The sequence below is a fragment of the Frigoribacterium sp. AP1 genome, from assembly GCF_056680555.1.
Genome location: NZ_CM155288.1, coordinates 902270 through 1014657, shown reverse-complemented (window position 1 = coordinate 1014657; position 112388 = coordinate 902270). Strand labels below are relative to the sequence as shown.

Genomic DNA, 112388 nt, shown 5'->3' with positions numbered 1-112388 from the left:
CGCGGTCACGCTGCACCGCGTGCCCAAGAGCGTGCTCTAGCGCGCGAGACCCCAGGAAGTCACCGAGACCCCCGTGCGCGCACGGGGGTCTCGGCCGTTTCGTGGGGTCTGACCCGTCGTCGGTTCAGTCGTTCAGGTGCGCCAGGGCGTAGTCGGCCTCCTCAGCCGTGAACTGCTCGCCGTACTCGCTCACGAGTTGGTCGCGCAGCACGTCGCCGGTCATGCCGTCCCGCGCGTAGGCCTTGGCCTTGCGGACGGCGTTGGCCTGCCAGTCGGCGTCGACGGTGTCGACGGCGTACTGGGCCGCTTCGGCGGACGCACCGCCGGCGACGAGCTTCGAGAAGGTCTCGGCCTTGCTGCTTCCCAGGCTGATCGCGATGGTCTCGGCGTCGTCGAGGGCGTCGGAGTAGTCGGCGGGCACGTCGGCGGCTGCGGACGTCGGCGTGGCCGACGCAGTGGGGGCGGGTGTCGACGACGTGCGGACGGGGGCGGGCTCGGACGTCGCGGTCACGGCGGGATCGTCCTGCTGCACGCTGTCGATCGCCGCGCCGAGGCCGACGGCGACGACGATCGACACGATGGTGGCGACGGCTCCCAGCCCGAGGCCGATCCACGCCAGGACCTTCGGCTGCCGTCGCACCAGGGCGATGACGCCGAGAACCACGGCGGCGAGGCCGACGATCGTGCCGACCACCGGCACCAGGCCGAGCAGGAAGGCGACGATGCCGACGATCAGGGCCGCCAGGGCGAGGCCGCGGGAGTGACCCGGGCGCGGTGGCGGGGTGGACGTCCCCGTCGCGGGGTAGGACGTGGTCGGCTGGTCGGCGGAGGGGCGTCGCTCGTCGGAGCCGCCCCCCAGCGGGCTCTCGTGGGTCATGCCCCGAGCCTGTCAGACGGGGGACAGGATGGTCCACCCCCGAACGGGGCGTGCGGCCGGGCCGGGGGACGGCACGCGGGTCGTGCGGCACGGGGTGCGAGACTGGTCGGCAACGACACGGCCGTCACCGACGACGGCGCACGGCGGGCCGCGACGACGCCCGCCCCACCAGAGAGGGTGGCCGATGGGCACGCAGCACGATCAGGCGTCCGAGCACGAACACGACGCCGGGGCGACGACCGACGCGGGGGCGACGACCGACGCGGGTGGCGGGGTCGACGTGACCCGCGCCTCCTCGTCCGGGGTCACGGGCGGGCCGGATGGGCCGACCGCCCCGGCCGCCGACTTCGTCGTGCACACGGTGCGGGTGCACCGCAGCGACGAGCCGCTGGCGCGCGAGGACGAGCTCGCCTGGCGCCTCGCCGCGCTCGCCACCGACGACGCACCCGTCGACGACGACGTCACCGAGATGGTGATCAACCGCCTGATCGACAACGCCGCGGTCTCCGCCGCGTCGCTGCTGCGCGCACCGGTCGCCGTCGCGCGCGACCAGGCGCTCGCGCACCCGCCGACCACCGGAGGCGCGGGCTCGCAGGTCACGGGCGTCGCGCCCGAGCACCCCGTCTCGCCCGAATGGGCCGCCTGGTCGAACGGGGTCGCCGTGCGCGAGCTCGACTTCCACGACACGTTCCTCGCGGCGGAGTACTCGCACCCCGGCGACAACATCCCGGCGCTGGTCGCCGTCGCACAGCACCGCGGACTCGACGGTGCAGCCCTGCTCCGCGGGATCGTGACCGGCTACGAGGTGCAGGTCGACCTCGTCCGGGCCATCAGCCTGCACGCCCACAAGATCGACCACGTCGCCCACCTCGGCCCGTCGGTCGCGGCCGGCCTCGGCACGATGCTCGGGCTGTCGACCGAGGTGGTGCACCAGGCGATCGGTCAGGCGCTGCACACGACGACGGCCACACGGCAGTCGCGCAAGGGCGCGATCTCGTCGTGGAAGGCCTACGCCCCGGCGTACGCGGGCAAGGCCGCGGTCGAGGCCGTCGACCGCGCGATGCGCGGCCAGGGCAGCCCCGCCCCGATCTACGAGGGCGAGGACGGCGTGATCGCCTGGCTGCTCGACGGGCCCGGGGCGTCGTACGACGTGCCCCTGCCGGCGCCGGGGGCGTCGAAGCGGGGCATCCTCGACACCTACACGAAGGAGCACTCGGCCGAGTACCAGGCCCAGGCCTGGATCGACCTCGCCCGACGGCTCGGCCGCTCGCACCCCGCCCTGCGGGACCCGGCGCAGGTGCGCCGCATCGTGCTGCACACCAGCCACCACACGCACGTCGTCATCGGCTCGGGGGCGGGCGACCCTCAGAAGTACGACCCCACGGCCAGCCGCGAGACGCTCGACCACTCCATCCCCTACATCGTGGCCGTCGCCCTCCAGGACGGCGAGTGGCACCACGAGCGCAGCTACGCCCCGGCGCGGGCGCAGCGTCCCGACACGGTCGAGCTGTGGCAGCGCATCACCACGGCCGAGGACCCCGCCTGGACGGCCCGCTACCACTCGACCGACCCCGCCGAGAAGGCGTTCGGCGGCCGCATCGAGGTCGAGTTCGTCGACGGCACGACCCTCGTCGACGAGATCGCCGTCGCCGACGCCCACCCGCTGGGGGCGCGGCCCTTCGGACGCGAGGACTACGTGCGGAAGTTCCGCACGCTGGCCGAGGGAGTGCTGCCCGACGCCGAGGTCGAGCGGTTCGTCGACCTGGCCACGCGCCTCCCCTCGTTGACGGCGGCCGAGGTGCGGCAGCTGGGCATCGTCGCCCCCGAGGCGCTCGCGGGTGCCGCCGCCCAGCCGGGCGGGCTGTTCTGATGCTGTACTCGACGGTGTCGCCGGCCGACAAGCGTGCGGCGTTCCGGGCGGGCCTGGCCGACGAGCGCACCCTGACGTTCCCGGGGGCGTTCACGCCGCTGACCGCCCGCCTGATCGAGCAGAAGGGCTTCGACGGCGTCTACGTGTCGGGCGCCGTGATGGCCAACGAACTCGGGCTGCCCGACATCGGCCTCACCACGCTCACCGAGGTCACCACGCGGGCGGGGCAGATCGCGTCGATGACCGACCTGCCCGTGCTCGTCGACGCCGACACGGGGTTCGGCGAGCCGATGAACGTCGCCCGCACCGTCCAGGCGCTCGAGGCCGCCGGCGTGGCCGGGCTGCACATCGAGGACCAGGTCAACCCCAAGCGCTGCGGCCACCTCGACGGCAAGCAGGTCGTCGACTCGGCGACGGCGACCGGTCGCATCCGGGCCGCGGTCGACGCGCGACGCGACCCCGCGCTCGTGATCATGGCCCGCACCGACGTCCGGGCCCTCGACGGCCTCGAGGCGACGATCGACCGGGCCCGTGCGCTCGTGGACGCCGGTGCCGACGCGATCTTCGCCGAGGCGATGGCCGACCTCGGCGAGTTCGAGGCGATCTGCTCGGCGCTCGACGTGCCGGTGCTCGCCAACATGACCGAGTTCGGCAAGAGCGCCCTGTTCACCCGACAGCAGCTGCACGACGTGGGCGTGAGCATGGTGATCCACCCGGTGTCGTTGATGCGCGCCGCGATGGGCGCGGCGTCCCGGGCGCTCGACGCGCTCGCGGCCGACGGGTCGCTCGAGTCGCAGGTGCCGTCGATGCAGACCCGTGCCGAGCTCTACGAGCTGATCGACTACCCCGGCTACGCCCGCTTCGACGCCGGCGTCTACGACTTCACGCTCGAGGCCTGAGGCCGCGAGACCCCAGGAAGTCGCCGAGCCCCCCGGGCGCGCACCGGGGTCTCGGCGACTTCGTGGGGTCCGGGCGGAGGCGCGGCGTCGGTCGCCGGGGAGGGCGGCGGTCAGGCGAGGTCGGCGAGCAGGGCGGCGACGAACTCGGTGCGCTCGACCATGCCGTGCACGCTGATCCACTCGTGGCGGGCATGGGCTCCGCCGCCGACGCCGCCGACCCCGTCGAGCACGGCCAGGCCGAGTGCAGCGGCGAAGTTGCCGTCGCTGGCGCCGCCGACCGACACCTCGCGCAACTCGAAGCCGAGCGAGGCGGCGACCCGGGCGGCGCGTTCGTACAGGGCGCCGGTCGCGGCCGAGCGTTCCATCGGCGGACGGTTCCAGCCACCGGTGACCTTCAGCGTCGCGGCCGGATCGTGCGCCGCGAGCCCCGCGAAGACCCGCTCGATGCGCGCGGCCTCGCTCGACGAGGTGACGCGGACGTCGACCATCGCCCGGGCGTAGCCGGCCTTGACGTTGGTGCGGGTGCCGCCCTGCAGCACTCCCACGTTGAGCGAGGTGCCCGCCTCGACGTCGGCGGCCGCGTGGAGCGTCAGGACGACGCGGGCGATCTCGTCGACGGCGCTCGCACCCGAGCGCGGGTGCAGGCCGGCGTGCACCTCGACCCCGAAGGCCTCGACCTCGAAGATGCCGACGCCCTTGCGGGCAGTCTTGACGGCGCCGTCGGCGGCGGACTCGAAGACGAACACCGCGCCTCCTCGTCCGACCTCGCGCTCGATCGCCTCGCGCGAGGCGATGCTGCCGACCTCCTCGTCGCCGTTGAGCAGCAGGCGCACGTTCGGGCGGGGCAGCCCCAGGCGGTCTCCGATCGCGAGGGCGTTGCCGAGCTGGATCAGCCCGGACTTCATGTCGAAGACCCCGGGGCCGGTCATGTGGTCGCCCTCGACCGTCACGGGCCACCCGGCCAGCGTGCCCTCGGACCACACCGTGTCGTAGTGGCACAGGGCCGAGACCCACTCGGTCGACCCCGACGGCGACGGGTAGTCGAGCGTCACCGTGTCGCCGTAGCCCTCCACGACGTGCACGCGGCGGTCGGCCGGCGGTCCGACGGTCTCGCCGAGCCAGGCCTCGATCCAGCGGAGCCCCGCCTCGAGCAGGTCGACGTCGTCGGACGGCGTCTCGAGGCTCGCGTAGGTCGTCAGGTCGGCCACCATCGCGTCGAGGCGTGCCTCGACCTCACGGCGCAGGGCGGTGACCTGGTCGGGCTGCAGGGGGTCGTGGCTCACGGTCTCGCTCTCGTCGGGCCCGCCGTGGTGTGCGGGCATCTGACCATCTCACTCCCGTGGGCCGGGCGGCGACCGGCCGGAGGCGCGGTGCTGGTCCCGAGGAGGCGCGGTGTCGGACCCGGGGAGGCGCGCCCGGCTCTGTCGGAGGCCCCCGATACAGTCGGGGGCACCGACTCCGGCACCCGTTGCCGCACCGACCGCGACATCCACGAGAGGGGCTCCGTGCGCATCCTGCACACCAGCGACTGGCACCTGGGGCGCACGCTGCACGGGGTCGACCTGCACGAGCACCAGCAGGCGTTCGTCGACCACCTGGTGGGACTCGTGGCCGACCGGTCGATCGACGTCGTCGTGGTCGCCGGTGACGTGTACGACCGGGCCGTCCCCGCGGTGCCCAGCGTGCGCCTCCTCGGCCGGGCCCTCGTGGGGCTGACCGAGCACGCCACCGTGATCGTCACGCCGGGCAACCACGACTCGGCGGTGCGACTGGGGTTCGCGGCCGAGCTGATGCGACCCGGGCTGCACCTGCGTGCGTCGGTCGACCTGCTCGACGAGCCCGTGGTCGTCGACGACCCGGACGGGCCGGTCGCCTTCTACGGGCTGCCCTACCTCGATCCCGACAGCGTCCGGCGGTCGCTGGCGCCCGGCGGCGCCGACGAGCCGCTGGCGCGGTCGCACGCGGCCGTCGTGGGTGCCGCGATGCAGCGGGTTCGCGACGACCTCGCCGGGCGGCCCGGCACCCGGTCCGTCGTGGTGGCGCACGCGTTCGTCGTGGCCGGGCCCGCAGCCGACCGCGAGCCCGACGCCGACGCCGAAGCCACCTTCGAGGCCGACGCCGCCGTCGGTGCCGACGACGCGACCGCACCCGAGCGCAGCGAGAGCGAGCGCGACATCCGGGTGGGCGGGGTCGACTCGGTCCCGTCGACCGTGTTCGACGGCGTCGACTACGTCGCCCTCGGTCACCTGCACGGTGCCCAACGCGTCGGCCCGTCCGGTCGCCTGCGCTACTCGGGCTCGCCGTTGGCGTTCTCGTTCGGCGAGCGGAACCAGGTCAAGTCGTCCACGATCGTCGAGTTGGCCGCCGACGGCTCGGTCTCGGTCGACCTCGTCCCGGCCCCCGTGCCGCGTCGACTCGCCGAGGTGACCGACACCCTCGACGCCCTGCTCGACGGGCGGCACGACGACCTGCGCGACGCCTGGCTACGGGTCTTCGTCACCGATCCCGTGCACCCAGAACGGCTCTACACGCGCGTGGCCGAGCACTTCCCGCACGCCCTCGCGATCCACCACACGCCCGTCGGAGCGGTCGACGCCCCGGCGCTCGCCGCCGTCACGGCCGAGTCCGACCCGATCGAGGTCGCGGCCGAATTCGTCGCCTTCGCCTCCGGCGGGGCCGCGAGCGAGACCGAGCTGGCCGTGGTGCGCGGCGCCTACGAGGCCGCGCGGGCGAGCGAGGCCGGCGAATGAACCTCCACCGGTTGACGCTCCGGGCCATCGGCCCCTACGCGGGTGAGCACAGCGTCGACTTCGCCGCGCTCGGCGCCTCGGGCACCTTCCTGCTCGAGGGCCCCACCGGTTCGGGCAAGTCGACCATCATCGACGCGATCGTCTTCGCCCTCTACGGCGGGCTCGCCGGTTCGGCGTCGACGCCCGACCGCCTGCGCAGCCACCACGCCGCACCCGACGTCGAGCCCTTCGTCGAGCTCGTCTTCGAGAACGGCGCGGGCGTCCACCGCATCCGCCGGACGCCCGCGTACCGCCGTCCGAAGGCGCGGGGCACGGGCACGACGCCGGCGAACGCGACCGCGAAGCTGTGGCGCCTCTCGTCGCCCGACGCCGTCGACGGCGAGATCGTCTCGATCAGCGCCCAAGAGGCCGGCGCCGAGGTCACGCGCATCCTCGGGCTCACGCGCCAGCAGTTCGTGCAGACCGTCGTCCTGCCGCAGGGCGAGTTCGCCGCCTTCCTCCGCTCGACCGGCGAGAAACGCAAAGAGGTCCTGCAGTCGCTGTTCGGCACCGAGATCTACGAGCGGACCACGGCCGAACTCGTCGAACGGCGCAAGGTCGCCAACGCCGCCGTTGCCGCCGCCGACCGAGACATCGAGCTGGCCCGCGCGAGACTGCTCGAGGCGAGCGGATTCGACGCCGACGTCCTCGACGAGGCTCTGGCCGCCGACGGTGCGGCGGCCGTGCTCGGGGCTCTCGAGACCGAGGCCTCCGACACGGCGGCCCGGCGGTCACGAGTCGTCGAGGCCCGAGACACGGCGCGACGGTCGCTCGATCGCGCGCGATCACTGAAGGCGGCACTCGACCGACGGGCCGACCTGATCGTCCGGCAGACGCGTCTCGACGAGGGCGACGCCGAGATCGCCACGGTCCGGCTGCGCGTCGCCGCGGCGACCCGAGCCGCGACCGTGACCGACGCCCTCGCCGCGGTCACGCGGGCGGCCGAGACCGAGCGCGACACGGCGTCCCGCCTGACCGAGGCCACCCGGGGCGTCACGGACGGCGAGAGCGCCGGGTCCGCCGCCGTCGACGGGGCCCCGGTCCGAGCCGACGTCGCTGCGCGTCGCGACGCGCGGCTCGCCGAACTCGCGCTCCTGGCCGAGGCGGCCCGCACCGAGAGCGCCCTGCCCGGGCGTCGTGCAGCCCTCGAGGCGGCCGAGCAGTCCCTCGTCGACGCCGACGAGCGGCGCCGAGAGCTGGACGACCGCCTCGTCGCGGCCCCCGCCGTCCGGTCCTCGCTGGTCGGCGAGCGGGAGGTCCTGGCCGACACGTCGACCGACCTCGACGCCGCCGAGCAGGCGACGGCCGAGGCTCGGGTCCGTCTGCGCGCCCTCGACGACCTCGACGCCCTCGGTCGGGCCGTCGACGCGGCGTCCGCACGACTGGCCGACGACTCCGCGGCGGCCCTAAGGGCCCTCGACGACGAGGCCGGCCTGCGCCGTCGACAGATCGAGGGCATGGCGGGCCACCTGGCCGCGGGCCTGGTCGTCGGCGACCCGTGCCCCGTCTGCGGATCACGAGAGCATCCGGCCCCCGCGTCTCCCGGCGCCGAGCACCCCACCGACGACCAGGTCGAAGCCGCGTCGCTGACGGCACGTGCGGCCGAGGCGCGTCAGCGCGAGTCCGCCGCTCGGCACGCGACCGCCGAGGGGCGGGTCGCCGAGGCCCGCCGTGCCCTGGGCGACCTGACCCGCGACGACGTCGAGTGCGAGTTGGCCCGGCTGGGTCTGCGCATGTCCGAGGCCACGCGGGCCCGCACCGCCCTCGCGGCGGCCGACGCGGCCCTCGTGGCACACGACCGCGACGTCGACCGGCTGCGGGCCGAGCTCGACGACCTCCGCGAGCGGGCCGCCACCGGCCGCGAGCGTGTCGCCGCCGACCGGCGCGCCCTGCTCGTCGACGAGGCCGAGATCGCGCGACTGCTCGACGGTCGGGCCCCGACGATCGCCGAGCTCACCGCATCGGTCGGTGACGGCGTCGAACGCGACACGCGCCTCCTGACCCTCCTCGACGCCGCCGACGTGGCCGCCGACGCGGCGGCCGTCCGTCGCGCCGAGCTCGCGGCCGCCCTCGAGCGCAGCGGGTTCGACGACGTCGACCAGGTCGCCGACGCCGCCCTCGAGGCAGGCGACCTGGCCGCCTTCGAGGCGCGGGTGTCGGCTCACGATCGCGAACGGGCGATCGTCGCGGCCGGGCTGGCCGAGCCCGAGGTCGCCGTGTTGACCGGCGACGAGACGGCGGACGTCGAGTCGGCCGTCGAGGCCCTCGGCCTGGTCGAGACCGAGCTCGACGAGGTCACCGACCGGGCGACGCGGGCCGGCGACCGGGCCGAGCGGACGAGGCAGGCCCTGGCCGCCCTCGAGGCCGTGACGGCAGCGGCCGACGACGCCGTCGAGCACGCCCGGGCGGTGGTGCGCATGGCGAACCTCGCCAGCGCCTCGACCGGCGAGAACGTGAAGGGCGTGACGCTCGGCACCTTCGTGCTGCTGCGCCGGTTCGACGAGGTCGTGGCGGCGGCGAACGTGCGCTTGTCGGTCATGTCGAGCGGGCGGTACGAGCTCGCGTCGTCCGACGAACGCGAGGTCGGATCGCGCTCGCGCAAGACCGGGCTCTCGCTCGTCATCCGCGACGCGACCACCGACACCACCCGCGACCCCGGCAGCTTCTCGGGCGGCGAGACCTTCTACGCCTCGCTCAGCCTCGCCCTCGGCCTCGCCGACGTCGTGCAGGCCGAGGCCGGCGGGCTCGAGCTCGGCACCCTGTTCGTCGACGAGGGGTTCGGTTCGCTCGACCCCGACACCCTCGACGCCGTCATGAGCGAGCTCGGGCGCCTGAGCGCCTCGGGGCGGGTGATCGGCATCGTCAGCCACGTCGACGAGCTCAAGCAGCGCATCGCCGACCGGGTCGAGGTGCGCCGCCGGCCCGACGGATCGTCGGTGCTCCGCTCGACGGTCGGCTGAGGTCGGCGGCGGTCCGCGCGTCGCTGCGGTCCATGCGGCGTGGGGGTCCGCGTGGCGCAGCTGGCCCCGTCGGGTCGCCCGCCCTCGCCGGCCGGCGGTGGCCCTCATCCGAGGGTGTTCACCTGCGCGCACGGCCTCGTTCACGTGGCGGCCACCCGGCAGGAGTCTGCTGATCCCCGCCCCGCGACGACTCCGTCGCGTGGCGACCGGATCACGATCACGATCACAGGAGCAGAACCGTGTCGAAGAACACCCCGAACCGCCGGCGTGCGGCCCTGACGACGGGGGTCGTCGCGACGGCCGCCGTCGCCGCCCTCGCCCTCAGCCCCGTCGCCGCCTTCGCGGCCACCCCCGCGAACGTCGCCCAGAACGGTGGCGCCGCGCGCAGCATCGACGACAGCACGCAGCTGCTGCTCGACTCGGTGGAGGCCGGGCCCGCCGAGAACGTCATCCTGCTGATCGGTGACGGCATGGGTGACAGCGAGATCACCTCGGCGCGCAACTACGCCTACGGCGCCGGCGGAACGCTGCCCGGAATCGACGCCCTGCCCCTGACCGGCCAGTACACGACGTACTCGGTCTACAAGGACGGCGCGAACAAGGGCAAGCCCGACTACGTGCCCGACTCCGCCGCGACCGGCTCCGCCTGGGCCACCGGCACCAAGACCTACGACAACGCCATCTCGGTCGACGTCGACGGCGTCCCGCAGGACACCCTGCTCGAGATCGCCAAGGCCAACGGCAAGAAGACCGGCAACGTCTCGACCGCCGAACTGCAGGACGCCACCCCGGCCGTCCAGGCCGCGCACGTCGCCGCGCGCAGCTGCTACGGCCCCGACAGCGTCACCCAGTGCGGTGCCGACGCCCTCGACCAGGGCGGCCTCGGTTCGATCAGCGAGCAGATCATCGGCACGCGTGCCGACCTCACCCTCGGAGGAGGCGCGACCTCGTTCGGTCAGTCGGCCCGCGCCGGTCAGTGGCAGGGCGACACCCTGTTCGCCCAGGCGCAGGACCGCGGCTACCAGGTCGTGCGTGACGCCGCCGGCCTCGACGCGCTGACGACCGCCGACCAGGCTCAGCCCGTGCTCGGCACCTTCACCGACGGCAACTTCCCGACCCGGTACGCCGCCACCACGGCGACCGTCGGCGGAGCCGACCTGGCCCCGCAGACCTGCCAGCCGAACCCGGCCCGCCTGGGCACCGACCTCTCGTTGCAGTCGCTGACCGAGAAGTCGATCGACCTGCTCGACACGGGTGACCAGGGCTTCTTCCTGCAGGTCGAGGGTGCCTCGATCGACAAGCGCGACCACAGCGCCGACGCCTGCGGTCAGATCGGTGAGGTGCTCGACCTCGACGAGGCCGTCCAGTCCGCCCTCGCCTTCGCGAAGGCCGACGGGAACACGATGGTCATCGTCACGGCGGACCACGCCCACACCAGCCAGATCGTCGACTCGACGCCGCCCGCCACGCTCAGCACCGCGCTGACGACGGTCGACGGGACCACGATGAAGATCGCCTACGGCACGGCCGCGGCCGGTGGATCGCAACAGCACACCGGCTCGCAGCTGCGCGTCGCGGGCTACGGCCCGGGCGCCGCGAACGTCGTCGGCCTGATCGACCAGACCGACAACTTCTTCACCATCGTGAACGCGTTGCAGCTCGACCGCGACCTCGACGGCCTGAGCGCCGCCGCGACGATCTCGGCTCCGACCGAGGTCGCCCCCGGTGCCGACTTCCCGGTCAGCACCGCCGGTCTCGCGGGTGACCGCCAGGTCACGGGCACGCTCGACGTCGACGGCACGGTGACCGACCTCGGCATCGCCGACGTGATCGACGGCGTCGCGACCTACACGGTCACGGCACCCACCGAGCCCGGCAGCTACACGATCACGCTGACCGGCACGCAGAGTGGCACGACGCTGGCGGCGACGATCGCGGTCGTCGAAGGGGTCGTCACCCCGGCGCCGACGACCCCGCCCGCGGCGGTGCCCGGTGACGGCACGAGCGCAGGAGGCGCGGGTACGGCCGGCAACGGAAGCGGCCCCCTGGCGTTCACCGGCTCCGACGCGCTGCCCGCCCTGCTGCTCGCGCTGATGCTCGCCGGCACCGGTGCCGCCCTCGTGCTGCGTCGTCGCCACCGTGCGGCGTCCGTCCAGGACGGCGTGCAGCTCTAGCCGCCCCGGCCCCGACACACGGGAGGCGCGGTGCCAGCCGGCACCGCGCCTCCTGCGTTCTCGGGTCGCGTGGGACCCTCGGGTCAGACCAGCGGGTCGCTGTCCGTCGAGCGACGCTCGACGCGCTCGCCCGTGGCCGGGTCGACCGCGCTGCGGGTCGTGGAGACCGTCGAGCGTCGGCGCGACGCGAAGGCGATGCCGATGATGGTCACGACCACGCCGGCCGCGATGAGGATGTAGCCGATCAGCTTGATGTCGATGCCCGCGACCTGGAAGTCGAGAGCGAACGCGAGGACCGCGCCGATCACGATCAAGGCGATTCCGCCGCCGATGCTCATGAGGTCTCCTTCGTCTGGCGCCGCCCCGGGTGGGCGACGGCGCCGACGCGAGGGTCGGCGGGCCCCACAGTACCGACGGGCCGCGTCGAGCGGCCACGACGCGGCGACGGCGCTGAGAGGATGGGGCAGCCCGTCACCCGACACCGCAGGAGATCCCATGACCGGAGCCGCCGGCCCCGTGCCCCTCGACCAGCCGTACCACCGCGCCACCCCGAAGGTCGCGGTCGTCCGGTTCTGGCGGAAGTATGCCACCTTCCACGGGCGGGCGAGCCGCAGCGAGTACTGGTGGTGGTTCGTCATCGCGCTCGTGTTCCAGGGAGCACTGCAGGCCTGGGCTACGGGCAGCGGCGGGACGTCGACCTGGGCCGGGGGCGACAGCGGCGACTGGACCTACATCGACCCCCAGGGCGTCGTCGTCGTGCTGTGGTCGGTCGTGAGCTTCCTGCCGACCCTCGCGCTCCAGTCGCGGCGCCTGCACGACGGGGGCTTCACCGCCTGGTACGTGCTCTTCTACCTGCTGCCGGTGTTCGGCTGGCTGACCCTGATCGTCATGTCGCTGCTGCCGTCGCGCGCCTCGGGCGAGCGGTTCGACACGGGCGGTGAGCGGCAGTACCCGGGGCCGGCCTGACCGACCGCCGGGGCCGCCTCCGCATCACTCGTCGAGGGACAGGACGAGCCGCTCGCCCGACTCGGACTCGGCGTAGCCCAGACGGCCGGGCAGGCACGAGATGACGGCGCCGTAGCCCTGCCCGACCACGGCGGCGACCGCGTCGTCGAGGGTGCCGGCCCACTCCCTGCCCTCCTCGAACACGACGCAGCGCTCGCCGGCTCCGAGGTCGCGCAGTCGGGTCAGCACGGCAGCCGGTGACGAGTCGGCGTGGCTGAGCCGGGTGGTGCGGTCCGATCGGAACGGCATCAGGCCGAGCCCGGCCCGGAACTTCGCCCGCTTCTCGTCGGTCGAGCGCAGGCTGTTCAGGCGGCCGACCTTGCTGGGCAAGGCGAAAGCCGTCACGAGTCGGCGGGCGTGGTCGTCGATCTCTGCTTCGTCCATGCCTGAGGGTACGGCCGCTGCCTGTTCGTGAGGGGGTTCCGGGGTCGGGTCACCGACCGCTAACCTGTTCGCACTCCGGTGGGCCCGACCGCCGTGGTGGTCCCGTTGAGCGACGCCCGTCGCTCGTTTCCCGGTGGTGGACCCTGCGTGCGTCGGGCCTCCGGAGCCCTGACGATCGAGGCCCCGTCCGATGCCGGTCCGACTCCGGGCCGACGCCCTCAGCTCTGTTGCGCCTCGTGCACCAGGTCGAGCGCCGCCCGCAGCCCGGCCGCCGGCAGCTGGCCCGGTGCGCTGGACGCCCCCGCCGACCCGAACGTGACGCACGAGCCGAACGTCTCGCCCGCAAGCCGGGAGACGACGCCGAGCGGCCCCATCGCCATGGTGATCGCGGGCACGATGCCGGCCCCCGCCCGGAACTCGGTCGTGGCCCGCATCAGCGTCAGCACGTCGTCCGTGCTGGACGGCATGGCGGCGAACTTCGCCACGTCGGCGCCGTTCTCCTGTTGTTCGAGCAGGCGCGACACGATCTCGCCCTGCGTGGGCGTGCCGCTGAAGTCGTGCGACGACATCACGACGACGAGACCGGCGTCGTGCGCGGTGTCGACGAGCCCGCCGAGCAGGTCGGGGTCGGTGTACATCTCGACGTCGACGGCGTCCAGCAGTCCGGTGCCCATCGCCGAGCGCAGCACGGCGTCGTAGGTCGCCGGAGCGACGTCACGCTCGCCCCCCTCGGGTTCGGTGCGCAGGGTGAAGAGCAACGGCAGGGCCGCGTCGAGAGCGCCGCGGACCCGTCGGACGACGTCGGCCACCAGGTCGAGGTCGGCGGGGCCCGTCGCCGGGGCGCCGGCGCGCACGGGCCCGTCGGGGTCCGGTGCCGCGGCGAAGGCGGCGTCGACGAAGTCGATGCGCAGTTCGACCAGTTCGGCCGTCCGGGTGTCGAGTGCCGAGGCGGCGTCGACCAGTGCGTCGGCGGTGCGGGCCACGAGCGGGACGCAGACCGCGGGCCGCCCGGTGCCGAGCGCGACCCGGCCGATCGAGACCGGCAGAGGAGTCGCCATCGTCAGCCCGCCACGCTGTCGGTCGTCGACCGGCCGCGGATCGGCAAGCCCACGGAGGCGCGCATCGCCTCGCGCAGGACGCCCTCGTCGGTCACCGGCTCGTCCTGTGCCCGCCCGGAGAAGAGCCGCACCTGGCCGAGCGCCTGCTCGACGAGCATGTCGAGACCGTTGAAGACGATGCCGCCGTCAGCCGACCAGCGAGACGCCAGGCGGGTCGGCCAGGGCTCGTACGCGACGTCGAAGAGGACCGACGAGCCGCTGGTCGGACGCAGGTGCAGGTCGTCCGCGGCCCCGCCGGGCAGCGTGCTGATGACGAAGTCCAACGGGCCGAGCGAGGGCAGCTCGGTGAGCGGGGCGACCATCACGTCGGCACCCAGCTCGGCGGCCAGGGAGGTCAGCTCGCCGGCCCGCATGGGGTTGCGCAGGTGGATCGAGAACGACCGGGCGCCGAGCTCCCAGGCGGCGGCCATGGCGGACAGGGCGGTCGCGCCCCCGCCGAGGATGGTGGCCGCGGCGGGTCGTGCGTCGTGGAAGCCCTCGACGCTGCGGACGATGCCGTCGACGTCGGTGTTGTGCCCGTGGCGTCGGCCGTCGTCGTCGAGGACCACGGTGTTCGCGACGCCCAGGCGCCGGGCGAGGGGCGAGACCGTGTCGAGCAGGGGCAGCACCTCGCGCTTGAGCGGCATCGTCAGGCTCAGTCCGCGCCAGCTCGCGTCGAGGCCCCCGACGAAGTCGGCGAGACCACCCGAAGCCACCTCGACGCGGTCGTAGTCGTAGAGCAACCCGAGGTGCTCGTACGCCGTGCGGTGCAGCACCGGTGACAGCGAATGCTCGATCGGCGACCCCAGGACGGCGAGACGTCGGCGAGCATCGGTCACGGGTGGGCCCCTCCCTGCGCCCGCGGCTCGGACGACGACCCACCCTAACGCGACGGCCCTGAGGGGGTGCGGGGCCGTGGTGACCGGCACCGCGCCTCCTCGGTCCGTCGGGTCTGGCAGGGTCGGAGCATGAAGATCCGACCCTTCGACGAGGCCGACACCGAGACCGTCGTGGCGCTCTGGGAGCGCTGCGGGCTGACCCGCCCGTGGAACGACCCGCGACGCGACATCGAACGCAAGCTGACGGTGCAGCGCGAGCTGTTCCTGGTCGGCGTCGACCCCGAGGAGGCGCTGGTCGCGACCGCCATGGCCGGTTACGACGGCCATCGTGGCTGGGTCTACTACGTCGCGGTCGAGCCCGAACGCCAGGGCGAGGGATTCGGCCGACAGCTCATGGCCGAGGTGGAGCGGCTGCTCGAGGCGATGGGGTGCCCGAAGGCGAACGTCCAGGTGCGCACCGGCAACGAGCTGGTGCGGGCGTTCTACGAGCACCTGGGGTACTCGGTCGACGACGCGTTCGGCATGGGGAAGCGACTGATCGCCGACTGAGGCGGGGCGGTCGGTCCTTCTCGGCGGGCGCTCACCGGCCGCCTCGTCGGTCGACCGCCACGCGCCGGATGAACAACATGTGACGATCGTCGGCGGACTCTTGTCGAGTCCCCAGCGAGAACTTATGGTCGTGTGCTGTGCCCCCTGTCGGGGGGTGCCGTCCCACCCGAACCGTCTTCTCCAGGAGCACCGACGCCCATGCGCATCAGCCCCCCGTCATCCGAGTCCGTCCCGACGGGAGGCCGGCGGCGCGTCCGCGGTGCCGCCCTCGCGTCCGTCGCCGCCGGAACCATGCTGCTCGGCCTCGTCGCCGCGGCACCCGCCCAGGCCGTGCCGGTCACGATCGACCTCGTCGGCATCAACGACTTCCACGGCCGGCTCGAGGCCGACGCCCCGGGTGCTCGCGCGTCCATCGCCGGCGCGGCGGTCCTCGCGGGTGCGGTCGAGTCGGTCGAGCAGCAGAACCCGAACACGCTCTTCGTCTCGGCGGGTGACAACATCGGCGCCTCGACGTTCACCTCGTTCATCCAGGACGACGAGCCGACCCTCGACGCCCTGAACGCCATGGGCCTCGACGTCAGCACGCCGGGCAACCACGAGTTCGACAAGGGCCAGGCAGACTTCACCGGTCGCGTCCAGACGAACAGCGACTTCCCCTACGTCAACGCGAACATCCTGAAGAGCGACGGGACGCCCGCCTACGACCCCTACGTCGTCGAGGAGATCGGGGGCGTCCGCGTCGCCTTCATCGGCGCCCTGACCGAGACCATGCCGACCCTCGTCAGCCCGGCCGGCATCGAGGGGCTCACCTTCGCCCCCGTCGTCGACTCGGTCAACGCGGTCGCGGACGACATCGTCGAGACCGACGCCGCCGACGCGATCGTCCTGCTGCTGCACGAAGGCGCCGAGACCGGGAGCCTGGACTCCGTCACCGGTGACAACGCGTTCGGCGAGATCGCCCGCGGCGTCTCGGGCGACGTGTCCGCGATCTTCTCCGGGCACACGCACCAGGGCTACGACTACCTCGTCACGCCGTCCGACGGCGGGCCGCAGCGCGCCGTCGTCCAGACGGGCAGCTACGGGACGAACCTCGCCCGGGTGACCATGACGGTCGACCCCGCCGCCACCGCGTTCCGCGACCGGGTGACGATCGCGTCGCACCGCCTGGTGCCGCTCTACGGCGCCTTCACGCCCGACCCCGCCGTGGCAGGCATCGTCGCGGCTGCCGTGGCCGTGGCCGCCGACCGCGGGGCCGAGGTGATCGGTTCGATCAGCGACTCGTTCAACCGTGCCTACAACGCGACCCCCGACGCCAACGGGCTGCCCGTGTCGAACCGTGCGGGCGAGTCGACGCTCGGCAACTTCGTCGCCGACATCCAGCTGGCGTCGACCACGGCGAGCGGTGCCCAGCTCGCCTTCATGAACCCCGGCGGCCTGCGGGACGACCTGCCCTTCGTCGCACCGGACGGTGACGTGACCTACAAGGCCGCCGCGGCCGTGCAGCCCTTCGCCAACACGCTGGTCGTGGTCGACATGACCGGTGCCGAGATCCGCCAGGTGCTCGAGCAGCAGTGGCCGACGGCCGCTCGCACCAGCACCCTGAAGCTCGGTACGTCCGAAGGTCTGACCTACACCTACGACCCCGCCGCGACGGCGGGCTCCCGCATCGCCGCCGTCTCGCTCGACGGCGTGGCGATGGACGACGCGACGATCTACAAGGTGACCGTCAACTCGTTCCTCGCCTCGGGTGGCGACGGGTTCGCCGCCTTCGCGAACGGTCGCGCCCACGCCGACAGCGGCAAGGTCGACCTGCAGAGCCAGCTCGAGTACTTCGACGCCCAGGCCGGCGACCCCTCCGACCCCGACTTCGCGTCGCGTTCGGTCGGCGTCTCGGGCGTCACGGCCGCACCGGCCGGTGGCTTCGCCGCGGGCGACACGGTGTCGATGAGTCTCTCGTCGCTGGTTCTGCAGCAGGTCGCGAGCGATGACTCCGCGGTCGTGCTGGCCGCGGCGCAGCCCGGCGTCGTGACCGCGACCCTCGACGGTGTCGAGCTCGGGTCCGCGCCGATCGACGCCACCGTGCTCGACAACTCGGACGAGCAGGGTCGTGCCCTGCTCGACTTCGTCGTCCCCGAGGGCATCACGGCCCCCACCGCCGGGCCGGTCACCCGACAGGTCGTCCTGAGCGTCCCGGGTACGGGCACGACGGCGACCGTCCCGGTCGTGTTCGCCGCGGCCGCCGAGCCGGTCGTCGTCGACCCGACCGACCCCGGCACCACGCCCCCGGTCACGACCCCCGGTGGCACGGTGCCCGGCACCACCCCCGGCTCGGGCTCGGGCTCGGGCACGACGCCCGCCGGCACGGTCCGCAACGCCGACGGCTCGCTGGCCTTCACCGGCCAGGACGGCCTGGGTCTCGCGGCCCTCGCCGCACTCGCCCTGATGCTGGCCGGTGGCTCGGCGCTGGTCGTCGCCCGCCGTCGCCGCCTCCGTGCGACGGTGACGCCCACCGAGGGCTGACGCCTCCCGGCTACGCACCACCGACCGAACGTCGCACCGCTGAAACCGGCGGTGCGACGTTCAGTTCGTGGCGACCCTCGCGCGGTGGTGACGGCGGCGGCGCGACCGACCGGCACCGCGCCTCCTCGTGGTGTTCCCGGGGGCCGGCACCGCGCCTCCCGTACGCTCGTCGCGTGACGACGTTCGCCTACCACCGCCTGTTCCGGTCGCTGCCCTCGTACCGGTGGTGGAAACCGCTGCTCGCGGCCGTCGTGGCGGTCGTCACGTACCTGCTCGCCTCGGTCGTGGTCTACGGGGGCGTCCTCGGGGTGACCACGGCCGTCGGTGGGACCGCTGCCGCCGAACGACTGCAGCGCGGCATCGAGGGCGACGCGCTGGCCGCGGCCGACCCGCTCGTGCTCTTCACGACGCTCGCCTCGATCGCGATCATGCTGCCGGCGATCATGCTGGGGACGCTCATCGTCGGTCCCGGGGCGGTCGGCAGCCTCTCGAGCGTCGCCGGGCGGCTGCGGTGGCGGTGGCTCGCACGATGCATCGTGCCCGGGCTCGCGTTCATGGCCCTGACGGTGGGCCTCAGCTACGTCGTCGTGCCCCCGCTCTCGGGTGAGCCGATCGGCACCGGACCCGTCACCACGCCGGTCGACACCCTGGTGTGGGCGGTGGTCGTCATCCTCGTCGTGACGCCGCTCCAGGCGACCGCCGAGGAGTACGCCTTCCGCGGCCTGGCGATGCAGACCCTGGGGTCGTGGGTGGCGTTCCCGGTCGTGGCCGTCGTGCTGCCGACGGTCGCCTTCGCGTTCGCGCACGACTACAACCCCTGGGGCATGCTCGACGTCGCCGTGTTCGGCGTGGCCGCGGCCTACCTGACCTGGCGCACCGGCGGACTCGAGGCGGCGATCGTCGCGCACGTGCTCAACAACACCGTGCTGTTCCTGCTGTCGGCACCGTTCGCGGGCGTCGAGTCGAGCGACGGCAGCCCCCTCGCCCTCGCCGTGACGGTGGTCTCGACGCCGCTCTACGTGTGGCTCGTGCTCAGGGCGGCTCGACGAACCGGTCTCGTGACGGTCCGCAGCGCTCCTCTCGTCCCCAGCGCGCCTCCCGCCGACGAGCGTCCCCAGGAGGCGCGGGTCGGCTGACCGCGTCGGTGACCGCTCGTAGACTCGTCGCGTGACCACCACCGCCTCGCCCGCCCTGGCCCCCGACGCCCCCACCGCAGCCCTCGACGTGCTGCACCGGGTGTTCGGCTACGACGAGTTCCGTGGCCAGCAGGCGCAGATCATCGACCAGGTGGTCCAGGGCGGCGACGCCCTCGTGCTCATGCCCACGGGTGGCGGCAAGTCGCTCTGCTACCAGGTGCCCGCCCTCGTCCGCGAGGGCACGGGCATCGTCGTCTCGCCGCTCATCGCCCTGATGCAAGACCAGGTCGACGCCCTCGAGGCCGTCGGCGTCCGCGCGGCGTTCCTCAACTCGACCCAAGACCCCGACCGTCGTCGTGCGGTCGAGCAGGCGTTCGTCGAGGGCGAGCTCGACATGCTCTACCTCGCGCCCGAGCGGCTCAAGCTCGAGTCCACCAAGTCGTTGCTCGACCGGGGCCACGTCTCGCTCTTCGCCATCGACGAGGCGCACTGCGTGGCGCAGTGGGGCCACGACTTCCGCCCCGACTACCTCGAACTGTCCGTGTTGCACGAGCGCTGGCCCGACGTGCCGCGCATCGCCCTGACGGCCACGGCCACCGAGACCACCCACCGCGAGATCTCGCGGCGCCTCGAGCTCGACGACGCGAAGCACTTCGTCGCCGACTTCGACCGGCCCAACATCCAGTACCGCATCGAGGCGAAAGACGGCCCGCAGCAGCAGCTGCTGCGGTTCATCCGCACCGAGCACGACGGCGATGCCGGCATCGTGTACTGCCTGTCCCGCAAGTCGGTCGAGAGCACGGCCGAGTTCCTGGTCAAGCAGGGCATCCCGGCGCTGCCGTACCACGCGGGCCTCGAGGCGCAGACCCGGGCGCGCAACCAGGCGCGGTTCCTGCGCGACGAGGGCATCGTCATGGTCGCCACCATCGCCTTCGGCATGGGCATCGACAAGCCCGACGTGCGCTTCGTCGCGCACCTCGACCTGCCCAAGTCGGTCGAGGGCTACTACCAAGAGACCGGCCGTGCCGGCCGCGACGGCCTGCCCTCGACGGCGTGGCTGGCCTACGGCCTGCAAGACGTCGTGCAGCAGCGACGCATGATCGACCAGTCCGAGGGCGACGCCGAGCACCGCCGCAAGCTCGGCGCCCACCTCGACGCCATGCTCGCCCTGTGCGAGACGGTCGAATGTCGACGCGTGCAGCTGCTCGGCTACTTCGGCCAGGCGAGCACGGCCTGCGGCAACTGCGACACCTGCCTCTCGCCGCCCGAGTCGCTCGACGGCACGGTGCCCGCCCAGAAGCTGCTCTCGACGGTCGTCCGGCTGAAACGCGAGCGCAACCAGCAGTTCGGCGCGGGCCAGATCGTCGACATCCTCGTCGGCAAGTCGACCCCCAAGGTCCTCCAGAACCGCCACGAGCAACTGTCCACCTTCGGCATCGGCACCGAGCTGAACGACGTCGAGTGGCGGGGCGTCGTCCGGCAGCTGCTCGCCCAGGGGCTGTTGGCGGTCTCGCCCGACGGGTACGGCACGCTGCTGCTCACCGACGCCGCGGGCGAGGTGCTCTCGGGCAGCCGCACCGTCCGGCTGCGACGCGAGCCCGAGCGCCCGGTGCGGTCGGCCCGCGCGCGGGGTGGCTCGGGATCGTCGAGCCGCGGCTCGTCGCGGGGTGCCGCCGAGCTGACCGGCGACGACGCCGCCCTGTTCGAGACCCTGCGCGAGTGGCGCGCCGGGGTCGCCCGGGCGCAGGGCGTCCCGGCCTACGTCGTGTTCGGCGACGTCACCCTGCGGGGCATCGCGTCCGAACGGCCCACCTCGCTCGACCAGCTCGCGGGCATCAGCGGCGTCGGTCAGAAGAAGCTCGACACCTACGGTCAGCAGGTCCTCGCCGTCGTGGGCGGCACCGCCCCGGCCGACGCGGCGGCTGCCGGGTCGACCGCGACGGCGTCGGCGTCCGCGGCGGGCAGCAGCGCGGCTCGCTCGCCCCGAGCGACGTCGACGGCCCCGGCCGCCGGTCGGGCTGCCCGCCGTGCGGCACCGCCCGCGGTCGACGAGGTGCCCGAGGTGCCGGCCGACGATCTCTACGACCTGCCGTCCGACGCTCCGTTCGACCCCTACGACGACGCGCCGCCGCCGCCCGACGACTGGCGCTGACCCGGGGTCGACGGGCCGAATCCGAGCAACGGGAACGCCTGCGACAGGACGACCAGTGCGACCGTCGTGATCACCATGGCCTCGAACCCGCCGAGGAAGGGTTGTCCGTTCATGCGGGCGACGTAGGCCGCGGCGAGCAGCAGGGCCCCGCCCGCCGGGGGTGCCAGTCCGACGAAGCGCATGCTCGTCTGGTCGACGGCAGCACCTCGTCGTGTCCGGCGCACCGACGAGACGGCCACGACGACGAGCGCGAGCCAGACGATCGTCGACAGCACGTAGAGGCCGGTCGCCACGACAGTCGCGGTGAGACCGACGCCGACCGACGTGCCGGCACCGACGATGCTGGTGACGGCGAAGTAGGTGTAGATCAGCGCGGTGACGGCGAAGACGAACGGCAGACGCGAGGGGCGGGTGGTCACGGTCTCGTCGTCCATGGCGGTCCTCTCGGGGCGTCGGAGCTGTCGTCGGGTGATGGTGCCGGGCGTCCCGGGCCGTCCTGGGTCGCCCCCGGATGTCGGAGTCGGAGGCGCGAAGGACCGTCCGCTCGTCCGGCCGGACCACCGCCCGCAGGGTTCGGCGGTGCGTCGCGGCGCTCGTTCCGGTTCTCGGGTCGATCCCCCGACGAGGACTCGCTCGAGGGGTCGTGAACCGGACGAACGTCCTGTTCCGATCGACCTCCGACGATAGGGTGCCGGTCAGTCGGCGGCAATCCTCCCTGAGGGGGACACCCGTTGTTCCCCGAATCGGGTGGTGTGGGTGGGTGCCGACGGGCCCCGGGTGAGGCGCAGGGGCGAGCCATGCCCCTCGGGGAATGTGGTGTCCGGCACAGTGGAGCGTGCTCACAACCCTCAGCCGTTCGGTCCTGTCACCCCTCGTGCGCGTGGTCTGGCGTCCCCGGGTGGTCGGGCGCCGCAACGTCCCGCGGCGTGGTGCCGTCATCCTGGCCAGCAACCATCTCTCGTTCATGGACAGCGTCGTGATCACCCTCCTGGCACCCCGTCAGGTCTCGTTCCTCGCGAAGAACGCCTACTTCACCGGCTCGGGTCTCCGGGGTCGTGCGTCGCGCGCGTTCTTCACGGGCATCGGCGCGATCGGTGTCGAGCGAGGAGCCGGGTCCGCGGCGCAGCACGCCCTCGACCTGGGGCTCGGCAAGCTGACGGACGGCGACGCGTTCGCGATCTACCCCGAGGGGACGCGTTCCCTCGACGGGCGGCTGTACCGCGGTCGGACGGGCGTCGCCTGGCTGGCGCTCACGAGTGGGGCCCCGGTCGTGCCGGTCGCCCTGACGGGGACCCAGGAACTGCAACCGGCGGGCGCACGCCTCCCGCGCCTCCGGAAGGTCACCGTCGAGTTCGGCGAGCCCCTCGACCTCTCGCGCCACGGCGAGGCGAGGTCGGGTCGGGCTCGTCGGCACGCGACCGACGAGGTGATGGCGGCGATCCAACGGCTCAGCGGCCAGGTCGAGGCGGGTTCGTACAACGATCCGCCCGCCCCGTCGGTCGTCGCGCGGGTGCGCCGCGCGATGCGGCCCGACCCCGTGGGGCCCGATCCGCTCGACTGAGCCGCGCTGCTCGCCCGCACCGGGCGTAGCGTCGGAGCCATGAAGGTCGCAGTGCTCGGGACGGGCATCATGGGTCAGGGCGTGGCGGGAACACTGCTGCGCGAGGGGTTCGACGTCACGGTCTGGAACCGTACGAGGTCGAAGGCCGAGCCGCTGGCCGCCGACGGCGCCGTGGTCGCCGACACGGCGCGTCAGGCGGTCGAGGCCGTCGACGTGATCGTCACCGTGCTGTTCGACGGCGACGCCGTGCTCGAGGTCCTCGACGACGCGGCCGACGCGAGCCGTCCCGACGCCGTCTGGGTTCAGGCCAGCACCATCGGCGAGGCCGACACGGCCCGCGTCGTCCGGGCGGCCGACGGGCACGGGCTCCGGCTCGTCGAGGCGATGATGCTCGGTACGAAGAAGCCGGCCGCGACGGGGAAGCTCGTCATGCTGGCCGCCGGCGACGGTGCCTTGCTCGAGACCGTGCGTCCGGTGCTCGACGCGATGGGCTCGAAGACGATCGTCGCGGGTGACACGGTCGGGCAGGGGACGGCGCTCAAGCTCGCCGCTAACGCCTGGATCGCCACGATCACCGCCGCCACGGCCCAGTCGCTCGCGCTGACGGAGGCTCTCGGCCTCGATCCGCAGCTCTTCCTCGACGCGATCGACGGCGGCCAGTCCGACACCCCGTACGCGCACCTCAAGGGCGCGACGATGATCGCCGGCGAGTACCCGGCCCAGTTCGCGCTCGACGGCATCCGCAAGGACCTCGGCCTGATGCGCGAGGCCGCCCGGGGCACGCGCTTCGACACCGGCCTGCTCGAGGCGCTGTCCGGCGTCTACGCGGCGGCCGCCGAGCAGGGACACGGCGACGACGACATCGCCGCGGTCCGCACCGGCTTCGACCGGGAGAAGCTGAGCGGGCCGGCCCGGCCGGAGGTGGATGCTCCTCGGTGAGGCGACGCGCGCCTCCTCGACCGTGAGCCGTTCCCGACCTCCGGCCGTGGCTTTCGTGTGCAATTCGCGACAGCCGGGCTGGCGACACGCCGACGGAGTGGGGTTCATCGGACGTCGAGCAGCTCGGCTGTCGCGAATTGCACAGGGGGGCCAGGCGGCGAGGGTCGCGACGTGCCCGGGGCGGGGTTCAGCGGCCCGTGCCGGAGAGGGCGGCGGAGGCACGGCCGTCCTCGTCACCGCCCGACCGCTGGCGCGCCTGGCCCCGGGGACGTGGCCGACACCCCAGCCCGCGCACAGGGGTCTCGATGACTTCCGAGGGTGTCGGCGCACCCGGCGGGGAATGCAGCGTGCAACCGCCGGGTTGCCTCACGAGCGCCCCCGCCCGAGGGCGACCCATCGTTCGGAAGGACCACCCTTGGACCTCTTCTCTCCCGCCACCTTCGGCCAGCTCGAGCTGCGCAACCGCGTCGTCATGGCGCCCCTCACCCGTCTGCGCTCCGGTGACGCCGGCATCCCGGGCGACGTCGTGGTGGAGCACTACCGTCAGCGCGCCTCCTTCGGTCTGATCACGACGGAGGGAACCTACCCCTCGCAGGAGTCGAAGGCCTACGACGGCCAGCCCGGCATCGTCACCGACGAGCAGGTCGCCGGCTGGAAGCGCGTCGCCGACGCCGTCCACGCCGAGGGCGGCCAGATCGTCATGCAGGTCATGCACGGCGGCCGCGTCTCGCACACCGACATCACCCGCACCGACCGCATCGTCGGCCCCAGCGCGATCGCCATCGACGGTCAGGTGCACACCTCGGCCGGCAAGGTCGACTTCCCCGTGCCGCACGCCCTCACCACCGACGAGGTGCACCAGGTCACGGCCGACATCGTCGCCGCGTCGAAGCGCGCCGTGCTCGAGGCCGGGCTCGACGGCGTCGAGATCCACAGCGCCAACGGCTACCTGCTGCACGAGTTCCTCTCGCCCGTCTCGAACGTCCGCACCGACGAGTACGGCGGAACGCCGGAGAACCGTGCCCGCCTCGCGATCGAGACCGCGACCGCCGTGGCCGAAGCGATCGGTGCCGGCCGCGTCGGCATCCGCCTGTCGCCCATGCACAACATCCAGGACGTCGTCGAGACCGACGTCGCCGACGTGACCGCCGTCTACCGCGCGCTCGTCGAGGGCCTCGCGCCGCTCGGCCTCGCCTACCTCAGCGTGCTGCAGGCCGACCTGCGCGGCGAGCTCGTGCAAGACCTGCGGACGCGCTTCGGCGGCGCGTTCATCGCCAACAGCGGCTTCGGCCAGATCACCACGCGCGACGAAGCGATCGCCGAGGTCGCGGACGGCCAGGCCGACGCCGTCGCCGTGGGCCGCTTCGCCATCGCCAACCCCGACCTGGTCGAGCGCTGGCAGGGCGACCACGAGGCCAACGAGCCGAACCCCGCCACGTTCTACGCCGAGGGTGCCGAGGGCTACACCGACTACCCGACGCTGCAGCACGCCGACCGCTAGTCGGTCGCCTGCACCGCGAACCCCGTTCCGTGCGACGAACCACGTTCCTTCGTGGTTCATCGCACGGAACGGGGTTCGTCGTCGAGGGGCCCGTCCGCGCGGTCCGCGCGGCATCCGGCGCCCGCGGCGATCCGAGGAGGCGCGGATCGCGTCACCCGCGCCGCGCACCGGGCGTAGACAGGACGGCATGAGTGACGTGAAGCACCCGTCCGACCTCGGGATCGACGTGAGCGAGGGCTCGCCGCAGCAGCTGTACCGCTGGCTGCTCGCGAGCGTGCTGTTCGGTCGGCCCGTGCAGCAGGGCGTCGCCGCGGACACCTACCAGGTGCTGATCGACCACGGGCTGACCAGCCCCGCCCGTTTCGCCGAGCACGACCACGAGGGGCTGCGGCGGCTGCTCGACGAGGCCGGCTACGCCCGCATCGACCACGTGATGAGCGACGAGCTGCACGAGGTCATGGGGCGCGTCGACTCCGACTGGGGCTCGGTGAACCACCTCGTGCGGTCGTCCGCGGACCGGGCCGACCTGACCCGCCGTCTGACCGACCTCAAGGGTGTCGGCCCGAAGACCGCCGAGATCTTCACGCGCGAGCTGCCCGACGCGCTCTACGGCACCGCCTGACCGGGGCACCCGTAGACTCGGAGCGATCTCGGGGGCGCGACCCGCGCCTCCTCGGGTGTGACCGGTGCGACCGCACCGACAGTCCGCGCGATCGCGCAGAGGGGGCCTCGTGACGCTCGTCGACAAGCTGTTCCGTCAGGACGAGTGGCGCACCGTGCCCAACGCCATCTCGGCGGCGCGGCTGCTGCTGCTGCCGGTGTTCCTCGTGTTGATCGTGGATCAGCACTACTGGTCGGCCATGGTCGTCATCGCGGTCGTCTTCGTGACCGACTTCCTCGACGGGTTCATCGCTCGTCGCACGAACACGACGTCCGAGCTCGGCAAGTGGCTCGACCCGGTGGCCGACCGCATCACCGTGATCGTCGTCGTCATCGCGTTCGTCGCCGGAGGGCTCGTGCCCTGGCCTGTGCTGCCGCTGCTGCTGGTGCCCGACCTGCTGCTCAGCGCGTACGCCCTGTTCGTGCTGGCCGGGGCGTCGTTCCCGGTGACGTGGGTCGGCAAGGTCCGTACCGCGCTGATCTTCGTCGGGTTGCTGCTCGTGCTGGTCGCGGCGGCGGTCGTGGACCAGTTCGGCGGGTCGGGAGGCACGGCAGGAGGCGCGGCGTCGGTCCCGCTCGCCGATGCCGGTGCCGCAGGCCGGACGATCGGCCTCGTGGTGCTGTGGGTCGGCCTCGTCGGCCACTGGGTCGCGGCCGCGCTCTACGCCGCCGCGCTCGTCCGGATGCGCCGAGCGCGCCGCACCGCCTGACCCGCACCCGCGCCCCTGCCCTGCCGCCCTGCCCTGCCCTGCCGCCCTGCCCTGCCCAGGTGTGCAATTCGCGACAACCGAGGTCGGGGAAAACGATTTCCCGCCGAATAGGGCGGCGTGGCGGCCAGCGGTCGTCGGGTTCGGCACCCCCGGGAGGCGCGGTGCCGGTCGGGTTCGGCACCCCGGGGAGGCGCGGTGCCGGTCGGGTTCGGCACGCGGGGAGGCGCGGTGCCGGTCGGGTTCGGCACCCCCGGGAGCGCGGTGACGGTCGCGACGTGCCCGGGCGTCCGGTCCCCCGGGAGAGGCGCACCCTCCCGGGCGTAACGTCGACCGCATGACTCGCATCACCACCCCCTTCAGTGCCGCCACCACCGCGAACGAGGTCGTCGACGGCCTCGACCTGACCGGCCGACGCATCGTCGTGACCGGCGCCGCGTCCGGCATCGGCATCGAGACCGCCCGCTCCCTCGTCGCCGCCGGGGCCGACGTGACCCTCGCCGTCCGCCGTCCCGAGCAGGGCGAGCAAGCCGTCGCCGACATCCGCCAGAGCACCGGCGACGGCAACGGCAACGGCACCGTCCGTGCCGCGATCCTCGACCTCGAGAAGCGCGACACCCTGCAGGCCTTCGCCGACGCGTGGCAGGGTCCGCTCGACGTGCTGATCGACAACGCCGGCATCATGGCCACGCCCGAGACCCGCACCCCCGAGGGCTGGGAGCTGCAGTTCAGCAACAACCACCTCGGGCACTTCGCCCTGGCCAACGCGCTCCGCGGTGCCCTCGTCGAGGGGGCCCAGGCCTCGGGCACCCCGTCACGCCTCGTGTCGCTCAGCTCGACCGGCCACCACTTCTCGCCCGTCGTGTTCGACGACGTGATGTTCGAGCGCCGCCCGTACGACCCGTGGTCGGCCTACGGCCAGTCCAAGACGGCGAACTCGCTCTTCGCGGTGGGCGTCACGCAGCGCTGGGCCGACGACGGCGTGCTGGCGAACGCGGTGCACCCGGGCGGCATCCTCACCCCGCTGCAGCGCCACCTGCCCAAACAGGAGATGCTCGACCGCGGCTGGATCGACGAGGACGGCACTCCCAACCCGGCCTTCAAGTCGACCCAGCAGGGGGCCGCGACGTCGGTCTTCGTGGCCGTCCACCCGCTCGTCGAGGGGGTCGGCGCCCGCTACTTCGAGGACGTCGCCGAGGCCGAGCCCTTCCGCGAGGACGCCCGGGGCCGCGGCGTCAAGGACTACGCCCTCGACCCCGAGCAGTCGGACCGCCTCTGGGCGCTCAGCGAGCAGCTGGTCGGCTGACGGGCACGCCCGGCTCACGGGCTCGCCCGGCTGACGGGCCGAGGACGCAGGAGGCGCGGGCCGGGTCGACGACCCAGCCCGCGCCTCCTGCGTCCTGCGTCGGCGGCTCAGCCGGTGTTCTGCAGCCCGGCGGCGATCCCGTTGACGCTGAGCAGCAGGAGGCGGTGGTCGGCGTCCGCCGGGTCACCACCGCCCGCGACGCGGATCGCCCGCAGGGCACGCAGCTGCAACAGTGAGAGCGCGTCGACGTAGGGCGAGCGCAGGCGTACCGCGCGGCTCAGCACCGGGCGTCCGTCGAGCACCTCGCCGTGGCCGCTGACCGCGAGCACCCACTTGCGCGTGCGGGTCATCTCGTCGAGCACGCGTCCGGCGAGGTCGTCGCGGTCGGCCAGCGCCAGGTACTCGCGGGCGATGTGCTCGTCGGTCTTGGCGAGCGACATCTCGACGTTCTTGATCATCGCCGAGAAGAGCGGCCAGGCCGCGTAGGCCTCACGCAGCAGGTCGAGGTCGCCCACGGCCTCGAGGGCCGAGCCGAGGCCGTACCAGCCGGCGAGGTTGATGCGGGCCTGGGTCCAGGCGAAGACCCACGGGATCGCCCGGAGGTCTTCGAGTGACTCGACCGAGAGCCCCCGACGGGCGGGACGTGACCCGAGGGCGAGCAGCCCGACCTCTTCCATGGGGGTGACGGCGGCGAACCACGACGCGAAGCCGTCGGCCTTGACCAGGCCGAAGAACGCCTCACGCGAGGCGACGTCCATCGTCGAGGCGACCTCGGCGAACCGGGTGGCGGCGGTCGCGTTGGCTTCCTCGTTCGACGGGCTCGACGCCAGCAGCGTGGCCGCGGCCATCTGCTCGACGTGTCGGGCGGCGATGGTCTTGTTGCCGTACTGGGCGAAGATGACCTCGCCCTGCTCGGTGATCTTGAAGCGGCCGTCGACCGAGGCCGGCGGCTGTGCCAGCACGGCTTCGTTGGCAGGTCCGCCACCGCGGCCGAGGGCGCCGCCGCGACCGTGGAACAGCGTCAGCTCGATGTCGTTCTCGGCGGCCCAGTCGGCGATGCGGGCCTGGGCGGCGTAGAGGGCGAAGGTGGCCGAGACGGGCCCGACGTCCTTCGACGAGTCCGAGTAGCCGAGCATGACCTCGAGGCGGCGGCCGGTCGCCGCGAGGCGCTTCTGCACCGCCTCGGTCTGCAGGGCCTCGTCGAGGATGCGCGTGCTGGCCTCGAGGTCGGCGAACGTCTCGAACAGCGGGATCACGTCGAGCACGGGCGCGGGTTCGTCGCCCATCGCGCGCTCGGCGAGCTCGTAGACGGCGGCCAGGTCGGCCGACGACTGCGTGAACGACACGATGTAGCGCGACGCGGCCCGCACGCCGTAGCGCTTCTGCAGGTCGGCGATCGTGCGGAACACCGCGAGGACCTCGTCGGTCATCTCGCTCCGAGCAGGAGGCGCGGTGTCGGACCCGGCGTCGCCGCCGGTCGACCGCTCCCCACCCGCCACCGGGTCGGCCGCGCGGAGCTCGGCGAGGGCCGTGCGGTGCACCTGCGAGTGCTGGCGCACCTCGAGCTCGGCGAGGTGGAAGCCGAACGTCTCGACCTGCCAGACGAGGCCCTGCAGGTCGCCGTTGGCGCTGCGGTGGGCGCCTGCCGCGCGCAACGACTGCTGCACGACGCGAAGGTCGGCGAGCAGCTCGTCGGGGTGGCCGTAGGCGAGCGGTGCGCCCTCGCGGCGGGTCGCGTCGATGCGGGCCGCGACGAACATCAGCACGCGGCGGTGCAGCTCGTGGGGTGAGCGGACGCCGATGCGGGACGCGACGTCCGCGTCCATCCCGCGCTGCGCCTCCGCGAGGGCCACCAGCTCGTCGGAGGCCGGGGTCTCGGCCTCGTCGAGCGTCAGGGTGCCGCCGATGCGGGTCGTCGCGCGGTGCAGGCCGAGCAGGACGTGTTCGGCGGCGATGTCGGCGGCGGCCCGGGTGACCTCGGCCGTGACGTGCGGGTTGCCGTCACGGTCCCCGCCGATCCAGGTGCCGAGGCGCATGAAGGCGGGGGCGACGGCGGGTTCGCGGCCGGCGGCGTCGCCGAGCAGCCGGTCGTCGAGCAGGCGGTAGACCTGCGGCACGATCTCGAAGAGCGTCTGGTCGAAGATGCTCATGGCCGTGCGGACCTCGTCGAGCGGGGTCGGGCGCGTGGTGCGGATCGGCGAGGTGCGCCAGAGCGTGTCGACCTCCTCGAGCAGGCGACGTTCGGCCTCGGCCACGGCGACGTCGTTCTCGAGTCGGTCGCGGTCGATCATCAGGTCGCTGATGCGACGGATGCTCGACGCGACCGCACGGCGGCGGGCCTCGGTCGGGTGCGCCGTGAGCACGGGGTGGAAGCGCAGGGCGTCGAGCCGCTTCGAGGCCTCGTCGGCACCGACCTCGTCGGTCAGCTGGCGCAGCGTGGCCGAGACCGAGTCGCCCGCGGCGCTCGCCTCGCTGCCGCGGCGGCGCAGCACACGGACGCGGTGGTGCTCCTCCGCGAGGTTGCTGAGGTGGAAGTAGCAGGTGAAGGCACGCGCGACCTGCTCGGCGAGCCCCTGGTCGAGGGCGTCGACGAGGCGTTGGGCGTCGTCGAGGCTCGCGCCGTCGGCCCCCTCGTAGGCGGCGATGACGGCCGCCCGGACGTCCTCGACGGCCTGGAAGAGTTCGTCCCCGCCGGATTCGCGCAGCACCCGGCCGAGCAGGCTGCCGAGGTAGCTGACGTCCTGACGCAGGCTGCCGTCGACGGCGCCGCTGATGTCGTCACGGCTGCCGTCGTGTCGTCGTGTGGTCTCGATGTCGGTCACCGCACCATCTTGGACGACCCGGGCGATGTATGACGCCACGTTCTGGTCAGACCGCCGGGTTTTCTCGTGGCGCGGTGCCGACATCGTGGCGTCGTGGCCCCTGGGGCAGCTCAGCCCCGGGTCACGTCGCGGCCCAGAGCGCCCGGTAGTACGCCGTGCGGACGGGGTCGTCGGCGACGCCGTACGCGTCGAGGAAGGTCTGCTCGAAGCCGGGGCCGTAGTTCCAGCCGAGGCTCATCGTGGCGACGGCGATGTCGGCCCAGCGGTCGGCGACGCCGAGGGCGTCGAAGTCGACGTGCCCCGACCAGAGTCCGTCGTCGCCGATCAGCGTGTTGGGCACGCACGGGTCGCCGTGGCAGACGACGAGGCGGTCGATCGCGGGCGGGTCGCCGAGTTCAGGAGGCGCGGTGCGCGCCTTCCCGCTGGTCGCGATCCGGTCGTCCACCGACCAGCTGAAGGGGCACTCGTCGACCGGCAGCGCGTCGTGCAGTCGCCTCAGCCCCCGTCCCGCCTGGCGTGCGGCGGTCGCCGGGTCGCCGTCCCAGAGCGGGTCGACGGCGCTGCGCCCCGGCACGCCCGCCGTCACCAGGTACTCGCCCGCGTCGTCGCCGCCGATCTCGAGCACGCGGGGGGCGGGGGTGAAGTCGACGACCCAGCGCAGCCGCATCTCCTCGGCGTGCAGGTCGAGGCCGCTGCCGTGCGGGGCCCACTTCGCGAAGCGTCGGGTCGGCCCGTCGCCCAGGCGGTACGTGGTGCCGCCGGCCTCGTTCCGCCACACCGCGGTGATCGTGTCGCTGCCTGCGGTCGCGACCACCGCCTCCGGGACCTCGAGGTCGGGGTCGGGCCGGTTCTGCGTCCACATGACCCGAGTCTCGCACCCGCACCTGCTGCCCCTGTTGCGTGGCCGCGGTGTGCAATTCGCGACAGTCGGCGGGTGATCGGGGCCGGAGAGTGGAGATGAGCGGCGTGGCGCGCGGCGGTTGTCGGGTTCGGCACGCGGGATCAGGAGGTGCGGGTCGGGTTCGGCACGCGGGGTGCGGAGGTGCGGGTCAGCTTGGGTACGCCGGGTGCGGGGTGCGGAGGTGCGGGTCAGGTTGGGTACGCCGGGTGCGGGGCGCGGAGGTGCGGGTCAGGTTCGGCACGCGGGGTGAGGAGGTGCGGGTCGGGTTCGGCACGCGGGGTGAGGAGGTGCACGGAGGGCGCGGAGGCACGGGTCGGGTGCGGCGCGCCGGGACGGCAAGGCGACCCCCTGGAAACGGCGGAGCGGGCCGCCCCGTGAGGGACGGCCCGCTCTGTCGTGGTGCGGGGGAGCTGCTTACGCGCGGCTGCCCTTGCGACCGGTGATGAAGCCCCAGATGACGAGGACGACGAGCGCACCGAGGATCGCGATGATCCAGCTCTGGATGCTGAAGAAGCCGTCGTAGCCGACGCCGAAGACGGCGCCGCCGATCCAGCCGCCGATGAGGGCGCCGATGACACCGAGGATCAGGGTGGCGATCCAGCCGCCGCCCTGCTTGCCGGGGAGGATGAGCTTGGCGATGGCGCCGGCGATGAGGCCGAGGAGGATGAAGGCGAGGAAGCCCATGATGTGTTCCTTTTCGTTTGGTGCGCGGGTTGCGCTGGTGCTGCTGAGACGGTCGGGATCGGGTGCGTGCCAGCGGGGTCTGTGTGACGGCCGCATGCGAAGAGGCCCGTGAGAAGGTCGTCCTCTCGGGCCCCTGCGGCTGGGAGGACTAGTGCGAGGCCTTGCGGGCCTTCTTCACCGCGGCCTTGCGGGCCTTGGCGACGTCCTTCTTGGCCTGGACACGCGCCTTCTTCACCTTGGGGTCGTTCCAGAACGAGTCGAAGAAGTTGCTGATCTCCTTGTAGCGACCCTTTCCGGCCTTGGCGCCGTAGGTGTACGCGAGGAACGCGATGAGGGCGATGACGAGGTACTTGAAGCGCATGTGGTGGTCCTCCCAGTGGGACGTTCTTGTCGTTCGCGGGTCACGCTATTCCTCCTGGGAGTTCTCTGTTACAAATCGGATTGGTGGGAAGGCTCTCCTGTTCGCTTTCGTCCTCCCCTGCGGCCGAGCCGAGCCGGGTCGAGACCTGGGCGACAGGTGTCGCGCAGCTGCACGAGGGGCCACGACACACCCCCGCCGCACGGTCGAAACACCCCGGCAACACCCCCTGGCTAGCGTCGAGCCATGGGTGAGCTCTTCGAGGGATACGCGACCACCACGGGTGCCGCGGCCCGGCGGGCCGGCGCCCGTCCGCCGGCGGCCGCGTGGGACGAGATGTTCGAGCCCGACGGCACGCCCCGTCGGGCGTACCACGAGATCCACGCGACGCTCGAGGGCATGACGCAGGACGACCTGCGGGGCCGCACCGCGGCGCTGGCCGACTCGTACCTGGCGCAGGGCGTCACCTTCGATTTCGCCGGCGAAGAGCGGCCGTTCCCGCTCGACGCCGTGCCGCGGGTCGTCGAGCACGCCGAGTGGACGACCGTCGAGCGCGGCATCAAGCAGCGGGTCAAGGCACTCGAGGCGTTCCTCGCCGACGTCTACGGCCCGCAGACCGCCATCGCCGACGGGGTCATCCCGGCCGGCCTGATCACGAGTTCGAGCCACTTCCACCGGCAGGCGAGTGGCATCGACCCGGCGAACGGCGTGCGCATCCAGGTCAGCGGCATCGACCTGATCCGCGACGAGGCGGGTGCCTGGCGCGTACTCGAGGACAACGTGCGGGTGCCGAGCGGCGTCAGCTACGTCATCTCGAACCGTCGCGTCATGGCACAGACGCTGCCCGAGCTGTTCGTCTCGATGCGGGTGCGTCCGGTGGGGGACTACCCCAACCGGCTGCTCGCCGCGCTGAAGAAGAGCGCCCCGTCGGGCGTCGACGAGCCGACCGTCGTCGTGCTGACCCCCGGGGTGTTCAACTCCGCCTACTACGAGCACACCCTGCTGGCCCGCCTGATGGGCGTCGAGCTGGTCGAGGGCCGCGACCTCTACTGCTCGGGGGGCCGCGTCTTCATGCGCACCACCGGCGGACCCGAACGCGTCGACGTGATCTACCGCCGCGTCGACGACGAGTTCCTCGACCCGCTGCAGTTCCGCGCCGACTCGGTGCTCGGGTCGCCCGGCCTGCTGATGGCCGCCCGTCTCGGCACGGTGACGATCGCGAACGCGGTGGGCAACGGCGTCGCCGACGACAAGCTCGTCTACACCTACCTGCCCGAGCTGATCCGCTACTACCTGGGTGAAGAGGCCCTGCTGCCGAACGTGCACACCTGGCGGCTCGAGGACCCCGGCGCCCTCGACGAGGTGCTCGACCGCCTCGACGAGCTCGTCGTCAAACCGGTCGACGGCTCGGGCGGCAAGGGCCTCGTCGTCGGTCCGGCCGCGAGCCGACGCGAGCTCGACGAGTTGCGCACGCAGCTGCAACGCGACCCCCGCGGCTGGATCGCGCAGCCCGTCGTGCAGCTCAGCACGATCCCGACCCTGGTCGACGACGGCCTCCGCCCCCGCCATGCCGACCTCCGGCCGTTCGCCGTGCACGACGGCGACGACGTGTGGGTGCTGCCGGGAGGCCTCACCCGGGTCGCCCTGCCCGAGGGGCAGCTGGTCGTCAACAGCAGCCAGGGCGGCGGCTCGAAGGACACCTGGATCGTCGGCGGCGACGTCAACGCCTGGGCCGGACACGACGTGAGCGCTCTCATCGCCGAGCAGACGACCCCGACCCAGTCGATCCCGGTCGTGACGCCCGAGCAGCTCGCCGAGGCCGCGGCCGCCGCGGCCGACCACAGCCCCGACCACGCGCCCCAGGACGACCCTCGCAACGACCAGCAGGCGCAACAGCAACAGACGAAGGAGGTGCGGGCCGGGTCACGAGGCCGACCCGCGCCTCCTGCGTCCCGCGTTCCCGACCACGGAGCCACCCCGACCGAAGGACCATCATGCTGAGCCGCATCGCCGAGAGCCTGTTCTGGATCGGTCGCTACATCGAGCGGTCGGACGGCACGGCGCGCATCCTCGACGTGCACCTGCAGCTGCTGCTCGAGGACCCCTGGATCGAGGAGGACGTCGCCTGCCGCAGCCTCCTCGCCGTGATGGGCAGCGACGCCCCCGAGCGCGACCTCGCCCGGGGCGACGTGCTGTCGATGCTCGCGGTCGACCGGCACAACCCGGCCTCCATCGCCTACTCGCTCGGTGCCGCCCGCGAGAACGCGCGCCGGGCCCGCGAGATCGTCTCGACCGAGCTGTGGGAGTGTCTCAACACGACGCGCGCCCGCATGCCGCGCAAGGTCGCCGACGACAAGGTGCACGAGTTCTTCGCCTGGGTGCGGGAGCGCAGCGCGCTCGCCGTCGGGATCATCGAGAGCGCCACGAGCCGCGACGAGGTGTGGCAGTTCTTCACCCTCGGCCGGTCGATCGAGCGGGCCGACATGACCGCGCGCCTGCTCGCGACCCGCACCCTGACCGAGGCGTCCGGGCCGTCGTGGACGACGATCCTGCGGTCGTGCGGCGCGTACGAGGCGTACCTGCGCACCTACCGGGGCGTGCCGAGCGCCCGCAACGCCGCCGAGTTCCTGCTGCTCGACCGGTTGTTCCCGCGCAGCGTGCTGTTCGCGATCAGTCGGGCCGAGGCCTGCCTGCGCGACGTCGAGCCGACGAACCACCGGGTGGCGGCGTCCGACAGCGGGGTGCGCATCCTCGGTCAGATGCGCAGCGAACTCGAATACCGGCCGATCGGCGAGATCCTCGACGACCTGCCCGGCCAGATGGACACCGTGCAGGCCGCGACGAGCGCCGCGTCCGAGGCGATCCGGCAGCGGTACTTCCCGACGAGCGCGGCACCGACCTGGGTGGGGGAGCGGTCGTGAGCCGGCTGCGCATCCGGCACCTGACGGGCTTCTCGTACCAGGGCGAGGCGGTCGCCAGCTACAACGAGGCGCGCATGCTGCCGGCGCACACCGAGGGTCAGTTCGTGCTCTCGTCGCACCTGCGCATCGAGCCCGTCGCCGCGTCGCACGAGTACGTCGACTACTGGGGAACGCGGGTGTCGTCGTTCGAGGTGCTGCTGCCGCACCGGCAGCTCTCGCTGACCGCGACCTCGCTCGTCGAGGTGCGGCCGCAGGCGCATCCGTCCGAGACGATCTCGTGGGCCGACCTGGCGGCGGTCGTGGGGGCCAGCACGTCGTTCGTCGAGCACCTCGAGCAGACGCCCCTCACCGCGCCTCCTGCCGACCTGGCCGAGGTCGGCACCGAGGCGCGGGCGGCGCACGCCGACCCGTGCGCCGCCGCGATGGCGATCTGCGAGACGGTCGGAGGCGCGGTGCGGTACCTGCCGGGCGTCACGAACGTCAAGACCACGGCCGCCGAGTCGTGGGCCGCGCGGGCCGGCGTCTGCCAGGACATCGCCCACGTCACGGTCGGCGCCCTGCGGGCGGCGGGCATCCCGGCGCGCTACGTCAGCGGCTACCTGCACCCGAAGCCTTCGGCCGAGCTGCGCGAGACCGTCACGGGCGAGTCGCACGCCTGGGTCGAGTTCTTCTGCGGCACCTGGCACGGCTTCGACCCGACCAACCTGATCGACATCGGCGAACGGCACGTGGTCGTCGGCCAGGGCCGCGACTACCGCGACGTGCCGCCGCTGCGCGGTGTCTACGCCGGCTCGTCCAACAGCGAGCTCTTCGTCACCGTCGAGATCACCCGCGAGGCCTAGGCCCGGCCCGCCGAGATGTCACGACGTGCCGCTCGCCTTCCGAGGTGAGCGGCACGTCGTGACGTCTCGCCGGGATTGAGGGCGAGGGCCCAGGGGCGGGAGGCGCGGGTCAGCAGGCCGTGTAGACGTGGGCCGGGTCGCCGGCCGGCACCAGGTCGTGGTCGCGCACGATCGTCGAGGGGGCAGGGTCGAGCGCGGTGACGCGGGCACACACCTCGGCGACCGAGCCGCGGAGGTCGTCGGTGTACTCGACGTCGAACACGAGCCCGCCGTACACGTCCGTGAAGGCGTCGCACTCGTCGTAGCGGTCGCACTCCTCGGTGACGGCGAAGTCGTAGCCGACCTCGTCGCGACCCCGGGCGCCGAGGTCGGCGGTGTTCTTCTGCGCGGTCGCCAGCCCGGCGGCGTGGGCCCGGGCGACGAGCAGGGTCGCGAAGGCGACCGCGTCGTCCTCGTCGGAGGCGCCGTCCGAGCGCGTCCACGAGTCGAGGTTGTCGAACTCGACCGCCTGGTAGCCCGAGGCGGCGCAGCCGTCGATCGTCGACGCCTGGCGCTCGGCCACGGCCTGCCGGTTCGCCTCGGTGGACAGGTCGAACAGGTGCTCGTCCGGCCAGCCCGGGTCGACCAGCGGTTCGCCGTCGGCCGTGCGCACGAGCAGCTCGTCCGGCCACTCGACGCCGGGCTGCGTCTGGAACCCGTTCACGTAGCAGATGCCGTAGGCGCCTTCGGCGGGGTCGTCGGTGCTGTCGCGGGCGACGACGGTGGCTCCGTCGGGGACCGGCGACGCGCCTCCTAGCTGGTAGTCGAAGCGGGCGCCCTCGGGCGGCAGCACGACGCCGTCGGCCGTCGCGGCACCCGACGCCCCCACCGTGGACGAGGAGGCGCGCTCGGGTCGCTCACCGGCCCCGGCCCCGACGGCCGTGCAGCCCGTCACGGCGAGGGCCACGGCGACCAGGCCGACGAATCCGAGGGGTACGCGCATGCGGCGAGCCTAGGGGAGACGGTCCCGCGGCACCGACGGGGGACAGCACGCCGGCGAATGACGCGGTGCCGTGTCCACTCGACGGTGTCGTCGGGTGCGGGTGTCAGGCCGTGTGGGAGAGCGGGGCGGACTCGCGCTCCACCGCGGCGTCGACCGTGGCGGGCGGCGTCGCCGGGTCGCGGCGCGAGGCCAGGAAGTCGAGGCGCGCGGCCTGTCGGGCCGACTCGCGGTCGAGCTCGGCCTGACGGGCGGCGGCCCGGGACGCGGCGCGGGTGGCCGCGAGCGAGCGCGCGTTGTCGCGGGCGCGGGTGGCGGCGGCCGAGGAGGCGCGGCGTGCGGTCGCTCCCGTGGCCCGGGCGGCGACGGCGGCTCCGGCCGCGGTGGCCCGGCTACCGTGGCGCACGCCGTCCCAGGTCGAGCGGGCAGCCGGCCGGGTACGCGTCGCGACGGAGCTGCCGGTCGTGCGGAACCAGGCGACAACGGTGGTGCCGGTCGCGCGGAACCAGGCGACGACGACGGGGGTGGTGCGTCGGACCCAGGCGACCACGGCCTGTGAGGCGCGACGGGTGCCCCGGACCGTGGCCCGACCGGCACGGGCCAGGGCGTCGCCGGTGGCACGCGCGGCGGCCGCGACCCGGGTGGCGGCGGACGAGAGGACGGGACGCAGGCGTTCAGCGAGGGTCGGGCCCGCAGGTGCCGTCTCAGGGGCGGGAGTCGGAGCGGGTGCGGCCAGGGGAGCGGACTCGGTCTCGACGGGCGTGCTCGGGGCGGAGGCGACCACCGGAGTCGGTGCGGCGGCGACCACGGGGGCGGACGCGAGCACGGCGGCGGACGTCGGTCGTCCTGCGGACAGGACCCGCGCCTCCTGAGCCGTCGAGCGGTCGGTGAACGGTGGCGTCTCGCGGACGGTCTCGTGCTCGAGAGCGCGGTCGGGCTCGTCGCGCGGAAGGGCGCCGAGCACCCGGTCGGTCAGCCCGACGAGGGCGAGGGCCACGCCGCCGACGGCGAGGGCGGCGCCCAGGAGCCAGATCGCGATGGTGACGAAGTCGAGGTCGCCGATGGGCAGGAAGCCGCCGGCGAAGAGGCCCACGCTGGCGAGGCGGAAGGTGGCGGCCATGACGAGCGCGGCACCCGAGACCAGCATCGCGAGAGCGACCCAGCCCGTGACTGCTGCCTTGCCCATGCGACACCTCCTCGTCCGTGGAACGCACGCCGCGAGTCGGGCCCGCGCGGACGTCCCCTGCGAATGTAACCCGGACGAGGGCTCGACCGTAACCCGCAGCGGTGGACGCGCCGTTCCCGGGCGATGCTCGGCTTCTGAGCGGGCTTCTCGGATGTGGGGTCGAGAGGATCGGTGCCATGGCCAACTTCGACCGTCTCCTGGGTGCCGCCGCGCGTGCGCTCGGCAACTCCTCTTCTTCCTCGACCGGGCGCGGTGGTGCGTCCGGCGGATCCACCGACTGGCGCGACATGGTGCGCAAGGTCTCCGACAAGGTCACCGGCGACGACCGCCAGAACGGGCAGCCGCAGCAGGGCGGGCAGCAGCCGCAGCGTGGCGGGTACGGCGCACCGCAGCAGGGCGTCGGGCGTCCGGCGACCGGCGGGCACGCCCCGCAGGGCTCCGCCGCCGACCGTGCGGCCCTCGCCAAGTACGACTACCTGCTCCAGACCGCCCCGCCGCAGCAGCTCGAGCAGGTGCACCGCGACGCGTTCGAGCGGCTCACCCCCGAGCAGCGCCAGCAGGTGCTCGCCCGCCTGAGCGCCGAGGTGCCCCAGGGCGAACGCCCCGCCTCGAGCTCACCGGCCGACCTCGCCCGGGCGGCGACCCGTGGCGAGACCGCGCACCCCGGACTGATGAAACGCGTGCTCGGCAGCACGGGCGGCAAGGTCGCGGCGGGTGCCGCGGTCGGCGCCGGAGTGGCCGGCGTCGCGGGCCTCGCGGTCGCCGTGGCCGGTGCGGCCGCCGTCAGCAGCGTCGCCCTGCCGCTGCTGTCCGACGCCGTGACGTCGGGCGTCGACTTCGAGCAGCTGACGAACGGGTTCGGGTTCGACGGGCTCGACGGCCTGACCGCGGGCGGCGAGGAGTACCTCGGCGGCCTGGGCGAGCAGGTCGGCGGCCTCGGCGACCAGGTGGGTGGGCTGGGCGACCAGCTCGGAAACCTCGGCGAGGGGTTCCAGATCCCCGGCCTGGGCAACCTCTTCGACCGCTGACCAGCGCTCACCTGCCGAGACCCCAGGATCTCGCCGAGACCCTTCCGCGCGCGCGGGGGTCCGAGCGGCGTCCTGGGGTCTCGTTTGGATAGCCTCGGGGCATGACCGTGATCTCGGCCGGCATCGCCGTCGTCTTCCTGTTGCTGTTCGCCGCATCCCGACGTCGCGATGCCCGACGGTTCCGCAACGGGGTGTTCCTGGTGATGGCCGGCGGTTTCGGGCTCGTCGCCCTGTCGGGCGTCCTGGTCGCCGCCTTCCCGGCGCTCGGCCTGCTCGTCGGCCTGGCCCTCGTGCTCGTCCCCGTGCTGGTGCTCGCGCTCGCCGTCTTCGCGATCGCGAACGGCATCACGATGTTGCGGTCCGAGGGACGCAGCCTCGGCAACCTGTTGTCCCTGCTCGTCGGCATCGCCCTCGTCGGCGTGCCCTTCGTCGTCGTCCTGGTCGTCGAGGCGGGCCGGCGCTCGACCGTGCCGGCGCTGCAGGACGTCGCCGTCGGCCTCGGTCTCGTCGTCGTCTTCGTGACCGGATACGCCGCCCTCACCTTCGTCGCCTTCACCCTGTGGTCGCTCGTGTACGCGCGCCCCCGGGTGCGTGCCCTGCCCGGTGCCCTGATCGTGCTCGGATCGGGGTTGATCCGCGGGGAGGTCCCACCCCTGCTGCGCAGCCGGCTCGACCGGGCGCTGGCGATCTACCGGTCGACTCCTGAGGGCGCACGGCGACCGGTGCTCGTCCCCTCGGGCGGCCAGGGCGCCGACGAGCCCCGACCCGAGGGCGAGGCCCTGGCCGAGTACCTCATCGCCCAGGGCGCCGACCCGGACGACGTGCTGCCCGAGACGGCATCGCGCTCCACCCGCGAGAACCTCGTGCTGTCGGGTCGGGTGCTCGCCGACGCCGGTCGGACCGGGCCGACCCTCGTCGTGACGAACAACTACCACGTGCTGCGCGCCGCCCTGTTGGCGCGCGACATCGGCAGCGACGCCGACGTCGTCGGGTCGCCGACCGCCGCCTACTACGTGCCGAGCGCCTTCCTGCGAGAGTGGGTCGCCGTCATGGTCGAACACAAGTTGCTCAACGTGCTCCTGATCGCACCGTTCGTGGTGCTGCTGGCGTCGCTGTTGGTCTACGCGCGCCTCTGACCGGCGCCGCGCCTCCTGCACGCCGAACACGGGCGTGTCCGTGGCAGACGGTCGTTCGTGCCCGCCCGCATCCCCCGGACTCGCCCGTCCTGCGTCGGGGCGCGTCGACGCCCGGCGGCTCAGGACGGCCGGCTCGCCGTGCCCTCGTCGACGGCGAGTTCGACCGCGGCCGCGTCACGCTCGCGGGCAGCCGCCGCGTCGCCGTCGTGCTGCAGCCGGTAGTGGAACCGCCCGGCGCCGAGCACGGGCAGTGCGCCGGTCACGGGGTCGGGCTCGCCCGCCCGGACGCGATGCACCCGCAGGTGCTGTCCGCGGACGAGCCAGACGATCGCGACGCCGGCCGCGACGAAGCCCGACGCCGCCGCGACACCGATCGCCCAACGAGGCCCGGCCACGTTCGCGACCCAGCCGACCATCGGTGCGCCGAGCGGTGTGCCCCCGGTGAAGACGGCCATGTAGAGCGCCATGACACGGCCGCGCATGCGGGGTGCCGTGGTCAGCTGCACCGTGGCGTTGGCCGTCGTCATCAGCGTGATCGACGCGAGCCCCACGGTGACGAGGACGGCGGCGAAGCTCCAGTAGGTCGGCATGACCGCGGCGACCAGGCAGGTCACGCCGAAGGCCAGGGCCGCCGTGACGAGCACGCGCCAGCGGGGTCTCTCGCGCCGGGCCGACAGCAGGGCGCCGACCAGCGAGCCCACCGCGATCGCGGACGACAACAGGCCGAACCCGCTGGCGTCGACGCCGAACTCGACGCTGGCCATGGTCGAGGTGAAGATGGCGAAGTTGAGGCCGAAGGTGCCGATGACGAACACCATGACGAACACGACGACCAGGTCGGGTCGCTCGCGCACGTAGCGGAACCCCTCTCGGATCTGCCCCTTCGCCCGCGACACGGCGGGTTTCAGCTCGAGCTGCGCGACGCGGAGGAACCGCAGCGACAGCAGCACGGCGGCGAACGAGCCGGCGTTGATCAGGAACACCCAGCCCGTGCCGATGGTCGCGATGAGCACGCCGGCGACCGCGGGTCCGATCAGGCGTGCGCCGTTGAACGAGGCCGAGTTCAGGCTGACGGCGTTCGTCAGGTGCCCGGGGGGCACGAGCTCGGACACGAAGCTCTGCCGCACCGGGGCGTCGATCGCGGCCGCGACGCCGAGCAGCAGGGCGAAGAGGTACACCATCCAGAGCTGCACGCTGTCGGTCAGCACGAGCACGCCCAGGCCGAGCCCGAGGAGCCCCATGCTCAGCTGGGTCACCATCAGCAGTCGCCGACGGTCGAACCGGTCGGCGATCAGCCCCGTGATCGGCACCATCAGGATCGGCGGCGCGAACTGCAGCGCCATGGTGATGCCGAGCGCCGTGGCGTCGTTGTCGGTCAGGTCGGTCAGGACGAGCCAGTCCTGCGCCGTCCGCTGCATCCAGGTGCCGATGTTGGACACGAGCGCCCCGGCGAACCAGAGGCGGTAGTTGAACAGCGACAGGCTGCGGAACATGGCCGTCACGAGCGGGTCAGCTTCCGCAGGATCTCGGTCGCGTCGGCCAGGGTGCGACGCTCGTCGGCGGTCAGGGCCGAGAGGCGGGGCACGAGCCACTCGTCCCGGCGTCGACGCGTCTCGAACACGAAGGCGGCGCCGGCCTCGGTCGTCTCGAGCAGCACGCGGCGCTTGTCGTCGTCGTCGACCGTGCGACGCAGCAGCCCGGCGTCGACGAGCTTGCCGACGGTGCGGTTCATCGACGGGGGAGTGACGCCCTCGTGTGCGGTGAGGGCCCCGATCGTCAGCGGCTGGTTCTGCACGACGTAGCCGAGGGCGGCCATCTGGGCGTCGGTCACGTCGGCGTCGGCCTTCTGCTGGCGCAGTCGGCGGGCGAGTCGCAGCACGGCCCCGCGGACGTCGGTGGCGAGGTGCGCGTGCGGCACGGCCCGGGAGGCGAAGGGGGCAGGAGGCGCGGAGTCGGTCATCGCCGGGCCACGATACTCGTTTAGTTCGGCTAAGTAAACGTCTGGCCGATGGTGTGCAAATCGCGACACCGGAGAGCCGACACGCCGCTCCTCCGGAGAAGTGAGCGGCGCGTCGCGCCCCGGCGGTCGGGTTCGGCCCGCCGCGGGCGCCGGGTGCGGTCGCGATTTGCACAGGGAGCGAGAGCCCAGGGGAGAAAGAGAGAGGGCAGGAGGGCAGGAGGCGCGGGCCGGCAGGAGGGCACAAAGGGAGGAGGCGCGGGCCGGCATCAGGGCGGCGTACGCCTAGGCTCGGGGCGATGAGCGACGACGACGTCCCGGCCGAGCCGAATCGCCCCTCCTGGTCGACCGGGCGGGGGGCCGTGCTGACGGTGGCGCTCATCGTGGGCATCTCGCCGTTCGCGACCGACATGTACATCCCCGCGCTGCCGGCCATCGCGCGCGACCTCGGGGCGACGACGGCCGAGGTGCAGCTCAGCCTGACGGCGTTCCTCGTCGCGTTCGCGGTCGGCCAGATCGTGATCGGGCCGATCAGCGACGGTCGGGGCAGGAGGCGCATCCTGCTGGGTGGGACCGTCCTGTTCGCCCTCGCTTCCCTCGCCTGCGCCGTGGCTCCCGACGCGGCCACCCTCGTCGTCGCGCGCGTCGCGCAGGGCCTCGGCGGCGCGGCGGGCTCGGTGGCCGCCCGGGCCATGGTGGGGGACTCCACCACGGGAGTCGCGCGCAGCCGTCTCTTCGCCACGCTCGCCGCGATCAACGCCGTCGGCCCGGTCGTCGCGCCGCTCGTGGGCGGCGTGGTGCTCTCGGTGTCGAGCTGGCGGGCGACGTTCGTCGTGCTGGCGGTGCTCGGCGCCGCGTTGACCTGGGCGGCCGCGCGGCGTCTGCCCGAGACGCTCGTCGACCCCGAGCCGGGAGCGGGCTCGCTGCTGGCGTCCCTGCGACGGATGGGCTCGTTGCTCGCGATGCCGCGCTTCCGGTGGTACCTCGTGACGGGCTGCGCCGCGACGATCGGCTTCTTCTCGTACATCGCCACGTCGTCGTTCGTCTTCCAACAGCAGTACGGCTTCGGCGAGGGCCTCTACACGCTCGTCTTCGCCTCGAACGCGTCGTGCATGATCGCGTCGACCCTGCTGTTCCGCCGCCTCGTCGGACGCTTCGCCGAGGACCACCTCTTCACCGTCGGGCTCGTCACCTGCACCGTGGGGTCGGCCCTCGTGCTCGCGGGTGCACTGACCGGTGTCGGCCCGGCGCTGATCTGGCCGGCGTTGGCCCTGGTCACGGCGGGCTGGGGCTGGGTCATCCCCGGGTCGATCACGCTGACGCAGGCGCTCGGCCACCGCGCGCCCGGCACGGCGGCCGCGCTCGCGGGTGGGCTGCAGTTCGGGCTCGGCGGCGCCGCGACCCCGCTCGCCGGGGCGCTCGGCGGCACGGCCGTCGTGATGGGCGCGCTGATGCTCGGGTTCATCGCCGCCGGTCTGGCCGTGCAGGTGTGGGCGTCGTCGCGAGGCGGCACCCCGGCCACCTGACCCACGGGCGTGGGGCGGCACCCACGCGACCCGATCCCGGCGACGCGACCCGCGCCTCCTGCCGTCGATCCGGGGCTGGTGCGCCGGACCGGGCGGTGCCACCCTGTAGCTCGACGCCGTCCGGCGCCGTGACCCGAGGAGGCCCCCGTGACCGTGCAGCTCACCCCGTACCTGGCGTTCCGTTCCGAGACGCGTGAGGCGTTCGAGTTCTACGCCTCCGTGTTCGGCGGCACCCCGACCTTCAGCACGTTCGGCGACTTCGGCGTGGGCTCGCCCGACGAGGCCGGGAAGGTCATGCACGCCCAGCTGAAGACGCCGTCGGGCCTGCTGCTGATGGGGGCCGACCGCCCCGACTCGTACCCGCTCGAGGAGGCGAGCAGCGTGTCGCTCTCGCTCTTCGGCGGACCCGACGACGCGGACGAGCTGACGGCGTGGTTCGCCGCGCTCGCCGAGGGCGGAACCGTGCACGAGGCCCTGTCGCAGGCTCCGTGGGGCGACTCGTTCGGCATGCTGGACGACCGCTTCGGCCAGCACTGGATGGTCAACGTCGGCGGTGCCGCGGCCTGAGGCCGGGTCCCGCCGCCGACGGACCCAGGAGGCGCGGTGGCGGTCGCCGAGGACGCCCCGGCCCAGCTCGTCCGCCCCGCCTCAGTCGCCCCCGAGCCGACCGATCACGCTCTCGTCGAGCCGGGCGAGCAGGTCGGACACGTCGTCGTAGACCTCCTCGGCCCCGGCCTCGACCAGCTCGGCCCGGGAGAAGCCGCCGCTCAGCACGCCGACGCAGGTCACGCCCGCCCGGTGTGCCGCCTCGACGTCCCAGACGGCGTCGCCGACCATGACCGCACGCTCGGCCGGCACGTCCGCCTTCTCGAGGGCGACCTCGACGATGCCCGGGTCGGGTTTGGCGGTCTCGACGTCCTCGCTCGACGTGACGGCCCAGAGGGCGTCCTCGACGTCCAGCAGTCCGCGCAGCGCCTTCAGCTCGTCTTCGGGCGCGCTCGTGGCGAGCACGACGCCGTGCCCCCGGCGCGCGAGCTCGGCGAGCAGGTCGGTCGCGCCCTCGAAGACGTGCAGGTCGCCCCGATCGCCGAGGTGCTCGGCGTAGTGGCGCGAGTGGGCGTCCTTCGCGTCGTCGAGGAGGCGCGCGGCGGCCTCCTTCCCGACCAGACCCTCGACGAGCAGGGACGAGTCCTTGCCGATCGACCGGTGGATGCGCCAGCTGTCGACGGGCTGGCCGACGTCGGTGAAGGCCCGCGACCAGGCGTCGACGTGGGCGAAGTTCGAGTCCACCAGGGTGCCGTCGATGTCGAAGAGGACGGCGGTGGACGGAGAGGAGGACGTGGGGGAGGTCATGCCGCCACCCTGCCCCGAACGAGCCGAGCTGCACGGACTGCACGAATCACGCCGAGAGCAAAGCGACACCTGTTGCCCGACAGTCCATGCGGGCGTACGTTCGCAGACGGGCTCGTCGACGAGCCCGACCGGCCCCGACGGTCGGCCCACGAACGCAGAGAGGCACATGCCATGGCACGGTTCAGCGACAAGACGGCACTCGTCACCGGTGGAGGCAGCGGCATCGGCGCCGCGATCTCGCGCTCCCTGGCGGCCGAGGGCGCGTCGGTGGTCGTCACCGACATCAAGCTCGAGGCGGCGCAGGGCGTCGTCGACCAGATCGTCGCCGCCGGTGGCACGGCCGTGGCCTTCGAGCAGAACACCGCGAAGCCCGAGCAGTCCGAGGCGGCCGTCGAGTTCACGAAGACCACCTACGGTGCTCTGCACCTCGCCGTCAACAACGCCGGCATCGGTGCCCCGGCCGCCGACATCGGCGAGTACGACATCGCCGCCTGGGACCGCGTCCGCTCGGTCGACCTCGACGGCGTCTTCTACGGCCTGCGCTACCAGCTGCCCGCCATGGTCGAGGCCGGCGGCGGCTCGATCGTCAACATGAGCTCGGTGCTCGGCTCGGTCGGCATCGCCCAGAACGCGGCCTACGTCGCGAGCAAGCACGCCCTGGTCGGCCTGACCAAGGTCGCGGCACTCGAGTACTCGAAGCGCGGCGTCCGGACGAACGCGGTCGGCCCAGGCTTCATCGACACGCCCCTCGTGCGCGCGTCTCTCGACGGCGACGCGCTGTCGTACCTCGAGTCGCAGCACGCCACCGGCCGCCTGGGCACCGACGCCGAGGTCTCGGCGCTCGTCCTGTTCCTGCTGAGCGACGAGGCGTCGTTCGTCACGGGCAGCTACCACCTCGTCGACGGCGGCTACTCGGCGCACTGACCCGCGCCTCCCCGGCCGCCCGCCCGCCGAGAGGTCGCGATGTGCCGCTCAGCTCCGGACGTGAGCGGCACGTCGTGACACCTCGCCCGGGCTGACCTCGCTTCAGCCGCGCTTCAGCGCGTGCCCGCCATGATGGGCACGACGCGCACCCGGCGCGACCGAGGGAGGCCCCGTGCGCGTGCTCGTCGTCGAGGACCAGGCGACCCTGGCCGAGGGGCTGCGGCTCGGTCTCGAGGCCGAGGGCATCGCGGTCGACGTCGCACCGACCGGCACCGACGGCCTCTGGCGCACCCGCGAGGGCACGTACGACGTGGTCGTCCTCGACATCATGCTGCCCGGCATGAGCGGCTACGCCGTCTGCCGGGCCATGCGCGAGGGCGGCGACTGGACCCCGGTCATCATGCTCACCGCCAAGGACGGCGAGTGGGACCAGGTCGAGGCCCTCGACACCGGTGCGGACGACTACCTCACCAAGCCGTTCTCCTTCGCCGTGCTGCTCGCCCGGCTGCGCGCCCTGGTCCGCCGTGGTGCCCGCGAACGACCGGTCGTGCTCGAGGCCGGCGACCTGCGCCTCGACCCCGCCTCCCGCAGCGTCCACCGCGGCGCCGTCGAGGTCGAGCTCACCAGCCGCGAGTTCGCGGTCCTCGAGTTCCTCATGCGCCACGCCGGCAGCGTCGTGACCAAGCGGGAGGTGCTCGACGGCGTCTGGAACGACGACTTCGAGGGCGATCCCAACATCGTCGAGGTCTACGTGCGGCACCTGCGCAACAAGGTCGACCGCCCGTTCGGGCGCGAGGCCATCGTCACGCTGCGCGGTGCCGGTTACCGTCTGGAGGCGCGGGGTGGCTGAGCGCGCCCCTCGCGTTCCGGTGCCCGGGCCCGGGCCGTCCGCCGCGGCCGGGCCGTCCGCCCGCACCGGGCCGGGTCGCCCCCGACGGGCGTCGCTGCGGTCCCGCATCACCACGGCCGCCGTGCTCGCCGTCGCACTGACCCTCGGCGTGTTCACGCTCGTCTTCGCGCTCGTGCAACAGGCCGTGCTCGCCGACGGCCCACGCCAGTCCGCCTCGGCCGACGTGGACCGCGCCGTGTCGGCCTTGGCGATCGGTTCGACGCCCGACGTCGCGGTCGCGGGCGAGGCCGAGGGGGCCCTCGTCGTCGTGACCGACTCCTCGGGCCGCGTGCTCGCCGCCGGGGGAGAGGACGACCTCGTCGAGTCCGCCTCGTCGCTCGCGGCGGCCGGGTCGGGTGACCGCGTGACGCTCGACGGCGACCGGTTCGTCGTCGAACGGGACGATGTCGGGGTCGAGACCACGCCGACGCCGAGCGCGGAACCGACGCCGACGCCCACTCCGACCGCGTCCTCGCGGTCTAGCGACGACGACGACGACGACGCCGGGGACGAGGCCGACGACGACTCCTCTCCCACGCCCGAGGTCACCCCCGAACCCGCCCCGACCGTGACGACCGAGTACGGCGTCGTCGCGGCGCGGTCCCTCGAGGAGGCGAGCGCCGCCTCCTCGGCCAGCCTCGTGACGCTCGGCGTCGCGATTCCCGTGGCGCTGATCGTGCTCGGCGTGACGACCTGGCTCGTGGTCGGCCGCGCGCTGCGCCCGGTCGAGTCGATGCGACGCGAGGTCGACACGGTCACGGCGCAGAGCCTGTCGCACCGGCTGCCCGACCCGGGCGGCATCGACGAGATCGCCCGCCTCGCCCGCACGCTGAACGGCATGCTCGACCGGCTCGACTCGTCGGCGACGGCCCAGCGGCGTTTCGTCGGCGACGCCTCACACGAGCTCAAGACGCCGCTCGCCACGATCAGGCAGCACGCCGAGGTCGCGCTGCTGCACCCCGGCAGCATCGACGGTGCGACGTTGGCCGGAACCGTCCTCGGCGAGGAGGCGCGGCTGACGGCGCTCGTGCAGGGCCTGTTGGTCCTCGCCAGGGCGGACGAGGGCGCCCTCGGGGTGACGCGTCGCCCGGTCGACCTCGACGATCTCGTGGTCGCCGAGTCAGCTCGACTGCGCGGTGTCGCCCGTCCCGACGGTCGGGGGCCGCTCGCCGTCGACGCCACGGCCGTCGGCCCGGCCCGCGTGGACGGCGACGAGGGGCTGCTCGGCCAGGTCGTGCGCAACCTCGTGGCGAACGCGGCCCGGCACGCCGACACCCGTGTCGCCGTCGCCCTCGACGAGCGCGACGGCCGAGCCGTCCTCACCGTCGACGACGACGGGGCCGGGGTCGCCGAGGCCGACCGGGAGCGGGTCTTCGAGCGGTTCGTGCGCCTGGACGAGGCCCGCGCCCGGGACTCGGGCGGCAGCGGGTTGGGGCTCGCGATCGTCCGCGAGATCGTCCGGGTGCACGGAGGCTCGGTGTCGATCACCACGTCGCCGCTCGGTGGTGCCCGATTCGTGGTCGACCTCCTCGCCGGCCCGGCCTGACCCGAGCGCTGCCCGCCCTGCTCCGGTGACGTGACCCGCGCCTCCTGAACGGTTCTTCAGCGGACTTCAGCACGGCTTCAGTGGCCCCTCGCGAGAGTGGGGTCACCAGCTCGAGAGAGCGACAGACCCGGCCGCCCGACGGCCCCACGAACGGAGCGAACCATGCTGAAGAACACCCTCACCAAGAAGAAGTCCCTGCTGGTCGCCGGCGGCATCGTCGGCGTCCTCGTGCTGGGCGGCGGCGGGGTGGCTCTCGCCTCGGGTCTCGATGACGGTGTGTCCGCACAGACCCGCGACCGCGCCCAGGAGGCGGCGCTCGCCGAGACCGGTGGCGGCACCGTGACCGAGGTCGACACCCTCGACGACGGGCTCGTCGGGTACGAGGTCGAGGTCGTCCTGCCCGACGGGCGCGAGGCGACGGTGCTGCTCGACGGCGACCACGCCGTCACCTCGAGCCGCGTCGACGACGACTCGCGCGGGTCCGGTGCCACCCCGACGCCCGTCGCGGGCGACGACCGTGACGACGACCCGCTCGGGTCGGACGCCACCCCGACGCCCGTCGCGGGTCCGGGGCGCGACGACTCGGTCGACGACTCGACCCGCGACGACGACCTGACCGGCGCCGACTACGACCGGGCCGCGGCCGCCGCCCTCGCCGCCGCCGGTGGGGGCACGGTGACCGACGCCGACCGCAGCGACGACGCCGGCGTGGCCTACGAGGTCGACGTGCGCCTCGACGACGGCACCGAGGTCGACGTCGACCTCGACCAGGCGTTCGGCGTCGTGCGCACCGACGTCGACGCCCGCCGCTGACCGGGGCAGGGTCGCAGCCGGGCCGGTGATGGGAGACTGGTCACGTGCCCACCTTCTCCGCCGCCCGAGGCGACTACGAGTTCACCGACGCCCACGGCGTGACCGTGCACTACTACGTCTGGAAGGCCGCGACGCCCAAGGCCGTGGTGCAGATCGCGCACGGCCTCGGCGAATACGCGCTGCGCTACGACGACCTCGCGCAGGACCTCGTGCGAGCCGGCTACACGGTCTACGCGAACGACCACCTCGGCCACGGCGAGACCGGCCTCGGCCAGTGGGGCGGCGACCACACGAAGCTCGGCCGCCTCGGCCCGTCGGGGTTGCGCGGAGCGATGGAGGCGGTGGTCCGGTTGACGGGCATCGCACGCTCCGAGAACCCCGGCTCGCCGCTGGTGTTGCTCGGGCACTCCTGGGGCTCGTTGATGGCACAGAAACTCGTCGACGAGGGGTCCGACCGGTTCGACGCCGTCGTGCTGAGCGGCACGGCGTACCGCATGCCCGGCAGCATGAACGCGGGCGACCTGAACGCCCGGCACGCCCACCTCGGCGACACCGGCTACGAGTGGCTCAGCCGTGACCAGGCCGTGGTGGACGCGATGGCCGCCGACCCCCTGTCGGTTCAGGCGACCGCCCGGCAGCTGTTCGGCACGGCCGACACGCTGCGCCTGATGGGTCGCCCCTCGACCCGGCTCGCGAGCGACCTGCCCGTGCTCGTCCTCGTCGGCGACGACGACCCGCTCGGCGGCGAGGCCAGCGCCCGCAAGCTCGCCGACGCGTACGTCAACCGCAGCCGGCTCAGCGACGTCGAGCTCCTGGTCTACCAGGGTGCCCGGCACGAGGTGTTCCGCGAGACCAACCGCGACGAGGTCGTGGCCGACCTGGTGCGCTGGCTCGACGACCGCGTGGGGCACCAGGCATAGGCTGCGTCCATGCACGGTGAGTACAAGGTCCCAGGCGGAAAGCTCGTGGTCGTCGACCTCGACGTCAGAGAGGGGCGCATCGCCGGGTTCCGTCTCGCCGGTGACTTCTTCCTCGAGCCCGACACGGCGCTCGACGCCGTCGACCGGGCGGTGAACGGCCTGCCGGTCGAGTCCGACGCGGCGACGATCGCGGCGACGATCAAGCAGGGGCTGCCGGACGACGCGGTGCTGCTGGGCTTCTCGCCCGAGGCGATCGCCGTGGCGATCCGTCGCAGCCTCTCGAAGGCGACGGACTGGCGCGACTACGACTGGCAGATCATCCACGACGCCCCGGTGTCGCCCAACGTCCACCTCGCCCTCGACCAGGTGCTCACCGAAGAGGTGGGTGCGGGTCGCCGCGGCCCGACCCTGCGCTTCTGGGAATGGGACCAGCCCGCCGTCGTCATCGGCAGCTTCCAGTCGTTGAAGAACGAGGTCGACCTCGACGCGGCCTCGACCCACGGCTTCGAGGTGGTGCGCCGCATCAGCGGCGGCGGTGCCATGTTCATGGACGCGCAGTCGATCGTCACCTACTCGCTCTACGCCCCGGGCGAGCTCGTGCAGGGCATGAGCTTCGCCGACTCGTACGCGTACCTCGACGAGTGGGTCATCACCGCCCTCAAGTCGCTCGGCATCGACGCCTTCTACCAACCGCTCAACGACATCACGAGCGCCAAGGGCAAGATCGGCGGGGCTGCGCAGAAGCGCCTGGGCAACGGGGCCCTGCTGCACCACGCCACGATGTCGTACGACATGGACGGCGACAAGATGGTGCAGGTCCTGCGCATCGGCCGCGAGAAGATGAGCGACAAGGGCACGACCAGCGCCGCCAAGCGCGTCGATCCCCTGCGCAGTCAGACGGGGCTGGCCCGTGCCGAGATCATCGAGCGCCTCAAGCAGACCTTCACCGGTCTCTACGGCGCGACCGAGGGCCACGTCACCGAGGCCGAACTCGAGAAGGCCGAGCAGCTCGTCACCTCGAAGTTCGCGACGCCCGAGTGGCTGGCGCGCGTGCCCTGAGCACGCGACGGACGCCGGCGAGGCGACCCGCGCCTCCTGTCCGGCGTCCGCCTCGGCGACCGCGCCGCGGTCAGCGGTCGAGCAGCTCGCGGTAGTCGACGTGGTCGTCGACGAAGTCGACCACGAACGGGCAGAGGGGCACGACCCGCAGGTCGGTGTTCGCGCGCACGTCGTCGAGGGCGCCCTGGACGAGCCGGGCCCCGAGGCCTGCGGAACGTCGGCTGGGCTCGATCTCGGTGTGGGTGAAGCGGATCTCGTGGCCGACGACGTCGTAGGCCGCGAAGCCGATCGTCTCGCCGTCCTCGACGAGGGCGTACTGGTTCTGCGTGGGGCGGTTCTCTACCTCGGTGGTCATCCCGACACGCTACGCGCCCCCGGCCGGGAGTCGGGCACGTGTCGGTGCCCGGCAGGCAGCAGAATGGTCGGATGCCCCTCGACTGGACCACCGCCTCCCCGAGCCTCGTGGTCCAGGGCGACAACCTCGACGTCACGGTCCAGCTGCCCGACGGCGGATTCACGATCGTCTACCTCGACCCGCCGTTCAACACGGGGCGCCAGCAGCGGCGCCGGTCGACGACGTCGGTGCGCAGCGCCGAGGACTCGACCACCTCGGTGACGGGTTTCAAGGGCGTGCAGTACGAGCGCATCCGCGGCGATCTGATGGGCTACGACGACCGCTTCGAGGACTACTGGTCGTTCCTCGAGCCGCGCCTGGCCGAGGCCTGGCGGCTGCTCGCCCCCGACGGCACGCTCTACCTGCACCTCGACTACCGCGAGGCGCACTACGCGAAGGTGCTGCTCGACGCCCTGTTCGGGCGGGACTGCTTCTTGAACGAGATCATCTGGGCCTACGACTACGGCGCGAAGAGCCGCAACCGGTGGCCGACCAAGCACGACACGATCCTCGTCTACGTGAAGGACCCCAAGCGGTACCACTTCGACTCGACGAGCGTCGACCGCGAGCCGTACATGGCACCGGGGCTCGTCACGCCCGAGAAGGTCGCCCGGGGCAAGCTGCCGACCGACGTGTGGTGGCACACCATCGTGTCACCGACGGGTCGCGAGAAGACCGGTTACCCGACGCAGAAGCCCGAGGGCGTGCTGCGCCGCATCGTGCAGGCCTCGAGCCGAGAAGGCGACTGGGTGCTCGACTTCTTCGCCGGCAGCGGCACCACCGGGGCGGTCGCCGACGCCCTCGGCCGACGTTACCTGCTCGTCGACAGCAACGAGGAGGCGGTGGCCGTCATGCGCAGACGGCTTCCGTCGGCGCGGGTCGAGTCGGTCTGACGGCGTGCAGGTCGAGGGCCGAGACGGCCGTCGTCACCGAACCGCGGACGAAGGACACGAGTTGCTCGTGGGTGAGACCCTGCATCTGCTGGGTGGAGAGACCCGACGAGCCGGTCATCGGACGACGCCGAGGGCGAGCAGCAGGGCGGCGACGAGGCTGACGCTCGCGCCGGTGGCGGCCGTCGCGATGACGGCCAGCGTGCGCTGACGGGCGGTGTCGCGCACCTCGGAGAAGGCGCTGCGGGCGGAGGTGGAGCGGTCGCTGCGAGCGACGTCGATCGTGGTCATGTTCGGCTCGTCTCTGGCATCCCTGCGATGCCTGGCGGAACTGCGGGACTTCGGACTGTCACGACACCGCCGTGAATCGGCGTCGCGCGGTCAGCCTGCCACGGAGATGGCTAGCCGATCTAGTCAGTTCACCAGGTGTTCGCTCAGCGGCTAGGACGAGGCGCGGCCGGTGTCCGCCCCGTCGGCCGGGTCGCCGTCGACGTGGTGGTCGTCGATCTCGATCGCGGCCGTCATGTTCTGCAGGAAGCCCACGACCACGGCGGCCTGGTCGGCATCGAGTGACTCGGCGGTCGAGATCATGCGGGCGTGCATCGCCGCCATGGTGTCGCGCACCTCGGAGTTCGAGTCGCCCGTGGCGGTCAGCAGCACGCCACGCTTGTCGGTCGGGTGCGGGTGGCGCAGCATGTGCCCGCTCGCGACGAGGCGGTTGATCAACACCGACGTCGACGCCGAGGTGATCTTCAGCTGGGCGGCCAACTCTTTCGCGCTGACGGGGTCGCCGAGCCTCTGGGCCCGGAGGAGGAAGCGGAGGGCCGCGAGGTCGGTGTCGTTCATCTTCATCGACTTGCGGGTGCGGGCCCGCATGGCGACCTCGGCGGCGCGGTAGGCGCGGAGGGTGTTCAGCACCGTGACGCCACGTTCTTCGGTGCTGCTGCTGTACCAATAGCCGGACGCGTCGAAGGCTGCGGCGGTGGCGTGCTGATCGGGCATGCGGCGAGTCTAGACCACATCGCTAGCGTGTCTAGCTAAAAAATCATGGCTGATCAGGTTTTTTCTTGTTGTCAACCCCTGTGTCGTCGCTCGCCGCCGTTTTAGGCTGGTCAGGTCCGCCTCGAGTGGGCAGAGACGTCCCGCCGTGTCGACCGGAGCTTCACGCAGGGAATCGATCCGGTGGGGCGTCCCGTGACGGAGAAAGGCCGCACACCCTGTGGATGTGCGGCCTTCGGTCGTCTCGCCTCCCGCGTGAGCTTCACGGGCAGGGAACGCCGGACACGTGACGAGCCGTTCGGCACCGAAGCGCCGTCGAGGGAACGCTACCCGACACCTGCCGTGTCGCGACACCAGCTCGCGCTCATCGGGCGCCGTCCGATCACCTCGACAGGCGCGCGATCACCTCGTCGGGCGCCGGATCAGGGCCGTGGCGGGGTGTCGTCACGCCGCTCGCGCGAGGGTGCGACGTCGATCGAACCGGTGTCGGGTGCAACGAGCGAGCCGGTCTGCGCGGCGACGGCCTGGGCCGAGAGCGCGGCGTCGGCGGCCACGGCGGCTCGCGCGTCGTCGGCGGCTTCGTCGATGGCCGACTTCTGCCGGAGCGGCGTGGCCTTGAGGAAGAAGCTCAGGACGAAGGCCACGAGCACGACCGCCAGGGCGACCCAGAACACGGTCACCGCTGCGTTCGCGAAGCCGTCGAGGAACGGCGCGGCGAGGCGTCGGTCGGCCGTGTTGAGGAACGACGTGTTGCCGTCGAGCGCTCCGCTCACCTGTGACGTGTCACCGTTGTCGGCCGCCTGGTAGAGCTTCAGGATCGAGGCGTTCGCCGGGTCGGTCAGCACCGATTGGTCGGCGAGGGCGGCCTGGGCTCGGCCCTGCAGGCCCGAGTCGGCGAACGCGGCGGCGATCGTCTGGGGGATGCGGCTGAACAGCACCGAGAACAGCACGGCCGTGCCCAGCGTCCCGCCGATCTGCCGGAAGAACGTCGACGCCGACGTGGCCACGCCGATGTCGCGGGCGCCGACCGAGTTCTGCGAGGCGATGGTCAGGGTCTGCATCAGCTGCCCGAGCCCCAGGCCGACGAGCAGCATGCCGACCATCATGAACCAGTACGGCTTGTCGAACGAGAGGTTCGTGAACCAGAAGAACCCGGCGGCCATGAAGGCCGTCCCCGTGATCGGGAAGATCTTGTACTTGCCCGTGCGGGAGATGAGCTGGCCGGCGACGATCGACGAGATCATCAGGCCGGCGATCATCGGCAGCATCTGGAAGCCGCTCTCGGTCGGTGTCGCGCCGTTCACGAGCTGCAGGTACAGCGGCACCGTCAGCAGGGCACCGAACATGCCGAAGCCGACGAGCACGCCGAGCACGGTCGCCATCGAGAAGGTCGGGTTGCGGAACAGCTTCAGCGGGATGAGTGCGTCGTCGCCCATCGACCGCTCGATCACGACGAAGGCGACGATGCCGAGGGCACCGATCACGTAGCAGGCGAGGGCGCCGGGCGAGCTCCAGCCCCAGATGCGGCCCTGCTCGGCCACCAGCAGCAGGGGGACGGCGGCCACGATGACGGCCGCGGCGCCGAACCAGTCGATGCGCACGTTCTCGCGTCGCTTCTGGCCCGGGATGTGCAGGAACCGCACGACGATGAACAGAGCCACGATGCCGATCGGCACGTTGATCAGGAACACCCAGCGCCACCCGGTGACGAACAGGATCTGGTCGGCTCCGGCGAACAGTCCGCCGACGAGCGGTCCGATGACGCTCGAGATGCCGAAGACGGCCAGGAAGTAGCCCTGGTACTTGGCACGCTCGCGCGGGGCGAGGATGTCGCCCATGATCGTCAGCGGCAGGGCCATCAGGCCACCGGCGCCCATGCCCTGGATGGCCCGGAAGATCGCGAGCTGGTACATGCTCTCGGAGAAACCGGCCGCGATCGACCCCAGCAGGAAGATCGTGATGGCGATCAGGAAGAGCGGCCGACGCCCGAAGATGTCGCTGAGCTTGCCGTAGATCGGCGTCGAGATGGTCGACACGATCAGGTAGGCGGTCGTCACCCAGGCCTGCAGGCTCAGCCCGTCGAGGTCGTCGGCGATCGTCCGCATCGAGGTGCCCACGATCGTCTGGTCGAGGGCCGACAGGAACATGCCCGCCATCAGGCCGAAGATCACATACAGGATCTGGCGGTGGGTCATCAGGCCCTCGCGCTCGGCGGGGGCCGTGGTCGTGGGGGCGGGGGCAGCGCTCGACATGGAGTCTCTTCTGTCTGGTGGGGGAGTCAGTCTGGTGGAGGAGGCGCGACTCGACATTGCGCGGTACGCAAAGTTACTTCACGAGCAAGATCCCGACAACAAGAGGAATCGTCCGTCCTCGACGTCAGGCGACGGCCGACCGTGCCCGGCCGACGCGCGTGACTAGGCTCGACGCGATGTCTCGACGCCCCTCCCTGCCCCGCCCCGCGACCACCGTGCTGGCCGTCGTCCTCACGACCGGCCTGCTGGCCGCGTGCTCGCAGGGCGCGCCCGAGCCGAGCCCGACCACGTCGGCCGCGACCGTCTCGCCGACTCCGACGCCCACGCCCACCCCGACCCCGACCGAGGAGGCGCCTCCTACGTCCCCCACGACACCCGCGTTCGACAAGGCGGCCCGGTCGGTCGACGACCCCGCCAGCCTCTGGGTGGTCAGCGACAAGCGGCGCCCCCTCGCCCCGGTCGACTACGTGCCCGCCGACCTCGTCACGCCCGACGTGACCCACCAGAACCCGCCGACCCTGCGCGCCGAGGCCGCCGCCGCGGTCGTCGCCATGTTCCAGGCGGGCGAGGCCGAGGGGGCCGGGGCGTTCCAGGTGCAGAGCGCGTACCGCTCGTACGACACCCAGGTGAGCGTCTACGCCGGCTGGGTGCAGCGCCTCGGGCAGGCACAGGCCGACGCCCAGAGCGCCCGCCCCGGCTTCAGCGAGCACCAGACCGGCCTCGCCCTCGACATCAGTCCCGTGCCGCTCAGCTGTGCGCTGCAGGCCTGCTTTGGCGACACGCCGCAGGGGCAGTGGCTGGCGGCCAACGCGTGGCGCTTCGGGTTCTTGCTGCGCTACCCGGCCGACAAGGTCGCCGTGACCGGCTTCACCTTCGAGCCGTGGCACTTCCGGTACGTGGGCGTGCCGCTCGCCACCGAGATGCACGACACGGGCGTCACCACGCTCGAGGAGTTCTTCGGCCTGCCCGCCGCCCCCGACTACGCCGGCTGACCCCCTGGGACCCCCAGAAGTCGCCGAGACCCCCAGAAGTTGCCGAGACCCCCACTCGCGGGTGGGGGTCTCGGCGACTTCCTGGGGTGTGGGCCGTCGGCCCGGTCGGTCAGGCGCCCAGCGCGGCGTCGACGATCGTCTTGGCCTCGGCCTGGACGCGGGCGAGGTGCTCGGGGCCCTCGAACGACTCGGCGTAGATCTTGTAGACGTCCTCGGTGCCGCTCGGGCGGGCCGCGAACCAGGCCTTGTCGGTGACCACCTTGACGCCACCGACGGCCGCGTCGTTGCCCGGAGCCTTGCTGAGCTTCGCCGTGATGCGGTCACCGGCGAGCTCCGTCGCCTCGATGGCGTCGCCGTCGAGCTTGCCCAGACGCGTCTTCTGCTCTTTCGTCGCCGCCGCGTCGACCCGCTGGTAGACCGGGTCGCCGTACTTCTCGACGAGCTCGGCGTAGAGCTGCGACGGGGTCTTGCCGGTGACGGCGATGATCTCGCTCGCGAGCAGGGCCAGCAGGATGCCGTCCTTGTCGGTCGTCCAGACCGTGCCGTCCTTGCGGAGGAACGATGCCCCGGCGCTCTCTTCGCCGCCGAACGCGACCGAGCCGTCGACCAGGCCGGGGACGAACCACTTGAACCCGACCGGGACTTCCCACAGGCGACGCCCGTGCGACTCGGCGACCTTGTCGATGATGCTCGACGAGACGAGGGTCTTGCCGATCGCGGCGTCGTCGCGCCACTCGGGACGGTGCGTGTAGAGGTAGTCGATGGCGACCGCGAGGTAGTGGTTCGGGTTCATCAGGCCGCCGTCGGGCGTGACGATGCCGTGACGGTCGGCGTCGGCGTCGTTGCCGGTCAGCACGTCGAACTCGTCCTTGCGGTGCACGACGCTGGCCATGGCCGAGGGGCTCGACGGATCCATGCGGATCTTGCCGTCCCAGTCGAGCGTCATGAAGCGCCAGGTCGGGTCGACGCCGGGGTTCGTGACGGTGAGGTCGAGGCCGTAGACGTCGCGGATCGCGCCCCAGTACTCGACGCTCGCGCCACCGAGCGGGTCGGCGCCGATCTTCACGCCGGCCATCTTGATCGCGTCGATGTCGATGATGTTGACGAGGTCGCCCACGTAGCCGCGCAGGAAGTCGTGGCGGCCGGGCGTGCCGACACCGCGCTTCACGTCGACGTTGCCGGCGGCGATGATCTCGTTGGCGCGGTTCGCGATCCAGTTCGTGGCGTCACTGTCGGCCGGGCCGCCGTGCGGGGGGTTGTACTTGAAGCCGCCGTCGCGGGGCGGGTTGTGGCTGGGGGTGACGACGATGCCGTCGGCCTTGTCGGTGTTCGCCGGGTCGTTGTTGTAGACCAGGATCGCGTGGCTGAGCGCGGGCGTCGGCACGTAGCCGCCCTCGGCGTCGGCCAGCACCTTCACGTCGTTGCCGGTGAGCACCTCGACCGCGGTGCGCTCGGCCGGGCCGCTGAGGATGTGGGTGTCGCGCCCGATGAACAGCGGGCCGGTGATGCCCTGGCCTGCCCGGTACTCGACGATCGCCTGTGTGATGGCGGCGATGTGGGTCTCGTTGAACGCCGCGTCGAGCGAGGAGCCGCGGTGGCCCGAGGTGCCGAAGACGACCTTCTGCTCGACCTTGCTGACGTCGGGGACGAGCTCGTAGTACGCGGCCGAGACCTCTTCTGGGTCGATCAGGTCGCTGGCTTCTGCGGGTGTTCCGGCACGGTCGGTCATGGGGACATCCTGGCACCCGGCGCCGACCTTCGTCGCGGTGCCCGGGCGGCTCTCAGTAGGCTCCTCGTCATGCCGACCCGCGCCTCCTCGACGACCTACAGCTACCTCGGGCCCGCGGGCACCTTCACCGAGGCGGCACTGAAGCAGGTGCCCGAGGCCGTCGGCGCCACCTGGAAGAGCGTCAACAACGTCGGCGAGGCCCTGGCCGACGTCGTGTCGGGCATCAGCACGGCCGCGATGATCGCCATCGAGAACAGCGTCGAGGGGGGCGTCAGCGCGACCCAGGACGCCCTCGCCACCGTCCCGGGCCTCCGCATCGTCGGCGAGTACCTGGTGCGCGTCAACTTCGTGCTCGTCGCCCGGCCGGGCACCCGCATCGAGGAGGTGCGGGTCGTCAACGCGCACCCGGTCGCCTACGCGCAGACCCACCGCTGGCTCGAGCGCGCCCTTCCCGGCCACGGGCACCTGCCCGCCTCGTCGAACGTGGCCGCCGCCGCGTCGTTGCTCGAGGAGGGCGGGGTCGGGGGCTCCGCGGACGCCGCGGTCGCGCCTCCCGGCATCACCGACCACCACGATCTCGAGGTGCTCGCCCACGACATCGGCGACAACGACCAGGCCGTCACGCGCTTCGTGCTGGTCAGCCGCACGGTGCCCGTGCCCCCCGCGACCGGCGCCGACAAGACGAGCCTGATCGTCGAGCTGCCGACCGACGGCTCGGGTGCCCTGGTCGACATGCTCGAGCAGTTCGCGACCCGCGGCATCAACCTCAGCCTGATCCAGTCACGGCCGATCGGCGATGCCCTCGGGCGCTACCGGTTCGTGATCGACCTCGAGGGGCACGTGCTCGACGAGCGCGTCGCGGACGCCCTGCTCGGGCTGAAGCGGTTCAGCCCGAGCGTGATGTTCCTCGGGTCGTACCCGCGTGCCGACGGTGCCCCGGCCGAGGTCTCGCCGCGGTACGACGACGAGGCCTTCGTCGAGGCCCGCGACTGGCTGCGCGGGTTGATCAGCGGCCTGCGCTGATCAGGAGCCTGCGCTGATCAGGAGTCGGCGCTGATCAGCGGGCTGCGCTGATCAGGAGTCGGCCGGGACGCGGACCGTGAGGCCGCCCGGGTCGACGACCGCGCGCAGGGCGACGGCCTTGCCGACCGAGTCGCCGTCGATCTCGAAGTCCTGGGGGGAGTCGAGACGCACGACGAGCTTCTTGCCCTTGTTGTAGCGCAGCGTGCGCACCTCGCGGCTGTTCGCGGCGAGGATGCGGCGGCCGACGTGCGTGCGGCGCAGGATGCCGTTCTCCCACACGATCTTGACCCAGATCTGCACCCAGCCGAAGAACCCCTCGGGGCGCAGGGCGACGATGTCGAAGATGCCGTCGTCGATCGCCGCGTCGGGCAGCAGCATGATGTTCGCCGGCAGCAGCCCGCAGTTGCCGACGATGATCGTGTGGGCGCGCATCGACTTGCGGCCCTGGTCGTCGAGCTCGTAGCGGACGTCGATGCGGTTGTCGTCGCGCAGGGCCCGTGCGATGGCGTCGACGTAGGCGAGCCAGCCGACGCGCTTCTTCAGCTCGTCGTTGGTGTTCGCGAGCATCTTGGCGTCGAGGCCGACACCTGCCATGACGACGAACGCCTTGGTCTCGCGCGAGCCGTCCTCACGCTCGATGTCGACGACGCCGAGGTCGATGTCGCGGTCGCGACCGCTGAACGCCGTCGCGATCGAGTCGTCGAGGTTGTCGAGCGAGAGCTCGAGGTTGCGGGCCAGCAGGTTGCCCGTCCCCGAGGGCAGCAGGGCGAGCGAGGCGTCGGTGCCTTGGAGGGCCTCGGCGACCGCACGCACCGTGCCGTCGCCACCGGCGGCGATCACCATGTCGACGCCCTCGGCGAGGGCCTGTTTCGTCACCTCGCCGCCCGGGTCTTCCTTGCTGGTCTCGTAGAACGTCGTGGGGCCCCAACCGTTCGAGAACTCGTGGCGCTGGACGGCCGTCTTGATCGCGTCGAGGTCGACCTTGATCGGGTTGTAGACGACCGCGGCGGTCTGGCGAGCCGTCTCGGGCTCGGGCGCCGAGGCGTGCTCGGCGGGGGAGGGGGAGGTGGCGGTCATGGGGCGAGCGTATTGGACGCGCCTCCGTGAAGTAACGAGAAGACGAAGGCTCGGTGGAGAACGTCTGCCGGGCAGGTGCCGTTGCCTAGGATGGGCGGGTGATCGATCCCCAGTTGCTCCGTGAATCCCCCGACCTCGTCAAGCTCAGCCAGCGGGCCCGGGGCGACTCCGAGTCGCTGGTCGACGACGCCGTGGCGGCCGACCAGGCCCGCCGCGCCGCGATCGCCGCCTTCGAAGACCTCCGTGCCGAGCAGAACGCCTTCGGCAAGACCGTCGCCAAGGCGCCGAAAGACGAGAAGAAGGCGCTCGTCGCGCAGGCACAGCAGCTCGCCGCCCGCGTGAAGGAGGCGCAGGTGGCCTCGAACGAGGCCGATGCGGCCTTCGACACGGCCGCGCGTGGCATCGGCAACCTGATCGTCGACGGCGTGCCCTCGGGCGGCGAAGAGAACTTCGTGACGCTCCGTGAGCACGGCACCCGCCCCTCCTTCGATTTCGAGCCGCTCGACCACGCCGACCTCGGCGAGAAGCTCGGCGCGATCGACATCAAGCGCGGCACGAAGGTGTCGGGCTCGCGCTTCTACTTCCTGCGCGGCATCGGTGCGCGCCTCGAGCTCGGCCTGATGAACATGGCCCTCGACCTCGCCCTGAAGAACGACTTCACGCCGCTGATCACCCCGACGCTCGTGCGACCCGAGGTCATGGCGGGCACCGGGTTCCTGGGCTCACACGCCGACGAGGTCTACCACCTGCCCGCCGACGACCTGTACCTGACCGGCACGAGCGAGGTCGCGCTCGCCGGGTACCACTCCGACGAGATCCTCGACGTCGAGGCGGGCCCGATCCGCTACGCCGGCTGGTCGACCTGCTACCGCCGCGAGGCCGGGGCCGCCGGCAAGGACAACCGGGGCATCCTGCGCGTGCACCAGTTCAACAAGCTCGAGATGTTCAGCTACGTGCACCCCGACCAGGCCGAGGCCGAGCACGACGCGCTCGTGGGCTTCCAAGAGGCCATGCTGCAGGCTTTGGGCCTCACCTACCGCGTGATCGACGTCGCGGCCGGCGACCTCGGCTCGAGCGCCGCGCGCAAGTTCGACATCGAGGCCTGGGTGCCGACGCAGGGCACCTACCGCGAGCTCAGCAGCACGTCGAACTGCACCACCTTCCAGGCCCGTCGGCTCGACACCCGGTACCGCACCGAAAGCGGCAAGACCGCTCCCGTCGCGACCCTCAACGGCACCCTGGCGACCACGCGCTGGCTCGTCGCGATCCTCGAGACGCACCAGCAGGCCGACGGTTCGGTGGTCGTTCCCGAGGCGCTGCGCGGCTACCTCGGCGGCCTCGAGGTCATCGAGCCGGTCGCATGAGCCAGGCCGCCGCCGCACCCCGGCCCGAGGACGAGCCCGTGGCCGCCGCCGACCGGTGGCTCGTCGCGCTCGACGTCGACGGCACGATCATGCCCGAGGACGGCACGATCTCCGAGGCCGTCCTGGGCGAGATCACGCGCCTCCACGACCAGGGCCACCAGGTCATGATCGCGACCGGGCGGTCGGTGTCGATGACCTTGCCCGTCATGGAGCGCCTCGGCCTCGTCTCGGACTACGTCGTCTGCGCGAACGGCGCGATCACCCTGGGACGTGACGAGTCGGCCCCGACGGGGTACCGCCGCGTGCACGTCGAAGAGTTCGACCCGACCCAGGTGCTGTCGACGATCCGCGAGGCCCTGGCCGACGCCGGCGCCGGTTACGCCGTCGAAGACCAAGAGGGCCTGCTGCGGTACTGCGGGTCGTTCCCCGCCGCGGCCGCGGCGCTCAACGCCGAGAAGGTCGAGTTCGACGACCTCGTCGGCCGGCCGGCGACCCGCGTGGTCGTCGTCTCGCCCGACCACGACACCGAGGACTTCCTCACCGCCGTCGAGCGCATGGGCCTGCAGCACGTCAACTACAACGTCGGCTGGACGGCCTGGCTCGACATCGCCCCCGACGGCGTCACCAAGGCCACCGCCCTCGAGCGCGTGCGTCGGTGGCTCGACGTGCCCCGGTCGCAGGTGCTGGCCGCGGGTGACGGGCGCAACGACATCGACATGCTGCGTTGGGCCGCCGGCGAGGGGCGTGGCGTCGCCATGGGTCAGGCGCCTGACGACGTCGCCGCGGTGGCCAACGAGCAGACGTCGAGCGACCTGGACGACGGGCTCGCCGAGGTGCTCGCGACGCTCTGAGCCGGCTGTTCGCCCCGGCGTGTGATCGGGGTCGTCCGCTAGACTCGGCTCCGGTTGCTCGGTTGACGCACCCCGCCACGAAATGAACACGACGCCACGACAAAACGTGGCGTTTTGACCACATCGTGGCGGCGAAGCTCACCAGGCCACCGGGAGGGCTGTCCGAGCGGCCGATGGAGCTTGTCTTGAAAACAAGTGGGCAGAGATGTCTCGTGGGTTCGAATCCCACGCCCTCCGCCAGTCGGGCCGCGCGTTCCGCACCGCGCCCTGGAGGGCGCCGACCGGGCGGACGCGTCGCTGGCGCGCCGCGGGGTTCGAATCCCACGCCCTCCGCCAGACGAGTTGCGCGTTCCGCACCGCGCCCTGGAGGGCGCCGACCGGGCGGACGCGTCGCTGGCGCGCCGCGGGGTTCGAATCCCACGCCCTCCGCCAGATGAGGCGAGGCCGGAAACCGGCCCGCGCCTCCTGGGGTGGACGGGGCTAGTGCTTGGCGGCGGCGTAGGTGGCGAAGGCCTCGCCGATCAGGGTGCTGAGCTCACGCCAGGTGGTGTCGTCGACCGAGACGGCGGAGTCGCCGTCGACGAAGCCGGCGTGCTTGTGCAGGATGTCCGAGCCCACGGCCGGCAGCACGAAGAAGTCACGCGTCCAGTCGTCGGTGTCGACCATCACCGGCGCGCGGTACCAGTCGAGGTAGCCGTCGAAGACGTCGTTGCGCTCGTCGCCCTTGAGCCAGGTCTCGACCGAGTCCCGCCACGCGTCTCGATTGGTCTCGCCGTTCATGTAGTCCTCCCGGGCCTGGTGCGTGCGGGAGCGTCCGCGACCGCCGGTCCAGTGTCCCAGGTCGGTCGCCGCGAGGGCCGCTGCGGGCGCGGCGGCACGAGCCCGTCGACGTGCCGTGCCCGGGGGGAGTGTCCCCCGAAGGGGACCATCCCGTCCCCCCGAACAGGGACTGAACGCGACGGCGCCCCCGTGTTGCACTGTTCGAGCCTCCCGCTGCGACCCCGCACCGGTCGGCACCCCGGGTGGGCCGAACACCGCCCGGGCCCCCGACACCCCAGGACCGACACCCATGACCCACATGACCCCGACGACCCGTGCCGCCCTCGTCATCGGTGCCGCCGTCGCCCTCGTGGCCGGCATCGCCGCCACCCCTGCCGCCGCCCACGCCGCCGGCCCGACCCCGACCGCGACGTCGTCCGCGGCACCCCGCACGACCGCCACGACGACCCCGCAGACCATCCGCACCGCCAGCAGCGCGACCCTCTACAAGGGCGGTCTGTTCGTCGACACGAACGGCGAGGCCGCCCGTGCCGCGGCGACGCTCTCGTCGCAGGGCCGCACCGCTGAGGCGTCGGCCGCCCGCACGATCGCCCAGCAGTCCGTCGCCACCTGGCTCGGCGGCTGGTTCACCGACGCGCAGCTCGTGCAGAAGATCGACGCCACCGTCGCCGCCGCCGAGAAGAAGGGCACCACGCCCGTCTTCGTCACCTACAACATCCCCAACCGCGACTGCGGCAGCCACTCGGCCGGGGGTTCCGCCGACAACGCGGCCTACCTCCGCTGGAACCAGCTCGTCACCTCGCGCCTCGCCGGTCACCGTGCCGCCGTCATCGTCGAACCCGACGCCCTCGCCCTGATCAGCAACTGCCCCACCCAGACGAACGGACGTGAGGCGACCATCGCCGCGGCCGTGGCTGCACTCGCCGACGCCGGGGTGCCGGCGTACATCGACGCCGGCAACTCGAACTGGGTGCCGCCGCAGACCATGGCCGCGCGCCTCAAGGCCGCGGGCGTGGACCGGGCCCGGGGCTTCGCGACCAACGTCTCGAACTACTACCCCGTCGAGTCCGAGCGGGCGTACGCCGAGAAGGTGTCGCAGGCTTCGGGAGGCGCGCGCTACGTGATCGACACGTCACGCAACGGTCGCGGCTGGAAGGGCACGTGGTGCAACGCCCCCGGCGCCGGCCTGGGGGCGGTACCGTCCGTCCAGACCGGCTCGACGAAGCTTGACGCCCTCCTCTGGATCAAGACGCCCGGGGCCAGCGACGGACAGTGCAACGCCGGGCCGGCGGCCGGCCAGTGGTTCGCGTCGTACGCCGTGCAGCTCGTCGCCAACCGCAAGGTCGGCTGAGTCCCCGGGGGCGGTCCAGGACCGTCTGCGTAGACTCTCCTTCTGCCCGTACACCGAACGGTGCACGTCCGCCCGCTCGATCCACGAGTTCTCTCGAGTCCGAGCGAGCGACCAGTGCCTTCGATGACCGAGAGGACACCGCGTGAGCGACCTTCGCGACCGATCCGGCCGTGGCCGCCGAGCTGCCCGACCCGAGGGGACCGCCTCCGGTCGCCGTGCCACCCCGGCGACGACGGGAGTCGCCCGTCACGGCCGGCTGAAGAGCGGAGGCCCGGTGCGGGCCGTCACGAAGGTGGTCGCCGCCTCCGTGGCCGTGCTGCTCGTCAGCGGAGCCTCGGTCGGTGCGATCGCGGCGTACCAGGTGCGCAGCGACCTCGGCACGGGTGTCGAACTGCAGGCGGCCCAGGGCGAGACCACCAAGCCCGCGCCCCCGTCGATCAGCGAGTACGAGGGCGGCTTCAACATCCTCGTCGTCGGGACCGACAACGACGCCAGCCAAGACCAGGGCGCCTTCGGCGAACGCGACGCGACCCTGAACGACGTCAACATCCTGCTGCACGTCTCGGCAGACCACAGCAACGCGACGGCCGTCAGCATCCCGCGCGACATGGTCGTGCCCATCCCGTCGTGTGCGAAAGAGGACGGCTCCGGGTACTACTCGGCGATGTCGGCCCGGCCGATCAACGAGGCCTATTCGTACGGCGGGCTCAGTTGCGTCGCTTCGACCGTGTCGAGCCTGACCGGTCTCGACATCCCCTTCGCGGGCATGATCTCGTTCAACGGCGTCATCGAGATGTCGAACGCCATCGGCGGTGTGCCGGTCTGCGCAGCCACCCCCATCAAGGACCGCTACACGGGTCTCGACATCCCGGCCGGCGAGTCCGTGCTGTCCGGGGCCGACGCCCTGGCCTTCCTGCGCACCCGCCACGGCGTGGGCGACGGGTCCGACCTCGGCCGCATCAGCAGCCAACAGGTCTACCTCTCGTCGCTGCTGCGGACGGTGAAGAGCGCCGACACGCTCAGCAACCCCACGAAGCTCTATTCGCTGGCCCGTGCCGCGGCCAGCAACATGACCCTGTCCGACCAGCTGACGAAGATCGACACCATGGTGCAGATCGGCCTCGCGCTGCGAGACCTGCCGCTCGACTCCGTCAACTTCGTCCAGTACCCCGGCACGACCGGTGGCTCCGGCGTCTACGAGGGCAAGGTGCAGCCCGACAAGGCCGTGGCGACCCAGCTCTTCGACGCGATCAAGAACGACGTCCCGTTCTCGATCCCCGAGGGCAGCACCGGCATCGGTTCCGAGAGCACCGCCACGGGTGACGGATCGGCTTCGAGCCAGGCCCCGGCCGCTCCGGTCGAGACGTCCTCGCCGGCCCAGACCGCGGCTCCGGTCGACACGGCGGCCCCCACCGATCCGGGCGCGGGAGCGGCGACCACGCCGCCGACGACCGAGGTCATCGAGGGCCTCACGGGTCAGACGGCGGCCGACCAGACCTGCTCGGTCGCGTTCGGCTCGAACTAGGCGCACGGCCGAGAAGTCGTCCCGGCGAGTAACCAGCTCGCCGGGACGACCGGTGACCTCAAGCGGCGGCCCGAACCGGCACGCATGAGAACCCCGCGATGCCGGGATCAGGGGTGCGGCACCGTGGGGGGTGTGGAGGCCGGCGTCGATGCCGGCGGAGCCCCTCGGACGCAGCCGTTCGGGTGCGGCGCTCGATGATGGGGCACGTGACGCGACGACTGTCGGGGAGCGTGTTCGGCAAGGGTGAACGGGCTCGTGCTGTCGAACCACTGCCCCTCGACCGTCGTCGGCGTCAGGGGTACTCTATGTGTCGGCACAAATGCCGACAAGCCGATCACGCCCCCCAGAGCGGGTGGGGCACGGGTGGTTCTGTCCACGCCCCTCCGTGCCCGACGTCCGACCGGTCGCGGGCTCGGTTTCGGCATCTGGCTCTCGGGCCGCTATGCTGGTCCCTGCGCGTTCGCTCGCGAGCCGCATGGAGCCGTCGCATAGTTCGGCCTAGTGCACCACCCTGCTAAGGTGGAGTTCCCTTTGTGGGAACCGTGGGTTCAAATCCCACCGGCTCCGCGGAAAGCCACGTCGGTTCTCTCTCTCGCCAGAGATGTTCCGGGGTGGCTTTTCTTCTGTCCGCTCCCGGGCGCCCCGGCGTCCCCCGGTGCGGTGCTCTCCCAGACGCCTGCGGCGTAGCGTGACCGGTGACGACGAGTCGTCTCGACTGCAGGGAGAACCACCGGTGAAACGCATCCACTACGCCGACGAGTACCTGGTCACCGGCGACGAGATCGCGGCGGCCGTCGTCGAGTACGCGCGGGCACTGGCCATGCAGAACGAGTCCGACATGGTCGACCTGCCGGGCATGGATCGTGGCGGCGTCCACCAGCGGTTCCAGATCCTGCTCGGCCCGGCGAGCCAGATGCTCGTCTCCGAAGAGCAGACCGACGAGGTCGAGATCGACGACGACCACCTGGTCGACGACATCGAGGCCCGCATCGACCGGCTGCGGCGCGTCGAACCCCAGACGAGCGATCCCACCGACGGCATCCCCCTGGACGCCGACGAGTTCTGAGTCCTGCCGCGTCGACGACACCTGTCGCCAGGTCGGTGTCAAGGCCCCGCGTGAGGCCGGTCGACCGACTAGCGTCGGGACGATGACTACTCCTGCGCCCGCGCGCCCCGCCGCGACCGTCGTCCCGGTCACCCTGGGAGGCGCGGGTCCGGTCGTCGGGACCGCCACCGCTCTCGTCGTCGACCAGCTGCGATCCGGCCAGGCACCGACGGTCGACGAGGCCCTCGACCTCGCGGTCGAGCTCGGTCGACACGGCGCTCTGCCCGGACTCGGATCGACGGCCGACCTCTGGCAGGCCCTGGCCACGCTCGCCGCGCACGACCTCGGTGCGGCGCGAGCCGTCGAACCGCACCTCGACGCGCTCGCCATCCTCGACCAGCACGCCGAGGACGTCGCCGCGACGTCCCCCGAGACCCTGCCCGACGAGGACGGCGGCGAGGGCTCCGTGCTGCCCGCCCGCGCCCGCACCGACGACTCCTTCACCTGGGGCGTGTTCGCCGCCGAGGGCCCCGGAGTCCGCCTCGAGGGCTCACGTCGCTCCGACGCGACCGGCGCCTGGTCGCTGACGGGCACGAAGCCCTGGTGCTCGCTCGCGGGCACGGTCGACGGCGCCCTGGTCACCGCCTGGGTCGGTGACGAGCGGCGGCTGTTCTCGGTCGACCTCCGTCAGCAGGGCGTCACCGTCACGGCCGACGCCTGGCACGCCCGGGGGCTGGTCGAGATCCCGTCCGGCCCGGTCGACTTCGACGACGTCGAGGCGCACGAGGTCGGCGCGCCCGGCTGGTACCTCGAGCGTCCCGGTTTCTCCTGGGGCGGCATCGGCGTCGCGGCGTGCTGGTACGGCGGCGCGGTCGGGGTGGCCCGCACGCTGCTCGCCGCGGCGGTGACCGCCTCGTCGCGCGCGCCGGAGCGCCCGGCCGACCCGCACCTCCTGCAGGCCCTCGGCCTCGTCGACACGCGGCTGGCCGACGCCCGCCGGGCGCTGGTCGAGGCCGCCGACCTCGTCGACGCCGGCGAGGCGACCGGTGAGGCGGGGCGGCTGCTGGCCAAGCGCGTCCGCGGGACGGTCGCGCACGCCTGCGACGAGGTGCTGGCCCGGGCCTCCCGTGCCCTCGGCCCCGCGCCGCTGGCGACCGACGCGGCCCACGCCAAGCGTGTCGCCGACCTCGAGCTCTACCTCCGCCAGCACCACGGCGAACGCGACGACGCGTCGCTCGGTCAGACGGTGCTCCGCGACGCCGCCCGCGACGGGCTCCCCACGTGGTGAGCTTCGACGGTCGCGCGCCGGGGACGCCGGTCGAGAGCTGGGAGGCCGACCCGCGCCTCCTCGCCCTGCCGTCGCTCGACGGCACCGTCGACCGGTCCGCGGTGTCACGTCTGGTCGTGCTGGCCGCCCACCCCGACGACGAGACCCTCGGTGCCGGCGGCCTGATCGCCGACGCGGCCGCCCGCGGCGTCCCGGTCACGGTCGTCGTGGTCACCGACGGCGCCGCCTCGCACCCCGGCTCGACCACGAGCGCCGAGGACCTCGTCGCGACGAGAGCCGAGGAGGCGCGGGTCGCGATCCACCTGCTGGGTCACGACGTCGAGCTGGTGCAGTGGAGCATCGCCGACGGAGCGGTCCGCGAGGCCCGTGCCGAGATCACCGAGCGGCTGAGGCCCCTGCTGCCCGGACCGGGTGGCCTGCTCGTGGCACCCTGGCGCGGGGACGGCCACCGGGACCACCGCGTGCTCGGCGAGATCGCCGCCGAGCTGGTGGCCGAGGCGGACCAGGCCGGCACGGCATTGCTCGAGTACCCGATCTGGCTGTGGCACTGGGGTTCGCCCGACCACCCCGACGTGCCCTGGCCGTCGCTGCGGCTGTCGTCCTTGGACGCCGTCGCCGACGCCGCGAAACGCTCGGCCCTCGCGGCGTACGTCTCGCAACGACGACCGCTCTCGGACGCGCCCGAGGACGCCCCCGTGCTGCACCCGGTGTTCGAGCGGCATTTCGCCCGCGGGCGCGAGGTGTTCGTGGTGGCCGGGCCGGGGTCGGGCGCCGCGGCGTCGGGTCCGGCGACCGAGGCCACGTTCGACCGGACGCACGCCCGCCGCGCCGATCCGTGGCGGGTCACGACGCGCTGGTACGAGCGCCGCAAGCGCGCCCTCACCGTGGCGTCGCTGCCGCGTGAGCGCTACGGCCGCGTGCTCGAGGTGGGCTGCTCGATCGGCGTGCTGACCGGCGACCTGGCCCCTGCGGCGGACCGTCTGCTGGCCCTCGACGTGTCGTCGGTCGCCGTGCAGGCCGCCCGCGAACGGCTCGCGAACCTGCCGCACGTCGCGGTCGAGCAGGCCGACGCCGCCGCCGACTACCCGTCGGGCACGTTCGACCTCGTCGTCCTCAGCGAGGTCGGCTACTACCTGGCCCCGGAGGCGTTCGGACGGCTCGTGGACTCGATCGTCGACGGCCTGGCCGAGGACGGCGACGTCGTCGCCTGCCACTGGACCCAGCTCGAGGGCGACTTCCGGCAGAGCGCGGACGACGTCCACGCCCGGCTGGGGGCCGACCCGCGCCTCCACCGGGTCTCGCACCACGTCGAGGGCGACTTCGTGCTCGACGTCTTCTCGCGGGACCCCCGGTCGGTCGCCGAGCGGACGGGGCTGCGATGAGCGACCCGACCGTGCGCCCGACCACGACCCGCCCCGTGCGCGCCGTCGCGGTCGTCGTCCCCGCGCACGACGAGGAGGAACTCGTCTCACGCGCCCTCGACGGCGTCGACCTGGCCCGGCGGCACACGGCCCGGACCCACCCGGAGGTGCGGGTCGTCGTCGTCCTCGTGGCCGACGCCTGCACCGACGGCACGGTCGCGGCCGCCCGTGCGCACCCTCGCGTGACCGTCGTCGAGATCGAGGCCCGCGGGGTCGGTGTCGCCCGGGCCGTCGGCGTCGACGTCGCCCTGGACGAGCTCGGCGCAGCCTCGGACGGACTGCCTTCCGGCGACCTGTCGCTCGACGCGGTGTGGCTCGCCTGCACCGACGCCGACTCGGTCGTGCCGCCCGGCTGGATCGACGACCAGCTCGACCGCGCGGCCTCGGGTGCCGACGTCGTGATCGGCACCGTCCGCCCGGACTTCGCCGACCTCTCGCCGCGCCAGATCGCGGCCTGGACCGCCCGGCACACGCCCGGACGGCCGAACGGCCACGTGCACGGCGCCAACCTCGGCGTGCGGGCTTCGTCGTACCGGGCCGTCGGCGGGTTCGCCCCGGTGGACCTGCACGAGGACAACGTCCTCGTCGACCGGCTGCGCGACGCCGGCGCGACCCTCGTCGCGTCGGACGTCGGCGAGGTGCTGACCTCGGGGCGGCGCGACGGACGCACGTCGGGCGGCTACGCGGGCTACCTCGCCGTGGACCTGCTCGCCTGACGGGACCGGCACCGCGCCTCCTGGTCCTGGTCCTGGTCCGGGTGCGGTGCCTGCCGTCGTGGACGAGCGCGGGAGGCGCGCGCGGCTCAGTCGCGCAGGGTCGCCAGGTACGCGGCCTCGCGCTCGTACCCGTCCGCGTCGTCGACGAGCCGGGGGTTGCCCAGCTCGACGGCCTTGTCGCGGCTCATCTCGGCGAGGTCGTGCAAGCGGATGATCGCGACCCGCAGCACGTCGGCCCAGGTCGCCTCGCTGCCGTAGGCGTCGAGGAGCAGTCGGACGCGCCGCTCGGCGTCGGCCATGCCGGGGGCGTTCGGCGGCGTGCGGTCGGTGAGGGGGACGGCACGCGTCGCGTAGTAGGCGAGGTCCCACAGGCGCGGGCCGGGCGAGGCGAAGTCGAAGTCGATCGCACCGACGACGTGTCCTGCGGCGTCGTAGGCGAGGTTGTGCGGTGAGAAGTCGTTGTGGCAGATCACCTCGGACGGCACCTTCACCGGGGCTTGCCACACGGCGCCGTCGAGGCCGAAGCCGATGCTCGCGTCGTGGAGACGGCGCAGCAGTCGTGCCCCCTCGACCAGGGCCTCGTCGGTGAAGACGTGGTCGGGCAGGGGATAGACGGGCACGTCGGCGTCGACGAAGCTGAGGCGTTCGCGTCCGCCTTCGATGCCCAGCGGCCGGGGGATGCCGTCCACGCCCGCGCGGGACAGGTACCTGAGGTGGCGGTGGACCGTGGGGGTCCAGGGGCCGGCGACACGGAGCACGGTGTCGCCCTGTCGGACGACCGCGTTCATGTTGCCCCCGGCCAGGACCTCACCGGCGGGGATCGCGTCGTCCAAGGGTCAGGCCACGGGGCCGAAGCCGGTGCGGAAGCGGTCGAAGGTCGTCACCCAGTAGGCGCGCAGCGCGTCGACGCGTTCGTCGTCGGTCGTCGTGTCGACCCATGGATCGTAGACGCCGCGCAGCACGGCGATGACGGCACCCCAGGTCGAGTGGATCAGGAGGGACGTGGTCAGGGCGTCTCGCGAGGGGCCGACGGCCAGGGCGATGACGTCGCCGACGCGTTCGGTCATGGGGACGCCGACCGCGAGCACGTAGGGCAGCAGGGGCTCGTGCGTCCGCAGCAGGTGGCGGAGGCTGATCATGTAGTCGACGAGCTGCGTGTCGACGGCCGACAGCAGCAACAGCTCGAGCAGGTCGATGTCGGTGCCTTCGAAGGACGCCAGCATCGACAGGTCAGAGGCGTCGACCGCCGCGCCCGCCTTGTTGAGCAGCACCGAGGCCACGGCGTCTTCCTTGCACGAATAGTGGTTGGCGAAGGTCCGTCTTGAGTAACCGGCCGAGGCGGTGACGTCTTCGACGACGAAGCCGTCGAAGCCCTTCTCGGTCGCCAATCGGAAGGCCGCATCGGCGAGCCCGCGGCTCGTCGCCCGACGCTTCTCGTCGCGCCCGCCGACCGCTTCCGTCGCGAACCGGGTCAGGTCGCCACGCGCTGGGGTCTGCTGCATCGGACCATGGTGCCGGGACTTCCTGAGAATTTCCATGCCCAATGGGCAACGGAGCCTCGAGATCGCGTATCCTTCAAGAGTCCGATTCGGGTCGGACGGCCTCGAGAGACACCAGGCACACAACCCCCTGTGAGATCGCGCAGGGTCGCGTCGGGTGCGACCCTCCAGCTGAACCACGGAGGGGGCCCGGTCCTCTCGAGACACACGCCTCGTGGCCCCCGTGGTCACGGGGCGTTCCCGTCTGCCCGGCGAGTGGTCCCCGTCCGGCACGGTCAGGTCCGCGGGAGTGACAGGCTGAGCCCATGAAGCGAGGGCGGTTGCGGGTGGTGCTGGGGGCGGCACCCGGAGTGGGCAAGACGTACACGATGCTCGAAGAGGGCGCACGGCTGCGGGCGGAGGGCGTCGACGTCGTCGTGGCCGTCGTCGAGACGCACGGGCGGCGCGCGACCTCGGCACTGGTCGGCGACCTCGAGGTCGTGCCTCGCCGGGTGGTCGTCCACCGCGGTGTCGCGTTGGACGAACTGGACCTGGAGGCGGTGCTCGCGCGGGCCCCGCAGCTGGCACTCGTCGACGAGCTCGCCCACACGAACGCCCCGGGTTCGACCCACGAGAAGCGCTGGCAGGACGTCGAGGCCCTGCTCGTCGCCGGCATCGACGTCGTCTCGACCGTCAACGTGCAGCACGTCGACTCGCTCACCGACGTGGTCGAGCGCATCACCGGGGCGACCCAACGTGAGACCGTGCCCGACGCCGTGCTGCGGGCGGCGGACCAGGTCGAACTCGTCGACCTCGCCCCACAGGCCCTGCGCGACCGGCTCGCCGAGGGCGTCGTCTACCCGGCCGACCGGGTCGACGCGGCGCTCTCGAACTACTTCCGTCTGGGCAACCTCACGGCGCTCCGCGAGCTGGCGCTGCTCTGGCTGGCCGACGAGGTCGACAGCGCGCTCAAGGCCTACCGCGACGAGCACGGCATCGACAGCACGTGGGAGGCCCGCGAGCGCGTCGTCGTCGCCCTCACCGGCGGACCCGAGGGCGAGACGTTGATCCGTCGGGGCGCCCGCATCGCCGCACGGTCGTCCGGAGGGGAGCTCGTCGCCGTGCACGTCAGCGCCCAGGACGGCCTGCGGCAGGGAGCGCCCGGAGCCCTGGCGGCGCAGCGTGCCCTGGTCGAGAAGCTCGGCGGCACGTACCACCAGGTCGTCGGCTCCGACGTGCCCCGCGCGCTCGTCGACTTCGCCCGCGGGGTGAACGCCTCACAGCTGGTGATCGGCGTCAGCCGGCGGGGGCGCCTGGCCGCGGCGTTGACCGGGCCCGGCATCGGCTCGACCGTGATCCGCGAGTCCGGTCGCATCGACGTGCACATCGTCACCCACGCCTCGGCCGGTCGCGACCGGGTGCTGCCGCGACTCGGCGGGGCCCTCTCGCGGCGCCGCGTGATCGCCGGTTTCGTGCTCGCCCTCGTGGCGGGGCCGCTGCTCACCGGGCTGCTGGCCGGGCACCGCTCCGAAGACGGCATCGCGGGCACGGTGCTGGTCTTCCAGCTGCTGGTCGTGGTGGTCGCCGTCACGGGCGGCATCTGGCCGGCCCTGCTCGCGGCGCTGCTCTCGGGCGTGACACTCGACCTCTTCTTCATCGCGCCGATCTACCAGCTGACCATCGCGGAGCCGCTGCACCTGGCCGCGCTCGTGCTGTACGTGCTCAACGCCGCCATCGTCAGCTACGTGGTCGACCAGGCCGCTCGCCGCAGTCGCGCCGCCGCCCGGGCCCTCGCCGAGACCGAGCTGCTCGCCACGGTCGCGGGCAGCGTGCTGCGCGGCCAGGACGCCCTGCAGGCCCTGATCGGGCGCACCCGCGAGGCCCTGGGCATGACCCGGGTGCGCGTCGTCCAGGGCGGGGTCCAGATCGGGGAGGCGCGGCTCACCGACGACGGACGTCCCGCACCCGGGTCCCCGGCCGAGACCACCACGTCGATCGCCGCGGGCACCGACGCGACCCTCGAACTGACCGGACCCGGACTGCAGGCAGCCGACCGGCGCCTCCTGGACGTCGTCGCGGCGCAGGTCGAGGCGGCCCTCGAGCACTCCGAGCTGAGCCGGGCCGCCGGCCAGGTCGCCCCGCTGGCCGAGGTCGACCGCATGCGCAGCGCCCTGCTCGCCGCCGTCGGCCACGACCTGCGCCGCCCGCTCGCTGCGGCGACGGCCGCCGTCAGCGGACTGCGGCAGACCGACGTCGCCTGGAGCGACGCCGACCGCGACGAGCTGCTGTCCACCGCCCACGAGAGCCTCGACTCGCTCTCGACCCTCGTCACCGACCTGCTCGACGTCAGCCGCGTGCAGGCGGGTGCGCTCGCCGTGACGCCGGCGGACGTCGACCTCGACGAGGTCGTGCTCGGCGCCCTCGACGAGCTCGGCCTGGGGCCGGCCGACGTCGAGCTGGCGCTGAGGGCGACCGTGCCGCCCGTGCGGGCCGACGCCGTGCTGCTGCAGCGCGTGGTCGTCAACCTGCTCGACAACGCCCTGCGCCACTCGCCGCCGGACGCGAGCGTCCGCATCTCGACGAGTGCCTTCGGCGACCGGGTCGAGTTGCGGGTCGTGGACCGCGGACCCGGGGTCCCGGTCGAACGGCGGGACGAGATCATGGTCGCGTTCCAGCGGTGGGGCGACACCGACAACAGCACGGGGCTCGGACTCGGCCTGGCGCTCAGCAAGGGCTTCGTGGAGGCGATGGGCGGCACGCTCGCGCTCGACGACACCCCGGGTGGCGGGCTGACCATGGTGGTCGGGCTGCCGGTGGCCGGGCCTCCCGTGGCCGGGCGCGCCGGGGCGGCCGGGGCGGCCGGGGCGGCCGGGTCGGCCGGGGCGACCGGGGCGACCGGGGACGATCGGGTACGGTCGGCCACGTGAGCTCCGTGAAGATCTTGATCGCCGACGACGACCCGCAGATCCTGCGGGCGCTCAAGGTGACCCTCGGGGCGCGCGGCTACGACGTGGTCACGGCCGGCGACGGGCGCGAGGCACTCGACCTGGCGGCGACGCAGCACCCCGACCTGGTCATGCTCGACCTCGGCATGCCGCACCTCGACGGGGTCGAGGTGATCGCCGGCCTGCGCGGCTGGTCGACCGTGCCGATCCTCGTCGTGTCGGGCCGCACCGACGCCGCCGACAAGGTCGAGGCCCTGGACGCAGGCGCCGACGACTACGTCACGAAGCCCTTCTCGATGGACGAACTGCTCGCGCGCATCCGGGCGCAGACCCGCCGACTCCCGTCGGGCACCGACGACGAGCAACCCGTGGTGGCCTTCGGCGACGTGCAGGTCGACCTCTCGGCGAAGACCGTGGTGCGTCGGGCGGGCGCCGCCGGCGCTGCGGGGGCGGCCGGGGGTGGGGGCACCGGCGGCGAGTCGGTGCGACTGACGCCGACCGAGTGGAAGATCCTCGAGCTGCTGCTGCACAGCCCCGACAAGCTGATCACGCGCGAGACCATCCTGACCGAGGTCTGGGGTCCCTTCCACGCGAAGGACACCGGCTACCTGAGGCTCTACTTCGCCCAACTCCGCAAGAAGCTCGAGCCCGTGCCGGCCGCCCCCCGGCACCTCGTCACGGTGCTCGGCATGGGCTACCGCTTCGTGCCCGACGCCGACGCGCAGGCCGTCCGGGGGTCGTGACCGCGGTCGCCGCCGAGATCCTCACGGTTTCCTAACGCCGGACGACCCCATCAGGAGGCGCGGGAGGCTTAGCGTGGCAGGGCGCGTGCCTGCCTCCCGGCCGGTGCGCCCCGCACGTCCGAGAGGAACCCGTGACCGCGCAACCCGAGTCACCCGCCAGGGTCGAACCATCGACCCCCCACGCGACCGAGCGACGGATGCGCAGCTGGCTGCTCCACGGCCTCACCGAGACCGCGGGCACGCACCAGGGGCCGCACGCCGAGACCCCCGAGAAGACCCACTCGTGGTGGCGGGTGATGTGCCTGACCGGCGTCGACTACTTCTCGACCCTCGGATACCAGCCGGCGATCGCGGCCGTCGCGGCCGGTCTGCTCTCGCCGCTCGCGACCATCGTGCTCGTGTTGCTGACCCTCTTCGGCGCCCTGCCGGTCTACCGCCGGGTCGCCCGCGAGAGCCCCCGTGGTGAGGGGTCGATCGCGATGCTCGAGCGGCTGCTGCCCTGGTGGGGCGGCAAACTGTTCGTCCTCGTGCTGCTCGGATTCGCTGCCACCGACTTCATGATCACCATCACCCTGTCGGCGGCCGACGCCACGGCACATGCGGTCGAGAACCCGTTCGCGCCGTCCTGGTTCCACGGGGCCGAGGTGCCGCTGACGCTCGTGCTCGTCGCGTTGCTCGCCGCCGTCTTCCTGCGCGGGTTCCGCGAGGCGATCGGCATCGCGGTCGTGCTCGTCGCGATCTTCCTGACGCTCAACCTCGTCGTCATCGCCGTCTCGCTCTTCCACATCGGTGAGAACCCGGTCGTCATCGGCAACTGGTGGGACGCCCTGACGGTGCAGCACGGCAACCCCTTCGTCATGGTCGGCATCGCCCTGATCGTCTTCCCGAAGCTGGCCCTCGGCCTGTCGGGCTTCGAGACCGGGGTGGCGGTCATGCCGCAGATCACGGGCGACCCGACCGACACTCCGGCCCAACCGGTCGGACGCATCCGTGGGGCCCGGCGCCTGCTCGCCACGGCCGCCATCATCATGAGCTCGTTCCTCATCCTGTCGAGCTTCGTCACGACCCTGCTGATCCCTCAGGCCGAGTTCCAGGCCGGCGGGTCGGCCAACGGTCGCGCCCTGGCGTTCCTGGCGCACCAGTACCTCGGCGACGGCTTCGGCACGCTGTACGACGTCAGCACCATCTGCATCCTGTGGTTCGCCGGGGCGTCGGCCATGGCCGGGCTGCTCAACCTCGTGCCGCGCTACCTGCCGCGCTACGGCATGGCGCCGCAGTGGGCCCGAGCCGTCCGACCCCTCGTCCTGGTCTTCACGGTGATCGCGTTCGTCATCACCATCGTGTTCGAGGCGGACGTCGACGCCCAGGGCGGTGCCTACGCGACGGGAGTGCTCGTGTTGATCACCAGCGCCTCCGTGGCCGTGACGCTGTCGGCGCGACGGGCGCGCCAGCGCAAGCGCACGATCGGCTTCGGGATCGTCGCTCTCGTGTTCGTCTACACGACCGTCACCAACGTCGTCGAGCGCCCCGACGGCGTGCGCATCGCCGCGATCTTCATCATCGGGATCATCGCGGTGTCGCTCGTCTCGCGCGTGCAGCGGTCGTTCCAGCTGCGCGCGACGTCGGTCACCCTCGACGACACAGCCCTCTCGTACGTGCGCGAGGACGCGGACGAGTACGGCACGATCCGCGTCATCGCCCACGAGCCGGGGCGCGAGGTCGCCGAGATCTACAAGAAGAAGCTGTCGGCCGAGCGCAAGTACAGCGGCATCCCGCAGCGCTCGCCGGTCATCTTCCTCGAGGTGCACAAGGGCGACTCGTCGAACTTCGAGGAGGACCTCGTCGTCACCGGGCACGCCCTGCACGGCTACCGGGTGCTGCGCACGACGAGCGGCGCCGTGCCGAACGCCGTGGCCAGCGTGCTGCTGGCGATCCGCGACGAGACCGGCGTCGTGCCCGACATCTACTTCGAGTGGACCGAGGGCAACCCGCTGTCGAACATGGGACGGTTCTTCCTGACCGGGGTGGGCGAGGTCGCGCCGGTGACCCGCGAGGTGCTGCGGAGGGCCGAGCCCTCGCGCAGCCGCCGCCCCGACGTGCACGTCAGCTAGCCGCCCCGCGACCGCGCCCGCCCGGCCGCCCGCCCGGCGCCCTCGCCCTGCCGCCCGCCCTGCCGCCCGCGCCCTGACGAACCACGTTCCGCGCGATGAACCACGAAGCTTCGTGGTTTATCGCGCGGAACGGGGTTCATCGCGACGACCCTGTGAATCGACGTGCCGCTATGCGGGCGGCTGCCGTCACCCGCCGCGGGTCCAGGCACGCTCCCGCTGGCCGCAGGAGACCGGCGAGGCGCACGGGTTCGACGAGGTCCAGGTAGTCGCTGTGGACGACAGCTCTCACCTCGGGGCACGCCAAGAGTCTCTGATCTCGACGGGCTCGGTCGCGCATCACCTCGGCAGGCGTCCTCCCGTGGAGCATGCGCGGATCGGTGAGTTTGACGTATCCGTCGAACTCGACGGCGGTGCCTGATGCCGCGAGGAAGGCGTCACATCGGCCCACCACGTCTCCCTCGGGGCTGATGAACCGGCGCTGAAGTTCCACCTGGGACAGCCCCAGTTCGAAGAGCACGACCCTCAAGAGAGATTCGCCACCGCTTTCAGCCCACGGGGAGGCGAATTCGATCGCACGCCTGGCGGCTCGTCCACCGGGGTGCGATGTCGGGCCGAGGCGGGCCAAGAGTTCAACTCGTTGTTCACCGAGGGCGGCCACGACTGCCGGTCCCGTCCGGTGGCCCTCGGGCAGGACGAGCTGCCTCAACACGGCATCTGCGCACAAGACGGCGTCGGCGAACGGTTCGACGCGTGCGACGTCCACAGCGGTGCGGGCGAGCGACGTCACCGCCATCCCGTCGATGATCTCGACGTCGTCGGCCCGGACGTGGCCCGGGCGGCGGAGCAGATGCGTCGACCGTCTCGTCGTTGCTCGCCTCGGATCGATCACGCTCACGACGTCCGGATGCTCCTCGAGCACTCGTGGCAGCCCGAGCGCGGCCGCTGCGGACGAATGGGAGACCACGCACCCGCCTCCGAGTCCCGACATGACGGCGTGGCTCAACAGCACGTGTCGGTCACGCCCGTCGAGGGGTGACCACTCGTCGGTGCGGACGTAGACACCGCGATGGAGGCGCGTCAGGGTGCCGGTTCGGACGCCGGCACGCAGGGCGGCCGTCTCGCGGGAGCCGTCGCCGTGGGTCGCGGCGAAGAGGAGCGTGCACGGAGGGAGGGAAGGAGGAGTCATGCCGAGACTGTTCCTGCCGAACGCGGCAGGGCGGGGTGTCACGGCGGCGGTCGGGGACGGAGGGGCGAACGTGCGGGTTGTGGAAGAGGCGAGGCCGAACCCCGTTCCGTGCGATGAACCACGAAGCTTCGTGGTTCATCGCACGGAGCGGGGTTCATGGGTAGGGAGGAGGGGCAGGCAGGCGCGGGGCGGGCGGGCAGGCAGGCGCGGGGCGGGCGGGGAGGAGGCGCGGGGCGGGGCGGGACGCGGGGGCGGGAGGCGCGGCAGGCAGGCAGCAGGAGGCGCGGGGCGGGGAGGACGCTTCGGCGGGGTACGGCGCTCAGCTTGGCCGCCGGCAGCGCTCCTCCTGTACTGCTGGGAGCATGACCGACTCCCGCTCCTTGCCCTACCCCCTCGGCGTGACGCCCCTGCCCGACGGCGGTGCCCACGTCGCGGTGTACTCCGAGACCGCCGACCACGTCTGGTTCTGCCTGTTCGACGACGAGGCCGACGGCGGCACCGAGCGCCGCTTCGAGCTGACGAACCGCACCGGTCACGTCTTCCACGCCGTGGTCGAGGAGGCGCGGGTCGGCTCGCGCTACGGCCTCCGTGTCGCAGGCCCCTGGGACCCGGCCGCCGGCCTCCGCCACAACGAGCACAAGCTGCTGCTCGACCCCTACGCGACCGCGCTCGACGGCACGTTCGACTGGGGCCAGGCCGTCTTCGGCCACGACATGAACGAGCCCGAGACGCGCGACGACACCGACTCCGCCGACGCCATGCCCCGCAACGTCATCGCCGACCGCGACTTCGACTGGGGCGACGACCGGCGTCCGCTCACGCCGATGGAGGACACGGTCGTCTACGAGGTGCACGTCAAGGGCTTCACGCAGACGCACCCGGACGTGCCCGAGGACATCCGGGGCACCTACGCCGGCATGGGTCACCCCGCCGCGATCAAGCACTTCACCGACCTGGGCGTCACCGCCGTCGAGCTGCTGCCCACGCACCAGTTCGTGCAGGACAGCCACCTCGAGGAGAAGGGCCTGCGCAACTACTGGGGCTACAACTCGATCGGCTTCTTCGCGCCGCACGACGAGTACGCGTCGAAGGCCGCGGGCACGGCCGGCGGCCAGGTCGCCGAGTTCAAGCAGATGGTCAAGGACCTCCACGCCGCCGGCCTCGAGGTGTGGATGGACGTCGTCTACAACCACACGGCCGAGGGCAACCACATGGGCCCGACCATCTCGTTCAAGGGCATCGACAACGCCGCCTACTACCGTCTGGTCGAGGGCGACGAGGGCAACTACTTCGACACGACCGGCACGGGCAACAGCCTGAACGTCAGCCACCCGGCGGCACTCGCCCTGATCATGGACAGCCTGCGCTACTGGGTCACCGAGATGCACGTCGACGGCTTCCGCTTCGACCTCGCCACGACCCTCACCCGTCAGGGCGGCGAGGCCAGCGAGCACAGCGCGTTCCTCACGCTGATCCACCAGGACCCGGTGCTGCAGAGCGTCAAGATGATCGCCGAGCCCTGGGACACCGCCGGCTACCAGGTCGGTGGCTTCCCGGCCGACTGGTCCGAGTGGAACGGCAAGTTCCGCGACGACGTCCGCGAGTTCTGGAACGGCGAACCCGGCGTCCTGTCCACGTTCTCGGACCGCGTCCTCGGCAGCCCCGACGTCTACGAGGGCGACCGTCGGTCGCCGCTGTCGAGCGTCAACTTCGTCACCGCGCACGACGGCTTCACCCTCGCCGACCTGACGAGCTACGCCGAGAAGCACAACGAGGAGAACGGCGAGGACAGCCAGGACGGCGAGAGCGACAACAAGTCGTTCAACGGCGGCGCCGAGGGTCCGACCGAGGACCCCGCGGTCAACGAGTACCGCGACCGCCAGCGCCGGAACTTCCTCGGCACGTTGCTGCTCAGCGCCGGCGTGCCGATGATCCTCGGCGGTGACGAGATCGCGCGCAGCCAGGGCGGCAACAACAACGCGTACTGCCAGGACAGCGAGATCTCGTGGTTCGACTGGGAGCGTGCCGACCGTGACCTGCTCGCCTTCACGACCGAGCTGATCACGCTGCGCCGGGAGAACCCCGCGCTGCGTCCCGACTGGTTCCGGTACGCCCCCGAGGTCGAGAGCGACGACCACGTGCAGGTGCGCCGTGCCGACGACCACTCGTTCTCGAGCGGTGACTGGCAGCAGGGCGAGAACAAGGCGATCACCTTCGTGCTGACCCACAAGGACGCCGACGCGTTCGCCTACCTCGTCAACGGCTCGACCGCGGTCGTCGAGTTCAACGTGCCCGACGCGCCCCACGGCGAGTGGGAGCTCGCCTCGTCGAGCGACCCCGGCCAGCAGGTCGAGGGCGCCGTCACGACGCTGCTCGTGCGCGACGCGAGCTTCACGCTGCTGCGGAGCCGCGCCTCCTAGGCTCCGACGACGCGAGCGCAGGAGGCGCGGTGCGGGTCCTCGGGACCGGCACCGCGCCTCCTGCGTGCACCGGGCACACGAAAGACCGCCGCCCCGAGGGGACGGCGGTCGTCGTGTGGGCCGGCCGAGGCCGGGCCGGGATCAGGCGGTGGCGAGCTGCTGCGCCGCGGGGGCGAAGAAGTCCGCGTAGCTCGGGCCCGGCGTGATGTCGACGACGGTGCCGCAGACGACGGGCTCGCGGTCGGCCTGCGACCGGTGGGCCCGGACGGCGGGTCGACGCTTGGGGTAGACCTCGATGCGGGCGGCGGGCACCCGGCGGTCGGCCACGTAGTGACCGGTCACGTCGACGGAGCGACGGACGTGTGCCACGAGCTGGTCGTGGCTGAGACGGGAGAGGTCGGCGGCGTTCATGCCGTGGCCTCCGCCAGGAGGAATGCGCTGATGTCGATCGGCTCGGTGGGAGCCAGGTCGTGCGCGAGGGGGTGGTGCCCGGAGGCGTGGACGATGTTCATTGTTCTGCTCATCTCTGCGGCCCTGCGACCGCGTGCGGAACGGGGTGGTGCGGGTCGCGTCGCCGTGAATCGACGCGTTCCCGACTCTCGCAGGTCGCCGTTCGATCGCCACCATCGGCCGACGCATCGTTCGCAAGGTGGACATCCGTTCGAACGACGGTCGAGGCCGTGCGGTGTGTCCGCCCCGAGTCGTGAGCAGGGCTCAGTCGCGACGGGCCCAGAGCGCCTCGACGAGCGAGGTCGTCAGGTCGTGGTCGATCGCGAAGGGCCGCCCGTCGAGGTCCGACACCGGGGCGATCTGGCGCCCGCTCGACAGCAGCCACAGGGCGTCGGCCTCGTGCACGCGGGCGAGGGGCAGCAGCTCGTACGCGGTCTCGTGGCCGAGGTCCGCCAGGGCGTCGAACACGGCGGCCTGCGTCGTGCCCTCGAGGATGCCCTGGTCGGTGCGTGGCGTGACGAAGCGGTCGCCGAAGCGCGCGACGAGCGAGGCCGACGGCCCCTCGAGCGCGTACCCGTCGCTGCTCACGAAGAGCACGTCGTCGGCCCCGCGCCGGGCGGCCTCGCGCAGCACGCTCTTGTTCACGGCGTACGAGAGCGTCTTCGCGCCCTGGAGCAGCCACGGCGAGGTCTGCGCGACGTCGTGCCGGTAGCCGCGGTCGAGCGCCACGACGCGGATGCCGTCGCGACGTTCGGCGGCGTGGTCCTCGTAGACCTCGGTGCGTGCCCAGGCGGTCGGCTCGCTGTCGGGCACGCCCTCGAGGCCGCGCGTCACGATCAACTTGGTCAACGCGAACGGCACGGGCGCGTGGGCGGCGGCGGAGGCGAGCACCGCCTCGCGGATCAGGTCGAGGTCGAGGTCGGGCAGGTCGAGCAGCGCCGCCGAGCGGGCCAGGCGTCGCAGGTGCGGCTCGAGGGCCTGCACGGCCCCGTCGACGACGCCGAACGCCTCGAAGATGCCGTCGCCGCGGGTCACGCCCAGGTCGACGACGTTCACGGTCGGCTCGGTCGCGTCGGCGACGTGCCACCCGGGACCCTCGCCTCGGGCGCCGGCCCGGGCCCGGTCGATCACCACGAGCACGGGGGCAGGAGGTGCGGTGTCGGTCGTGGGGGAGGCGTCGGCAGCGAGGTCGGTCACGCCCTCGACCGTACCTCGGGCCGGGGTTTTCGCTTTGTGGACAGGCTGTGGAGAATCGCTCGTCGTCGAGAGGTTAGACGCTCTCGCGACCCGGAGTGGCTGGGTCGCTGCTCGACGGCGGACATCGGGCGTCGAATCGTTGGCCTGGCTAGGCGGTCTAGCTATTTTCTGCGCCTGAACAGGGGTTTCTCGAACGATGCGTCCTTGGCGTGCCCAGACAGCGGAGGTACCGTGAACGAGCCCGCCCATGGTGGGCGCGTGGTGCCCGGCGGGCCGAGAGCTTCTTCACGGGGCGGCCCGCCCGGCACCACACCACACGCGCCGAAGGGCCGCACCGTCGAGACGGTGCGGCCCTTCGTGGTCGGTGCGGAGGTGTCAGCCTCGGGGCTTGGGCGGCCCGGGCTTCGGGTGCGCCGGGGTGGCGCCGTCAGCCGTGGAGTCGTCGGCGGGATCGGGCTCGCCGGGCTTGGGGTGCCCGGGGATCGAGTCGCCCGAGAGGTTGAGGTCGTCGGGGTCGACCTCGATGTCGCCGCCGTCGTCCGGGCCGCCCTCACCGGGCAGGGCCTGGACGGCGTCGAGGTCGGTGTCCTCGTCGACAGCGGGGGAGTCCTCGACGGCCGACCGCTGCATCTCGGCGGTGGTCGCCTCGCTGCGCGGGAAGTCGGCCGTCGGGTCGTCGGCGTCGCGACGGTCCGGCGCGGAGTCGGCGGTTCCGGCGTAGCCGACGCCGGCCGTGGTCGTCGACTCGTCGCGCGGGGTGGTGCCGGTCTGGGTGTCGTGCTCGTCTTCGTGCATGCGGGCACGGTACGCCGTGGGGGTGCGTGCCGCATGTGCGCCGGGGCAGACTGGCGGCATGACGACCCTCATCTGCCGCGCGATCGTGTTCGACATGGACGGCACGCTCGTCGACTCGACGGCCGTCGTCGAACGCATCTGGGGCGACTTCGCCGCCGAGCACGAGCTCGACGTCGTCGAGCTGCTGGCGTTCGCGCACGGACGGCAGACCCACGACACCGTCACGCGGTTCCTGCCCGGGATGTCCGAGGTCGAGGCGCGCACGCTGACCGACGGGTTGCAGGCCGTCGAGGCCGGAACGCGGGACGGGACCGTCGAGATCCCGGGTGCGGCCGCCTTCCTGGACGGCCTGCCGAGCGACCGGGTGGCGCTGGTGACGAGCGCGAACCACGAGTTGGCACGGTCGCGGATGGCCGAGGCGGGCGTGCCCTGGCCCGCCGTCGTGCTGGCGTCCGAGCAGGTGGCCGTGGGCAAACCCGCCCCGGACGGATATCTGCTGGCTGCCGAGCTGCTCGGGGTCGACCCGGGTGAGGTCGTCGTCTTCGAGGACGCCGCGGCGGGGCTCGAGGCCGCCCGCGCCTCCGGAGCCTCGGTCGTCGTCGTCGGCGACCACGACGGGCCGGCCGCCGACGGGCTGCCGCGCGTCACCGGGTACGAGGGCGTGTCGGTCACCGTGCGGGACGACGGACTGCTCGAGCTGACGCTCCCGTAGGGGAGGGCGGGCCTGGCAGCCCTGGCGGGCCTGGCGGGCCGCAGGCGGTCAGCCGTTCAGCGGGTGTGACCCCTCGTGGTTCGTGCGGTGGGCGAGGGCGTGGGCGAACTCCCGCAGGGTCTCGTCCGACGTGTGACGCGGCGTCCAGCCGAGCACGGTGCGGGCCTTCTCGGTCGACATGACCGGGATCTTGGCGGCGATGTCGAGCCAGCCCGGTTCGGTCGGCTGCAGACGGGCCAGCCAGGTGAGCTGGACGACGGCGCGCAACAGGCGGTAGGGCACGGGCAGCAGGCGGGAGCCGAACGCCCGGGCGATGCGGTCGGGGTCGACCACGGGTTCGGCGGCGAGGTTGAACGCCCCACCGGCACGGCGGTCGATCGCCCGCCAGAACGCGTCCGCGACGTCGCTCGCGTGCACGACCTGCGACACGAAGCGCGGGGCGAGCGGCAGGAACGGGGGGCGCACGCGCTGCATCCAGCGGGTGGGCACCCAGCGGCCGGCGAAGAGGCCGACGATCTCGCTCGCGGCGGCGGCCTGGAACACGAGGCCCGGGCGCATGCGGGTCAGCGTGACCTCGGGGTGCTGCTCGGCGAAGGCGTCCATGACGCGCTCGTTGATCGACTTGTGCTTCGAGTAGCTCGAGCGGCGGACGCCCTTGGTCTTGTAGGTCTCGTCGACCCGGCGGCCCTTGGGGCCCCGCGAGTAGGCGCCGACCGACGACGCGACGAGCACGTGCGGCACACCGGCCCGGGCGGCGGCGTCGAGGACGTGCGAGGTGCCGAGGACGTTCGTGCGGTACATGACGGCCTTGCGGTGGCTCGGCTGGAGGGCCCAGCCGAGGTGCACGACGGCGTCGGCCCCCGCGAACGCGCGCTCGAGGGCGACGGGCGAGTCGTCGGCCCCGACGTCGATCGAGAACCAGGTGACCTCGCCGTAGGGCGGCGTCGCCATGCGCGGACCCCGGCGGGCGACGCCGACGAGGGACGTCACCTCGGGTTCGGCCTGCAGGCGGGTGAGCAGGGCGGTGCCCAGGTTGCCCGTGGCTCCGACGACGACCACGCGCATGGGTGTCTCACTTTCACGACTCGACGATCGGCCTCTCGCCGGCCCCGGGTGGGCGGCAGGCCTGGCCCGAGCCTACGCGCGGCCCCTGGGCGCGGGTCCGGCCCGGGTCAGGCGGCGGGGGGAGCGCCGGCCTCGGCGGCGATGCGGGCGACGGCGGCCTCGTCCAGCACGAACACCTCGTCGCCGTCGCGTGGGTCGCGGACGGGCACCGGGGTCGAGCGCACCGATCCGTCGGCCGACACCTCGACCACGGCGAACCCCGAGCCGCGCACGGCCCGTTCGGTGCCGACGGCCGCCAGCACGTCCGTGTCGTTCGCCACCCCGGGCGCGACCACCACGGGCACGCCCGCCAGGTGGCCGACGATGTGGTGGTGGTAGTGCCCGGCGAGGACGACGCGGACGTCCGATCCCTCGAGGACCGCCGCCAGCGCCTCCGGGTCCTGCAGGGCGAGCGACTCGTGCAGGGTGGTCGGCGCCGCGATCGGCGGGTGGTGCAGCACGAGCACGGTGCCACGCCCGGCGGGCGTCGCGAGCTCGTCGCGGAGCCAGGTGAGCTGCTCGGGTCGCAGCAGGCCGTAGCCGGCCCCGGGCACGGACGTGTCGAGCCCGATCACCCGCCACCCGTCGACGTCGCGCACGAGGTCGAGCGGTCGGGCCGGGTCGCCGCCGAGCACCTCGGCGAAGCCCTCGCGCACGTCGTGGTTGCCCGGCACGAGCACCACCTCGGCTCCGGCCGCGCGGGCCCAGGCGTCGGTGCGCTCGCTCAGGTGCCGGTAGGAGGCGCGGGTCCCGTCGTCCGACAGGTCGCCCGACCCCACCAGCAGTCGCACCCCCTCGACCCGCGCGGCCTCCGCCAGCACGAGGTCGAGGGCCTCGGCCGTGTCGACGACGCCCTGGTGCAGGGCTCCGTCGGCGAGCAGGTGGGCGTCGCTGAGGTGGACGATGCGGAGGGCTCCGGGCGGCAGGGCGTGCATGTCGCGACGCTACCGGGTGCGGGGTCGCAGCGGCGCGGTGCTCGGCCCGCTCGGTCGGCTCGGGCGGCCCGGGTGGCTCGGGCGGCTCGGGTGGCTCGGGCGGTCGAGTCGAACCACGGATGGGGCATCGAACCACGCAGATGGGTGGTTCGACAGCACATCGATGGTGCGACCCCGGATGTGGCGGCCGGGCTCAGCCGCGGAACTGGTCGGCGGGGGCGAGGCGGCCGTGCACGCGGCGCCCGAGCTCGGCGAACATGTCGGTGATCGTCGCCCAGTCCTCGTGGGTCGGCGACGTCGGTTCGACGAACAGGCCGTAGAAGCGTCGGCCCTTGGCGAGCGACTCGACCAGGACGGTCTCGGAGCGGTCGAAGAACTGCGTCCCGTCCTGCTTCAGGGCGGACGCCCGGACGGGTTCGCCGGTCAGGTTGCAGAAGCCGGCCGACGCCAGGGCGCGGGCGGTCTTGCGACGGGACAGCCGGGGAAGCACGGGGCTGGCCTCCGCCGCGCCCAGGACCGCACGCACGTGGGCGAACACGAGCTCCTGCTCGTGGACGGGGTGCGAGGCGGAGGTCGGCGAGGTCGTCACCTCATCACCGTGCCAGGTCGGGGCTCCCGGGGCGACGCCCAGTGCGGGGGCGGCCCCTTGGGGTGCGACCCGGACTGGGGAGCCGCCTCGGCGCACCCGGCGCCCGTCGACGGTGTAGCTCGGACCGCCCTCCGCGGTCGGTGTCGGTGTCGGCAATTCCTGGCTGGTGCGGCACCCGGGGTGCAGGGGTGGGCGTGGCGCGGGTGGTCGTCGGCACGGGGCAGGAGTTGCCGACGGGGGAGGTGCGGTTGGTGGGGCCGGCGGGTGCGGGGGCGGCGGAGTTGGGCATGGTGCGGACGGACGGTGTCGGCAATTCCTGGCTGGTGCAGCGTCGGGGTGTCGGGGTGGGCGTGGTGCGGGTGGGCGGCGGCATGAGACAGGAGTTGCCGACGGAGGATGCGAGGTGTCGGCAATTCCTGGCTGGTGCAGCGTCGGGGTGCAGGGGTGGGCGTGGCGCGGGTGGGCGGCGGCACGGGGCAGGAGTTGCCGACGGGGGTGGCTGCGGGGCGGGGCGGGGGTGTCGGGGCGCCGGGACGTGCCGGAGAATTGCCCGATGCCTCCTGCTGCTCCCCTCGACGGCCGCGACCTCGACGACTCGGCCCGGTGCCCCTGCCTCAGCGGCGAGACCTACGGTTCGTGCTGCGGACCGCTGCACCGGGGCACGACGCCCGCCCCGACGGCGGAACGGTTGATGCGCTCGCGGTACTCGGCGTTCGCGCTCGCTCGTGCCTCCTACCTGCTCGAGACCTGGCATCCGACGACGCGCCCGGCGACGCTCGAGGTCGACCCGGCCACGCGATGGTTCCGGCTCGACGTCGTGCGGACGCAGGCGGGCGGGCCGTTCGACGCCGAGGGGACGGTCGAGTTCGAGGCGCACTTCCGGGACTCCGAGGGAGTGGGGTCCCAGCGCGAGGTCAGTCGCTTCGTCAGGGTCGACCGGCGGTGGCTCTACGTCGACGGTGTCGCGGGCTGACGAGCACCGAACCGAGCCGGCGGGCACCGAGCCGAGCCGGCGGGCACCGAACCGAGCCGGCGGGCACCGAACCGAACCGGCGGGCACCGAACCGAACGGGCGGGCACCGAACCGAGCCGGCGGGCACCGAGCCGAGCCGGCAAGGGTCGACGCGAGCACACGGCGTCGGCATCGGGCGTCACGAAGAGGACGGCGGGTCCGTCGGACCCGGCATCCTCTCCGTGACGCCGCCGGGCCGCAGGGAGAGCTTCACGGGCAGGGACCCACGGTCCGGACGACACCGATGCAGGGCTCTCGCCCTCCATCTCGACGAACGCTAGGCCGGACGAGGTGGTGCGGTTCAGACGTGGACGCTCCTCACAGGGACGGGCGACGGACCCGTGTTTCGGGGGACAGGACGGGTGATCCACGGTCGAGCGCACGACCGGTCCCGCCGTCACGGCGCACCGCGTCGGGCCGCGACCGCCTCGAGTGCCCGGACCACCTCGCCGACGGCCCGCTGCGCCCGCACGACGCCGACCGGTCCGCCGAGCACCGAGAGGGCCGGGTCGTGCACGACCCGCGCCACGAGCCGCCCCCGGTCGTCGACGAACCACTGCACGCCGAGGGTCAGCAACTGCGCCCGCCCGGCGAAGGCGCGCAGCGCGAGGGTGGACGCCAGCGTGCCCCGAACGGCCCGGGTGCTGCCGTCGGGCGCGAGCGAGAGGGCGAAGCCGTGATCGATCAGGGTCTGCTCGACGAGCTGCCGCGACTCGTCGTGCGGGCCCTCGAGGAAGACGTCGTGCGTGCTCGCCACCGGCGCGGCGTGGCGGTCAGCGCAGCGGCGCGAGCATCTCGAGCTCCTGCGCCGTGGGGTCGAGGGCGTAGGCGTTGGTGTGGCCGGTCGGCTCGTACCCGCGTCGGCGGTAGAACGCGATGGCCCGCTCGTTCTGCTCGTGGACGTGCAGCCGCAGGACGTCGCCCTCGGTCGCGGCCCAGGCCTCGACACCCTCGAGCAGCAGGTCGGTGACGCCGGCCGAGCGCCCCCGATGGGTCGGGGCGACGTAGACGCCCACCAGCAGAGGCTGCCCCGGTGCCTGGAGGAAGCCGCCCATGGCGCCGACCCAGTCACCCGTCTCGTCGTCGATCGCGATCAGCGAGGTGCCGTGCTCGGCCTCGCCCCGGGCCGCGCGCATCCGCCATTCGGCCTCGGCGTGGCGGCGGGCCACGGCGAGGGTCTCGCCGTAGGCGATCGGGGTGTCGGCCAGCATCGCGAGGCGCAGGTCGCGGACGTGCTGCCAGTCGTCGGCGGTCGTGCGGCGGACGGTCACGGGTCGTGCGGGCATGCCGCCACCCTGCCACACGGGGCGGGACGAGGCGGGGGCAGGAGGCGCGGGTCGCGTCACCGTGCAGGGTCGCGCCCCGAGGGCGTGACGGCAGGAGGCGCGGGTCGCGTCACCGCGCAGGGTCGCGCCCCGGGGGCGTCACGTCAGGAGGCGCGGCGCGCGTCCCGGCCGACCCTCGCCACGGGCGCGGGGCCGAGCCGCTGCTCGGGGCGGGCCGGTGAGATCAGCGTCGCGCGCCTCCCGCGGTCGTCCGGCTCGGTGTCGACGCCGAGCACCTGCAGGCGCTCGGGCGTGCGGGCGCGGAGCACCGCCGTCCAGGCGCAGACCAGCGCGTCGAGCAGGTCCTCGCGGTGCTTGTAGGCCCGGTCCACCAGCGGCGACGGCTCGTCGAGCAGTGCCGCCGACACCGGATGCGAGTCGAGGCGCAGGGGCACCTCGGCCCCCGCCAGCGCGGCCAACCGACGGAGCAGCTCGTCGCAGGCCGTCGCGCGGGCCTCGCGCCGCGCCTCCTTCGGCAGGGTGAGGTCGGGTCGCTTGTAGCGGGGGCGCTTGTCGTCGTAGCCGAGCTCGGTCATCCCGACCAGCGTCGTGTACGGGTAGCACTCGAAGTGGCCGACCGCCTCGACCGGCAAGGGCAGCACGCCGTCGTCGTACACGCCGCCGGCACGCTCGAGGCGCTCGCCGAGGGTGCGTCCGCCGAGCCAGGGCAAGGAGGCGCTGCTCGCGTTGGCCGAGACGTGCCAGCGACCGTAGGCGCGCGCCACGAGCCGTTCGCTCGCCCGCATGCCCGTGGCGTTCGGCACGAGCACGGGGGCATCGATCGCGACGACGGAACCGGGCGTCGACCAGTGCGACACCCAGGCCTCGACCTCGTCGACCCCGCGGGCCCAGCCGGCGTCGAGCACCGTGCCGTCGGCGTCGATCACGGCCAGGCCGGTCTCGTTCGCGGGACGCTCGGGCGTCGAGTCACGCCAGGCGAGGTCGACGCCGAGGTAGCGGGGCGCGGTCGGCGTCGCGGTGGCGGGCGGGGTCACCGGTCGACCGTACCCGCGCGGTCGCTCGGTCCGACCCCGTCGCCGTCACCTGGCGCCTGCCGTCTCGCGCCCGTCGCGTGCGCCGGACGATACTGTCCCCATGCCCACGAGCACCCGCACCCCGGCCGAACTGCGCCGCTGGCGGCGCTACCTCGCCGACGAACGCGCCGAGGAGTCGACCTACCGCGACCTCGCCCGCCGCCGCGACGGCGAGGAGCGTGCGATCCTGCTCGCGCTGGCCGACGCCGAGGGCCGTCACGCGCAGCACTGGGTCGACCTGCTCGGCGACGACGTCGGACGCCCGGCCCGCACCGACCTGCGCACCCGCGTGCTCGGGGTGCTCGCCCGCCGTTTCGGCTCGATCTTCGTGCTCGCGCTGGTGCAGAGCGCCGAGGCGCGGTCGCCCTACGCGACCGACGCCGACGCCACCGACGCGATGGCCGCCGACGAACGCATCCACGGCGAGGTCGTGCGCGGCCTCGCCGAGCGGGGTCGCAACCGCCTGTCGGGGTCGTTCCGGGCCGCCGTGTTCGGGGCGAACGACGGGCTCGTCAGCAATCTGGCGCTCGTGCTCGGCATCAGCGCGTCCGGCGTCACGAACCACGTCGTGCTGCTCACCGGGCTCTCGGGCCTGCTCGCCGGGGCCCTGTCGATGGGTGCGGGCGAGTACGTCTCGGTGCGGTCGCAACGCGAACTGCTCGACGCCTCCACCCCCGACCCGACGGCGCGACAGGTGCTGCCCGACCTCGACGTCGACGCGAACGAGCTGGCGCTCGTCTACCGGGCGCGGGGCATGTCGCCGGACGAGGCCGAGGCCCACGCGCGGCAGGTGCTCGCAGGCGTGGGGCGAGGTGCCTCGTCGCCGAGCGCGCCTCCTGCGGGGGCCGCGCCGGGCGCCGCCACGGCCGGCTGGGCGGACGCCCCGGACCAGGAGGCGCGCTCGGCCGACGAACCCGCCACCCATGAGACCCTCGGCACGGCCTTCGGCGCTGCCGCCTCGAGCTTCTGCTTCTTCGCGTCCGGGGCCGTCATCGCCGTCCTTCCCTACCTGTTCGGGCTGTCCGGGCTCGCGGCCGTCGTCGTGGCGTCCGCCCTGGTCGGCGTCGCCCTGCTCGGCACGGGCGCCGTGGTCGGGCTGCTGTCGGGGGCGAGCCCGGTCAAGCGGGCACTGCGCCAGCTCGGCATCGGGTTCGGGGCGGCCGCCGTGACGTACCTGCTCGGGCTGCTGTTCGGGACGGGGGCCGCGGGCTGAGCCGGGCGCGGCGGGCCGAGCCGGTCGCCGCAGGCTGAGCCCGGGCTGCACGCCGAGCCGGTCGGTCAGGTCGAGGCGTCAGGCCTTGCGGTCGAGCTTCCACGCGATCCAGCACGTGACGAGCACCACACCGGCCGCGGCGAGACGGGCACCCATCAGCACCCCTTGACCGGTCGACGTCGTGAGGCTCATGTCGGAGCCGATGCCGATGCTCCAGATCGCACCGGACAGGGTGAGGCAGACGACGAGCGCGAGGCCGAGCACCACCGAGGTCGCTCCGTGTGACCGCGGGCCGACGTCGTCGCGGCCGCGAGGGTCGCGCGAGAGGCGGGCCGCGCCGATGCGCACGAGGCCGAGCCAGAGCAGGGCCACGGCGCAGGCGCCGACGACGTCGCTGCAGCGGTGCCAGCCGAAGGCGACGGTCTGCTCGGCGACGACGGCCGCGAAGGCCGCGCCGATCATGTAGAACAGCGGCCGGGCGTGCCGACCGAAGGTGGTCATGATCGCCAGCACGGCGGCGACGGCGACCGTGACGTGCCCGCTGGGAAAGCTGTTGCCGTAGAGCTCGCCGGTGAGTTCGGGACGGGGCGCGAGCTGCTTGAGCACCTGCGTGGTGACCGTGGCGCCGACGATCAGCACGCCCGCCTGGACGGCCGAGCCGGGCCGGCGGCGGAGGAACGCGACCACCATCGTGAGGGCGACGACCAGCAGCACGGCCGGGGGAGAGATGGCGTCGAGCGCGACCCCGGACTGCAGCAGGGTGGTGCCGTCGACCGAGCGGAGGATGCTGTCTTCCATGGACTGGCCCGCCTCGGTGAGGACGGCGATCGTGTACACGCCCGCCAGCACGACGAGCGACGCCGACGAGGCGACCACCCAGCGACCCGTGACCCGGCGGCGGACGGCCGGGGTCGTCGAGAGGGTGGGGTGAGCAGTCACCGGATGAGCTAACTACACGTCGCCTGGAAACCGGCTCGGTCCGACCTGCCGATGCGCCGGGGTCGACGGGACTCACAGCGGGGGTGCAGGTGATCGGCCGCCGGGTGGGCGTCGACGCTCCATCAGCCGCCAGGCGCCGCCGGTGAGCGGGGCGAGGGTGACGGTCGTGTAGACGACGGCGACGATGCCGAACGCGACCGCCAGCCCGATCGTGTCGGCGGCGACCCCACCGAGCAGGGCGCCGATCGGGATGCCGGCCCAGGCTCCGGCGGTGACCAGCCCGAAGACCCGTCCGCGCAGGTGTTCGGGGGTGCGCTCGAGCTGCACCGTCCCGAGGATCGGATTGAGGGCGCCGGCGGCCAGTCCCGAGAGCGCCGTCGCGGCGACCAGCACCGGGAGCGGGGCCCCGAGGGCGAACGCCAGGCTCGACGGCCCACCGGCGAGGGTGAAGCAGACGACGAAGGTGACGCGGCGGGGAACCCGGTGGGCGACGAAGCCGAAGGCGACGTTGCCGGCGAGGGCGCACCCGCCCATGGTGGCGACGAGGAGGCCCAGGGCGGCCGCGCCTCCCAGTCGGTCGTTCGCGTAGAGGGGCAGCAGGGTCGACCCGCGGGCGGCGTCGAGCAGGTTCGTGACCAGCACGAGCGCGACGATCAGCCGCATCAGGGGATCGCGGACGACGAACCGGGCACCCTCGGCGAGGTCGGCCCGGTAGGAGGCGCGGGTCGGCCCGGTCGCGTCGCTCGGCTCGGTCGGGTGGTCGTCCCTCGGATTCGCTGATCCGGTCCGTACCGGATCGTCTGCCGGGGAAGTCGCGAGAGGAGAGCCGGGTGATCCGGTCCGTACCGGATCGGGCGCGGGGACGAGCGCCCAGGTCAGCGTGGCCGAGACGGCGAAGGTGGCGGCGTTGACGAACAGCGACGCGATCGGCCCCACGGCGGCGACGAGCAGGCCCGCGATCGAAGCCCCGACGAGCTTGGCGAAGCGCTCGGACCCGTCGATCGACCCCACGCTGCGTTCGATGCGCACCCCGGCCCGCTCGGTCAGCCCGGGCAGCATCACCCGGCGCGCCACCTGCCCGGGGCTGTCGAGCAGCCCGCCCACGAACACCAGCGCGAGCAGGGCCCAGAACGGCAGCCCGACGGTGAGGGCGAGCACGGGCATCGCGAGGACGGAGGCGCCGCTCACCAGGTCGGCGACGATCGCCGCCCGCCGGTGCCCGACCCGGTCGACGACGACGCCGCCGAGCGGTCCGCCGATGATCACCGGGGCCGTCGCGAAGGCGGCCGCGAGCCCGACCTCGGCCCCCGACCCGCCGAGACCCAGGACGTAGAAGGGCACGGCGAACGCCGTCACGACGTTGCCGGTCTGCGAGATCGCGTGGGCCGCGACCAAGGACGACAGGGCCACGCGGGCGGGGCGACCGGGGCGACCGGGGCGCCCGCTGCGGGGCCGGTCGGCGCGGCCGAGGTGAGGGGCGCTGTCGGTGACCCGCGCCTCCTCGGCTCGTCCGTTCTCGGTCACGACGGTCCTCAGGGGCGGCGGTAGGCCTGGTAGACGAGGGCGACCGATTCGGCGCCGTCGTCGGTCGCCGGGCCGTGGGCGGCGCTGATGTCGAGCCAGCGGTCGACGACGGCCTCGAGGTCGCGGCGGAGTGCCGCCAGTTCGGTCGCCGTGAGGCGCAGGCTGCGGTCGCCGCTCGCACCGGCCGCGACCCACTCGCGGGGCAGGGTGGGCATCGCGTCGACGTACTCGCCGAAGCGCGCTGCGTAGGCCTGGCCGATCGACTTCTCCAGGGCGGACGACGCGACGAGGCGGTCGGGGTCGTCGAGCAGCTCGGCGGGCTCCCAACTGGTGAGCTGGGCGGTGGCCTGCCACCAGCGTTCACGACGGTCGGTGGTCTGCGGCTCGGCCGGGCCGATGAGGTCGATCGAGGCGAGTTTCGACAGGTGGTAGCTGATCGTCCCCGGCGCCTCGTCGACGGCGTCGCCGAGCTGGGCGGCCGTCTGCGGACCGCGTTCGCGCAGCAGACCGAGGAGGCGCAACCGCGTCGGGTGGGCGAGCACGCGCATCGAGGCGGCGTCGGTGAGGGTGCTGCGGGATGTCTCACGCGGGGGCATGGGGTCGACACTAGGTGCACAAGAGGTGTTGCGCAAGAGACGTTGTGGGTTTTTTGTCTTAGGCCGTGGCCGTGCTGACGATCCGTGCTCTCGGCTCGTGCGGGGACGAGCGGTTCGACCGGTCGAGCCGTGAGTGTGGTGGGTGTCGCGGGCGGGGTTCGGAGCGGCGGCGCATGCTGGACGACGACCGCCGGACGGCCCGGCTCGCAGGAGGAACCCGATGACGAAGACCCCGGACGACCCGCACGGCACCGACGAGACCGAACTCGAGCGCAGCGGCAACAGCAGCGGCGAGGGTCACGGCGACCACACCGTCGGCGAGCGGGACGACCGCCCCGTCGAGATCACCAGCGAGAACCACCCCGACGGCGGCACCGGCTCCCGCATGCTCGACGACGGACCGGCCGACGACGCCGTCCCCACCCGCCAGCCCGGCCAGGCCGAGGCCGGCCAGGTCGACGAGCTGATCGGCGACTACAAGGGCGACGGCGAAGGCAAACACACCTACTGACACGACCCGAGGAGGCGCGGGTCGGCTCGATTCGCGCCCCGCGCCTCCCTCGTGTAGTGTTTCCTCTGGCCAATCGGCCAGAGAAACGCGCCTGTAGCTCAACGGATAGAGCATCTGACTACGGATCAGAAGGTTGGGGGTTCGAGTCCCTCCAGGCGCACGCGACTCGAGAGCCCCTGCCCTACACGGCAGGGGCTTTTCTCGTCTTCGGTGCTTGTCTGGCCGCCTCCGGCGGCGTGCGCCTTCGGCGCGAACTCGCACGGGACGAGGCTTGGCGCTTCGCGTTGCGCCCGTCCGGCCCCGGCCGTCGAGTGGGCAGAAGATGTCCTTCCCGGCGAGATGAAGGACGTCTTCTGGCCACTCGACCGGCGGTGCGGGCGAGCAGACGCTCCGGGTCAGGGGGACGAGGCGAGGGCTGCGAGCTCGGTGCGGCTGCGGGCCCCGAGCTTGCGCAACAGGTTCGAGACGTGGAACTTCACGGTGTTGTCGCTGATGCCGAGCGCTGCCGCGATGTCACGGTTGCGATCGCCGGCCGCCACCCGGTGCAGCACCTCGCGTTCGCGCTCGCTCAGGGCGGCGACCAGCTCCCACGGCTCGTTCGACGGCGGCGGGTCGAGCGGCAGACGCACCGTCAACTCCGAGCCCCACCCCACCGTCGACGCCACCGTCAGCTCGCCCCCGACCCCCGAGACCTGCTCGGTGATCGGCCGCAGGGCGTCGTCGTGTGCCGTCAGTTCGCCCGCGCCGTCGTCCCGGATCGCGATCAGCAGGTTCAGGCCGTCGCAGTCCCACTGGATGCGCACCCGACGCGCGTCGCCCGCGTCCACGAAGGTGAGCACGGCGTTCCGGACGACGGCCCGGGCCACGTGCGCCACGTCACCCGGCAGGGCCCGGCCCGTCGCCGGCGGCTCGACGAACTGGACGTCGAGGTCGCCGAAGCGGACGAGCGGGCGCAGGTCCGACCGGAGGCGCGCGAAGGCCCCGACGACCGGCTCGAGCGTCGTGCCCCGGTCGCGGTCGGAACCGGTCCGCAGGGCGACCAGGGCACTCGCGGCGACGTCGATGGCCTCGGCCCGCGCCGCCCGGTCGTCGAGGCGTCGCGAGCGCAGGGCGGCCAGGACGGACTCGAGCGTCATCGCGTGCCGGTCGACCAGGTCGGCGGTCGCCCGCGCGTGCTCGGACGCCAGCGTCCGGGCGAGGGCGTCGGAACCGGCTCGGGTGGGGCCGTCGTGCAGGGTGCGACTCATGGGCCCACCCTAGGCGTCCACCTACCCGGCGCCACCGTCCCTACCCGAACGGGTGGGTGGGACGCCCCCGTCGAGGGGCTGTCCTCACAGCATCGTCGGACCAGGATCGAAGGCAACGGGATCGACGACGTACCCAGAGGCCCGATCGGGCCCCGTCGCCCCCACGAGGAGCACCACATGAAGCTGCAGTTCGCCATGGACACCCTGACCACCGACGCCGCCCTCGAGCTGGCCGCCGCCGCCGCGCCGAGCGTCGACATCATCGAGCTCGGCACGCCCCTGATCAAGGCCGAGGGCTTCCGCGCCATCACCGCCATCAAGGAGGCGCACCCCGACAAGATCGTCTTCGCCGACCTCAAGACGATGGACGCCGGCGAGCTCGAGGCGGGCGAGGCGTTCAAGGCCGGTGCCGACCTGGTGACCGTGCTCGGCGTCGCCGGTGACAGCACCATCGCCGGTGCCGTCAAGGCCGCCAAGGCCCACGGCAAGGGCATCGTCGTCGACCTCATCGGCGTCGGCGACAAGGCCGCCCGCGCCAAGGAGGTCGTCGCGCTCGGTGCCGAGTTCGTCGAGATGCACGCCGGGCTCGACGAGCAGGCCGAAGAGGGCTTCACGTTCGAGAAGCTGCTGGAGGCCGGCAAGGCGTCGGGTGTGCCGTTCTCGGTCGCCGGTGGCGTCAAGGCCGCCACCGTCGGCTCGGTCCAGGACGCCGGAGCCGATGTCGCCGTCGCCGGTGCCGCGATCTACTCGGCCGACGACGTCGCCGGTGCCGCCGCCGAGATCCGCGCCGCCATCAAGTAGCAGCAGACGCACCACACGCAACAGCTCACGAGAGAGCTGTGACGCGCAGGAGGCGCGGTGTCGGTCGGACCGGCACCGCGCCTCCTCGTCGTCCATCCGTCAGCGGGGCGTGTCGACCAGGCGGGCCGAGACCGACACCACGACCTCGTCGCCCGCGAGGCCGGAGGCGGCCAGGCGTCCACGCAGCACATCGGCCGCTCGGGCCAGTGTCTCGGGCGTCGGGGAGTCCAGCGCGGTCGCCACGTGGGCGGTGACGGACACCGACCCGGGCGCGCGCGAGATCTCGACGAGGCCGGTCGAACCCGCGAGGTCGAGTCCCGCCGCGACGACGCGGACGGCGCCCTCGACGATCGGGTGTGCGTCGAACACGTCCACGACGCCCCCGACGCCGCGCAGCGCCTCGGTCAGGTCACGGGAGAGCGCGTCGTCGCTCATCGGTCGTCCTCCCTCGCCACGAAGACGTCGTCGACGAGCACGTCGACCCGCGTCACGGTCAGCCCGGTGTGCCGGGTCAGCGCCTCGGTGATGCGGGTGCGCAGCTCGTCCGCCACGGCGCCGAGGTCGAGACCGTACCTGGCCGCGGCCGTGACGCGCACGACCACGTCCGCCCCGGCGGTCGTCAGGTCACCCTCGAAGGCCGTCGAACCGAGCACGACGCCGGGCTGCTCGTCACCCGCCCGGCGCACCAGTCCGCGTGCCGCGGCCTCGGTGACGCTCAACCGCACCGCGGGGTCGGGGTGGCTCACCGGGATCTCGCGTCCGCCGACGACCTCGCGTCGGATCGAGTCGAGGAGGCCGTCGATCCAGGCGCCGTCGCGGTCGGGCTCCCGGGTGGCCCGGTCCTCGAGGGAGGCGCGGGACAGCTCGTGCACCCGGGCCAGCGACTGCAGGTAGAGCCGGCAGGCGGCGGACCCCTCGATGACCGGGTCGCGGGGCGTGCGCCCGGCGTCGAGGTAGTCGACGAGGCGGTCGACCGGGATGCCGTCGACCGTGTCGTCGGTCTCGGGCACGTCGAGGGGGGAGTGGTCGTCGATGCTCATCGCCACGCCTCCATCTCGGTGATCAGGAACGCCCGGGCCCGCGCGATCTTGCCCCGGACCGTCGAGACGGGCAGGTCGAGGGCCTCGGCGATGTCCGCGTACGAGTAGTCGGCGGTCTCTCGCAACAGCCAACACCGTCGCTGGTCGAGGGGGAGCTTGTCGAGTGCCGACCACATGGCGTCGAGCTGCAGCCGGGCCTCGACCACGCGCTCGGGCGTCTCGTGCCGCGGGGCCGACACCTCGAGCCGGTCGACGTCGTCGTGGTCGCGCCGGACCCGCAGACGGTCGACCGCCTTGTTGCTGACGATGCGCATCAGCCAGTTGCGGACCCGGGACGGGTCGTCGAGGTCGGCCAGGCGCCGCCAGGCGGTGAGGAACGCGTCCTGCACCACGTCGTCCGACTCGAGGTCGGAGCCCAGCAGGCGCGCGGCGTACACCCGCATCAGCGGTCCGTGACGACGGGCGATGACCTCGTAGGCGTGCACGTCGCCGTCGCGCGCCCGGACGGCCAACGTCGCGTCCGCGGCGTCGAGGAGGGGGTCGTCGGTGGTGATGACGACCTCCTGGGATCGGACGGGGCGGGACCTGGTGCACGGGCCGGGTGGCCCGCACTGCGCCTCCTTGACTACCACCCCGTGCCCGGATCGGGGGACGTGATGGCCGAAAAGTGAGTGGTCCCGGATCGCTCGCTGAGAGCTGGCTGATGCACCGTGACATGCCGCGTGACCGATGCGTCTGAATGATGTGACCCGCTTGACGGGCACTCGGACACCGGCCGGTCGAGACCCGGCCCCAGAGCAAGGAGAAACCATGAGCAACGTGACCCCCGCCACCAGCACCAGCACCGCTGCCGCGAAGAACACCTCGTCGGCCGCCGCCGGCAAGAACACCATCGCCGAGGGCGTCGTCTCGAAGGTCGCCGGCATCGCGGCCCGCGAGGTGCGCGGCGTGCACGACCTGGGCAACGGCGCCGCTCGTGCCATCGGCGCGATCCGCAACGTGATCAACCAGCAGGACCGCGGCCAGGGCGTCTCGGTCGAGGTCGGCGAGAAGCAGGTCGCCGCCGACATCGTCATCGTCGCCGAGTACCCCGTCGAGCTGCAGAAGGTCGCCGACGACGTCCGCAAGTCCGTCACCGACGCCATCTCGCAGGTCGTCGGCATGGAGGTCACCGAGGTCAACGTCACCGTCTCGGACGTGTACATCCCCTCCGAGGACGACAACAAGGACGACACCGACGACAGCCGCGTCAAGTGACCGCCACGACCACCGGCATGCTCGTCGGCGCCGTCCTGGCGCTGACCGCCCTGGCCTTCGGCTTCTGGGCCTTCGTGTTCGTCGCGATCGCCATGGCGATCGGGTTCGGTGTCGGCCGCGTCGTCGAGGGCAAGCTCGACATCCGTGGCCTCGCCGACGCACTCCGCGGGCGGCGGTCGTCGTGACCGCGGCGGTGACGGCCGACCAGGCCCTCCACGGCCGGAACAAGATCACGTCACGTGCCGTGCGTCGGGTCGTCTCGGCCGTCACCGCGGAGGCCCTCGAGGTCTCCGCGTCGAAGGTGTCGGTCGAGCTGGCCGACCACGACGGCGCTCTCAGCGTGATCGCCAAGACCCCCATCCGGGTCTCGCCCCTGGGCGTCTCCGAACGTCGTTCGGGCACCCTGCTGGACCGCCTCACGACGGCCCAGTCCACCATCCGTGACCGCGTGCTGCAGCTGACCGGGTCGAGCATCGACAAGGTCGACCTGCAGATCACGGGCGCCGACATCCGAGAGAGGAAGCGCGTCGCATGAGCACCGCATCGCTCTACAAGCGCATCGTGCGCCGCGAGACGCACTCGTCCCGGGCCGGCATCGCCATCACGCTCGCCGTGCTGCTGATCGTCGCCCTGGCGTGGATCGGCACCGAGGCGGTCCTCGCCGCCGTCGGGACGGCTCCGCTGCTCCTCGCGCCGACCGACCTCGTCGGTTCGACCCTGGACGCCGCGAGCGCGCCCGTCGGCGTCCTGACCGCCGTCGCGATCGTCGTCGCGCTGATCGGGCTCGTCCTGATCGTCGTGTCGATCGCCCCGGGCCGTCGTGGCCGCCGTGGCGGCACGGCGGAGCGCACCGTGGCCGTGGTCGACGACCGGGTCATCGCCCGCTCGCTGGCCCGCACCGCGAGCTACGCGGGTGACGTCGACCCCTCACAGGTCAGCGTCAGCGTCGGAAAGCGCAGCGCCCTGATCGAGGTCACCCGCACCTCCGGCCGTCAGACCGACGTCCGCAGCATCGACGAGGCCGTCCGTGACGAACTGGACGCCTACGACTTCAGCCCGGCCCTGCGTCACAAGGTCAAGCTGTCCGAGAAAGGAACGGTCGGCTCATGAACAGCACCAATCGCGCTCTGAACCGCATCGTCGTCTTCGTCATCGGTCTCGTGCTCCTGCTCGCCGGTGGAGCGGTGGCCGTCGGCGCCCTCTGGCCCGACGTCCAGCAGACCGTCTCGCAGGGTGCCTCCGACGTGAAGGGCCCGACCACCGACGCCCTCACCGAGCAGCCGTGGATCCTCTGGGTCGTCGCGGCGGCCAGCCTCGTGCTGATCGTCCTGCTCGCCTGGTTCGCCCTGCGACAGGGGCACGGCCAGACCGGCACGCTGCTCACCGTCGACGAGGGTTCGCGTCGTGACCAGACCACCGGTGGTCGCCTGGTGATCGACGCGAAGGTCGCCGAGCAGGTCCTCGAGGAGGCGCTGGCCGACACCCCGGGCATCGTCTCCGTGGACGTCACCGCCTTCCGCGTCAAGCGCGAGTCGGTCCTGCGCGTCACCGCGAACGCCCGCCGGGGCGTCTCGCCGACGGACATCCGTCGGAGCATCGACCAGGCCGTCGCCCACTGGGACGGCGTCCTCGGCACCGAGACTCCCGTCGTGATCCAGATCAACGGCGGACTCCGCAGCCAGATGTCGTCGGCCACGCGACTCGACTGACGCCCGTCGCCCCACCGCGCGGACGGCCCTCGCCCTCGACCGAGGACGGGGGCCGTCCGTCGCACCACCCACGTTCCACGATGAAAGGCCGGTCTCATGAACGAGTCCACCCACCACGTCACCCCCATCGACATCGACGCCGCGGCGTCCACCCGGGCCAGCTCGCCCGAGGAGGTCCTCGAGCACACGATCGGCGTCACCGTCCTCGGCGTCTCGGGTGTCCACGCCCTCGGCAGCGCACCCCAGCGGCTGGCCGGTGCCCTGCGCACGGCGATCGGCACGGGCTCCGTCCCGGGCGTCCGCGCCGGCACCACCGACGAGGGGCTCGTGGTCGACATCGCCGTCGTGGCCGAGTACCCCACCAACGTCACCACGCTCGCCGACACCGTCCGCACGCAGGTCCAGCACGCCGTCGGGCAGCTCGACGGCGAGGAGGTCACGGTCAACGTGACCGTCACGGACGTTCACGGTCCGTTCGACTCCGACGAGGACGCCGCCGACAAGGTGAACGCCGCGGCGGACAAGGCGAAGCAGGCCGTCTCGGACGCCGGCGACCGGGCGAAGGAGGCCGGCGAGAAGACGAAGGCCGCCGCCGGCGAGGCGCGCGACCGCGCCGGGGCCGCCGCGAGCGACCTGTCCGACAAGGCTCGGGCCGCGGCGGACGACCTGTCCGACAAGGCCCGCGAGTTGGGCGACAAGGCCGGCGAGGTCGCCGAGCAGGCGAATGCCACCGCGGCCGAGGTCGGCGAGAAGGCGGCCGACGAGGCCGACCACGTCGCCGACGAGGCACGCGACGTGGCCGACCGGGCGAAGGACGCCGCTGCCGACGCCCGCGACTCCGCGACGGATCGCCGTGAGGGCGCCCGCGAGACGACCGCCGACGCCACCGACGCCGCGCTCGACAAGACGTCCGAGGTCGTCGCCGGTGCCCGTGAGAAGGCTGCCGACGCCGTGGACGGCGTGGCCGACGCGGTGGACGAGAACCGGGCCTCGGACGGCGACGCCACCCGCGCCTCCTCGGGCGACGGCCGCCACGCCGACGGCGCCGACGGCACCGACGTGACCGTGACGGTCGACGGCGGCACGGTGACCGTCGAGGTCGACTCCGACAGCGACGCGCAGGTCGTCGTCGACGGCGACGACGTCGCGACGACGGAGAAGTGATGTTCGGGCGGCGCACCACGACGACGACCCGACGCCCCCGGCCGCGGGCCGTCTGGGCCGCCCTGGTGACCTCGGTCGTGATCTGCGTGCTGATCGTCGTCGGCGTGCTGCTGCCCGTCCTCACCCTGATCGGTGCGGCGGACGGCGGCACGGCCGGCGCCCTCGACGTGCCCGTCGGTTCGATCGCCGCGGCGATCGCCATCGGTTACGTCCTGGCCCTGGTGTTGCTGCTGCTCGTCGTGAAGGTGCGCAACGGCGCCCTGGCTTGGGTGCTCGGGGTGGCGGCCGTGATCTCGACGCTCGTCGTGTCGCTGTGGCCCCTCGTGGCCGTCGCGCTCGCCGGCGTCGACCAGGTGCAGGACCTGATCCCGTTCATCCAGGACCTGATCGCCCGGTTCTGGCCCGGCAACTGACCGGCCCCGAGGTGGACCGACCCGTCTAGGCTGAGGCGGTCGTCGGAAGGGGTCCGGCGCACCACCGGGGGATCACCATGCGCTTCACCACCACACCAGCACTCGCCACCGTCACCGGGGCCGTCGCGCTCACGCTGCTGCTCGCCGGCTGCACCGGCGGCGGTGACGACTCCGGTGACGCCGGTCGGCCGTCGACCGGTCAGGCGACGGCCACGGCCGACGCCGCCGAGCAGGCCGGTCGAGGCGACATCGCCCTTCCGGCCGACTGCGACACCGTCGCGACCGTGTTGGGCCAGGCCGTCGAGGGCCTCACGCTCGACGCGACGACCTCCGAGGTCGAGGACGGGGGCGCGGCCTGCACGTGGACCAGTGAGGCGGACGGTACGCGCGTCGGCTTCTACGCCGAGGTCGAGGAGTACACCGAGGCCGAGATGGACGACGCGGTGCCCGACTCGGACGGTCTCTCGCTCGAACGGGTCGAGGACGACAGGATCGATTCCCTCGGGGGTCGGCTCTTCACCGGTTCGGCCACGGGCGACGCCCCGGTGGCCGGAGGCGGCGCGGTCGTCATCACGCCCCACGGCACCGTGGGCGTCCTCACGGCCGCCCCCACGGGGGTCCCCGTCCGACTCGACATCGACCAGATGGTCGACGCCACGGTGGCCTTCGTCCGCTGACGCGAGCCCCTCGAGGAGGCGCGGTGCCGGTCGACCGGCACCGCGCCTCCTCCGTGTCCCCCTTTTTGTGGGCATGACCGACGAGGGGGGTCTGTGGCATCGTTGAGCCGTTCGCAGAACGGCACGCTCCCACCAGGCGCGCCCAGTGAAGGGGAGCCGCGTGATCAGGGACGAAGCCCGTGAAGAGCGTCGGCAGCGAGCGGTCGAGAGCCTCGGCATCGTCGAGTCCGGCCACGAGGACCGTCTCGACCGGGTGACGCGCGTCGCCCGGGCCGTGTTCGGCGTGCCGATGTCGTCGGTCACGGTCATGGACCACGAGCGTGCGCTCTACGTCGGGCGGGCCGGCTTCGACGACCCCGAGTCCGCGCGCACCGACACCCCGTGCAGCCTCGTCACCGACTCGGGCGAGATCATCACGACCGACGACGCCCGGGCGGACCCGCGGTTCGCCCACCTCGGCGCGTTCCGGGACAACGACCTCGGCTTCTACGTCGGGCACCCACTGCGCGACGGATCGGGCAACGTCGTCGGGTCGTTCTGCCTGATGGACGCCGAGCCCCGTCAGCTCTCCGACGACGAGATGGCCGAGTTCCGCGACCTGGCCGCCTGGGCCCAGGTCGAGCTGCTCGCCGACGCCGACGCCTCGGCCGCCCGGTCGACGCAACAGGCCCTCTTGCCGGCCGCGCCCCTCGAGGTCGAGGGCGTCCGCGTCGAGGGCATCTGCCTGCCGTCGCTGAGCGTCGGAGGCGACTACTACGACTACGGACTCGTCGGCCGGTTCGTGCACGTCGCGGTCGGTGACGTGATGGGCAAGGGCGTCGGGGCGGCCATCATCGGATCGTCCGTCCGTGCGGCCTGCCGGGCGGCCTCACCGCACGTCGGCGCCGCCCGTGAACTCGGCCTCGCGGTCGATCGCATCGAGCGGGCCGTGCAGACCGACCTGCAGCGCACGGGGACGTTCGTCACCTACTTCCACGCCGTCCTCGACCTCGACACGGACGAGCTGTCGTTCGTCGACGCAGGGTCCGGCCTGTCGATCATCGTCCGGGCCGACGGCACCGTCCAGCACCTCGCGGGCACAGGGCTGCCCCTCGGGCTCGACGAGCAGCAGCAGCACGTCACGGAGACGACCCGCTTGGGCGTCGGGGACCAGCTGATCGTCATGAGCGACGGCGTGCTCGACGTCCTCGACGACGAGTCCGACTGGGCCCGCGAGGTCGGGAGACTCGCGGCTCGGCCCCACGCGGACGGCGCCGACGAGCCCGGCCTGCTCCAGTCGATGGCCACCCTCACGCACCGACGACTCTCGCGCGACGACGTCACCGTCGTCGTGATGGACCGTCGCGCGTGACCGACACCCTCAGCCGCCGCGACCAGCGGCTGCTCGACCGCACCACTCCGGCTCGCCGCCTCGTCGCGATCCGCGTCGTGGTGCTGCTGGCGTCGCTCGCCGGCCTGAACTACATCGTCTGGCGCTGGGCCGCGTCGGTGAACTGGTCGTCGTGGTGGATCGCGGTGCCGCTGATCCTCGCCGAGACCTACAGCGTGATCGACTCGCTGCTGTTCGGCCTCGGTGCCTGGCGGCTGCGCGAGCGCGGTGAGCCGCCGGCCGCACCCGACCCCGACACCCTCGAGACGCGCGTGACGGTCGACGTCTTCGTCACCACCTACAACGAAGAGGTCGACCTCGTCATGCGCACCGCCCTGGCGGCGCAGCGCATCCGCTACCCGCACGCGACGTGGATCCTGGACGACGGCGGTCGCCCCGAGATCCGGGCCGCTGCCGAGGCCGCCGGCATCGGCGTCATCACCCGGTCGGACGACTGGGCCGACCGGCCGCGCCACGCGAAGGCCGGCAACCTCAACAACGCGCTGCTCTCGACCGAGGGCGAGTTCCTGCTGATCCTCGACGCCGACCAGGTGCCGAAGCCCGAGATCCTCGACCGCACCCTCGGCTACTTCAAGGACGAGCGCGTCGCGCTCGTGCAGACGCCGCAGTGGTTCGAGAACGTGCCCGAGTCCGACCCCCTGGGCAGCCAGGCGCCGTTGTTCTACGGGCCCATCCAGCAGTCGAAGGACGGCTGGAACAGCGCGTTCTTCTGCGGTTCGAACGCGGTCCTCCGTCGGGAGGCGCTGATGCAGTTGGGTGTCGCGCGGTACGTCACCGAGGTCGAGGCCGCCGTGCGTCGGGCCGTGCGCACCTCGCGCAAGCTGCTCGTGCGCGCCCGGGAGGAGGCCGTCGACCAGCCCCGCGTGCTCGAGGCGCTGGACGACGCCGAGACCGTCGTCGAGCGGGCCCGGGCCGAGTTCGCCGCGGGCGAGTCCATCGGTGACGTCACCTACCGGTTCCAGCGCAGCATCGACACGATCGCGTTCCGCTTCGCCGACGCCGACCTCGCAGCCATGAAGGACGACCTCGCCGACCTCGCCGCCATGTCGCTCGGTCCCGACACGTTCGACGCCCTCGACGAGGCAGCCCTCGACCTGCTCGCGCAGCGGTCGTCCTCGCCGCTGGCCGCCATCGAGTCGATCTCGCTGCTCGTCGGCGCGCTCGACGTCGACCGCGGTTCCGAGGCCCAGGCGATCATGCCCCTGGCCACGATCTCGGTCACCGAGGACATGGCCACCGCGATGCGCCTGCACGGGTTGGGCTGGAGGTCGGTCTACCACGACGAGACCCTGGCGATCGGGCTCGCCCCCGAAGACCTGGCGACCATGATGACGCAGCGTCTGCGCTGGGCCCAGGGCACCATGCAGGTGTTCTTCCGCGAGAACCCGCTCGTGCAGAAGGGGCTCTCGTGGGGGCAGCGTCTCATGTACTTCTCCACCATGTGGAGCTACCTCTCGGGCTTCGCGGCCGTGGTCTACATCGCCGCGCCCGTGCTGTGCCTCTCGTTCGGCGTGGTCCCGGTGCAGGCCTACAGCGTCGACTTCTTCGCCCGCCTGATCCCTTTCCTGGTTCTCAACCAGGTGCTGTTCTGGGTGGTCGCGGCCGGCAGGCCGACCTGGCGGGGGCAGCAATACTCGCTGGCACTCTTCCCCGTGTGGATCGCGTCGGTCACCACGGCGTTCCAGAACGTCTACCGCGGCCGGGCGCTCGGGTTCTCGGTCACCCCCAAGACCAAGCAGGCGGCCACCGGCCCCCGCTGGGACCTCGTCCGCCCGCAGATCTGGGCCGTCGCCTGCCTCGTCGCCGCGCTCGTGCTCGTCGGCATCCGTTACGCCACCGGGCAGGCCGAGGGCATCGCGCCGCTCGTCAACATCGCCTGGGTGCTCTTCGACCTGGTGATCTTCAGCATCATCGTCCGGGCCGTCCTCTATCCGGGGCCCTCGGCACCCCACGACAAGGAACCATCATGATGACCGTCACCGTCGAAGCCGTCGAAGGCGGCTGCGTCCTCTCACCGCAGGGGCGTCTCACCGTCGTCTCGACACCTCAACTGCGCGACGAGGTGGCGGCGCGCCTCGCCGCCGGCGACCGGCTGATCGTCGTCGACCTCTCGGGCACGACCTTCGTCGACTCGTCGGGCCTCGGAGCCCTCGTGTCGTGCCTCAAGTCGGCGCGTCAGGCCGGGGGAGACCTGCGGCTCGTCGCCCCCACCGAGCAGGTCTCGATGGTGCTGCGCCTGACGAACCTCGACCGCATCCTCAAGCCCCGCGCCTCGGTCGCGGCCGCCCTCGATGACTGAGCGTCCCGGCCCCGTCATGATCGACGTGGCCGTCGAACCCGAGAGCATCGACCTGGTGCAGAACGCCTTCGAGTCCTGGTGGACCTCGCTCGGCGACGACTCGCTCGAGACGCGCTTCTCGTTCGAGACCGCGATCGTCGAGATCGCGGCGAACGTCATCGAGCACTCCCGTCGCTCCGAGGCGGACCTCGGTCGGCGCTTCACCCTCGAGCTGTCGGCCACCGACGACCGTCTGACGGCCGTGTTCCACGACAACGGCATGCCCAGCGACATCGACCTCAGCGCCGTCTCGATGGCCGACCTCGAGGACGAGGACGGCCGCGGCCTGGCCCTGGCGCTGCTCAGCCTCGAGAGCCTCGACTACCGCCACGAGGACGGCCGGAACGTGTGGACGCTCGTGTGCCGACGCTGAATCACTTGTCGACTCCGCCGCGGCGGCGGCTGGTCCGCCGGATCGGCGCGGCCCTGCTCGCCGTCGCGGCCCTCGTGCCGCTGGCGCTGGGACCGGCGGTGCTCGGGGACGCGACGTCCGCGGCGGCCGCCACCGCGCCTCCTGAACCCTCGGGCACGTGGTTCGGTCCGGACCTCGACTGGGGCTCGGACGGCCCGGACGGCTACGCCGCTCGACTCGGCGCCACGCCGTCGCTGTACGGCGTCAACATCGACTACCCGCTCGACGGCCCGGCCGCCGACGAGTGGCGACGGTCGGCCCGTGCCGCGGCCGCCCAGGGCGCCGTGCTCGTGGTCAGCCTGGAGCCGACCGGGCGGCTCACCGACCTCGACGCCGCCGACGCGCGTCGGGCCGACGACCTGCTGACCGAGATCGACCAGCAGTACGGCACGCTGCAGCTGGTGCGCTTCGCGCCCGAGATGAACGGCAACTGGCAGCGGTGGGGGCAGCAGCCCACCGCGTTCGTCGGTGCGTTCCGCACGCTGGCCGACGTGGTCCACACGGGGGACTCCCGCGCACGGATGGTCTGGGCGCCGTCGTACGGTGCGGGCTATCCGTTCTCCGACGCCGTCGGCCGCCTCACCGAGACCCCCTCGAGTGACGTCGACCTGCTCGACACGAACGACGACGGGCGTGTGACCGAGGCCGACGACCCCTACGGGCCGTACTATCCCGGCGACGACGCGGTCGACTGGGTCGGCCAGTCGATGTTCTACTTCGCCAAGGGCAGCGCCTCGACGGCCGCCGGCACGTCGGTGCCCTTGGTCGAGAACCAGGCCCCGGCCGCCGGCGAGGTCGAGGGACGCTTCGACGAGACCTGGGGCTACACCCAGACGCAGCCGTCGACGTTCTACGAGCGGTTCGCCGACGGGCGCGACCGGCCGATGCTGCTCGACACGGGTGCCCTCTACGCCGACGAGTTCGACGGCGCTTCCGAGCTCGACGTCAAACAGGGCTGGTGGCGTCAGGTGTTCGACGCCCTGCCGACCCACGACCGGATCGCCGGCGTCACCTGGCTCGAGGTTGAACGCGACGAGGCCGAGGCCGGCGACCGACCCGTCGACTGGCGGGCCACGGCCGAGCCGGGCATCGCGGAGGCCTTGCGCACCGACCTCGAGGCGAGCGACCGCATCGACCTCGGGCCGGTCACCGACCGCGTCACCTCGACCGACGGGGATGCCGCGACCGTGCAGGTGCGCGACGGCGGCGGCGACGAGATGGGGTGGATCGTGGCCTGTGCCGGGGCGCTCGCCCTGGCCTTCCTGGTGAGCGGCGTCGTCGGTCGGCTGCTGCCCCGATGGCGCTACCCCGACGACGGCTCACCCGCGCGCGACCTGCGCATCGACCTCTTCCGCGGGTTCATCATCCTGGCCGTCGTCATCACGCACATCGAGGTCGCCGGACCGTTCTCGTTCGTCACGCTCAAGGCCGTCGGGGCGATCACGGGCGCCGAGATGTTCGTGTTCCTCAGCGGCATCGTGCTCGGCATGGTCTACCCGCTCGGGGTCAAGAAGTACGGCGAGAAGGCCGCGGCGATCGGCGCGTTCGTCCGGGCGCGCAAGCAGTACGTCGTCACGCTCGCGGTCATCCTGATCGTCTTCGTGCTGAGCTTCGTGCCGTTCCTGAACACCGCCGCGATCACGACCTTCACCGACCGCGGCACGGGCATGACGGGCGCGTCGGCCGAGGGACGCGTCTACGACCTCTACCCGAACGTCGACCGCTTGCTCGACTACCCGCCGCCGTGGTACGCGGTGCGCCAGCTGCTGCTGCTCGAGATGGGGCCGTGGCCGTTCAACATCATGGGCTTGTTCGTCGTGCTCAGCCTGACGATCCCGGCCCTGATGTGGGCGATCAAGCGACGCGCCTGGTGGGCCGTCCTGCTGGTGAGCTGGGCGCTCTACGCCGTCGGCGTGGTCTTCCCCGACGTCCACCTCTTCCCGTCGCAGTTCGAGCCGGTGTTCCCGCTCTTCGCCTGGCAGGTGCTCTTCACCCACGGGCTCGTGATCGGCTGGTACCGACGGCAGATCGTGACGGCGCTGACCACCCGGCTCGGCAAGGTCCTGGTGGGCGCGGGGGTCGTCGGCTACGCCGGGTTCCTCGCGCTGATCTGGGCCGGTCACGCGTACGGCTTCGCACCCGGGCCGATCCCGTCGGGTCTGTACGACACCCTGTACGCGACCGGCTACCAGCGGGTCGACATGCAGTGGGGCCGGCTGGTCGACGTCGCGCTCGTGGCCGTCTGCGTCTACGCGATCCTCACCGTGTTCTGGAAGCCCCTGTCGAAGGCCGTCGGATGGTTCTACGTCCCCCTCGGACAGGCGAGCCTGTACGTCTTCATCTGGCAGGTCTTCTTCGTGCTGGCCGTCGCGTCGATCCCCGGTCTCGACCGCTCGAGCGTGATCGTCGGCACGATCGTCCACGTGGCCTCGGTGCTGCTGCTCTGGGTGATGGTGAAGAAGAAGTTCCTGTTCTCGGTCGTCCCGCGCTGATCAGGGGGCGGCGACCACCAGGTCGAGTCCGGCGTCGACGAGGGCCTTCGTCGCGTCGTCCCCGAGCCGGTCGTCGGTCACGATCGTGTCGAGCTCGGCGAGGCGGAGGGCCCGGTACTTGCCGAAGCGCCCGTACTTCGAGCTGTCCGCCACGAGCACCGAGCGTTCGGCGACCTCGAGCGCGGCCCGCTTGACCTCGACCTTGGCCTCGACGGGCGTGGTGACACCGTGCGCGAGGTCCCACGAGCTCGACGAGATGAACGCCAGGTCGAGCGACAGCTCGGTGAGCGTCAACCGGGTCAGCCGCCCGAGCGTCGACTGGTTCGCGCTGTCGACCCGGCCCCCGACGACGATGAGGTCGACGTCCGGGTGGTCGAAGAACGACCGGACGGTCGCGAGGTCGTTGGTGACGACCGTCAGGCCGGTGACGTCGTCGAGGTGCTCGCGCATGGCCTGCACGGTCGTGCCCGCGTCGAGGTAGACGGTCATGTGGTCGCGCACGAGGGCGGCCGCCTCGCGGGCGATGGCCCGTTTCTGCGCGACGTCGACGTCCTGCTTGACGTCCCGGCTCGCCTCGACCAGCAGCTTCGGCGTCAACTTCGCACCGCCGGGCGTGGCCGTGACCCGGCCCTCGTCCTCGAGGGTCGCGACGTCGCGTCGGACCGTCATCTGGCTGACGCCGAGCAGGTCGGTCAGCTGCCGGTAGCTGAGGACGCGCTCGCGCTGCAGGTGCTCGACGATGCTCTCGCGCCGCTGCTCGGGGATGAGGGGGGCTGTGGGGGACACGTCGGCCTTTCTCGCGTCGGTCAGCCTAGTGCGGCGGGCCCCGTCCACGGCATGCCCGAGGCCGCGGTGATGGCGGCCACCTGGTCGGCGGGGATGAGGCGGCGGTCGGCGCCGTGGGTCAGCAGGGCGATCCGGCAGGCCTCCTCGACCTCGACGGCACCGAGGACCGCACGGTCGAGGTCCTCGCCGCTGACGACGCTGCCGTGGTTGGACAGCAGTGCCGCTCGGAACGGCAGGGGGCTGTCGGTCACGAGCGACCCCATGGCCGGGTCGCCGGGGGCGACGAAGGGCAGCAGCGGCACCTGGCCGACCCGCATGAGCGAGTACGGCGTGAGCGGCGGCACGGCGCAGTGCTCCGACCAGGGCTCGAGGCACGA

At 72.7% G+C, this 112388-nt stretch carries 107 protein-coding genes and 3 tRNA genes (2 of these 110 running past the window's edge); 66 read left to right on the top strand and 44 right to left on the bottom strand.

The window, feature by feature from the left end:
- On the top strand, positions 1-40 hold the 3' end of the coding sequence (locus AC1MBW_RS04875) for an acetamidase/formamidase family protein (protein WP_480025648.1). The gene continues 983 nt to the left of window position 1, outside the view; the window shows 40 of its 1023 coding nt (coding positions 984-1023); its start codon lies off the left edge, out of view; it ends in the stop codon at positions 38-40.
- Positions 41-124: 84 nt separating this feature from the next.
- On the opposite strand, the gene AC1MBW_RS04870 is transcribed toward AC1MBW_RS04875, so the two are convergent.
- A complete protein-coding gene (locus AC1MBW_RS04870) occupies positions 125-877 on the bottom strand; it encodes an Ltp family lipoprotein (protein WP_480025647.1) in 753 nt (250 codons plus the stop codon).
- Between the two features lie 184 nt (positions 878-1061).
- Here AC1MBW_RS04870 and AC1MBW_RS04865 point away from each other — a divergent pair, with 184 nt between their 5' ends.
- Together AC1MBW_RS04865 and prpB are read left to right on the top strand one after the other, a co-directional pair.
- Positions 1062-2747, top strand: a complete 1686-nt coding sequence (locus AC1MBW_RS04865; RefSeq protein WP_480025646.1) for an MmgE/PrpD family protein — start codon at positions 1062-1064, stop codon at positions 2745-2747.
- Entirely contained in the window at positions 2747-3646 is a 900-nt protein-coding gene (gene prpB, locus AC1MBW_RS04860; protein WP_480025645.1) for a methylisocitrate lyase, read from the top strand. The genes AC1MBW_RS04865 and prpB overlap by 1 nt, the downstream gene beginning before the upstream one ends.
- A 110-nt stretch (positions 3647-3756) precedes the next feature.
- Here prpB and AC1MBW_RS04855 read toward each other — a convergent pair whose 3' ends face one another.
- Positions 3757-4968: a M20/M25/M40 family metallo-hydrolase gene (locus AC1MBW_RS04855; protein WP_480025644.1), complete on the bottom strand. Its 1212-nt coding sequence runs from the start codon at positions 4966-4968 to the stop codon at positions 3757-3759.
- 183 nt (positions 4969-5151) lie between these two features.
- Here AC1MBW_RS04855 and AC1MBW_RS04850 point away from each other — a divergent pair, with 183 nt between their 5' ends.
- From AC1MBW_RS04850 to phoA, 3 genes are all read left to right on the top strand, one after another.
- Entirely contained in the window at positions 5152-6396 is a 1245-nt protein-coding gene (locus tag AC1MBW_RS04850) for a metallophosphoesterase family protein (protein ID WP_480025643.1), read from the top strand.
- Complete coding sequence (locus AC1MBW_RS04845) at positions 6393-9395, top strand: AAA family ATPase (protein WP_480025642.1); 3003 nt, start codon at positions 6393-6395, stop codon at positions 9393-9395. Before AC1MBW_RS04850 ends, AC1MBW_RS04845 begins: the two co-directional genes overlap by 4 nt.
- Positions 9396-9634: 239 nt before the next feature.
- Complete coding sequence (gene phoA, locus AC1MBW_RS04840; protein ID WP_480025641.1) at positions 9635-11569, top strand: alkaline phosphatase; 1935 nt, start codon at positions 9635-9637, stop codon at positions 11567-11569.
- Between the two features lie 83 nt (positions 11570-11652).
- Here the strand turns inward: phoA and AC1MBW_RS04835 are convergent, their stop codons facing one another.
- On the bottom strand, positions 11653-11907 hold the full coding sequence (locus AC1MBW_RS04835; RefSeq protein ID WP_043593189.1) for a DUF6458 family protein: 255 nt from the start codon (positions 11905-11907) through the stop codon (positions 11653-11655).
- Between the two features lie 157 nt (positions 11908-12064).
- Here AC1MBW_RS04835 and AC1MBW_RS04830 point away from each other — a divergent pair, with 157 nt between their 5' ends.
- Positions 12065-12535 (top strand): DUF805 domain-containing protein, encoded by a 471-nt coding sequence (locus tag AC1MBW_RS04830; protein WP_480025640.1) that lies wholly within the window; start codon positions 12065-12067, stop codon positions 12533-12535.
- Between the two features lie 24 nt (positions 12536-12559).
- Here AC1MBW_RS04830 and AC1MBW_RS04825 read toward each other — a convergent pair whose 3' ends face one another.
- The 3 genes from AC1MBW_RS04825 to AC1MBW_RS04815 form a co-directional block, all read right to left on the bottom strand.
- Positions 12560-12958, bottom strand: a complete 399-nt coding sequence (locus AC1MBW_RS04825; RefSeq protein WP_480025639.1) for a hypothetical protein — start codon at positions 12956-12958, stop codon at positions 12560-12562.
- A 218-nt stretch (positions 12959-13176) separates the two neighbouring features.
- On the bottom strand, positions 13177-14016 hold the full coding sequence (gene aroD / locus AC1MBW_RS04820; RefSeq protein WP_480025638.1) for a type I 3-dehydroquinate dehydratase: 840 nt from the start codon (positions 14014-14016) through the stop codon (positions 13177-13179).
- A gap of 2 nt (positions 14017-14018) precedes the next feature.
- Positions 14019-14894: a shikimate dehydrogenase gene (locus tag AC1MBW_RS04815; protein WP_480025637.1), complete on the bottom strand. Its 876-nt coding sequence runs from the start codon at positions 14892-14894 to the stop codon at positions 14019-14021.
- A 129-nt stretch (positions 14895-15023) separates the two neighbouring features.
- On the opposite strand from AC1MBW_RS04815, the gene AC1MBW_RS04810 reads away from it, so the two are divergent.
- The 4 genes from AC1MBW_RS04810 (at position 15024) to recQ (ending at position 21251) form a co-directional block, all read left to right on the top strand.
- A complete protein-coding gene (locus AC1MBW_RS04810; protein ID WP_480025636.1) occupies positions 15024-15443 on the top strand; it encodes a GNAT family acetyltransferase in 420 nt (139 codons plus the stop codon).
- Positions 15444-15641: 198 nt separating this feature from the next.
- Entirely contained in the window at positions 15642-17963 is a 2322-nt protein-coding gene (locus tag AC1MBW_RS04805) for a bifunctional metallophosphatase/5'-nucleotidase (protein WP_480025635.1), read from the top strand.
- A 173-nt stretch (positions 17964-18136) separates the two neighbouring features.
- A complete protein-coding gene (locus AC1MBW_RS04800; protein ID WP_480025634.1) occupies positions 18137-19099 on the top strand; it encodes a CPBP family intramembrane glutamic endopeptidase in 963 nt (320 codons plus the stop codon).
- A 31-nt stretch (positions 19100-19130) separates the two neighbouring features.
- Positions 19131-21251 carry a DNA helicase RecQ gene (recQ, locus tag AC1MBW_RS04795; protein WP_480025633.1) on the top strand — a complete coding sequence of 707 codons (2121 nt, stop codon included), beginning with the start codon at positions 19131-19133 and terminating at the stop codon, positions 21249-21251.
- Here the strand turns inward: recQ and AC1MBW_RS04790 are convergent.
- A complete protein-coding gene (locus AC1MBW_RS04790) occupies positions 21212-21685 on the bottom strand; it encodes a hypothetical protein (RefSeq protein WP_480025632.1) in 474 nt (157 codons plus the stop codon). The genes recQ and AC1MBW_RS04790 overlap by 40 nt on opposite strands.
- 377 nt (positions 21686-22062) lie before the next feature.
- Here AC1MBW_RS04790 and AC1MBW_RS04785 point away from each other — a divergent pair, with 377 nt between their 5' ends.
- From AC1MBW_RS04785 to AC1MBW_RS04760, 6 genes are all read left to right on the top strand, one after another.
- Entirely contained in the window at positions 22063-22812 is a 750-nt protein-coding gene (locus tag AC1MBW_RS04785; protein WP_054145394.1) for a lysophospholipid acyltransferase family protein, read from the top strand.
- Between the two features lie 6 nt (positions 22813-22818).
- Complete coding sequence (locus AC1MBW_RS04780) at positions 22819-23751, top strand: NAD(P)-dependent oxidoreductase (protein WP_480026075.1); 933 nt, start codon at positions 22819-22821, stop codon at positions 23749-23751.
- Between the two features lie 415 nt (positions 23752-24166).
- Positions 24167-25252, top strand: coding sequence for an alkene reductase (locus AC1MBW_RS04775; RefSeq protein ID WP_480025631.1), 1086 nt, complete (start codon positions 24167-24169; stop codon positions 25250-25252).
- Positions 25253-25439: 187 nt separating this feature from the next.
- Positions 25440-25874, top strand: a complete 435-nt coding sequence (locus tag AC1MBW_RS04770; RefSeq protein WP_054145119.1) for a DNA glycosylase family protein — start codon at positions 25440-25442, stop codon at positions 25872-25874.
- Between the two features lie 109 nt (positions 25875-25983).
- Positions 25984-26622 (top strand): CDP-alcohol phosphatidyltransferase family protein, encoded by a 639-nt coding sequence (locus AC1MBW_RS04765; protein WP_480025630.1) that lies wholly within the window; start codon positions 25984-25986, stop codon positions 26620-26622.
- Positions 26623-26956: 334 nt separating this feature from the next.
- Positions 26957-27925, top strand: coding sequence for an SDR family NAD(P)-dependent oxidoreductase (locus AC1MBW_RS04760; protein ID WP_480025629.1), 969 nt, complete (start codon positions 26957-26959; stop codon positions 27923-27925).
- A gap of 107 nt (positions 27926-28032) precedes the next feature.
- Here AC1MBW_RS04760 and AC1MBW_RS04755 read toward each other — a convergent pair whose 3' ends face one another.
- The 4 genes from AC1MBW_RS04755 to AC1MBW_RS04740 form a co-directional block, all read right to left on the bottom strand.
- The gene (locus AC1MBW_RS04755) at positions 28033-30747 is read right to left on the bottom strand and encodes a phosphoenolpyruvate carboxylase (protein ID WP_480025628.1); all 2715 of its coding nucleotides are present in this window, start codon (positions 30745-30747) and stop codon (positions 28033-28035) included.
- A gap of 121 nt (positions 30748-30868) precedes the next feature.
- A complete protein-coding gene (locus AC1MBW_RS04750; protein ID WP_480025627.1) occupies positions 30869-31609 on the bottom strand; it encodes a phosphotransferase in 741 nt (246 codons plus the stop codon).
- A 453-nt stretch (positions 31610-32062) separates the two neighbouring features.
- The gene (locus AC1MBW_RS04745; protein WP_054145114.1) at positions 32063-32332 is read right to left on the bottom strand and encodes a GlsB/YeaQ/YmgE family stress response membrane protein; all 270 of its coding nucleotides are present in this window, start codon (positions 32330-32332) and stop codon (positions 32063-32065) included.
- A gap of 148 nt (positions 32333-32480) precedes the next feature.
- Positions 32481-32693 carry a hypothetical protein gene (locus tag AC1MBW_RS04740; protein WP_071255686.1) on the bottom strand — a complete coding sequence of 71 codons (213 nt, stop codon included), beginning with the start codon at positions 32691-32693 and terminating at the stop codon, positions 32481-32483.
- Between the two features lie 243 nt (positions 32694-32936).
- On the opposite strand from AC1MBW_RS04740, the gene AC1MBW_RS04735 reads away from it, so the two are divergent.
- Genes AC1MBW_RS04735 through AC1MBW_RS04725 form a run of 3 tightly spaced genes read left to right on the top strand, consistent with a single transcriptional unit; the run spans position 32937 to position 36453 of the window.
- Positions 32937-34691, top strand: coding sequence for a circularly permuted type 2 ATP-grasp protein (locus AC1MBW_RS04735; RefSeq protein ID WP_480025626.1), 1755 nt, complete (start codon positions 32937-32939; stop codon positions 34689-34691).
- Complete coding sequence (locus AC1MBW_RS04730; protein ID WP_054145112.1) at positions 34685-35611, top strand: alpha-E domain-containing protein; 927 nt, start codon at positions 34685-34687, stop codon at positions 35609-35611. Before AC1MBW_RS04735 ends, AC1MBW_RS04730 begins: the two co-directional genes overlap by 7 nt.
- Positions 35608-36453: a transglutaminase family protein gene (locus tag AC1MBW_RS04725; protein ID WP_480025625.1), complete on the top strand. Its 846-nt coding sequence runs from the start codon at positions 35608-35610 to the stop codon at positions 36451-36453. The genes AC1MBW_RS04730 and AC1MBW_RS04725 overlap by 4 nt, the downstream gene beginning before the upstream one ends.
- A 109-nt stretch (positions 36454-36562) precedes the next feature.
- Here the strand turns inward: AC1MBW_RS04725 and AC1MBW_RS04720 are convergent, their stop codons facing one another.
- Positions 36563-37435, bottom strand: a complete 873-nt coding sequence (locus AC1MBW_RS04720) for an endo alpha-1,4 polygalactosaminidase (RefSeq protein ID WP_480025624.1) — start codon at positions 37433-37435, stop codon at positions 36563-36565.
- A 103-nt stretch (positions 37436-37538) separates the two neighbouring features.
- Entirely contained in the window at positions 37539-38618 is a 1080-nt protein-coding gene (locus tag AC1MBW_RS04715; RefSeq protein WP_480025623.1) for a hypothetical protein, read from the bottom strand.
- Between the two features lie 176 nt (positions 38619-38794).
- Here AC1MBW_RS04715 and AC1MBW_RS04710 point away from each other — a divergent pair, with 176 nt between their 5' ends.
- Both AC1MBW_RS04710 and AC1MBW_RS04705 read left to right on the top strand, forming a co-directional pair.
- The gene (locus tag AC1MBW_RS04710) at positions 38795-39646 is read left to right on the top strand and encodes a cation-transporting ATPase (protein ID WP_480025622.1); all 852 of its coding nucleotides are present in this window, start codon (positions 38795-38797) and stop codon (positions 39644-39646) included.
- A 101-nt stretch (positions 39647-39747) separates the two neighbouring features.
- The gene (locus tag AC1MBW_RS04705; protein WP_480025621.1) at positions 39748-40782 is read left to right on the top strand and encodes a YdcF family protein; all 1035 of its coding nucleotides are present in this window, start codon (positions 39748-39750) and stop codon (positions 40780-40782) included.
- A 119-nt stretch (positions 40783-40901) separates the two neighbouring features.
- Here AC1MBW_RS04705 and AC1MBW_RS04700 read toward each other — a convergent pair whose 3' ends face one another.
- Positions 40902-42284 (bottom strand): MFS transporter, encoded by a 1383-nt coding sequence (locus tag AC1MBW_RS04700; RefSeq protein WP_480025620.1) that lies wholly within the window; start codon positions 42282-42284, stop codon positions 40902-40904.
- Complete coding sequence (locus AC1MBW_RS04695; RefSeq protein WP_480025619.1) at positions 42281-42742, bottom strand: MarR family winged helix-turn-helix transcriptional regulator; 462 nt, start codon at positions 42740-42742, stop codon at positions 42281-42283. Before AC1MBW_RS04695 ends, AC1MBW_RS04700 begins: the two co-directional genes overlap by 4 nt.
- A 296-nt stretch (positions 42743-43038) precedes the next feature.
- On the opposite strand from AC1MBW_RS04695, the gene AC1MBW_RS04690 reads away from it, so the two are divergent.
- The gene (locus AC1MBW_RS04690) at positions 43039-44265 is read left to right on the top strand and encodes a multidrug effflux MFS transporter (RefSeq protein WP_480025618.1); all 1227 of its coding nucleotides are present in this window, start codon (positions 43039-43041) and stop codon (positions 44263-44265) included.
- Positions 44266-44412: 147 nt separating this feature from the next.
- A complete protein-coding gene (locus AC1MBW_RS04685) occupies positions 44413-44832 on the top strand; it encodes a VOC family protein (protein ID WP_054145104.1) in 420 nt (139 codons plus the stop codon).
- Positions 44833-44913: 81 nt separating this feature from the next.
- Here AC1MBW_RS04685 and AC1MBW_RS04680 read toward each other — a convergent pair whose 3' ends face one another.
- Positions 44914-45618, bottom strand: coding sequence for an HAD family hydrolase (locus AC1MBW_RS04680; protein WP_054145103.1), 705 nt, complete (start codon positions 45616-45618; stop codon positions 44914-44916).
- Between the two features lie 171 nt (positions 45619-45789).
- Between AC1MBW_RS04680 and AC1MBW_RS04675 the strand changes: the two genes are divergently transcribed.
- The 6 genes from AC1MBW_RS04675 (at position 45790) to lplAB (ending at position 51769) form a co-directional block, all read left to right on the top strand.
- Positions 45790-46542, top strand: a complete 753-nt coding sequence (locus AC1MBW_RS04675) for an SDR family NAD(P)-dependent oxidoreductase (RefSeq protein WP_054145102.1) — start codon at positions 45790-45792, stop codon at positions 46540-46542.
- Positions 46543-46714: 172 nt separating this feature from the next.
- Positions 46715-47392 (top strand): response regulator transcription factor, encoded by a 678-nt coding sequence (locus AC1MBW_RS04670; protein WP_480025617.1) that lies wholly within the window; start codon positions 46715-46717, stop codon positions 47390-47392.
- Positions 47385-48977 (top strand): sensor histidine kinase, encoded by a 1593-nt coding sequence (locus AC1MBW_RS04665; RefSeq protein WP_480025616.1) that lies wholly within the window; start codon positions 47385-47387, stop codon positions 48975-48977. The genes AC1MBW_RS04670 and AC1MBW_RS04665 overlap by 8 nt, the downstream gene beginning before the upstream one ends.
- Before the next feature lie 162 nt (positions 48978-49139).
- Positions 49140-49790, top strand: coding sequence for a PepSY domain-containing protein (locus AC1MBW_RS04660; RefSeq protein WP_480025615.1), 651 nt, complete (start codon positions 49140-49142; stop codon positions 49788-49790).
- 44 nt (positions 49791-49834) lie between these two features.
- Positions 49835-50710: an alpha/beta fold hydrolase gene (locus tag AC1MBW_RS04655; protein ID WP_480025614.1), complete on the top strand. Its 876-nt coding sequence runs from the start codon at positions 49835-49837 to the stop codon at positions 50708-50710.
- Between the two features lie 9 nt (positions 50711-50719).
- Positions 50720-51769 carry a lipoate-protein ligase LplAB gene (gene lplAB, locus AC1MBW_RS04650; protein ID WP_054145097.1) on the top strand — a complete coding sequence of 350 codons (1050 nt, stop codon included), beginning with the start codon at positions 50720-50722 and terminating at the stop codon, positions 51767-51769.
- Between the two features lie 70 nt (positions 51770-51839).
- Here the strand turns inward: lplAB and AC1MBW_RS04645 are convergent, their stop codons facing one another.
- Positions 51840-52124, bottom strand: a complete 285-nt coding sequence (locus tag AC1MBW_RS04645) for a GNAT family N-acetyltransferase (protein WP_054145096.1) — start codon at positions 52122-52124, stop codon at positions 51840-51842.
- Positions 52125-52195: 71 nt separating this feature from the next.
- Here AC1MBW_RS04645 and AC1MBW_RS04640 point away from each other — a divergent pair, with 71 nt between their 5' ends.
- Positions 52196-53056: a DNA-methyltransferase gene (locus AC1MBW_RS04640; protein ID WP_480025613.1), complete on the top strand. Its 861-nt coding sequence runs from the start codon at positions 52196-52198 to the stop codon at positions 53054-53056.
- Positions 53057-53170: 114 nt separating this feature from the next.
- Here AC1MBW_RS04640 and AC1MBW_RS04635 read toward each other — a convergent pair whose 3' ends face one another.
- From AC1MBW_RS04635 to AC1MBW_RS04625, 3 genes are all read right to left on the bottom strand, one after another.
- Positions 53171-53344, bottom strand: coding sequence for a hypothetical protein (locus AC1MBW_RS04635; protein ID WP_161805435.1), 174 nt, complete (start codon positions 53342-53344; stop codon positions 53171-53173).
- 150 nt (positions 53345-53494) lie between these two features.
- On the bottom strand, positions 53495-54055 hold the full coding sequence (locus tag AC1MBW_RS04630) for a MarR family winged helix-turn-helix transcriptional regulator (protein ID WP_480025612.1): 561 nt from the start codon (positions 54053-54055) through the stop codon (positions 53495-53497).
- A gap of 419 nt (positions 54056-54474) precedes the next feature.
- Positions 54475-56304: an MDR family MFS transporter gene (locus AC1MBW_RS04625; protein WP_054145093.1), complete on the bottom strand. Its 1830-nt coding sequence runs from the start codon at positions 56302-56304 to the stop codon at positions 54475-54477.
- 176 nt (positions 56305-56480) lie between these two features.
- Between AC1MBW_RS04625 and AC1MBW_RS04620 the strand changes: the two genes are divergently transcribed.
- Positions 56481-57296, top strand: coding sequence for a M15 family metallopeptidase (locus AC1MBW_RS04620; RefSeq protein ID WP_480025611.1), 816 nt, complete (start codon positions 56481-56483; stop codon positions 57294-57296).
- Positions 57297-57405: 109 nt separating this feature from the next.
- On the opposite strand, the gene pgm is transcribed toward AC1MBW_RS04620, so the two are convergent.
- Complete coding sequence (gene pgm / locus AC1MBW_RS04615) at positions 57406-59025, bottom strand: phosphoglucomutase (alpha-D-glucose-1,6-bisphosphate-dependent) (RefSeq protein ID WP_054145091.1); 1620 nt, start codon at positions 59023-59025, stop codon at positions 57406-57408.
- A gap of 69 nt (positions 59026-59094) precedes the next feature.
- Between pgm and pheA the strand changes: the two genes are divergently transcribed.
- Positions 59095-60048: a prephenate dehydratase gene (pheA, locus tag AC1MBW_RS04610; RefSeq protein WP_480025610.1), complete on the top strand. Its 954-nt coding sequence runs from the start codon at positions 59095-59097 to the stop codon at positions 60046-60048.
- A 51-nt stretch (positions 60049-60099) separates the two neighbouring features.
- On the opposite strand, the gene AC1MBW_RS04605 is transcribed toward pheA, so the two are convergent.
- On the bottom strand, positions 60100-61125 hold the full coding sequence (locus tag AC1MBW_RS04605) for a diacylglycerol/lipid kinase family protein (RefSeq protein WP_054145089.1): 1026 nt from the start codon (positions 61123-61125) through the stop codon (positions 60100-60102).
- 98 nt (positions 61126-61223) lie between these two features.
- Here AC1MBW_RS04605 and serS point away from each other — a divergent pair, with 98 nt between their 5' ends.
- The 3 genes from serS to AC1MBW_RS04590 all read left to right on the top strand — a co-directional run bounded on the left by serS (position 61224) and on the right by AC1MBW_RS04590 (position 63580).
- Positions 61224-62489: a serine--tRNA ligase gene (gene serS / locus AC1MBW_RS04600; protein ID WP_480025609.1), complete on the top strand. Its 1266-nt coding sequence runs from the start codon at positions 61224-61226 to the stop codon at positions 62487-62489.
- Complete coding sequence (locus AC1MBW_RS04595) at positions 62486-63340, top strand: HAD family hydrolase (protein WP_200908303.1); 855 nt, start codon at positions 62486-62488, stop codon at positions 63338-63340. Before serS ends, AC1MBW_RS04595 begins: the two co-directional genes overlap by 4 nt.
- 152 nt (positions 63341-63492) lie before the next feature.
- A tRNA-Ser gene (locus AC1MBW_RS04590) sits at positions 63493-63580 on the top strand.
- Between the two features lie 240 nt (positions 63581-63820).
- On the opposite strand, the gene AC1MBW_RS04585 is transcribed toward AC1MBW_RS04590, so the two are convergent.
- Positions 63821-64120 carry a hypothetical protein gene (locus AC1MBW_RS04585; protein WP_480025608.1) on the bottom strand — a complete coding sequence of 100 codons (300 nt, stop codon included), beginning with the start codon at positions 64118-64120 and terminating at the stop codon, positions 63821-63823.
- Positions 64121-64409: 289 nt separating this feature from the next.
- Between AC1MBW_RS04585 and AC1MBW_RS04580 the strand changes: the two genes are divergently transcribed.
- The 7 genes from AC1MBW_RS04580 to AC1MBW_RS04550 all read left to right on the top strand — a co-directional run bounded on the left by AC1MBW_RS04580 (position 64410) and on the right by AC1MBW_RS04550 (position 71466).
- Positions 64410-65471, top strand: coding sequence for a glycoside hydrolase family 6 protein (locus tag AC1MBW_RS04580; protein WP_480025607.1), 1062 nt, complete (start codon positions 64410-64412; stop codon positions 65469-65471).
- A 142-nt stretch (positions 65472-65613) separates the two neighbouring features.
- Positions 65614-66996, top strand: coding sequence for an LCP family protein (locus AC1MBW_RS04575; protein ID WP_082383118.1), 1383 nt, complete (start codon positions 65614-65616; stop codon positions 66994-66996).
- Between the two features lie 477 nt (positions 66997-67473).
- Positions 67474-67563 (top strand) — tRNA-Ser (locus AC1MBW_RS04570).
- A gap of 166 nt (positions 67564-67729) precedes the next feature.
- Positions 67730-68062, top strand: a complete 333-nt coding sequence (locus AC1MBW_RS04565) for a hypothetical protein (RefSeq protein ID WP_054144965.1) — start codon at positions 67730-67732, stop codon at positions 68060-68062.
- Positions 68063-68144: 82 nt separating this feature from the next.
- Complete coding sequence (locus AC1MBW_RS04560) at positions 68145-69329, top strand: acyl-CoA dehydrogenase (RefSeq protein WP_480025606.1); 1185 nt, start codon at positions 68145-68147, stop codon at positions 69327-69329.
- Positions 69323-70711: a PIG-L family deacetylase gene (locus AC1MBW_RS04555; RefSeq protein ID WP_480025605.1), complete on the top strand. Its 1389-nt coding sequence runs from the start codon at positions 69323-69325 to the stop codon at positions 70709-70711. Before AC1MBW_RS04560 ends, AC1MBW_RS04555 begins: the two co-directional genes overlap by 7 nt.
- Positions 70708-71466 carry a glycosyltransferase family 2 protein gene (locus AC1MBW_RS04550; RefSeq protein WP_480025604.1) on the top strand — a complete coding sequence of 253 codons (759 nt, stop codon included), beginning with the start codon at positions 70708-70710 and terminating at the stop codon, positions 71464-71466. The genes AC1MBW_RS04555 and AC1MBW_RS04550 overlap by 4 nt, the downstream gene beginning before the upstream one ends.
- A gap of 86 nt (positions 71467-71552) precedes the next feature.
- On the opposite strand, the gene AC1MBW_RS04545 is transcribed toward AC1MBW_RS04550, so the two are convergent.
- A complete protein-coding gene (locus tag AC1MBW_RS04545; RefSeq protein ID WP_480025603.1) occupies positions 71553-72299 on the bottom strand; it encodes a phosphotransferase in 747 nt (248 codons plus the stop codon).
- Positions 72300-72302: 3 nt separating this feature from the next.
- Complete coding sequence (locus AC1MBW_RS04540) at positions 72303-72968, bottom strand: TetR family transcriptional regulator (protein ID WP_054144969.1); 666 nt, start codon at positions 72966-72968, stop codon at positions 72303-72305.
- Positions 72969-73270: 302 nt separating this feature from the next.
- On the opposite strand from AC1MBW_RS04540, the gene AC1MBW_RS04535 reads away from it, so the two are divergent.
- The 3 genes from AC1MBW_RS04535 (at position 73271) to AC1MBW_RS04525 (ending at position 78743) form a co-directional block, all read left to right on the top strand.
- On the top strand, positions 73271-75871 hold the full coding sequence (locus tag AC1MBW_RS04535) for an ATP-binding protein (RefSeq protein ID WP_480025602.1): 2601 nt from the start codon (positions 73271-73273) through the stop codon (positions 75869-75871).
- A gap of 5 nt (positions 75872-75876) precedes the next feature.
- Positions 75877-76632: a response regulator gene (locus tag AC1MBW_RS04530; protein ID WP_480026074.1), complete on the top strand. Its 756-nt coding sequence runs from the start codon at positions 75877-75879 to the stop codon at positions 76630-76632.
- Between the two features lie 131 nt (positions 76633-76763).
- Entirely contained in the window at positions 76764-78743 is a 1980-nt protein-coding gene (locus AC1MBW_RS04525; RefSeq protein ID WP_369813573.1) for an APC family permease, read from the top strand.
- Positions 78744-78879: 136 nt separating this feature from the next.
- On the opposite strand, the gene AC1MBW_RS04520 is transcribed toward AC1MBW_RS04525, so the two are convergent.
- Complete coding sequence (locus AC1MBW_RS04520) at positions 78880-79929, bottom strand: hypothetical protein (RefSeq protein ID WP_480025601.1); 1050 nt, start codon at positions 79927-79929, stop codon at positions 78880-78882.
- Positions 79930-80291: 362 nt separating this feature from the next.
- Between AC1MBW_RS04520 and glgX the strand changes: the two genes are divergently transcribed.
- Positions 80292-82349, top strand: coding sequence for a glycogen debranching protein GlgX (gene glgX / locus AC1MBW_RS04515; RefSeq protein WP_480025600.1), 2058 nt, complete (start codon positions 80292-80294; stop codon positions 82347-82349).
- A 141-nt stretch (positions 82350-82490) separates the two neighbouring features.
- Here glgX and AC1MBW_RS04510 read toward each other — a convergent pair whose 3' ends face one another.
- From AC1MBW_RS04510 to AC1MBW_RS04500, 3 genes are all read right to left on the bottom strand, one after another.
- On the bottom strand, positions 82491-82760 hold the full coding sequence (locus tag AC1MBW_RS04510) for a hypothetical protein (RefSeq protein ID WP_054145917.1): 270 nt from the start codon (positions 82758-82760) through the stop codon (positions 82491-82493).
- A gap of 303 nt (positions 82761-83063) precedes the next feature.
- The gene (locus tag AC1MBW_RS04505) at positions 83064-83996 is read right to left on the bottom strand and encodes an aminodeoxychorismate lyase (RefSeq protein WP_235451002.1); all 933 of its coding nucleotides are present in this window, start codon (positions 83994-83996) and stop codon (positions 83064-83066) included.
- Positions 83997-84371: 375 nt separating this feature from the next.
- The gene (locus tag AC1MBW_RS04500; RefSeq protein WP_480025599.1) at positions 84372-84791 is read right to left on the bottom strand and encodes a hypothetical protein; all 420 of its coding nucleotides are present in this window, start codon (positions 84789-84791) and stop codon (positions 84372-84374) included.
- Positions 84792-84849: 58 nt separating this feature from the next.
- Here AC1MBW_RS04500 and AC1MBW_RS04495 point away from each other — a divergent pair, with 58 nt between their 5' ends.
- Positions 84850-85503 carry an HAD-IA family hydrolase gene (locus tag AC1MBW_RS04495; RefSeq protein ID WP_480025598.1) on the top strand — a complete coding sequence of 218 codons (654 nt, stop codon included), beginning with the start codon at positions 84850-84852 and terminating at the stop codon, positions 85501-85503.
- 48 nt (positions 85504-85551) lie between these two features.
- Here the strand turns inward: AC1MBW_RS04495 and AC1MBW_RS04490 are convergent, their stop codons facing one another.
- From AC1MBW_RS04490 to AC1MBW_RS04480, 3 genes are all read right to left on the bottom strand, one after another.
- The gene (locus tag AC1MBW_RS04490) at positions 85552-86568 is read right to left on the bottom strand and encodes an NAD-dependent epimerase/dehydratase family protein (RefSeq protein ID WP_480025597.1); all 1017 of its coding nucleotides are present in this window, start codon (positions 86566-86568) and stop codon (positions 85552-85554) included.
- Between the two features lie 107 nt (positions 86569-86675).
- A complete protein-coding gene (locus AC1MBW_RS04485; protein ID WP_480025596.1) occupies positions 86676-87542 on the bottom strand; it encodes a metallophosphoesterase family protein in 867 nt (288 codons plus the stop codon).
- Between the two features lie 193 nt (positions 87543-87735).
- Complete coding sequence (locus AC1MBW_RS04480) at positions 87736-88131, bottom strand: hypothetical protein (RefSeq protein ID WP_480025595.1); 396 nt, start codon at positions 88129-88131, stop codon at positions 87736-87738.
- 553 nt (positions 88132-88684) lie between these two features.
- Between AC1MBW_RS04480 and AC1MBW_RS04475 the strand changes: the two genes are divergently transcribed.
- Positions 88685-89104: a YchJ family protein gene (locus AC1MBW_RS04475; RefSeq protein ID WP_054144839.1), complete on the top strand. Its 420-nt coding sequence runs from the start codon at positions 88685-88687 to the stop codon at positions 89102-89104.
- Positions 89105-89540: 436 nt separating this feature from the next.
- On the opposite strand, the gene AC1MBW_RS04470 is transcribed toward AC1MBW_RS04475, so the two are convergent.
- The 3 genes from AC1MBW_RS04470 to AC1MBW_RS04460 form a co-directional block, all read right to left on the bottom strand.
- A complete protein-coding gene (locus AC1MBW_RS04470) occupies positions 89541-89900 on the bottom strand; it encodes a hypothetical protein (protein ID WP_480025594.1) in 360 nt (119 codons plus the stop codon).
- Positions 89901-89916: 16 nt separating this feature from the next.
- Complete coding sequence (locus AC1MBW_RS04465; RefSeq protein WP_480025593.1) at positions 89917-90429, bottom strand: GNAT family N-acetyltransferase; 513 nt, start codon at positions 90427-90429, stop codon at positions 89917-89919.
- A gap of 143 nt (positions 90430-90572) precedes the next feature.
- A complete protein-coding gene (locus tag AC1MBW_RS04460; RefSeq protein ID WP_480025592.1) occupies positions 90573-91463 on the bottom strand; it encodes a DUF429 domain-containing protein in 891 nt (296 codons plus the stop codon).
- Positions 91464-91563: 100 nt separating this feature from the next.
- On the opposite strand from AC1MBW_RS04460, the gene AC1MBW_RS04455 reads away from it, so the two are divergent.
- A complete protein-coding gene (locus tag AC1MBW_RS04455; RefSeq protein ID WP_480025591.1) occupies positions 91564-92715 on the top strand; it encodes a VIT1/CCC1 transporter family protein in 1152 nt (383 codons plus the stop codon).
- Positions 92716-92793: 78 nt separating this feature from the next.
- Here AC1MBW_RS04455 and AC1MBW_RS04450 read toward each other — a convergent pair whose 3' ends face one another.
- The 3 genes from AC1MBW_RS04450 to AC1MBW_RS04440 form a co-directional block, all read right to left on the bottom strand.
- Positions 92794-93654: a phosphatase PAP2 family protein gene (locus tag AC1MBW_RS04450; RefSeq protein ID WP_480025590.1), complete on the bottom strand. Its 861-nt coding sequence runs from the start codon at positions 93652-93654 to the stop codon at positions 92794-92796.
- A gap of 72 nt (positions 93655-93726) precedes the next feature.
- Entirely contained in the window at positions 93727-95178 is a 1452-nt protein-coding gene (locus AC1MBW_RS04445; protein WP_480025589.1) for an MFS transporter, read from the bottom strand.
- Between the two features lie 8 nt (positions 95179-95186).
- Positions 95187-95774: a helix-turn-helix domain-containing protein gene (locus AC1MBW_RS04440; RefSeq protein WP_480025588.1), complete on the bottom strand. Its 588-nt coding sequence runs from the start codon at positions 95772-95774 to the stop codon at positions 95187-95189.
- A 220-nt stretch (positions 95775-95994) separates the two neighbouring features.
- On the opposite strand from AC1MBW_RS04440, the gene AC1MBW_RS04435 reads away from it, so the two are divergent.
- Both AC1MBW_RS04435 and AC1MBW_RS04430 read left to right on the top strand, forming a co-directional pair.
- A complete protein-coding gene (locus AC1MBW_RS04435) occupies positions 95995-96285 on the top strand; it encodes a hypothetical protein (RefSeq protein ID WP_480025587.1) in 291 nt (96 codons plus the stop codon).
- A gap of 87 nt (positions 96286-96372) precedes the next feature.
- Positions 96373-96445 (top strand) — tRNA-Arg (locus AC1MBW_RS04430).
- 235 nt (positions 96446-96680) lie between these two features.
- On the opposite strand, the gene AC1MBW_RS04425 is transcribed toward AC1MBW_RS04430, so the two are convergent.
- On the bottom strand, positions 96681-97532 hold the full coding sequence (locus AC1MBW_RS04425; RefSeq protein ID WP_480025586.1) for a helix-turn-helix transcriptional regulator: 852 nt from the start codon (positions 97530-97532) through the stop codon (positions 96681-96683).
- Positions 97533-97709: 177 nt separating this feature from the next.
- Here AC1MBW_RS04425 and hxlA point away from each other — a divergent pair, with 177 nt between their 5' ends.
- Positions 97710-98333, top strand: coding sequence for a 3-hexulose-6-phosphate synthase (hxlA, locus tag AC1MBW_RS04420; RefSeq protein WP_043597635.1), 624 nt, complete (start codon positions 97710-97712; stop codon positions 98331-98333).
- 99 nt (positions 98334-98432) lie between these two features.
- Here the strand turns inward: hxlA and AC1MBW_RS04415 are convergent, their stop codons facing one another.
- The 3 genes from AC1MBW_RS04415 to AC1MBW_RS04405 are packed head-to-tail and all read right to left on the bottom strand — an operon-like array spanning position 98433 to position 99885.
- Entirely contained in the window at positions 98433-98768 is a 336-nt protein-coding gene (locus AC1MBW_RS04415) for a hypothetical protein (protein ID WP_480025585.1), read from the bottom strand.
- A complete protein-coding gene (locus tag AC1MBW_RS04410; protein WP_152970058.1) occupies positions 98765-99373 on the bottom strand; it encodes an Asp23/Gls24 family envelope stress response protein in 609 nt (202 codons plus the stop codon). Before AC1MBW_RS04410 ends, AC1MBW_RS04415 begins: the two co-directional genes overlap by 4 nt.
- Positions 99370-99885, bottom strand: a complete 516-nt coding sequence (locus AC1MBW_RS04405; protein WP_143048620.1) for an RNA polymerase sigma factor — start codon at positions 99883-99885, stop codon at positions 99370-99372. Before AC1MBW_RS04405 ends, AC1MBW_RS04410 begins: the two co-directional genes overlap by 4 nt.
- Before the next feature lie 298 nt (positions 99886-100183).
- On the opposite strand from AC1MBW_RS04405, the gene AC1MBW_RS04400 reads away from it, so the two are divergent.
- The 13 genes from AC1MBW_RS04400 to opgC all read left to right on the top strand — a co-directional run bounded on the left by AC1MBW_RS04400 (position 100184) and on the right by opgC (position 111225).
- On the top strand, positions 100184-100630 hold the full coding sequence (locus tag AC1MBW_RS04400) for an Asp23/Gls24 family envelope stress response protein (protein ID WP_054144849.1): 447 nt from the start codon (positions 100184-100186) through the stop codon (positions 100628-100630).
- Positions 100627-100815 (top strand): DUF2273 domain-containing protein, encoded by a 189-nt coding sequence (locus AC1MBW_RS04395; RefSeq protein ID WP_054144850.1) that lies wholly within the window; start codon positions 100627-100629, stop codon positions 100813-100815. Before AC1MBW_RS04400 ends, AC1MBW_RS04395 begins: the two co-directional genes overlap by 4 nt.
- The gene (locus AC1MBW_RS04390) at positions 100812-101165 is read left to right on the top strand and encodes a hypothetical protein (protein ID WP_054144851.1); all 354 of its coding nucleotides are present in this window, start codon (positions 100812-100814) and stop codon (positions 101163-101165) included. Before AC1MBW_RS04395 ends, AC1MBW_RS04390 begins: the two co-directional genes overlap by 4 nt.
- Positions 101162-101740 carry a DUF6286 domain-containing protein gene (locus tag AC1MBW_RS04385; protein ID WP_054144852.1) on the top strand — a complete coding sequence of 193 codons (579 nt, stop codon included), beginning with the start codon at positions 101162-101164 and terminating at the stop codon, positions 101738-101740. The genes AC1MBW_RS04390 and AC1MBW_RS04385 overlap by 4 nt, the downstream gene beginning before the upstream one ends.
- Positions 101737-102339 carry an Asp23/Gls24 family envelope stress response protein gene (locus tag AC1MBW_RS04380; protein WP_054144853.1) on the top strand — a complete coding sequence of 201 codons (603 nt, stop codon included), beginning with the start codon at positions 101737-101739 and terminating at the stop codon, positions 102337-102339. Before AC1MBW_RS04385 ends, AC1MBW_RS04380 begins: the two co-directional genes overlap by 4 nt.
- Positions 102340-102435: 96 nt before the next feature.
- A complete protein-coding gene (locus AC1MBW_RS04375) occupies positions 102436-103503 on the top strand; it encodes an Asp23/Gls24 family envelope stress response protein (protein ID WP_054144854.1) in 1068 nt (355 codons plus the stop codon).
- Positions 103503-103916 (top strand): hypothetical protein, encoded by a 414-nt coding sequence (locus tag AC1MBW_RS04370; protein ID WP_480026073.1) that lies wholly within the window; start codon positions 103503-103505, stop codon positions 103914-103916. The genes AC1MBW_RS04375 and AC1MBW_RS04370 overlap by 1 nt, the downstream gene beginning before the upstream one ends.
- Positions 103917-103993: 77 nt before the next feature.
- On the top strand, positions 103994-104593 hold the full coding sequence (locus AC1MBW_RS04365; protein ID WP_054144856.1) for a hypothetical protein: 600 nt from the start codon (positions 103994-103996) through the stop codon (positions 104591-104593).
- Between the two features lie 160 nt (positions 104594-104753).
- A complete protein-coding gene (locus AC1MBW_RS04360) occupies positions 104754-105944 on the top strand; it encodes a GAF domain-containing SpoIIE family protein phosphatase (RefSeq protein WP_161805423.1) in 1191 nt (396 codons plus the stop codon).
- A 68-nt stretch (positions 105945-106012) separates the two neighbouring features.
- Positions 106013-107953, top strand: coding sequence for a glycosyltransferase (locus AC1MBW_RS04355; RefSeq protein ID WP_369813568.1), 1941 nt, complete (start codon positions 106013-106015; stop codon positions 107951-107953).
- Positions 107950-108282 (top strand): STAS domain-containing protein, encoded by a 333-nt coding sequence (locus AC1MBW_RS04350; protein WP_055977855.1) that lies wholly within the window; start codon positions 107950-107952, stop codon positions 108280-108282. The genes AC1MBW_RS04355 and AC1MBW_RS04350 overlap by 4 nt, the downstream gene beginning before the upstream one ends.
- Entirely contained in the window at positions 108275-108694 is a 420-nt protein-coding gene (locus tag AC1MBW_RS04345; protein WP_480025584.1) for an ATP-binding protein, read from the top strand. The genes AC1MBW_RS04350 and AC1MBW_RS04345 overlap by 8 nt, the downstream gene beginning before the upstream one ends.
- A gap of 5 nt (positions 108695-108699) precedes the next feature.
- Positions 108700-111225, top strand: coding sequence for an OpgC domain-containing protein (gene opgC, locus AC1MBW_RS04340; protein ID WP_480025583.1), 2526 nt, complete (start codon positions 108700-108702; stop codon positions 111223-111225).
- On the opposite strand, the gene AC1MBW_RS04335 is transcribed toward opgC, so the two are convergent.
- Both AC1MBW_RS04335 and AC1MBW_RS04330 read right to left on the bottom strand, forming a co-directional pair.
- A complete protein-coding gene (locus tag AC1MBW_RS04335; protein ID WP_480025582.1) occupies positions 111226-112011 on the bottom strand; it encodes a DeoR/GlpR family DNA-binding transcription regulator in 786 nt (261 codons plus the stop codon).
- Between the two features lie 20 nt (positions 112012-112031).
- On the bottom strand, positions 112032-112388 hold the 3' portion of the coding sequence (locus tag AC1MBW_RS04330; RefSeq protein ID WP_235451118.1) for a class II aldolase/adducin family protein. The gene runs 321 nt beyond the window's last position; the window shows 357 of its 678 coding nt (coding positions 322-678); its start codon lies beyond the right edge, outside the window — the gene reads right to left on this strand; its stop codon occupies positions 112032-112034.

Excerpts from the sequence above, each read along its gene's own strand:
- AC1MBW_RS04595 (WP_200908303.1), top strand. The coding sequence starts at position 62,486 with ATGAGCCAGGCCGCCGCCGCACCCCGGCCCGAGGACGAGCCCGTGGCC.
- AC1MBW_RS04790 (WP_480025632.1), bottom strand. The coding sequence starts at position 21,685 with ATGGACGACGAGACCGTGACCACCCGCCCCTCGCGTCTGCCGTTCGTC.
- AC1MBW_RS04585 (WP_480025608.1), bottom strand. The coding sequence starts at position 64,120 with ATGAACGGCGAGACCAATCGAGACGCGTGGCGGGACTCGGTCGAGACC.
- AC1MBW_RS04705 (WP_480025621.1), top strand. The coding sequence starts at position 39,748 with ATGACCGTGATCTCGGCCGGCATCGCCGTCGTCTTCCTGTTGCTGTTC.
- AC1MBW_RS04475 (WP_054144839.1), top strand. The coding sequence starts at position 88,685 with ATGCCTCCTGCTGCTCCCCTCGACGGCCGCGACCTCGACGACTCGGCC.
- AC1MBW_RS04835 (WP_043593189.1), bottom strand. The coding sequence starts at position 11,907 with ATGAGCATCGGCGGCGGAATCGCCTTGATCGTGATCGGCGCGGTCCTC.
- AC1MBW_RS04720 (WP_480025624.1), bottom strand. The coding sequence starts at position 37,435 with ATGCGCGTACCCCTCGGATTCGTCGGCCTGGTCGCCGTGGCCCTCGCC.
- AC1MBW_RS04695 (WP_480025619.1), bottom strand. The coding sequence starts at position 42,742 with ATGACCGACTCCGCGCCTCCTGCCCCCTTCGCCTCCCGGGCCGTGCCG.
- AC1MBW_RS04640 (WP_480025613.1), top strand. The coding sequence starts at position 52,196 with ATGCCCCTCGACTGGACCACCGCCTCCCCGAGCCTCGTGGTCCAGGGC.
- AC1MBW_RS04745 (WP_054145114.1), bottom strand. The coding sequence starts at position 32,332 with ATGGGCTTCCTCGCCTTCATCCTCCTCGGCCTCATCGCCGGCGCCATC.
- pheA (WP_480025610.1), top strand. The coding sequence starts at position 59,095 with ATGCCGACCCGCGCCTCCTCGACGACCTACAGCTACCTCGGGCCCGCG.
- AC1MBW_RS04495 (WP_480025598.1), top strand. The coding sequence starts at position 84,850 with ATGACGACCCTCATCTGCCGCGCGATCGTGTTCGACATGGACGGCACG.
- AC1MBW_RS04465 (WP_480025593.1), bottom strand. The coding sequence starts at position 90,429 with ATGCCCGCACGACCCGTGACCGTCCGCCGCACGACCGCCGACGACTGG.
- AC1MBW_RS04740 (WP_071255686.1), bottom strand. The coding sequence starts at position 32,693 with ATGCGCTTCAAGTACCTCGTCATCGCCCTCATCGCGTTCCTCGCGTAC.
- AC1MBW_RS04690 (WP_480025618.1), top strand. The coding sequence starts at position 43,039 with ATGAGCGACGACGACGTCCCGGCCGAGCCGAATCGCCCCTCCTGGTCG.
- AC1MBW_RS04830 (WP_480025640.1), top strand. The coding sequence starts at position 12,065 with ATGACCGGAGCCGCCGGCCCCGTGCCCCTCGACCAGCCGTACCACCGC.
- AC1MBW_RS04710 (WP_480025622.1), top strand. The coding sequence starts at position 38,795 with ATGGCCAACTTCGACCGTCTCCTGGGTGCCGCCGCGCGTGCGCTCGGC.
- AC1MBW_RS04500 (WP_480025599.1), bottom strand. The coding sequence starts at position 84,791 with ATGCACGAAGACGAGCACGACACCCAGACCGGCACCACCCCGCGCGAC.
- aroD (WP_480025638.1), bottom strand. The coding sequence starts at position 14,016 with ATGGCGACTCCTCTGCCGGTCTCGATCGGCCGGGTCGCGCTCGGCACC.
- AC1MBW_RS04550 (WP_480025604.1), top strand. The coding sequence starts at position 70,708 with ATGAGCGACCCGACCGTGCGCCCGACCACGACCCGCCCCGTGCGCGCC.
- AC1MBW_RS04870 (WP_480025647.1), bottom strand. The coding sequence starts at position 877 with ATGACCCACGAGAGCCCGCTGGGGGGCGGCTCCGACGAGCGACGCCCC.
- AC1MBW_RS04770 (WP_054145119.1), top strand. The coding sequence starts at position 25,440 with ATGAGTGACGTGAAGCACCCGTCCGACCTCGGGATCGACGTGAGCGAG.
- AC1MBW_RS04855 (WP_480025644.1), bottom strand. The coding sequence starts at position 4,968 with ATGCCCGCACACCACGGCGGGCCCGACGAGAGCGAGACCGTGAGCCAC.
- AC1MBW_RS04425 (WP_480025586.1), bottom strand. The coding sequence starts at position 97,532 with ATGAGTCGCACCCTGCACGACGGCCCCACCCGAGCCGGTTCCGACGCC.
- AC1MBW_RS04735 (WP_480025626.1), top strand. The coding sequence starts at position 32,937 with ATGGGTGAGCTCTTCGAGGGATACGCGACCACCACGGGTGCCGCGGCC.
- AC1MBW_RS04385 (WP_054144852.1), top strand. The coding sequence starts at position 101,162 with ATGAGCACCGCATCGCTCTACAAGCGCATCGTGCGCCGCGAGACGCAC.
- AC1MBW_RS04365 (WP_054144856.1), top strand. The coding sequence starts at position 103,994 with ATGCGCTTCACCACCACACCAGCACTCGCCACCGTCACCGGGGCCGTC.
- AC1MBW_RS04490 (WP_480025597.1), bottom strand. The coding sequence starts at position 86,568 with ATGCGCGTGGTCGTCGTCGGAGCCACGGGCAACCTGGGCACCGCCCTG.
- AC1MBW_RS04520 (WP_480025601.1), bottom strand. The coding sequence starts at position 79,929 with ATGACTCCTCCTTCCCTCCCTCCGTGCACGCTCCTCTTCGCCGCGACC.
- AC1MBW_RS04865 (WP_480025646.1), top strand. The coding sequence starts at position 1,062 with ATGGGCACGCAGCACGATCAGGCGTCCGAGCACGAACACGACGCCGGG.
- AC1MBW_RS04535 (WP_480025602.1), top strand. The coding sequence starts at position 73,271 with ATGAAGCGAGGGCGGTTGCGGGTGGTGCTGGGGGCGGCACCCGGAGTG.
- lplAB (WP_054145097.1), top strand. The coding sequence starts at position 50,720 with ATGCACGGTGAGTACAAGGTCCCAGGCGGAAAGCTCGTGGTCGTCGAC.
- AC1MBW_RS04645 (WP_054145096.1), bottom strand. The coding sequence starts at position 52,124 with ATGACCACCGAGGTAGAGAACCGCCCCACGCAGAACCAGTACGCCCTC.
- hxlA (WP_043597635.1), top strand. The coding sequence starts at position 97,710 with ATGAAGCTGCAGTTCGCCATGGACACCCTGACCACCGACGCCGCCCTC.
- AC1MBW_RS04620 (WP_480025611.1), top strand. The coding sequence starts at position 56,481 with ATGTCTCGACGCCCCTCCCTGCCCCGCCCCGCGACCACCGTGCTGGCC.
- AC1MBW_RS04675 (WP_054145102.1), top strand. The coding sequence starts at position 45,790 with ATGGCACGGTTCAGCGACAAGACGGCACTCGTCACCGGTGGAGGCAGC.
- AC1MBW_RS04455 (WP_480025591.1), top strand. The coding sequence starts at position 91,564 with ATGCCCACGAGCACCCGCACCCCGGCCGAACTGCGCCGCTGGCGGCGC.
- AC1MBW_RS04485 (WP_480025596.1), bottom strand. The coding sequence starts at position 87,542 with ATGCACGCCCTGCCGCCCGGAGCCCTCCGCATCGTCCACCTCAGCGAC.
- AC1MBW_RS04560 (WP_480025606.1), top strand. The coding sequence starts at position 68,145 with ATGACTACTCCTGCGCCCGCGCGCCCCGCCGCGACCGTCGTCCCGGTC.
- AC1MBW_RS04660 (WP_480025615.1), top strand. The coding sequence starts at position 49,140 with ATGCTGAAGAACACCCTCACCAAGAAGAAGTCCCTGCTGGTCGCCGGC.
- AC1MBW_RS04410 (WP_152970058.1), bottom strand. The coding sequence starts at position 99,373 with ATGAGCATCGACGACCACTCCCCCCTCGACGTGCCCGAGACCGACGAC.
- AC1MBW_RS04370 (WP_480026073.1), top strand. The coding sequence starts at position 103,503 with ATGTTCGGGCGGCGCACCACGACGACGACCCGACGCCCCCGGCCGCGG.
- glgX (WP_480025600.1), top strand. The coding sequence starts at position 80,292 with ATGACCGACTCCCGCTCCTTGCCCTACCCCCTCGGCGTGACGCCCCTG.
- AC1MBW_RS04510 (WP_054145917.1), bottom strand. The coding sequence starts at position 82,760 with ATGAACGCCGCCGACCTCTCCCGTCTCAGCCACGACCAGCTCGTGGCA.
- AC1MBW_RS04785 (WP_054145394.1), top strand. The coding sequence starts at position 22,063 with ATGTGGTGTCCGGCACAGTGGAGCGTGCTCACAACCCTCAGCCGTTCG.
- AC1MBW_RS04805 (WP_480025635.1), top strand. The coding sequence starts at position 15,642 with ATGCGCATCAGCCCCCCGTCATCCGAGTCCGTCCCGACGGGAGGCCGG.
- AC1MBW_RS04415 (WP_480025585.1), bottom strand. The coding sequence starts at position 98,768 with ATGAGCGACGACGCGCTCTCCCGTGACCTGACCGAGGCGCTGCGCGGC.
- AC1MBW_RS04400 (WP_054144849.1), top strand. The coding sequence starts at position 100,184 with ATGAGCAACGTGACCCCCGCCACCAGCACCAGCACCGCTGCCGCGAAG.
- AC1MBW_RS04345 (WP_480025584.1), top strand. The coding sequence starts at position 108,275 with ATGACTGAGCGTCCCGGCCCCGTCATGATCGACGTGGCCGTCGAACCC.
- AC1MBW_RS04730 (WP_054145112.1), top strand. The coding sequence starts at position 34,685 with ATGCTGAGCCGCATCGCCGAGAGCCTGTTCTGGATCGGTCGCTACATC.
- AC1MBW_RS04635 (WP_161805435.1), bottom strand. The coding sequence starts at position 53,344 with ATGACCACGATCGACGTCGCTCGCAGCGACCGCTCCACCTCCGCCCGC.
- AC1MBW_RS04680 (WP_054145103.1), bottom strand. The coding sequence starts at position 45,618 with ATGACCTCCCCCACGTCCTCCTCTCCGTCCACCGCCGTCCTCTTCGAC.
- AC1MBW_RS04375 (WP_054144854.1), top strand. The coding sequence starts at position 102,436 with ATGAACGAGTCCACCCACCACGTCACCCCCATCGACATCGACGCCGCG.
- AC1MBW_RS04630 (WP_480025612.1), bottom strand. The coding sequence starts at position 54,055 with ATGCCCGATCAGCACGCCACCGCCGCAGCCTTCGACGCGTCCGGCTAT.
- AC1MBW_RS04750 (WP_480025627.1), bottom strand. The coding sequence starts at position 31,609 with ATGTGGACGCAGAACCGGCCCGACCCCGACCTCGAGGTCCCGGAGGCG.
- AC1MBW_RS04825 (WP_480025639.1), bottom strand. The coding sequence starts at position 12,958 with ATGGACGAAGCAGAGATCGACGACCACGCCCGCCGACTCGTGACGGCT.
- pgm (WP_054145091.1), bottom strand. The coding sequence starts at position 59,025 with ATGACCGACCGTGCCGGAACACCCGCAGAAGCCAGCGACCTGATCGAC.
- AC1MBW_RS04350 (WP_055977855.1), top strand. The coding sequence starts at position 107,950 with ATGATGACCGTCACCGTCGAAGCCGTCGAAGGCGGCTGCGTCCTCTCA.
- AC1MBW_RS04605 (WP_054145089.1), bottom strand. The coding sequence starts at position 61,125 with ATGACCGCCACCTCCCCCTCCCCCGCCGAGCACGCCTCGGCGCCCGAG.
- AC1MBW_RS04580 (WP_480025607.1), top strand. The coding sequence starts at position 64,410 with ATGACCCACATGACCCCGACGACCCGTGCCGCCCTCGTCATCGGTGCC.
- AC1MBW_RS04380 (WP_054144853.1), top strand. The coding sequence starts at position 101,737 with ATGAACAGCACCAATCGCGCTCTGAACCGCATCGTCGTCTTCGTCATC.
- AC1MBW_RS04760 (WP_480025629.1), top strand. The coding sequence starts at position 26,957 with ATGACTCGCATCACCACCCCCTTCAGTGCCGCCACCACCGCGAACGAG.
- prpB (WP_480025645.1), top strand. The coding sequence starts at position 2,747 with ATGCTGTACTCGACGGTGTCGCCGGCCGACAAGCGTGCGGCGTTCCGG.
- AC1MBW_RS04440 (WP_480025588.1), bottom strand. The coding sequence starts at position 95,774 with ATGCCCCCGCGTGAGACATCCCGCAGCACCCTCACCGACGCCGCCTCG.
- AC1MBW_RS04715 (WP_480025623.1), bottom strand. The coding sequence starts at position 38,618 with ATGGGCAAGGCAGCAGTCACGGGCTGGGTCGCTCTCGCGATGCTGGTC.
- AC1MBW_RS04810 (WP_480025636.1), top strand. The coding sequence starts at position 15,024 with ATGAAGATCCGACCCTTCGACGAGGCCGACACCGAGACCGTCGTGGCG.
- AC1MBW_RS04540 (WP_054144969.1), bottom strand. The coding sequence starts at position 72,968 with ATGCAGCAGACCCCAGCGCGTGGCGACCTGACCCGGTTCGCGACGGAA.
- AC1MBW_RS04845 (WP_480025642.1), top strand. The coding sequence starts at position 6,393 with ATGAACCTCCACCGGTTGACGCTCCGGGCCATCGGCCCCTACGCGGGT.
- AC1MBW_RS04435 (WP_480025587.1), top strand. The coding sequence starts at position 95,995 with ATGACGAAGACCCCGGACGACCCGCACGGCACCGACGAGACCGAACTC.
- AC1MBW_RS04625 (WP_054145093.1), bottom strand. The coding sequence starts at position 56,304 with ATGTCGAGCGCTGCCCCCGCCCCCACGACCACGGCCCCCGCCGAGCGC.